This window comes from Floricoccus penangensis (genome assembly GCF_001832885.1).
Lineage (GTDB): Bacteria > Bacillota > Bacilli > Lactobacillales > Streptococcaceae > Floricoccus > Floricoccus penangensis.
Map to the genome: position 1 here is coordinate 1 of NZ_MKIQ01000027.1, position 115,343 is coordinate 115,343.

Consider the following 115,343-nt stretch of genomic DNA (forward strand, 5'->3'; position numbering starts at 1 on the left):
GATTCTTGAGGTTTAGCAGATTCTTGAGGTTTAGCAGACTCTTGAGGTTTAGCAGACTCTTGAGGTTTAGATCCTTCTGGTTTAGTAGAAGGATCCGTAGGATTATTATCAGGATTGTTTTCATAAGATTTAAGGTATGTTACGAATCTTAAGTCTGCATTTGGATCAAAAGTCCCATTATATTTAAATTGTCTATCAACATACAAAGCATCATATTTACTTGCAATTTTTTCATCGACTAGAGGGTCAATTGTACCCCAACCCACAGCTGTAAAAAGTGATTCTTTAAACTTACCATCCTCGTAAATATCTCTTTTATAATTTCCACGTACGATGTATTGATCGAAATTCTTTTCAGTTCCGTCGGCATATTTCACATTAACTTGATGAATAACTGGATAATCTTTATCTTTATAAATAATTTCAGAAATTTTTCCATCAGGATTATACGATATTTCTTTTTTATCTATCGTTTTTTCAATAGTGGAACCATCTTCATAAGTATTTTTAATTGTTCCGTTACGGAGTACCTCAGATTTTATCGGTTTCTTTGTAAATCCATTATCTTCTTCACCTGGTTTTTTTGTTTCATCAGGTATAACTTCGGGTTTTTTATTAGGATCTACACGGACGTAATAATTATAGATATCAAGTTTATCATTATCATTTGCTTTCTTTAAATCAAAGTCAATTTTTTGACCATCTTCTTTTACATTATATTTCTTCTCGAATTCATTAAATGATTCATTAACGCTATCAGAATTATCTCTAGTAGCCCATCCATTCGCAATTGACCATACTCTACTAAATAAATTTCCATCTTGATCATAGCTCTCCACGATGTATACGTCTTCACTACGAGTATCAATTTCAGTTTGCGAACCATCTGAATTGATAATAATACTATGAGTTTTTAAAGTTTTCTTTTGATCAATGTAACTAATTGTTTTGCTGAGATTAAATTGTGGAGTATTTTCAATTTGCCTACCGTTTGGTAATATTTCAAGTGTTGCTTCACCGTCATTTTTATATATTTTTGTCCCATCAGACTTTACTTCAACAATTTGCCATAGTCCATTATGAATAGTTGTTCCATCAGGCATTTTTTCATCTTTGTATTCCCAAGTTTTTCCTGAGTTATCAATTCTCTTTATTAAATTTCCGTCTTTATCATATTCCTTGTATGAATCACCCCAAGAAAAGTTTGATTCCGTTTTTGAACCATCAGGTCGAGTTTCGATAATTTGCCAAGGATCACTTTTTATTTTTGTCCCATCAGGTAATATCTTTTCAGCATATTCAAAGACTTTGCCATCAGGAGCTACTTGCCTAATTATTTTATCATCTTTATTGTATTCAGTAATATACCCATCTTTTGTAGTTTTTTTATTACCATTGTTATTTCCATCTTTATCAAAATAGAATTCAAAAATATCACCATACGTATTAGTGAACTTAATACGAACCCCATCTTTATCATATTCATCAACAGAATTATCGCTATAGGTTACTCTTTCACCACCATTTGGAAGTTTTTCTCTTTTTACTTCATATATGTAGACAATATCATCACTAGATTCGTCAGTACTTGTACTTTCGGTTGTTGATTCTACGACAGATTTTTTGTTTTGAGAATTTTCAGTTGAAGAAGTAGTGGAACTTTCTTCAATTTTTTCTTTTTCACTAGTGGAAATATCTTCACTTGTAGAAGTAGAAGTTTTATCATTATCTTTTACTGATTTGTCAACTTCGGAATTTGAACTTGAAGTTTCAGAAATACTTGCATTAGCATTTTCTGATGTTGAAACTTTTTCTTCAATAGAAGGATTATTTTCTAAAGATGAAGCGGATTTGGAAGTTACATTTTCTGATTTAGTAGTTTCAGATGACGTATTTTCTCCAGATGCTTCAATATTTGAGGAAGTAGTTTCTAACTTTGGTGCATTAGTTTGTTCAGTTCTATTTTCATTTAATGTTTCAGCAATTACAGTTGCTGTAGGTAAAGTATTGCTTAAGATTATAACAGCAAGCCCAGTCCCATAAACCCATTGTTTTTTAGATTTCCACGCGCGATTTGTTGATTTGTAATGTTTAGCGTTTTTCATTCTTTTCTCCCCTATAATAAATTCATTCGTTTCATAAGTATTGTGTCAATACTTACTTATAAATAGATTATCATAGTCCAGTGTCACATTATGGGGTTATGAAATAATTCATAGTTTTTTTCACATTTATTTGTATCTTTTGGCACAAAAATTTTTTTTTCTATAAGTTTAACCATCATCTATCCATTTAATTTATTTTCTTAACATATTTGATCAGATATTGATTATTATTATAGAAATTTACATTTTCCTATGAGAAAATAAAAATATTTTCTCCAAAAAATATTTTTATTTTGTTCTACTAATGTAAATTTTATGTGAATTATTGAGCCATATTATTGTAAAAATGCCTTCGAACGTGTATTATAATATTAATTAAATTTGTGAAAGGTTACATCAAAATGAAGGGTGATGCAAATAGTAGTAGAAGAATTGCAGATATGCTTACTAAGCTTTTTATGGGTGAGCCCCTTAACCGAAAATCTTTATTAGAATCCAATAGTAAAAGCGTAGTTGATAGGGATATAGCAGACATAAAGAGAGTTCTAGAAGACAATCATAGTAGCATAATTCTTAATTTCAATAGATCTAAGGGTGAATATTGTTTTAATCGTTCAGAAGCATTTGCCTTAGAAGAGGTTATTTTTTTAGCAAAGGTTGCTCTTGAAAGTAGGAGTTTACGTCGTGATGAGATGGATATTATTATTGATAAGCTCCTTAAACAATTACCAAAAGAGAAAGCAAAAATTGCCAATGAATCAATAAGAAATGACAATACTTTTTATGCACCTGTCACTAACAATAAACATATACTGGAACGAATTAAGGAATTTATGGGTTACATAGACGACAGACAGGTCATAAAATTTGTTCATAAGCCAGCATTTAGTAATGTTGTTAAGTCATATATTGTAACCACGAAGGGTGGGATGACTTTTGTTGATCCTGATAAGAATGGTTTTGTAGAGTATGAAGGACTTCCAGTTGCTATATATTTTTCAGTTTTTTATTTTTATATAATTTTATATATTGACCAAACTCAAGGGCACATGGTTGTGAGATTAGATCGATTTATTGATGTAAAAAAAGTTTCTCGAAAAATTATGGTGCCTCATGTAGAGAATTTTGAGGAAAGTGCTATGAGAAAGCATTCTTTTCTTCTCTATCATGGTAAACCTATGACAATAACGTTCTTATCCGAAATAAATCCTGCGACTATCTTAGATCGTTTTCCTGGTTCAAAAATAGTTGAAAAAAATTGTGATGAAAATAATTGGACAAAATATGAAGTAGTGGTATTTGAATCAGCAGCACGGATGTGGTTTTTATCACAAGGAGCATGGGTGAAAGTACTATCTCCTCGGTCATTTAAAGAATCTCTTAGAGAAGAATTCAAGACCGCTTTTGAACAGTATGAATAAATAAAGAAAACCATGTAGAGTTATCCCACATGGTTTTTTGAAACTAATATTAATTAATTATTTTTCTTCAGCTGTAATAACTTCAACACCACCCATATAAGGACGAAGTACTTCTGGAATTGTAACTGATCCATCTTCATTTTGATAGTTTTCAAGGATTGCTGCAACTGTGCGACCAACTGCAAGACCAGATCCATTTAATGTATGAAGTAATTTAACTTTTCCATCTTCATCACGGTAACGAATTTGGGCACGACGAGCTTGGAAATCTTCAGTATTTGAACAACTTGAAATTTCACGGTAAGTATTTTGTGCTGGAATCCATACTTCTAAATCATAAGTTTTAGCAGCAGAGAATCCCATGTCACCAGTTGAAAGAGCAACGACACGGTATGCAAGTCCTAATTTTTGTAGGATATTTTCAGCATTAGCAGTCATTTTTTCTAACTCTTCATAAGAATTTTCCGGTTTAGAGAATTTAACCATTTCTACCTTGTTGAATTGGTGTAAACGAATAAGTCCACGTGTATCGCGTCCAGCAGATCCAGCTTCGCTACGGAATGATGGACTTAAGGCTGTGAAGTAGATTGGAAGATCTGCACCATCAAGAATTTCACCACGGTAGTAGTTTGTAAGAGGAACTTCAGCAGTTGGAATTAAAACATAATCACTATCAGCTAGCTCAAATGTATCTTCCTTAAATTTTGGATATTGTCCAGTACCAAACATTGAGTCGTGGTTAACCATGTACGGTGGGATGATTTCTGTGTAGCCTTCTTTACCGTGCTCATCTAACATGAAGCTGTAAATAGCACGTTCTAATCTTGCGCCTAGACCTTTGTAGAATAAGAAACGACTACCAGTAACCTTAGCACCACGTTCCCAATCTAAGATACCAAGATCTTCACCAAGGTCCCAATGGGCTTTTGGTTCAAAATCAAATTCAGGAACCTCACCAACACGACGAACTTCAACATTGTCATCTTCATCAGCACCAATTGGAACATCATCATGTGGAAGATTTGGAAGCATAACAATAATTTCATTTATTTTTGTTTCAATATCAGCAAGTTCAGCATCCATTTCTTTAATTTGAGCTGAAACTTTTTGCATATTTGCGATTTGCTCACTAGCATCTTCCTTATTACGTTTTGCTTGAGCGATAGCTTCTGATTCAGTATTTCTTTGTTTCTTTAATTCTTCAGTTTTTACAATCAGATCGCGTCTTGTAATATCTAATTCATGAAGATCTTTTAAGGTTTCTTCTTTAACACCACGTGTTTCTAATTTAGCAGCCACAGTGTCAAAATCTTGACGAATTTTTTTAATGTCTAACATATTTTCTCCTTATTAATTCATATAAAAAACGCTAACTCACCTAATGTATATAACAACATAGGGCGTGTTAGCGCGGTTCCACCTAATTTACTTCATGCCTAACTAGATAAGTATGAAGAACTCAATTTCTGTAACGTAGAAGATACGGTTTTGTTTTGCAAAACTTTTTTAAGAAGTAGATATCTTGCCTTAAATTATTTGCTTTCACCATCCGCAAACTCTCTAAAAATCGCTAGCAACATTAGCTTCTAAATTTCTCTTATTAAGTAAATTTTATCAAAAGTAGCATAAAAGTCAAATTGTTTTTATTTATTTCTTTTAAATGCTCTTGTAAGTGTACCTAAAAAAGTTGGAGCCTTGACTACATTTTCATTTCCAAGTTTTTCACGTAATATTTTCAAAATTTTCCCTGAATCTTTTGAGCCAAAGCATAACTTAGAATTATTTTGAAGAATAATATTAAATCTACGTCCAATTTTTTTACCGTATACTGAACCTTCAACTCTTTTTATTTTATCTAGAGGAATTATTACATTGTCTTCTACAGAACGATCTGAGAAGAACTCAAATGCTACATCTCCAAGCATTATTTTTCCATATTTAGCAAAGCCAATATAGGCGATTCCAGGGCCTACAAATTCAGCACGTGTATTTAATGATTGAGCCATAATATACCTGTTTCTAATTTTTCTTACCTTCCATTATAGCAAAAAATAACAATCATTTCTCTATATATTCAGAGAAAGAAGTTTACAATACAAAAAAAGACAAGCTAGGAAGCTTGTCTTTAATTTATTACATGATTCCGAAGAAACGTCCAGCAATACCCACAGCAAATAATGCAAAGATAATTGCGATTGGAGAAACTTTCTTCTTAAGTAACCACATACATAGGAATGTAAGTAGTAAAGCAGCAAGTCCTGGTACTAACTGATCCAAGTTTTGTTGTAAAGTTACAACTTTTTCTTGGCTTAGAGCAAGTCCACCGGCTTGGTCTTGAAGGGCTTTTTGAATACCTTCAGCTCCAGCTGGTAGGTTCTTCCAGTCAATATATGCCCCGTCTTGAAGATTGTATTTTGAAACAACAGGTGTGAAACTAATTGATACCCAACGTTGGATAAGCACACCAAGTACGAACATACCTAGGATTGAAGCACCTTTAGTAATTTGTTGAAGAAGTCCTCCTGAAAGGTCTTCGGTAATTTTGCTACCTTGTTGGTAACCAAGTTCTTGAGTGTAGTATTGGAAAGCAATACGAATAATATTCCATCCGAAGAAGAATACCAATGGTGCAAGAAGTGATCCACTAGTAGCAAGACCAGCAGCAACAGCTCCAAGAATTGGACGAACTGTAAACCAGAATACTGGATCTCCGATACCAGCAAGTGGTCCCATCATACCAACTTTAACACCTTGAATTGCAACATCATCGATTGGTGCACCATTTGCACGTTCTTCTTCAAGAGCAAGAGTTACACCAAGAATTGGAGATGCTACATATGGGTGTGTATTGAAGAATTCTAAATGACGTTTAAGTGCAGCAGAAGCTTCTTCTTTACCAGGATAAAGTTTTTTAAGTGCTGGGATCATCGCAAATGCCCAACCGGCATTTTGCATACGTTCGTAGTTCCATGAACCTTGTAGGAAGAATGAACGAAGTAATACACTATTACGTGTCTTTTTATCAATTGAAATTTTTTCAGCCATTATTTTTCTCCCTTCTAATAGTCATTTAAGATGTCGCCAATTGGATCAGTAGTTGAAGAACCACCAGCTCCATTTCCGCCACCTGAGTTTTGAAGAGCAAGATAGATGAATGCCATAGCAACACCGATGATACCCATAGCTATTAGAGTTAATTCTTTAATTGGCGCAAGTGCAAAACCAAGGAAGAAGAAAGGCCAAACTTCGCGGCTTGCCATCAAGTTAATAACCATTGCATAACCAACGGCAACAACCATTCCTCCACCTACTGCCATACCACCTGTGAACCAGTCTGGTAAAAGAAGTAATCCTTTTTGTACGGCAGAAGCTGGGATAAGAAGCAATAATCCTGCAGGGATTGCGATACGAAGACCTTGCATCATTAATGCAACAATATGCCACATTTCTACTCCACGATAATTACCTTGTTCAGCAGCAGCATCTGCACGGTGAACAATACCTACAGAAAGTAGACGAACTAAAGTAGTTAATACAAGACCTGCAGTAGCAAGAAGAATTGCAGTACCAATAACTGTTTGCATTTCTCCATTTGTTACAGTATCTGATTTAGTCCAATCGTGTGATTGAACTAAGATGATTGCTGAGGCAACAGATGCAAGTGCGGCATCTGGTGCAACAGCAGCTCCGATGTTCGCCCAACCAGCTGCTAAAATTTGTAGTGATCCACCAAGAATTACACATGGTGCAATATGACCAGTTGCAATACCGATTAATGAACAAGCAATAACTGGTTGGTGAAGTTCAAATGAGTCAAGAATCCCTTCCATACCCGCTAAGAAAGCGAAGATAAGAATTAGGATTACGCTTAAAACTCCATATTCCATTTATATTCTCCTTTAAATTATTTAACGTCTGCTTTTTTAATTAAAGCAAATAAATCAGACTTAGAATCGTTAGGGACTTTACGGACATCAAATTTAATGCCTAAATCTCTAAGTTTTTCATAAGTTTCAACGTCTTCTTTATCCATAGATAAAACATTGTTAACCATTGTTTTACCTGTAGAGTGAGCCATTGAACCAACATTTAGTTCTTTGATTGGAACTCCACCTTCAATTGCACGAAGTGCGTCTTCGGGTGTTTCAAAAAGAAGAAGTGCTTTTGTGTTACCAAAACGTGGGTCTTTAGCTACTTGAATCATTTTATCAATTGGAACGATATGAGCTTTAACTCCTGCAGGAGCTGCTTGTTCGATAAGTTTTTTACGTAACTCATCTTTAGCTACTTTATCAGATACAACGATAATGCGATCAGGTTTAACAGCTGGTGTCCAACCTGTTGCTACTTGACCATGCAATAGACGTGAGTCAATACGAGCCAATGGGATTTTAATTTCTCCATCTCCAAGTACAGTTCCTTCTGGAATTGGACCACTTGCCTTTGGTGCTTCAACTACCTCAGCAGTTGTGTCAGCAGGTTGTAATTCCTCTGGACGAACACGTACACCACCAGTTGCTTCTTTAATAATATTTGCAGCAACATCATGAACACGAGCTTCTGGGTTGAAACGCTCAGTGTAAGCTTGAATAAGCATTGGTAGATTCAATCCAGCGATGATAGTCATACGATCTTGATTTTCTTCATAGATACGGTTTGCTTGGTTAAATGGAGATCCTCCCCATAAGTCAACCAAGAAAAGTACTTCATCGTCAGCATCAAATGAGTCTACCGCTTCAGTCAAGTGTGCGTATAAGTCATCAGGACCTTCGTTTGGCATAAAAGTAACTGATTGTACTTTTTCTTGCTCTCCGAAAATCATAGAACCTGATTGCTTGATACCATCGGCGAATTGACCATGACTGGCAATAATAATTCCGATACTCAATTGAGTTTCCTCCTAAAAAATATTTGTATAGACCAATTGTAAGTTATGCCGACAAAAATAAGTTTATTAAGTGCATGAATCCTTAATTTAAAGGTATAAATCGGCATAAAAAACAAAAAAATCTACCTACGAGCTAATTATACATCTAAAGTCTTAGTTATGCAAAGGTTTTCTTAAAAACGTTTACACGATTTTTCATTTGGTTTTCATTAAATAACTTTTTAAATAAGTCTGTAATAGTTATTAAAAAGCACAAATAAAACAGTTTTAACAGTAAAACTCAGTTCCAATCGCTTTACATGAAACTGTACCTATGTTATTATAAATTTTGAAATTAATTTGTTTCAATCTTTCCTGTTATGATTAAAGCAAATTAAACCGTAACTAGGATGCTTGCTGAGATTTACTCCGAGCATCCTAGTTTTTTTGTTTTTAAAAGATTATAATAGTAGTTATATTAATTTATAGTTATTTTTTCTGTTTATTAAATAACTTTAGTTTGGAGTATATTTATTAATGAACCATATAGCCTTATTTGAACCTAGAATTCATTTCAATACTGGAAATATTGCAAGAACATGCGCAGCAACCAATACTGTTCTTCATTTAATAGAACCTTTTGGTTTTGAAATTACGGATAAGCATTTGAAGCGTGCAGGACTTGATTATTGGGATAAAGTTGATATTAGATATCATAAAAACTTAGAAGAATTTATTTCTGCAGTTGACGGAAAGCTTCATTTGATTACAAAATTCGCTGATAAAACATACTCTGATGAAGACTTATCAAAAGAAGAAGATAATCATTATTTTCTTTTTGGAAGAGAAGATACTGGTCTTCCAGAAGAATTTATGCGTCATAACCAAAAAAAAGCACTTCGTATTCCTATGAATGATGAGCATGTTAGAAGTTTAAATCTTTCAAATACAGCTGCCATTCTTATCTATGAATGTTTACGCCAACAGAATTTTTCTGGACTTGAACTTAGTCATACCTATGAAAAGGACAAATTGAAATGAAGCTATATTTTGTCAGACATGGGAAAACCGTTTGGAATTTGGAACGTCGCTTTCAAGGAATGACAGGTGATTCTCCTTTATTAGAAGAGAGTTATGCACAAACAGCGATTTTAGGTGATTATTTAGCAGACACTGAATTTAAAAGAGTTCTTGTTAGTCCTTCAAAGAGAGCGCAAGATACCGCTAAAGGGATAATTGAGAAAAATAAAAATCCATTAATAATTTATACTGATAAAAGGTTATATGAATGGAATTTAGGCAATCTTGAAGGAAAAGAAATTGAAAAGGTTACAGAACAGTTTCCTGAGCAAATTTTTGCCTTTCGTAATAATCCAGCAGAATTTGATGGCAGTATTTTTGGTGCTGAAAATGTATCTGAAGTTATAGCAAGAGTTAAAGAAGTAGTTGATGATTTAGCCAATGACCCAACAATTTCTCCAAATGATAATATACTTATCGTTAGTCATGGTGCTACTTTAACTTCAAGCATTCAAAGTCTTATTGGAACGCCGAATGATCAGTTGAGAAAAGATGGTATTTTATCAAATTCAAGCTTAACAATAGTGGACGTTAAAGATCTAGATAATATTGAATTGATAGAGTGGAATAAAATCGTATATTAGAGTAGTAAATATGATGAAAAATTTTGTACAGATTGAGTAGGTGAGGAAGTCATGGACGAAAAAACTTTTTTCACAGGAAATATTGAAGCAGTATTTTTTGAGAACCCATCAAATTTTTATAAGGTGCTTTTGATTGATATTACTGATACCAATTCTGATTATTTGGGGACTGAGATTGTGGTCAATGGAATAATTGGTGATGTGATTGAAGGGGAGGCTTATACTTTCTTCGGTCAAATGACTAATCATCCCAAGTATGGGGAGCAGTTGAAGGTTGATACTTATGAGAAGGCTGTGCCATCAAGTGGTAATGGTCTTATTAAGTATCTTTCAAGTGATCATTTTCCGGGAATTGGTAAAAAGACGGCTGAAAAAATTGTTGCTGCCTATCCAGATGATACAATTGATGCCATTTTAGAGGACCACGGTAAACTTAATAGTATTCTTTCTCCGACAAAAAAGAGTGGTTTTTTGAAGCTCTTATCTCAAAATCACGGTATGGAAAAAATTCTTTCAAAGCTGAGTGAATATGGTATGCCTAGCAAGATAAACTTCCAAATTTATGACTTATACAAGCAAGATACACTTGATATAATTGCAGAAAACCCATATCAGTTGGTTGAAGACATAAAAGGAATTGGTTTTAAAACTGCAGATAAAATTGCAGCTGACCAAGGAATTGAGCCTACATCAAACGAACGATACCGCGCTGCCATCATGCATCTAGTTCCAACTATGTCACTTGCAACTGGAGACACCTACATTGAGGCTAAAGAGCTTTTAGAGTATACAGTTGATCTTTTGGAAAAATCTCGAAATGTAGAAATTCCATATGATGATGTTGCACTTGCCATTGGAGATTTGATAGATGAAGGTAAGATTCAGCAAGAGGGGACAAAAATATTTGATAATTCCCTGTTTTTTGCTGAGTCGGGCATTGCCAGAAATATCCAGAAATTGATGTTAAGAAAATCTGATTCTTTCAGTAAAGAAGAGGTTGCCTCTGTAATTAAGGAAGCAGAAGAAGATTTTGATATCGAGTATGACAATCTACAAAAAAAAGCCATTGAAGAGGCTCTAAATAATCAATTGTTTATCCTGACTGGTGGACCAGGTACTGGTAAAACAACTGTCTTAAATGGAATTATTCAATCCTATGCAAGGCTTAATGATATTAATCTTGATCCAACAAGCTATCATGATGATGTTTTTCCAATTCTTTTAGCTGCACCAACAGGGCGTGCAGCAAGAAGGATGAATGAATTGACCGGACTTCCTAGTGCAACCTTACATAGACATTTGGGAATTGGAACGGATGATGATATCTCTACTGATTTAACGGATGAACTATCAGGAAGTTTGCTGATTGTTGATGAGTTTTCAATGGTTGATACCTGGCTTGCACATAGACTTTTTGAATCAATCCCACCTAGTATGAAGGTAATAATCGTTGGTGATGCTGATCAACTACCTTCAGTAGGCCCTGGACAAATATTGGCTGATTTATTAAAAGTTGAGGCCATTCCGTCAATTACATTGGATAAAATTTTTAGACAAGGCAAAAATTCAACCATAACCGACCTTGCACACTCGATTAAAGATGGTGAACTTCCAGCAGACTTTACAAGTCGTCAACCAGATAGAAGTTATTTTGAGGTTGGGGCTGGACAGGTTCCAAATATAATTGAACAAATTGCTACTTCATGGAAGAAAAAAGGAAATAATCCATTTGAACTTCAGATCTTAATTCCCATGTACAAGGGAGTTGCAGGGATAAATAATGTTAATAAGTTAGTGCAAGATATCTTTAATCCATTACGAGACGGCTTAGAATTTAACTTTCAAGAAATTTCTTATCGTAGAGGAGACAAGGTTCTCCATTTGGTCAACGAAACAAGTTTGAACGTTTTTAACGGAGATCTAGGATTTATAACTGATTTAGTGACAGCAAAATATACTGAGAGCAAGCAGGATGAGATTGTCATGGACTTTGACGGTTCTGAGGTCATCTACCCACGAAGCGAGTGGTACAAGATTACTTTAGCCTATGCAATGAGTATCCATAAGTCGCAGGGGAGCGAGTTTTCAACTGTCGTTGTACCAATGGTTTCTAGTTATTCACGTATGCTTGAGAGAAACTTATTATATACAGGAATTACTCGGGCGAAAAAAAGTTTAATTTTATTAGGTGAGTATAACGCTTATAACCAAGCTGTTCATAAAATCGGAAGTAATCGAAAAACTTATTTATTAGAGCAATTTGGTATTGAACGCGATAGTGATATTGAGTCATCTTCAGTCGCTGAAGATGCAAAAGAACATGAAGTCGTAGAAAATCCACAAAAAGTTGATTCGCTTTCTTCTGATATAGAGAGTAATGTAGAAGAAATAGCACAAGAAGTAGATAATCAACCTAAAATATTAACTAAAGTTTTAGTTGATAATTATGGAGTTGATCCAATGATTGGATTAAAGGAATCAGATTTATTGATTTTTAAACGATAGATACAAAAAAGGAAGTTGGATAGATTAATCTGCCCAACTTCCTTTTTTACATAAAAAAAATAACCCGGTAGACCGAATTATTTAGCGATTTTAGCTGCTAGACGTGATTTATCACGGCTTGCTTTGTTTTTCTTGATCAAACCTTTTGTTTCAGCTTTGTCAATTGCAGAACTAGCTTTTTGGAATAGTTCTTGAACGTTGTCAGATCCTTCAGCTACAGCTGCGTCAAATTTCTTTATAGCAGTACGCATTGCTGATTTTTGAGTTGAATTTAATTCATTTGCTTTAACATTTAATTCAGCGCGTTTGATTGCAGATTTAATATTTGCCATGTCTTCCTCCTTTTAATATTACTTGTCAATTATACAGAAAATAATTCTGTTTTGCAAGACCTGTCAAGTTTTTTTCTTTACCATTCATTGGTATAGATTGAAACCGTCTATTTGAAAATATAGCATATGCTCTTTATTAATTCAATAAATTGGCTCTACAATAAATAAAATTGATTTTTTCATAAAAATATTAATAAATAGTAAATTGGTATAGTCGATTCTTTAAAAAATATGGTACAATAGTTTAAAATAAAAATCAAAGGAAAAATCGGTATGAGTATACAAATAGGCCGTTTTCGCCTTGGACTTCGAACCATAAAAACGGCAATTGCAATGGCATTGATTCTTATTTTCTGTCAAATTACTAATCGTCCTGAAGGAGCAATGGCAGCAGGAGTTTCTGCAGTCGTAGCAGTAAGAGGTGATTTTAAGTCAACCGTTAATGTAGCAGGCTCGCGATTTATCGGGGCTGGATTAGGTGGTCTTCTTTCTATTATTTTTTACTTGCTATACTCCGACTCTGGACACAATTTTTGGGTTAAATTATTTGTAATTCCAATCTCTTTAATGATTATTATCGTAATAATGGATGGATATAATTTGAATACCGGTTTAGTAGGGGCTTGTGCATCATTTCTGATAATCTCACTAGGTACTCCAGAAGGTGAAACAATCCTCTATGTTTTTAATAGGGTACTTGATACCTTTATTGGAGTTGGATTTGCAATTGTGGTAAACCTAGTAGGTACCCACGATACCCCGGTAAAAATGGTAACCGAAAAAGTTATAAAGATTGGTAAAGATTTTAATATTGAAATTGATGTTGCGAAAAAAGTTGATGAAGATAATCAAGATAAAGATATAAATAAAGTGAGTGAAAATAAAGGAAAAGATAGTGCTGAAACTAGCACTAAGGAGAAAGAGCAAAAATGAAACCTGTTTATATTAAAATTCATGATGAAATAAAACAAGAAATTGAGAATGAAACATGGCCAATTGGGACAAGACTTCCAAGTGAACGTGCTTTATCTGAACGTTTTCATGTAAGTAGAATGACATTGAGACAAGCTGTAACAGCTCTTGTTGATGAAGGAATACTTGAACGTCGTGCAGGATCAGGAACTTATGTTTCAAGTCAACGCGTACGTGAAAAAATGCGTGGAACAACAAGCTTTACAGAGATTATCCAAAGTCAAGGGAAGCAACCACGAAGTGAGGTTTTAGCTTATACAAAGACGGCAGCAAATGAAATTGAAGTTGAGAAGCTTAATCTTAAGTCAGGCGCACAAATTATACGTATGGAGCGAATCCGTTATGCTGATGACTTACCAATTTGTTATGAAGTAGCAAGTATTCCATATTTATTAATTGCTGATTTTGATAAACAAGATGTAGCCAATCATTTCTTTAAAACATTAGTTGCAAGTGGTCGTGAAATAGGTCGAAGTGAACAAGTAATTTCATCTAAAATTGCAAATGGAAAAATTGCTGATTATCTGAAAATGAAAAAAGGTCAAGCAATATTAAGCTTGACTCAAACATCATATTTTGCAGACGATACACCATTCGAATTTGTGCTTAGTCAATACGCAGGGGATAGATTCGAGTTCTTTCTTGAAAGATAAAAAGACAATCTGTTGGATTAAATTCTAGCAGATTTTTAAATATTATATATCTTTTAGCTTCTCAAGTTCCTCTTTAAAATATTCATATTTTGAAAAATTGCCCATGAAATGTAGATAATTTATGACCGCCTCAACTTCAATAAGGAGTTGAGGATTTTTTGTTTCTTTATATTTTACAAAGTTATCGAATACTTTGAAAAAAGATAGCTCTCTAAAGTTGTTATATCTGATATTTTTAAGTGCCCAATAAATAATGAATTTACATTTTTCAATTTCCTGCCTATCCCACAGAGTATACATACCATTTAGAATAGTTCTCAGCCTACTATATGTGTGACTTCCTTCAAAATTAAGTTCCTAGATATTTTTCATTAGTTCCTTACAGAAAATAACAATATTTTCTGAGTTAAAAATATTTATAGAATGGCAGAGAAGTGTGTTATCAAAATCAGTCCAAATCTCGCAGTTCCAAAAATAATTCAAAAGAAATTCTTCTTCATTTTGAGATAGTTTAAATTCTTGATTTGTCCAACTTAGTAGCATTTTATAGTTTAAGTAAGTGAGTTTTTCTTGTACATGGTCAAAATTTGTTTGTTTTTCAAGATCGTTTACAATGTTTTCCATTGAATTCATATCTTCCGAATATGCAGCCAAGGCAAATTCTCTGTATTGTTTTGAAAAACTTCTGTCTGAAATTTCCGCAAGATTTAGAAACTCAGTGATGGAAATATTTAATCTGTCTAAAAGATTTATTAAAATATCAAGCGATAGCAAACTTTGACCACGTTCAAAAGATGCAATAGAAGAATACGAGGCAATTTCTTTTGCAACTTGTTCCACTGACATATTTCTACTCTTCCGTATTTTTCTAAGATTTTCACCAAGTTTTTGCATATATATATCCTATCATTTGTATTCAATTATTCACTATACATAAATAAAAAGACTTTATGTATCTTACATTTGATAATTTTTTGAAAAAATATTTTATCATCTTTTCTGCATGTTTCCACAGAAAAGCAGATTCTCTTTTTTTGTGGTCTATAATTTCTTTAAGTATAAAGGAGAGATTTATGGATTATATAGAAGTTGAAAACTTGAAGCGTTCATTTAAAGTGAATAAAAATGAAGATTTTCATGCCCTCAAAGGAATTTCATTTGCTGTTAAGAAGGGAGAAATTTTTGGTTTATTAGGCCCTAACGGTGCTGGGAAAACGACTACCATGAAGATTCTATCAACCATGCTTGCACCAACAGAAGGTACGGCGAAAGTTATAGGGTTTGATACTTTTGGGCAAGAAGACGAGGTGAGGGAGCATATAAATTTTGTTTTTGGTGGTGAGAGAAGTCTATACTGGAGACTTTCAGCCTATGATAATCTAGCCTACTTTGCTGATTTGTATAAGATTCCTTTAAGTAGACAGAAGGAGGAAATACCACGTTTGCTTAAGCTAGTTGGCTTGGAAGATACAGGGAACAAGTTAGTGGAAAATTTTTCTAAGGGAATGAAGCAGAGGCTTCAAACTGCCCGTGCATTATTGAACGACCCGGAAATAATTTTTCTTGACGAACCGAGTATTGGTCTTGATCCTATTGGAGCGCGTGAATTGCGGGAACTTATTCGAAAGCTAGCAGATGATGGAACGACTATTGTGCTCACGACTCACTATCTAGCAGAAGCAGAGGAGCTTTGTGACCGTATAGCAATCATTAATAAAGGTGAAATTGTTGCTCTCGATACGGTGGCTGGACTTCAAAATCTTCTATCGGTTGAAAGACGACAGGAAATAATTAGAAGAAAAGAAATTGAAAATGAAGAGCGCAAACGTCAAAAATTAGATGTTAATCTAGAAGATACCTATGTAGAATTGTTGGGAGGAGAATGATTTGAGAGCAGTAATCACAAGTGCAATCGTGCAGATGAAACAATCAATTGCCCGACCCATGTTCCGCTTTTGTGTCTTTCTAGGACCAATATTTGCAGGTTTTCTACTCGGGATGATTTATAAAAATAAAAGTATTTCAGATTTCACTCTTTATGCCTTTCTTGGTTCAGGAATGACAACTTTTTGGTCAAGTATCTGTTTTTCTTCAGCAAGTGACATTGACCGTGAAAAATGGGTTGGAACCCTTCCAATATTATTTACAGCACCAATTGGCTTCAAAACTATCGTTTTGGGAAAAATACTAGGTAACACTATCTGGGGAGTAGTTTCGTTTTTTATAAGTATGTTTGTTGTAGAAGTTGTTTTTGCTCTTCCAATTAAATTTTTAAATATCCCATGTCTAATTTTGATTATTTTGTTAACTATTTTATCCATGGTAGCTTTAGCTCTTATTCTTGCTGGACTTTTTACAATATCAAGAAAGATAAGAATCTTGATGAATTTTATTGAATACCCAATGACAATTTTATCTGGTATGGTTTTTCCTATCTCAATTCTTCCTCAACTCTTACAATGGTTATCAATGATTTTAAGTCCTTCATGGGCAATGAAAGGATTTGAGCTGGCAATAAATGGTGGTACAAGTTCTGAAATGATACATATAGCTTTAGGATTATCGATAATTACAGTAATATATTTTATTTTATCCTATTATATTTTTGAACATATTGATGCCTTATGTAGAATAAATGCTAGTTTGGAGGTTTTCTGATGGAGTATATAAATAGATTTTTTCGTCGAATAAAATTTTCTTATAAGAGAGATTCAATAATCTCTGAATGGCGCACATATCTAATGGTAGACTTGTCACTACCAATTTTACAAATGCTTTGTTACTCACTAATTGCTTATTATGCCTATGGACCTGAGAAAGTATCAAGGTGGATGATAGGTAATTCACTTTTAGTTGTAGCATTCACAGCTATTTATAGGGTAGGATTTCTACTATCATCAGAAAAACACAATGGAACCCTATCCTTACTTGTGGCTTCAAAGACAAGGCTTTGGGAAATTTCATTTACCAGTGCATTTTCGACAATAATTCAATCATTATTGTCCGTGTTTATTGGCGTAACAGTAATTAGTCTGCTCTTACATATTTCCTGGACGACTAGTAAGGTTCTTGCCTTCTTACTGGTTTTACTGGTTGCAGTTTTTGTCTCTATGAGTTTTGGTTTTTTATTTTCTTGTTTTATTCTAGTAAGTACCGAAGTCCATTTGGTTACAAATACAGCAAGCCAAATTTTATTGATATTTACAGGAGCAAATTTTCCTATTTCTTCCTTGCCAAAAGTATTTCAGTTTATTCCACCAATATTGCCACTCACAAGATCAATTTCAGTAGCTCAATCAATTATGGATGGTAATATGCAAGTTGGATTTTTAAATCCATTGAAAGCTGGAATGTTTCTTGGATTTATTTATCTATTAATAGCAGTTGCAGTCCTTCATATTATGGAAAAAGTAGCTGTGAAAAATGGAAGCTTAGACATGCTTTAGACGAAAAAAGTACCTGCCTAGATAATAGGGCAGGTACTTTATTATTTTAATTATTCAGTTAATTTTTTTATATCTGAAATTGTAGAGTTAATATCACTTTCTACACGTTGAGCACGTTTACTTATATTTCCTTTTTTAAGAATTAATCCAAGTATAGCACCAATTAGGAAAAGAACAGCAATTAATACTGCAAGTGGGATATCTGCATGCCAAACAAAAAATGAAAGTTCGATTGGTTTTAAATTTAAACAAATTACCACAATAACCAATACAACGATAACAACGGCAATAATTCTTGCAATAATATCTATTATTTTTTTCATATGTATAACCTCCGGTTATGATTTTATAGATTTTTTTAAAAAAAATCAAAGATTAGTTATTCTTTAAACTTGTGACTTCTTGCATTGTAACCAATATATTGTCTGTTAAATCGGGAATTGGTTGCAAGTGTACAATATAGTCAGATTTTTTATGATCAAAATGGAATTCTTTTGCATCTAATTCAGGATTAACAAGTTTACTAACCAAGAAGGTTAAGAAATCAGCATCCTGTGAAAACATGTCTAAACTTTTACCACCTGAAAAATCTCCTTTAAATGATTCGTTGTAGCGTTTTATTAATCCTTTCCCATTATAAATAAAGATTGGAAAATCAAAGAATTCTATAAACTCATAAAGATTTTCCTTTTTTGGACGAGTAGATATTGCTTGGTGTTGTATTTTTTCACCAAGTTTATTAAGTTCCTTAGTTATTGGATCGGTTTCATCTGTAATCAGATAACTTTGTTCAAGTGGATTTCGAGATATGGCTTTAATTTTAGCTACTAGGTTTTCCATATATTCTTTTGATTTTGTATATCTTAGATAGAATTGAAGCAACCAAACCAAGTAAATTATTAGAGCAAAGATAACAAATAAAGTAATTATAAATGAATTATCAGTCTTCTTGTCGGTAACTCGAAGATATCCAACAATTTGATTGTCAACATAACGTGGAATTGCCACAGAAATTTTATCTTTTTTTATTACACGGGAAGTAGCGGCACCATCTTTTAAGATGGCGATATCTTTATCACTAGTTTGATCTTTAGTGAATGTTTCAACCTTGACATCATCAAAACGAATTGGTTTTCCATTAGTTAAATCTTTATCTACCTTATAGGCTTCATTTACTAAATTATCGGTGTCACTAGCAATATAGTAGTTATTACTTATAATAACTACAGTTAAAACAGCTAAAAAATAACATATAGTATAGATGATAACGTTCTTGAACTTAATTTTCATAATTTTGCCCTTAAATTTTAATGTAATACACTCTTATTATAATCAATTTTTTGGTATAATGGAAAGAGTAAATTGAAAAAATTTATTTTTTGATTATTAAATAAAAAAAGGGGCAAATTTTGGAGATAGAAAAAACCAATCGTATGAATTCGCTCTTTGAATTTTACGCGGCTCTTTTAACTGAAAAACAGATGAACTACATTGAACTCTATTATGCTGATAATTATTCATTAGCGGAAATCGCTGAAGAATATGGGATTAGTAGGCAAGCTGTCTATGATAACATAAAGAGAACCGAAAAAGTATTAGAAGGATATGAGCAGAAGTTGCACCTTTACTCGAACTATATCGTTAGAGGTCAGATGATCGAAAATCTTTTGGAGAAGTACTCTGAAGATGATTACCTAAAGACAAAGTTACAAGAGCTTCAACTCATTGACGAAGAATAAAAAGTAATTTAAGAAGAATAGGAAATTAAAATGGCATTTGAAAATTTAACAGAACGCATGCAGGGAGTGTTTAAAAACCTCCGCGGAAAAAGAAAATTAACAGAAGAAGATATTGCACAGGTTACTAAGGAAATTCGCTTGGCCCTATTAGAGGCCGACGTTGCACTTCCTGTTGTTAAATCTTTTGTAAGAAAAGTAAGAGAACGTGCTACTGGATTTGAAGTTAGCGAAGCTCTTGATCCAGCACAACAAGTTCTAAAAATTGTTGATGACGAGCTGACAGAAATTCTTGGTGGAGGTGAATCTCAACTTCAAAAATCACCAAAAATACCAACAGTTATTATGATGGTTGGTTTGCAAGGGGCAGGTAAAACAACTTTTGCAGGTAAATTAGCTAATCGTCTTAAGACGGAAGAAAATGCTCGTCCATTAATGATCGCAGCCGACGTTTACCGCCCAGCAGCCATTGAACAATTAAAAGTTATAGGTAGTCAAGTTGATGTTCCTGTATTTGATAAAGGAACAGATGTAAGTCCTGTTGAAATTGTTAAAGAAGGGCTTGAACTTGCTAAACAAAATAAAAACGATTATGTCCTAATTGATACTGCTGGTCGTCTTGAAATTGATGACAAGTTGATGAATGAGTTGGAGCAAATTAAAGAAGTTGCAAATCCAACAGAAATTCTTTTAGTAGTAGATGCAATGACTGGTCAAGTTGCAGCACAAGTAGCTAAGACTTTCAATGAACGTCTCGATATCACAGGTGTCATCGTTACAAAACTTGATGGTGATACTCGTGGTGGGGCAGCACTTTCAATTCGTGAAATTACAGGTAAGCCAATTAAATTTGCCGGTGTTGGTGAAAAAATAACTGACCTAGAAGTATTTTATCCAGAACGTATGAGTAGCCGTATTCTTGGTATGGGGGATATGCTTACTCTGATTGAAAAAGCTCAAAAAGACTTTGATGAAGAAAGAAGTATTGAGCTTGCTCAAAAGATGAAAGAAAATACTTTCGACTTTAATGATTTCATCGAACAGTTGGATCAAGTTACAAACATGGGACCCCTTGATGAAATTTTGAAAATGATTCCAGGAATGTCATCAATGCCAGGAATTTCTGATGTTAAAGTAGATCCAAAAGAAATCGCAAGAAAACGTGCAATGGTTCTTTCTATGACGCCAGAAGAACGTGAGAATCCAGATATTCTTTCGCCAAGTCGTCGTCGTAGAATTGCTGCTGGTAGTGGTAATACCTTCATTGAGGTAAACAAACTCATTAAGCAGTTCAATCAGTCTAAAAAAATGATGCAAGGCATTATGAATGGTGATATGAATTCCCTTCTAGGACAAATGGGAGGCGGGAAAATGCCTAACATGTCAAAAGGTATGAATATGCCTAATGGAATGCCAGATATGTCTCAACTTGGAGATCTAGGTGATTTAGGTGACCTAGCTGGAGGAGAAATGCCAGATCTTTCAGCAATGTTTGGTGGAGGTCTTAAAGGACGCATGGGTAAAATGGCAATGAATTCAGCCATGAAACGTGCCCAAAAGAAAATGCAAAAAGGCCGTAAGAAGAAGAAATAATTTGACAAAATATCAATTTTTGTTAAACTATCTATATCATTATGAATAAGTAAATCAGATTTAGCGAGCATGAATAGTGAAAGCATGCATGGATTTATGAGGCGCATAATATTAGAAAAAATTAAATCACGAATGAAGGCAAAATCTATTTATGATTTTGTAAATCAGGGTGGAACCGCGATATAGTCGTCCCTGTGCTTGCATGTTTATTACGAGCACAGGGACGATTTTTAATTTGGATAAATCATCTACTGTTCTCAAAACTTGTTGAAATCATTCTTATAAAAGGAGAAAACATGTCTAAAAAACTTTCTTTCCAAGAAATCATCTTAACACTTCAAGAATTTTGGAGTGCACAAGGTGCTAACCTAATGCAGGCTTACGACAATGAAGTCGGAGCTGGAACAATGAGTCCTTACACTTTCTTAAGAGCGAATGGACCAGAACCATGGAATGCTGCGTACGTACAACCAAGCCGTCGTCCAGCAGACGGTCGTTATGGTGAAAATCCAAACCGTTTATTCCAACATCATCAGTTCCAAGTTGTAATGAAACCAAGTCCAAAAAATATTCAAGAATTGTATCTACAATCGCTTGAAGCACTTGGAATTAACCCACTTGAACATGACATTCGTTTCGTTGAAGATAACTGGGAAAACCCATCAATGGGTTGTGCTGGTATCGGATGGGAAGTATGGCTTGATGGTATGGAAGTTACTCAGTTTACTTACTTCCAACAAGTTGGTGGTATCGAGGTTGATTCTGTAACATCTGAAATCACATATGGTCTTGAACGTCTTGCAAGCTATATTCAAGAAGTTGATAGCGTTTATGACCTTGAATGGGGGAACGGAGTTCTTTATGGAGATATCTTTAAAGAGCCAGAATATGAACACTCAAAATTCGCCTTCGAAGACAGTGATCAAGAAATGCTTTTGACACTTTTTGATACATATGAGGCAGAGGCTACTAAGTTGCTTGATTTAGGTCTAGTTCACCCAGCATATGACTACATACTCAAATCGTCACATACCTTCAATTTATTAGATGCAGCAGGAGCAGTATCAGTTACAGAGCGTGCTGGTTACTTGCACCGTGTACGTGCTATGGCTAGAAAAGTAGCTAGAACATTTATTGATGAGCGTGCTAAACTTGGCTTCCCGCTTCTTAAAGATGAAGATTTACGAGAAAAATATCTTGGAGAAAATGGAAAATATAGCAAAAAAAAAGGTGAAGGAGAAGAATAATGGCAGAATATTTATTAGAAATTGGTCTTGAGGAAATGCCTGCACACTTGGTTACTCCTTCAATTAACCAGTTAGCAGAACGTATGGAAAAATTCCTTGCAGAAAACCGTGTGGACTTTGAATCAATCACTAAATTCTCTACACCGCGTCGTTTGGCTGTCTTGGTGAATGGACTTGCGGAAGAATCTGAAGATATTACTGAAAAAGTAAAAGGTCCATCAATGAAAATTGCTAAAGATGATCAAGGAAATTGGTCTAAGGCAGTGCTTGGTTTCTCACGTGGTCAAGGTGTAAATCCTGATGACTTGGTAGAAGAAAATGGCTACCTATATGCTGATAAGCATACACCAGGTGTTGCGACAAGTGAAATTCTAGAAAAAGTTGGTTCTGATGTAATTGAAAAAATGAACTTTTCTACTTACATGAAATGGGGAAATAATACTTTATTATTTGTTCGTCCAATTCAATGGTTAGTATCACTTTATAATGATCAAGTTGTACCATTCAGCATCTTAGAAGATACTGCATCAAATGTTAGCCGTGGACATCGTTTCCTAGCTAACAATGACATTGTAATTAAAAATGCTTGTGATTACGAAAAAGATTTGGCTGATAACTTTGTTGTAGCTAATGCAGATGTTCGTAAAGAAGAAATCACAAACCAAATTGATGTTCTAGCTAAAGAAAATGACTGGCAAATGTACTTAGAACCAGGTCTTTTAGAAGAAGTTAATAATATTGTTGAATATCCAACAGCATTCATTGGAAGTTTTGATGAAAAATATCTTGATGTTCCAGATGAAGTTTTAGTAACAAGTATGCGTGAGCACCAACGTTACTTTGAAGTTCGTGATAACCAAGGTAACTTACTACCAAACTTTGTATCTGTAAGAAACGGTAATGCAGAGCACATTGATAATGTAATTTCAGGAAATGAAAAAGTTCTTGTGGCTCGTCTTGAAGATGGTGAATTCTTCTGGCGTGAAGATCAAAAACTTAAAATTGAAGATCTAGTTGAAAAACTTAAAAAGGTTACCTTCCATGAAAAGATTGGTTCAATTTATGACCATATGGGACGCACTAAAGTTATCGCTGAGAAACTTGCAAGTCATTTAATGCTTAGTGAAGATAAAATTGAAAAGATTGATCGTGCTGCTGATATTTATAAGTTTGATTTACTTACAAATATGGTTGGTGAATTTCCAGAACTTCAAGGTGTTATGGGTGAAAAATATGCCCTTCTTGCTGGTGAAGATGAGGAGGTTGCAGCAGCTATCAGAGAACAATATATGCCTTTATCAGCTGATGGAGAACTTCCAGAAAGTGAAATTGGAGCAATTTTATCGGTTGCTGATAAGCTAGATACATTATTAAGCTTCATCACAGTTGATTTAATTCCAAGTGGTTCTAATGATCCGTACGCCCTTCGTCGTGCAACACAAGGTATCGTAAGAATTATTGAAGATAAGAACTGGGATATTGAACTTGATAAAATTATTGATGAACTTTATCCACTTCGTATTAATGGATTCAAGTACAAAAATCGTAAAGCAGTAATGGAATTCATTCGTGCCCGTGTTGCTAAAATTCTTGAAGGCCGTGCTCGTCGTGACATCATTGATGCAGTTATTGCTACTGGAAGCCTAGATATTGCAAACCTTACTGAAAATGCACAGATTCTTACAGCTAAATCTGAAAAAGAAGGTTTTAAAGAATCAGTTGAAGCACTTGCTCGTGTTGCTAATATGGCAGGGAAACTTGAAGGAACTCCCGTTATTGAAGAAGCACTATTTGAAAATGACAGCGAAAAAGCTCTATTCAAAGCAATTCAAGCGGTTAATATTGGTGAAAATGCAGAAGAAAATATTGATAATCTTTTTAATCTTGCTAAACCAATTTCAGATTTCTTTGAAAATACAATGGTTATGACAGAAGATAAAAAACTTAAGAATAATCGCCTTAGTCTTCTTTCAGACCTTAATAATAAGGCACAAAAGGTTGCTGATTTTTCAAAAATCAACACAAAATAACCTAAATTTTTGCAAGTTGAAAGTCAATTAACTATAATAAATCTATAATAAAAACATAAAGGGGTGTTAATTATGGCAATTACTGATGAACATATTAATCGTATTAACGAGCTAGCTCGTAAGAAAAAAGCTGAAGGATTAACTCCTGAAGAATTGGAAGAACAAGCAGAGCTTCGTAAAGCCTATATTGAAGGTGTAAAAGGTAGCTTACGTTCTCAAATTGAAGGTGTAAAAGTTGTTGACGAAGAAGGAAACGATGTTACTCCTGACAAATTAAAGAAAGTTCAAGCTGAAAAAGGAATTCATGGAAGAACTTTAGAAGATTTGAATGACTAATTAAATATTGCGATAAAAGATCTCTAGTTTATACTAGAGTTTTTTTATTGCAACAACATAACTTTATAATATTTATTGATTATTTAAATATTTAGATATATAATAGAATTAACAATTATAGAATAAATGAGGATTAATGATGAAAAAGTTAAGACATTTTGGTTTATTGGGGGGAGTAATTTTATGTTGTGGTGTATTGATGAATTTTACTATCGTAGCAGAATCTGAAGAAAATATATCTACACCGGATATGTCTGTACAAGAATCACTTACCAAAAATTCAAATAGTGAGTTATTAGAATCAAGTGTAAATTATAGTAAAAGTGATACTTCAAAATCAACTTCTGAATATGGTAATGAGGGAAGTACAACGTCAGTCAGTGATAAAGAGACAGAAAAACCGGTCGGTTTTGAAGAGATTGACGTAGAAGATGCTGTAACTTCAACATACGATGTCTCTGAAAAAGTTAGACCAACAACAGTAGCAGCTGGCTATACAATGGATGATATACGAGGAGAATATACTTTTAAAAAATCTACGCCTATATATGATAATCCAATAAGTAAAAATATAATTGCATATTTCGATAAAGGTGATAAGGTACTCTATGATAAAAAAGGAGAAGTTCAAGGAGTAACATTTGTAAGTTATGTTACGAAAAAAGGAGAGCGATTATATGTTAGTATTGCTGACTATGATATCAGTAATCCTCAAATAAATAATGATTCTAGCATAGCCCCAAACTTCAATGATTTTAAAGATCCTGGACAAGTAAATTATGTTGCACATATTCAACATGAGGGGTGGCAAGGTTGGGCTAAACAGTCACAAACCTCGGGTACAACTGGTAAATCATTAAATTTAGATGCGATAAAAATTCGTCTTCACCCATCATCTTATAGTTACAAAGGATCAATTGAATACAGAACTCATATTCAGAATAGGGGTTGGCAGAAATGGGTAAAGGATGGAGAACTCTCAGGTACTGTAAGTGAAAATTTACGTATGGAAGCTATACAGATTAATTTAACAGGGGACCTATCCTCTAAATATGATGTACAGTATAGAACCTATGTCCAAAATATTGGATGGCAACCATGGGTAAATAACGGAAATATAGCTGGAACTACCGGAAAGAGTTTGAGAATTGAAGCCATACAAGTTAAAGTGGTATATAGAGAAGATGCTCGTAAAGAAAATCCTTGGGAAATTATAAATAAGAAAGGTGTATACACATTTACTAAAAGATCTGAAATAAAAAATAATCCATCAAACTCAGGTAAAACAATTGATTTTTACGATAAAGGTCAACAAGTTGAATATGATGGAGTGCTAAAAAATGAAGGAAAGTTTTGGCTAACATATGTTGCTAGCAATGGACAAAGAAGATTTGTTGAGTGTGACCAAAACCTTGTAGATACTCAAGATTCTAAAAGAAATCCCCAAGTAGAGCCCAAATATGACAAAAAGAAATCAGGAATGATTAACTATTTGACCCATGTGCAAAATGTTGGTTGGCAAGACTGGGTGAGAGATGGCCAAACTGCAGGAACAAATGGTAGATCATTACGGATGGAAGCTTTTAAGTTGGAATTAGGACAATTACCTTTAAACGGTTCTGTACAATATCGCGCACATGTCCAAAATATTGGATGGCAAAAGTGGTCTGGACCAGGTAATTATGCAGGGACAAGTGGTAGGTCGTTACGTATGGAGGCTTTAGAAATTAAATTGACAGGTGACTTATCTAAGCGTTACGACATTGAATACAGAGCTCATGTTCAAAATGTAGGTTGGATGCCTTGGGTCAGAAATGGACAGATGGCTGGCACTCAGGGACGTAGTTTACGTATGGAGGCGTTGCAAATACGTTTGGTAGAAAGATAATTATTTAATATTTACTAAAAATCTATGTATCTAAAAGATTGATATATAGATTTTTTTATTCTATTCTTAAGATATATTAAAAAAATAAAGCTAAGAAAGAATTATTATGAATAAACCTTTAGTATTTAATCCAAAGATTGCCAAAGAAAAACCAAATAATAATAGTGTTTGTCCCTTCTGTCATCCAGATACATTAACAAATATCTTGGTAACAGATGGTGATATTATCTGGTTAGATAATAAATATCCTACTATTGAGGAAACGTATCAAACTGTAATTATTGAATCAAGTGATCATAACGGTGATATTTCTAGTTACACTTACAAATACAATCGTAAGTTATTCAGGTTTTCAATTTCTCACTGGTTGGAGACGATTGCTTCTGAAAAATTTGAGTCGGTTATCCTTTTTAAGAACTTTGGTCCTTTATCTGGCGGTAGTCTTCGTCATCCACATATGCAGATTGTCGGTCTTAATCATACTGATGCCTATCAAGATGTCACACAGGAAAATTTTTTTGGTTTAAAAATTTTAGATGAAACTTTTGAAAATGCTGAAATTAATATATCTCTTGATCCGATAATGGGATACTATGAGTTTAATATCATTATTTCAGATAGTTCACAAATAGATTTTTTGGCTGATGGTGTAAAAGAGGTTACAAACTATTTATTGAATAGATACTTTGATGGAAGATGCACATCCTACAATTTATTCTTTTATTTAATTGGTGGAAAATATATTTGTAAAGTGGTTCCTAGATTTATAGCTTCACCATTTTTTGTCGGTTATAAACTTTCACAGATCAGTAATGATGAGCGCCTTGAAACTGTGAAAGAAGAATTCTTGGAAAATAGAAGTAATATGAGAAAATCAGAATTTTAAAATCCTTCTCTAATTGAAAAGGATTTTTTATTTATGAAATAATATTTATTTCTAAGTTAATGTCATTATTTTGACTGAGGATACTAGAGATTTTGCAATGACGATGGATAAATTTCTCAGCTTCATCTATCTGTTCAGAATTAAGTTGAGCATTTGTAGTGACAGTAACTACGGCATCTAAAAACCATGCATTAGTTTTATACGAAAAATCACCATCTATGTGAGCTTTCAATATTGAATAAGGAATTTTTTTGAGATTAAAGAAGGAAACAAGGGTCATTAAATGGCAAGATGCTAAAGATACCAAAAGCATATCAGTTGGTGTTGCTCCCTGACTAACGATGGCAGGATCTTTTTCAGTATAGTCTAAATCGTAAGTAAATCCTTTTGTTTCAGCTTGTACAAAATAATTGTTGATAACTTGTGCATCTGTAGTTTGTTTTGACATAATTCTCCTTTTGATAAATGATTTGATAACTAATATTATCATTATAAGAATCATCCATAAAGAAATAAGACTATGACTAAAATTTACTACGTTATATTATAAAATTTTCATACTTAAGTCTTAAAAAGGCTTACATTAATATGATATAATGTAGTTATTAAAAAATTAACAATTGAGGAGAATGAACATGGGATTAATTAAGGCAGCAGTAGATACTGTAAGTGGTGGTCTAGGAGATCAATGGCTAGAAGTCATCGAACCAGAAAATATGGGAGATACAACTGTTATGACCAAAGGTGTAGCAGTTCGTAAGGACTCTCGTCGTGGCTCAAACACACATGGAACTGAAGATGTTATCTCAGATGGTTCAGTCATTCACGTTTATCCAAATATGATGATGCTATTAGTTGATGGCGGAAAAATTATTGATTATACTGCAGAGCCTGGGTATTATACGGTTAAAAATGCTGCAGCACCTTCACTTTTTAATGGATCATTGAAAGATGCAATTAAAGAAACATTCTCACGTTTCAAATTTGGTGGTGTTACTCCCCAAAAGCAACAGGTTTTTTATATCAATTTACAAGAAATCAAAGGAATTAAGTTTGGAACGCCTGCTCCTTTAAATTATTTCGATAATTTTTATAATGCAGAGTTATTCTTACGTGCACATGGTGTTTATTCAATCAAAATTACCGATCCAATCTTATTCTATGTGAATGCAATTCCTAAAAACCAAACTCAAGTTGATATTAATGATATCAATGAACAATATCTATCTGAGTTTTTAACAGCACTTCAATCAACTGTTAATCAAATGTCAGCTGATGGCATTAGAATTTCATATGTTCCTTCTAAGAGCATGGAACTAAGTAAATATATGGCTGATGTACTTGATGATGAATGGCGAGAAAACCGTGGTATGGAAATAGTATCAGTTGCAGTAGCAAGTATTTCCTATACGGATGATTCAACTGAATTAATTAATATGCGTAATAAAGGTGCAATGCTTGGTGACCCTAGTATTCGAGAAGGATATGTTCAAGGATCAGTTGCGCGTGGTATTGAAGAAGCAGGTAAAAATCCTAATGGAGCAGGTGGAGCGTTTGTAGGTGTAGGTATGGGAATGAATGCTGGTGGAAGCATTATTGGTCAGGCTAGTCAAAGTAATCAAGCACAGATGGATAGACAGGCTGAAGAAGCAGCAAAAGCAGCCCAAAATGATTCGGATACTTGGACTTGTCCAGAATGTGATACAAAAAATACTGGAAAATTCTGTTCAAACTGTGGACAAGCAAAACCAACACCAGCAGGCGCTGCAAAAATTGAAATGAAATGTAGTGAATGTGGAGAAATTGTTGATTTATCAGCGAGTGTTCCTAAATTCTGCCCACATTGTGGTAAACCATTCCAAGGTCTTCCAGTCTAAGGACGACAAGGAAGTGATTTGTAAAACCATTAGAGAGGAAAAATAAAATGGATTCAACATTCACTTATAAATGTCCTAATTGTGATGGTCCTTTAAAATTTAATCCAAAAGATCAACTTTTTCACTGCGAATATTGTTTAAATACATATACAGAAGAAGAACTTGATAGGTACGATAAGGCACGCAAGATAAATGAAGCAACAAAATCTAGTAATGAAGAAGTAAATAATTCAGCCAATAATGAGTCAGATAATGAAGCACATGATAATATTGAAGCAGATGTAAATCAAAATACTCAAGTTGATGATAAAAAAATTGATTCAGATACTGGAAAGACAGTTGAAGAAGAGCAAGTTATGGAAGTATTCAATTGTTCAAATTGTGGTGCTCAAATTGTTACTGACTCTACAACAGCTGCAACCTATTGTTACTATTGCCATAACCCTGTCGTTCTTACAGGAAGAGTATCAGGTAAGTATATGCCTGATAAAATACTACCTTTTAAAATTGAAAAAGATGAAGCGATTGAAACATTTTTATCTTTAACTACAAAGAAAAGATTCATACCAAAGAATTTCTTTAACAAGAAACAGATTTCATTAATGACAGGCGTTTATTTTCCATATTGGGTTATCAAGGCTAGAATTGAAGGACAAGTTGAAACTATCGGTTATCAATATAGGATATGGACTGTAGGAGATATTGAATATACTGAAACTAAAGAGTTCATGGCTGAGAGACAAGGTTCTATTGTTTTCCGAGATATGGTGAAAAATGCCTTGGAAAAAAATACAAAACAAGGTTTTGTAGAAGCTGTACAACCATATGAGTTAGGCGAATCTATTCCGTTCAAGAGCCAATATTTAGCTGGCTTTCAAGCTGAAAAGAGAGATATTGAGTATGGTCAAATGAATGATAAGGTAAAGGATGAGCTTGGAAAATATTCGGGAACAATAATGCGTGAAACAGTTGCTGACTATGATTCATTGAAAAGATATCAAGCTGATATGGAGTTATCTGCTATTAGGACAGAGTATACATTATTACCTGTTTGGCTTTTAACATATCAAAGTAATGATAAATCAAAAAAAGTTTACTATTATGCAATGAATGGACAAACTGGAAAGGTGAGCGGTGATTTTCCAATTGACTATAAAAAGTTTATTTATATTGCATTAGCAGTATTTGCTCTTGCAACATTAGTAGGTCTATACTTAGGAGGTAACATTGGATGAAAAAAATAATTCTAACTTTCCTTCTATTTGTTGGAGCGCTATTTGTATTTACTAATCAAGTATTTGCTTATGAAACTTTTTCTACAAAAATAGATGACAAAGCAAATCTTTTTACACCTGAGCAAAAAACTCAACTTGAAGAAAAAATAAAAGAGGTCGAAGAAACTAGTAAATCAGCTATAGCCATTGTAACAATTACCGAAAATGATCGTGGTAGCAGTAGAACATACGCTGATTATTATATTCTGGATAACCTTGGAAAAGATAAGAATGCTACGATATTATTAATTGACATGGAGAGAAGGAAAATTATTATTGATGCATCAGGAGATATGATTGATATTTTATCTGATGGGCGAAAAAAAAATATAATTGATAAAATTTCTCCTTTATTAACTAATCAAAATTATTATTCAGGTGCTCAGATATTTTTAGATGATACTGAACAATATGTGAAAGATGGTGTTGAAAAGGGTCATTTTAGAATTGACGAAGAAACAGGGGAAATTACTAGAACTAAAGTTAAAACTCCGGTTTCTATAACAATTTTCGGATCAATAATTGCAAGTCTCACAGCAACATTTGGAGCGATTTTTACAACACGTTCTAGGTACAAAGTAAAAAAAGTTCCCTATAAATATGATTGGCAAAATAATTACAAATTAAAATTAAATACTTCAAATGATTCACTAATTAACACGTTTATAACTACAAGAATAATCCATCGGGATGATTCAAATAATTTCACAGGAGGCGGCTCTTCAGGTGTGGGTTCAACAACGCATTCTACTGGGGGTGGTACATTTAGTAGTGGAGAAGGTAGTTTTTAAATAAAAATAATGGACTTAGAACTGAAAATTCTAAGTCTTTTTTTATGTTTTTTTATGACTTAATATTTACCAATACAAAAAAAGTTACTGGTTCTCCAGATCAAATTAATGAGCTTAGACAAGCGCATAATAAACAAGAAGGAAAGAAAAAAAGTCCAGCACCTCAAAAAGAAAATATTCCATTAAAAATGAATAGTATTTTTAAAGATAAGTAAGATACCTTATTAATAAAGTGAAAAGATGCAGATAGTCCCCTGCATCTTTTTTGAGTTTTATAAAATTAAATATTAATTTGGATGACCGTTACTCCTATTTTTTCCAAGTCAGCAATTATCTTACGATCTGCGAAGCTATCAGTAATTAAATAATCAACTTCAGTTGCTTCAGCACTTTTAAAGTTTGCAACATTACCTAATTTTCTGTAATCGGCAATTGCGATTACTTTTTTTGTAGCATTTTTTACCATAAGATTATTGATTTTTGCTTCAGCAAGTATAGGAGTTGTTAGACCGTTTTCTATAGAAAGACCGTAGCATCCAATGACAGCAATATCAGATTTTATTTTATCAATGAAATCGACCGTATAGCTACCAATGAGAGCCTCTTTTGGTAAGCGAACTTCTCCACCAGTCAATACAATTGTTGATTGTGGATGATGCTCTTTAAAAGCAACTTTAATGTTATTAGTAACTATATTTACACGTTTATTTTTTAAATATTTAGCAACTTTCCCAGCTGCTGAGCTTGAGTTAATAAAAATTGTTGAATCTTCCTCTATAAAATTTGCAGCAATTTTAGCCAATTCATTTTTTATATCTTCAATCTTTTGATTTTTGTCATTATTGTAGTCCTCAGGAGAAGTCTGGACAGCTTTTACTTTACCGAATTCTCTATGAATCATTCCCATTTTATTTAAGTTTACTAAATCTCTGCGGATTGTTGCAGGAGAAGTATCAAAGGCTTTAACTAAAATTTCAACATTTGCTTCACCATGTTCTCTAACGAACCTTACGATTTCTCTTCTTCTTTCGCTAATGCTAGTATAAGAATTTTTCATAAATCACCACCTATTATATTATAGCCATATAATATATAAATAGTCATATAAATTCAATAATTATGTCATAAACAATCATATAGCGAGCAAACAATCATATAAATGATTGAAAACGGTTTCTTTTAAAGGTAGAATATGATTAAAGAAATAAATAAAAATAAATTTGGAGGAACAAATGAGCACAATTAATGATGTATCAAGAGAAAGTTGGATTCTAAACACATTTCCTGAATGGGGAACTTATCTAAATGAAGAGATAGAGGCAGAGGATGTAAAGCCTGGCACAGTAAGTATGTGGTGGTTAGGTTGTACTGGAATTTGGTTGAAATCTGAAGGAGGAGCAAATATTTTATGTGATCTCTGGTGTGGTACAGGTAAAAGAACACATGGATCTGGAAAAATGGTTAAAGGGCATCAAATGATGCGTATGTCAGGAGTTCAAAAACAACAACCAAATTTACGTACTCAACCTTTTGTAATAGATCCTTTTGCAGTAAAAAATGTTGATGCATTGGTGGTTACACATATTCATTCAGATCATTTGGATATTAATACTGCTGCTGCAGTAAACCAAAATTGTCCTGATGCGAAATTTATCGGACCTCAGGAAGTTGTAAACACATGGATTAAATGGGGAGTACCCGAAGAAAAAACAATTGTAGTTCATCCAGGGGATGAAGTGAAAATTAAAGATGTTAATATTGTAGCCCTTGAAGCATTTGATAGAACAGCCTTAGTTACTTGGTCAAACCCTGAGGAAAGTCTTAAAGGAAAGATGCCTCAAGATATGAATGAAATTGCTGTAAACTATTTATTTGAAACACCTGGTGGAAATATTTATCACGCTGGTGATTCTCATTATTCAAACATGTTTGCAAAACATGGAAATGAACACAAAATTGATGTTTGTCTTGGTGCATATGGAGAAAATCCCCGTGGGATTACAGATAAAGTAACCTCAGTTGATATGCTACGTATGGCTGAAGCACTAAATGCTGAAGTTGTAATCCCAGTTCATCATGATATTTGGGCAAATTTCATGGCAGATCCTAAAGAAATAACAGCAATTTGGAACTTTAAAAAAGATCGTCTTAAATATAAATTTAAACCATATATCTGGCAAGTAGGTGGTAAATTCACATTCCCGGATAACAAAGATGATTTAGAATTTAACTTTGATCGTGGATTTGATGATGCTTTTGTAATTGATAATGATACTCCATTCCCATCATTCTTATAATTATTGTTGTAAACAACAAAGAAAGGATAGTAAATGCTTAACTATTTGTTAGAAAATGACCTAATAAGATTTTCTGAAAAAAATCCAATTGATTGGAAAGATGCAATTAAGATTAGTTCTGAAAATCTCTTAGAAAAGGATTTAATCACGGAAGAATATATTTCTGAACTAATTAATTCTGTAGAAGAGTATGGTCCATATATTGTATTAGTTCCTGGTGTTGCAATGCCTCACTCACAAGCTGAAAGTGAAGCGGTAAAAGGAACTGCTATAACATTTACACATTTTAATAATCCTATTTCATTTGAGGATGGAAATGAAGAAAAAGATGCACAATTATTTTTCACATTGGCAGCAAAAAATCCTGCTGAACATATGGAAAATATTGCAAACCTATCAGAATTGTTGATGGAAGATGGGATGATAGAATCTTTGATCGCTGCTAGATCTATAGAAGATATTAAAGAACTTTTATAAGGGAGAACGGAGAAAAAAATGGAGATTTTGATGAAAGTTTGGAGCTATTTTGCTACAAATATCTTAACGCAACCAGCATACTTTATTGGAGTTTTAGTATTTGTTGGTTACCTATTACTTAAGAAACCAATACACGAATGTATTGCCGGTTTCTTAAAAGCAACAATCGGATATTTCATCTTGATGGTAGGTTCAAAAGGATTAGTTGATAACTTCCGACCAATATTAACAGGGTTGAAAGACAAATTCAATTTGGACGCTACTGTAATTGATCCATACTTTGGACAAAATGCTGTTACAGAAGGTATTGAGAAAACATTTGGTAGAACATTTGGAGATACAATGGTTCTCCTATTAATTGCTTTTGTATTTAATATTTTACTGGTACGTTTTACAAAACAAACAAAACTTCGTTCAGTATTTACTACTGGTAATGTACAAGTTCAGCATGCTGCAACAGCATTTTGGTTAATTCTATTTGCTTTTCCAACGCTGGGAAGATTACCAATACTATTAATAATGGGAGCTATTCTTGGACTTTATTGGGCAGTAGGTACTAACTTAACTGTAAAACCAACACAAGAATTGACAGAAGGAGCTGGTTTTGCCGTTGCCCACCAACAAATGTTTGGTATTGCTTTGGTTTCGTGGATTTCTGAAAAATACAGTAAACGCGAAAAGAAAAATCATAAAGAAGCTAAAAAAGTTGAGGACATTGAACTGCCTGGGTTCTTAGAGATGTTTAATGAAAATATGGTTGCAACAGGTGTCTTGATGTTTGCATTCTTTGGCTCAATTATGATGGTACTGGGTCGTCAGTATTTTATTGATTTAGGTCCAGCAAATGGAGGAATTACAGACACACAAAGTTTCTTATTTTATATTTTAACTAGATCACTTCAATTTGCAGTTTATTTAGCAATTTTGCAATTAGGTGTTCGTACATTCGTTGCTGAACTAACAGAAAGCTTTACAGGTATTTCAAACACAATCTTACCAGGTGCTGTACCTGGAATTGACGTTGCAGCTACATTTGCCTTCGGAGCACCGAACGCTGTAACTCTTGGTTTTATGTTTGGAGCTCTTGGACAATTTCTAACTATAGGATTACTAATCCTTCTTAAATCACCAACAATAATTATTGCAGGATTTATACCGTTATTCTTTGATAATGCTGCATTTGCAGTATATGCCAATAGAAAAGGCGGTATAAAGATGGCATGTTTACTACCATTCTTATCAGGTATTTTACAGGTTGCTGGATCAGCTTTAATAGCTAGTTGGGTTGGACTCGCAAAATATGGTGGATACATTGGAATGTTTGACTGGGTAACTGTTTGGCCATTATTCACAGTAATTATGAAATTCTTAGGATTTGTAGGAGTAGGAATCATTATTGTAGGATTAATTTTAATTCCACAACTTGAATACAGAAAAGATCCAGAAGGGTATTTCCAAATTACTGAGGATTATGATGCCTATGCAGAAACACATGATGTGGATTAATTTAAAAATTTAACAAATTAAAGGAGAAAAAATGAGAGTATTAGTATCTTGCGCAAACGGTTCAGGAACAAGTTTAATGATGAAAAAATCAACAGAAAAAGCACTGAAAGAATTAGGTATTCCTATTACTCAAATTCATCACTGTGCAATTTCAGAAGGAAAATCAACAGCTAGAAATTATGATGTTGTATTTACCCCTTTAAACTTTGTAAAAATGTTCGATGATGCGAAGAAAAAAGGTGTGACAGTAGTAGGCGTAAAAAATGTAATGAATGCTAAAGAAATTGCTCAACGTGTTCAAGAAGAAACTGACTTAGAAACTAGATTTAAATAGGAGATTATGATGGCAAAACCAAATTTACAAATTGCTTTGGATCACTCAGATCTTCCTAGTGCATTAAAAGACGTGAAAAATGTTGGAGATATTGTTGATATTCTAGAAGTTGGTACAATACTAGTTTTGCAAGAAGGAGATCAAGCTATTAAGTGTGTACGGGCGATGTATCCGGAAAAAACAATTGTAGCTGATACAAAATGTGCTGACGCTGGAACTACAGTTGCCGGCAATGTTGCAAAAGCGGGTGCAGACTGGATGACAGTTATATGTGCGGCAACTATTCCGACTATGAAAGCAGCTGCTAAAGAAGTTAAAGACCTACAGGTTGAGCTCTATGGAGAATGGACATATGACCAAGCACAAGAATGGTTAGACGCTGGTATTGACCAAGCGATTTACCATCAAAGTAGAGATGCATTATTTGCAGGCGAAACTTGGGGTGAAAAAGATTTAACTAAAGTCAAAAAATTAATTGATATGGGCTTCCGTGTATCAGTAACTGGCGGATTAGATGTGGATACTCTTAAACTTTTCGAAGGAATTCCTGTATATACATTTATAACTGGACGTGGGATAACAGCTGCTGAAAATCCTGCCAAAGCAGCACAAGCCTTTCAAGATGAACTTATCCGTCTATGGGGTGAGTAAATATGATTGGAATATATGAAAAAGCTCTTCCGAAAAATATTTCATGGAGAGAAAGACTAGAATTAGCAAAAAAATTAAATTTTGATTTTGTAGAAATTTCAATTGACGAGACAGATGATCGTCTGTCTCGGCTTGATTGGTCTAAAGAAGAGCGCAGAGTAGTAAGAGATGCAATTTTTGATACCGGTGTAAAAATTCATTCAATGGCTCTTAGTGGTCATAGGAGATTCCCATTGGGTAGTTTAGATTCTAGTAAAAGAGAAAAAGCACTTGAAATGATGGAAAAGGCTATTGATTTGGCATATGATCTTGGAGTTCGATCAATTCAATTAGCAGGCTATGATGTGTATTATGAAAAAAAATCAGTGACAACTAGAGACTTATTTATTGAAAATTTGCAGAAATGCGTTGAGATGGCTGAAGATAAAGGAGTTTTATTATCAATAGAAATTATGGATGATCCATTTATAAATTCATTGTCTAGCTTTTCAAAGATAAAAGATCAAATTTCATCTCCATATTTCCAAGCATACCCAGACCTGGGAAATCTTTCAGCATGGCCTAAAAATGATGTTGGTTATGAACTTGAAAAATATATTTCAAACATAACACAAGTTCACATTAAGGATACATTGGCCGTTACTGATGAATATCCAGGCAAATTCAAAGAAGTTCCTTTCGGTGATGGATGTGTTGATTTCCTTGGATGTTTCAAAACACTAAAGAGATTGAATTATAATGGGTCATTTGTTATTGAGATGTGGAGTGAAATAAGTGATGCACCTGAAAAAGAAATAAAAGATGCTCAAGGCTTCATATATCCATTTATGAGAGAAGCGGGGTATGTTGTAAAATGACAAATAATAATTTAAGTGATGAAAAATTATATGAAATGAAAAATCGCGTTTGCGATGCAAATCTAAAGTTGAAAGACAGTAATTTGGTTGTATTGACGTGGGGGAATACTTCTGAAATCAATCGAGATGCTGGAATCATTGTCATTAAACCCTCAGGTGTCCCTTATGACACAATGTCTCCTGAACAAATGGTTGTAACAGATTTGGATGGGAACGTTATTGGAGAGAATTCATTAAAACCTTCATCAGATTTAGATACTCATGTATATCTATATAAGCATTTTGAAAATGTTAATGCTATTGTCCACACACATTCAACATATGCAGTTATGTGGGCTCAATCAAGAAGAGATATTCCAGCATATGGAACAACTCACGCTGATACTTTTTATGGTTCTATACCTGTAACAAGGCAACTCACCAAAGAAGAAGTTGAAAAAGAGTATGAACTTGCAACTGGTAAAGTAATTGTTGAACGTTTTGAAAATGATAACATTGATCCAATTGCTGTTCCAGGTGTTTTGACTGTAGGGCATGGTCCTTTTACATGGGGAAATACACCTGATAAAGCAGTTGAAAATTCAATTGTTCTTGATGAAGTAGCTCATATGGCACTAATGACTGAATTTTTAAATCCTAATAAGGATGAGATTCCTCAATATTTGTTAGATAAGCATTATTTTAGAAAACATGGGGCAAACGCTTACTACGGTCAGTAAATAAATATGTTATAATAATAAAGAATATAACCAGTCATAAGATTGGTTATTTTGATAAAAATATGGAGAGTAAAAGATGAAATTTGATAATGTCGATCAACTTGCAGTAAATACTTTAAGAACACTGTCTATTGATGCAATCCAAAAAGCGAATTCTGGTCATCCAGGACTACCTATGGGTGCAGCACCTATGGCTTATGTTCTATGGAATAAATTTTTAAACGTAAATCCGGCAACAGGTAGAGAATGGTCAAACCGTGATCGTTTCGTCCTTTCAGCAGGACATGGTTCAGCTTTACTTTATAGTTTATTACATACAGCAGGATACAATCTATCAATTGATGATTTAAAAAATTTCCGTCAATGGAAATCTAAAACTCCTGGTCATCCAGAAGTTGATTGGACAGATGGTGTAGAAGCAACAACTGGTCCTCTAGGACAAGGGATTGCAAATGCAGTTGGTATGGCAATGGCAGAAGCACACCTAGCAGCAACATATAATAAACCAGGTTTTGATATCGTTGATCATTATACATATGCTATAAACGGTGATGGTGATTTAATGGAAGGTGTTTCTCAAGAAGCAGCAAGTCTTGCAGGACAATTAAAACTTGGTAAACTGGTGCTTTTATATGATTCAAATGATATTTCATTAGATGGACCACTTGACAAATCATTCTCTGATAATGTTCAACTTCGTTTTGAATCTTATGGTTGGCAACATATTCTTGTAAAAGATGGCAATGATTTAGAAGAAATTGCCTCAGCAATCGAAGCAGCTAAGGCTGAAAAAAATAAACCAACAATCATTGAAGTTAAAACAATTATTGGATTTGGTGCTGAAAAGCAAGGTACTTCAGGTGTACATGGTGCTCCTTTAGGTGAAGAAGGAATTGCTTACGCTAAAAAGACTTACGGATGGGATTATCCTGAATTTACAGTTCCAGAAGAGGTTGAAGCAAGATTTAATGAAGGTGTTAAGGACCGTGGAACTAAATTAGAAGCGAACTGGCAAGAACTTTTTGATAAATATGCATTGGAGTATCCAGAACTTGCTGAGCAGTATGCTAAAGCATTTGAAAATAAAACTCCAGAACTTGATATCACTAAGTATGAAGAGGGAACTTCATCAGCAAGCCGTGTAACAAGCCAAGAAGTAATTCAACAATTAGCAGCTCAGATGCCTAACCTTTGGGGTGGATCTGCTGATTTATCAGCATCAAATAACACAATGATGAAATCAGAAGATGATTTTACAGCTGAAAACTATGCTGGTAGAAATATTTGGTTTGGAGTTCGTGAATTTGCTATGACTGCTGCAATGAATGGTATTGCTCTACATGGTGGAACTCGTGTATACGGTGGAACATTCTTCGTATTTTCAAATTATATGTTACCAGCAATTCGTATGGCAGCGTTACAAGAATTACCAGTTACCTATGTGTTAACTCATGATTCTATTGCCGTTGGTGAAGATGGTCCAACCCATGAACCGATTGAACAACTTGCAAGTCTTCGTTCAATGCCTAATATTGATGTGATTCGTCCCGCAGATGGTAATGAAGTAATTGCTGCATGGAGACGTTCAGTTAATAGTATGACAAAACCAACTGCCTTAGTATTAACTCGACAAAATTTACCTGTAATTCCTAATACTGCAGAACTAGCAGAAGAAGGCGTAAACCATGGCGCTTACATTGTAAGTAAAGAAAACGGCAGTGAAATCGATGGAATTATTATTGCAACTGGTAGCGAAGTATTACTTGCTGTCGAAGCTCAAAAAGAGCTTGAAAAACAAGGTAAATCTGTTCGCGTTGTTTCTATGCCAAGTCAAAATATTTTTGATGAACAATCTTCTGAGTACAAAGAAGAAATTTTACCATCATCTGTACGTAAACGTTTAGCAATTGAAGCAGGTTCAAGTTTTGGTTGGGCAAAATATGTTGGTCTTGATGGAGATACTTTGACAATTGACCATTGGGGTGCAAGTGCACCAGGTACTAAAGTATTCGAAGAATATGGTTTCACAGTAGGTAATGTTGTTTATAAATTCAATAATTTATAAAATTGCTTCTAATATAAATATGTGTGAATTCGAGAGTAGTATGATTTTTTAAATCATGCTACCCTTTTTATTTTCTCTTATTTATATTTTAAAAACTTAAAAATAGTTTTGATTTGAATTCGATTAAAATAGAACATATAATTAAAGTAGTGTTTAAAAAACATTTATTTGAAAACTGTAATAGTAAAGTAATATAAAAAATATAATTGACACATAAGTTATTAAAGAGTAATATATATGTATAGTCAATTTACAAAATAATATTTTATAAAGGAGAAAAAATGAAAAAAGGCTATAAGTACTTAATGCTAAGTAGTGCAGCATTAATTTTTTTTGCAACACCAAAACAAGATGTTTTTAAAAATTTGGATTCAATTTCAGTACATGCACAAACAAATGATGAATGGACTTTAAAGGATGAAAAAGGTAAATTTGAGCTCAAAGAAGATAGTAGTGCGAAAAAAGAACCTCGTATTTCTCAAAATGAAGAATCAAATTCGGATAATAATAATGAATTTAAAAAAGGTACAGTAATTGATTATGACAAAATTGTTGAATTTGATGGATATAAATGGATAAGTTTTAAGAATGAAGATAATGAAAGATTATTTATTTCAATCGAAAAAATAGAAGCTTCAAAAACGAATACATCTACTAGTGATTCTTCTACAGATTCTTCAAAAGATGAGGAAGTTATTTCTAAGTCTGAGAGTAGTGAAGAATCATTAAAAGAAGAAGTTAAATCAAGCACTAAAAATGTAGAAAATAATAAGGATTCGGTAGAACAAAAAAGTTCTGACACTACTACACAATCTAGTGATACTAAACTTTCTGATGTAGAAGATGCATTGACATCTATATCTGATTATTCAAGTATAAAGGAATCGAAATACAGGTTAGCATCTATAACACCTTGGAAAGTCGTAACAGAATATGGTAGATATACATTCACAGAGGATTGTGAAATAAGAGATGCACCTACTAAAGATTCAAACTTTGTTACTATCTATCCAGAAGGTGGTTCTGTTAACTATGATAGTAAGATAGATAACGATGGATTTAAATGGTTGGGATATAAGACTAATAGTGGAAGAAGGTTGTATGTAAAAATTGGTAAATCTTCAACTCCAACAAATCCAAATTCAAATATGGGACCTGCTTTTGATCCAAATACAGCTGGGCAAATTAATTATTTGACTCATGTTCAGAATGATGGTTGGCAAAACTGGGTAAAAGATGGTGAAATGGCCGGTACTCAAGGAAGATCTCTTCGAATGGAGGCGTTTAAGTTAGAACTTGGTAACCTACCTTATGATGGATCAGTTGAGTATCGCGCTCATGTTCAGAATGATGGTTGGCAAAACTGGGTAGGACCTAATAGTTATGCAGGTACTCAAGGAAGATCACTTCGAATGGAAGCACTTGAAATAAGATTAACTGGTGAATTAGCTAAGTATTATGATGTTCAATATCGTGCCCATGTTCAGAATAATGGCTGGATGTCTTGGGTCAAAAATGGAGAGCTTGCAGGAACTCAGGGTCAAAGTTTGAGAATGGAAGCTTTGGAAATTAAATTGGTTAAGAAACCTGGAGTAAATAATCCATCTGATTCATCATGGAAATTAATTTCTGAAAAGGGTTCATATAAATTTAATAAGAAATCTGAAATAAAAAATGAACCTAAAAAATCATCAACAACTGTTGGTTATTATAATGCTGGCGAAAGTGTTGCTTATGACAGCAAAGTAAATTATGACAATGCTACTTGGATCAGCTATATTGCAGCAAGTGGTAAAAGAAGATATGTTCAAATAGCCACAAACTCTGATATTACACCTAAGCCTGATGATAGTACTGAATTCGATATTAACAATGCTGGAAACATTAATTATCTGGCACATGTTCAAAATTATGGATGGCAAAATTGGGTAAAAGATGGAGATGTTGCTGGTACACAAGGTAAAGAACTTCGAATGGAAGCTTTCAAAATATTGTTAGCTGACAGACCTTATAATGGAAGTATAAAATATCGTGCTCATGTCCAAGATGTTGGTTGGCAGGAATGGTGTGGAGAAGGTGAGATTGCTGGTACACGAGGTAGATCTCTTCGAATAGAAGCTTTAAAAATATCTCTCACTGGAGAACTAGCTAAGCACTATGATGTCGAGTATCGTTCTCACGTTCAAGGAATTGGCTGGCAACCATGGGTAAAAAATGGAGAATTAGCAGGAACAGAGGGAAGAAGTCTTAGAATGGAAGCAATACAAATCCGTTTAGTGAAAAAATAATAATTAAATATATTGAAAATCAAAATATGATTTAATCGTATTTTGATTTTTTATTCACTATTTTTGAGCATGAACAATTATCATAGTTATAAATTAACTAGTTGAGACTATCTAGTTGATAAAATCAATTAAAGAATAATAAAAAAGAATCATTTCAACAATGCTTAATGAAATGATTCTTTTTTATTATTTATTTTTATTTTGTTTACCAGCATTCCTGTTGCTATTTTTGCCAAGATTTTTTTTCATGTTTTCTTGAACAAGGACATTTGCTTGTTTCGGAGTTACATCTTTAATATCTTTTGTATTTACGACTGGAGGATTTTCTTCAAATTCACGGTCGATACGTTTTTTAAGACTTGGTTTAATCATAAATGTAGTGATCAATTGTTGAATGATACCAAATAAACCACCGACTACCCAATATAAAGTCACACCAGCTGGAGAAGATAATGACATGAATACAATCATAAGAGGACTCATAATCATCATGCTCTTCATTTGTGCTTTTTGTTCTTCTGGCATACCAATAGTAGAAAGATATGATTGGATTAGGTAAAGGACTCCGGCAAGACCCACTAGCACTAAACTTCTTTGACCAAGATTCATTCCGAAGAAAGTAGCTTGATCAATCCCTGGTGTGTATCTTGCAGCATAGAATAAAGCTGAGAAGAATGGCATTTGAATTAATAATGGAAGACATCCGATACCACCAAACATGCTAACGCCATTATCTTTTTGAACTTGCATTAATTCTTGTTGTGCAGCCATTTTTGCTTCAGGTGTTGTAGCGTTCTTCATCTTATCTTGTAGTGGTTGAAGGACAGGTTTTAAATAAGCCATTTTTTCTTGCTGATAGCTTGCTTTGTAAGCCTGATTAAGACCAAGTGGTAAAATAAGTAAGCGAACAAGTATAGTCACACCAATAATTGCAAATCCATATCCCCAGCCAAGATTATTGGCAAAGTATTCAATAATAGAAGACATTGGTTTAACTAATAAGTTATATACCCATCCATTACCAGTTGGTTGACCATTTTTAGTTTGGACGCAGCCTGTTAATAGTAAAAGGGCTGATAAAGTGAATCCTGAATAAAGAATTCTTCTAAATGTTTTTTTCAATATAATAAGTTCTCCTAATTTTTATAGACCGTGTAATTATACAGTAAATACGGTCTTTTTTCAATAAGTCCAAAGACTGAGGTTAATTTGCCATTTGAAAATCATTAAAATTATCAAAGTTTGCAGTTGTTTTATCTAGATAGTCAACTCGAGCAAATTGAGTAGGACCTTTACGCAGTTTTTGTTCAAAAATAATTAGTTTACTAGCTGAGTCAGATTGGGCAAGAATCTCAACAGTGCCATAATCATTATTCCAGACAAGTCCATTAATACCAATTTCTCTTGCTAAAGACATTGTTCCCCAACGAAAGCCAACACCTTGTACACGTCCAGAAACGATAAATTTCACTTTCAACATTTAATTTTTCTCCTTTATGATAAGAGTATAAATAACAATTTACATTTCAAGCTACTCCTAGTATAACATTTAATTTCTAATATATTTTTTTTATATTTTTTTAGTTTTGATGATAAAAATAAAAAATAAATTTATTGACTTAGTAATAAACGTTTATTATAATAAATTTAGTTAGCTAGCAAACTAAAATAGTAAGAAGGTGATTTTATCGAAAAATTTAACTTTATAGATAGACCAGATGACGATAGAGTTCAGTCGATGGCAAAGGGATTTGACTATGATATTAATCCCAGTTCTGTAACTGCATATTTGAAATTGCAGTGGACTTTCAGAGAAGTAGAAAAAAATTATAATAAAATTTTAGAACATTTTGACTTAAGTGAATCGCGATTTGTAATCATGATGTATTTAAGTCGTGCAGAGGAGAAACAATTACTTTCAAGTGAATTAGCTGAAAGATTAGGTGTTTCTAAGGCCACAATCAGTAAAATTTTGAAAAAGATGGAAGAAAAAAATTTAATTGAAAAAATTCCTTCAAAAACTGATAAGCGTTCTACTTATATAAAACTAACAGAAGAAGGACTAGAAAAATTAAAGTATTTTTTACCCTATAACTATAAAGCAGTTGATCAATTATTTTCGAATTTTAGTGAAAAAGATCTTGAAGATTTCGCTAAATTACTTGAGAAATTAGAAAACAACAAAGAAAAATTAAAAATAATGGAGAATGAATTAAATGAACGATAAAAAAATTGAATTTTTAGAGACATACCTTAGCTTATATATTGGACACCAAGAAGTATTAGAAGATGCTGCTGCAGATTCTCCTTATGTAATTATTGATGTAAGAAATGCACCTAATCAAGTTAAGAAAGAACAAATTAAAGGTGCAAAAGCTATTGCAGCAAAAGACTTGGCTAGTTCACTAGATAAGCTTGATAAAGATAAAATATATGTTGTATATGATTGGACAGCTGGGACGACTCTTGGTAAACAAGCGTTATTAATTTTATTAACAAATGGATTTAAGGCATATGAATTGTCTTGTGCACTTGAAGGATGGAAGGGTATGAATTTACCGATGGAGGAAATAAAATAATTTGATTAAATGACCATTATGGTTATTTTTCATATATCCATATACATTGTAAAAAGTTAAATTTTTTCTTATAATTTTACTTATATGAATATTATTAGATCAAAAGAGAATAAGGCAGTAAAATCTGCTAAGAAATTATTGCAAAAAAAATATCGTAAAGATACATACTTAATAGAGGGATTTCATCTTTTTGAGGAGGCTAGTCGTTCAGGAGCAGAAATATTAGAAACATTTGTTACAGAAGAATTTGCAGATAAGTTTCCAGAGGCTACCATTGTGACTCAGGAAGTTTTAAATTTCATTACTGACAGCAAAACACCTCAAGGATTAGTTGCTGTTGTAGAAATGAATAACGACTTAGATTATGAAAAAATTAATTTAAATAAAATTTTGGTTCTTGACGGTGTCCAAGATCCAGGTAACGTGGGAACTCTCATTAGAACTGCTGATGCAGGTGGATTTGATGCAGTTTTCTTATCAAGGGACTGTGCAGATGTCTATAGTCCGAAAGTTATGAGAAGTATGCAAGGAAGTAATTACCATCTTCCAGTTTATTCAGTTGATTTATCTGAGCTCTATAAAAAATTGAAAGAATTGAGAATTACTATTCTAGCTTCTACCTTATCTGATGAATCAATTTCTTACAAAGAAGTAGAGCAAAAGTCTGGGATTGCTCTTGTGCTTGGAAATGAGGGGCAGGGGATTTCGCAATTAACTAAGAATGAGGCTGATGTGTTAGTCCATATTGACATGCCTGGCCAAGCTGAAAGTCTGAATGTAGCGATTGCTGGTGGAATATTAATTTTTAATTTTATCTGAATTTAGTTTTCTTTTAGCTAAGAATTGTATTATATAAGCTATATTCTGAAAATTTGAATAAAAAAGTGATATAATATACATAGTGACAAAAAAAGAGGTAGATAAATGACATTTTATGATAAACCATGGGAACAAGATGAAGAGTATCTGGAACTGATATCTGATTTGATTGATCGTCCTGAGGTACAAAAATTAGATGAAATTGTGCACCACCACCATACAACTAGACTTATTCATTCATTGAATGTAAGCTACAATAGTTATCGTATTGCAAAAAAATTTGGTATGAAATCAAGAGAAGTTGCAAGAGCAGGTCTTTTACATGACCTTTTTTACTATGATTGGCGTGATACAAAATTTGAAGAAGGAAGTCACGCATATGTACATCCAAGGATTGCCTATGAAAATGCTCTTAAGTTAACTGAGCTTTCAGAGCTTGAAAAGGATATTATTATTAAGCATATGTGGGGAGCTACCATTGCACCACCAAAGTACAAGGAAAGTTTTGTTGTTACAATGGTTGATAAGTACTGTGCTATCAAAGAAAGTTCGACACCAGTTGCCTATAAATGGCGCGCGTTTAGAAATCGTTCGGCACATTAATAATATAGAAGTTTAATTATTTAGGAGAAATATTACGTGAACCTGAGAAATAAAGATATTAAAATTGGAAAGACTATTTCTGAAATTCAAGAAGGGGAGACCTTCAGTTTAACTGAGAAAATAAGTGAAAGAGAGATTTTACTTTACTTAGGTCTAACGACTGATGACAACCCTTTGTTTTTACAGTATGATTATGTCAAGGAAATTGGCTTGAAGAAGCCATTAGTTCCTACAACTTTGATTTTTGGTATTATGACTAGTACTGTAAGTAAGTATCTGCCAGGCCCAGGAAGTAACGTAGTCAATGTTACCTTTAATATTTCTGAGAAAATATTTAGGGGTGATACTTTGAAATTTGATTTCGAAGTTATTAAAATCGATACTAACAAGGATTTGGTAACAATTAATGTAGAAGTTACTCGTGGTGACATGCGTGTTGGAGATGCAATTCTTCTTGTAACACCACCTGGGGAGACTGAAATAGTAATTGAAGAATAGCCAGTATCAGAGTTCATTAGAAAATTTAATATTTTATTTATAGGAGGATTTATTATGAATAATCAAATTATTGATGAAAGACGATTTTCTCTTAATGATTTCTATGCCCGTGTTTATTCACTTTTGGGTCTAGGAATTTCAATTAGTGCAATCGTATCATTTTTAACTTTAACAGTTTTTCAGGCTAACGTTGTGAATATTATAAATAATCATGGCTGGATATTACCAGTAACTTGGGTGATTGAATTAATTACAGTATTTGCTCTTAGTAGTAGTGCAAGTAAAGATGGGGCAATGGCTTTACCAGGATTCATTTTCTACTCAGCACTCAACGGATTTACCATAAGTTTTACTTTGGCTTATTATGATTTAGGGTCTGTGACTCAAGCCTTCGTAGTTGCAGCAGTTATGTTCTTTGCCTTAGCTTTCTATGGTAGTAGAACTAAACAAAGTTTAACAGGTATTGGTAAGGCAGCACGTGCTGGATTAATTGGTCTTATCGTAGCAAGCATCATCTTTATTTTTACTGGAGGTGGAGTATTCAATCTAGTTATTAGTATTGCAGGAGTTCTTATCTTCTCTGGATTAATAGCTTACGATAATCAAGCTATTAAGAATGTTTATAACGGTATGCAAGGTGAAGTTACAAGTGGCCAAGCAATTAACTTAGCACTCAGTCTTTACTTAGATTTCATTAACTTGTTCTTAAGTCTATTAAGAATTTTTGGTAGTAAAGATTAATAAATTATATAAAAAGAACTTCTATAGAGGTTCTTTTTTCGTTTATACGTTTATGTATCATATAAATTTTTAAAAAAGTATTTATATGATAGAATGATTATAAATTTAGGAGGTTTATTTTAATATGAAAAATAGTGATAGGGTAAGTGCAAATTCTTTCTATTCACACATATATATAATTATGGGTTTTGGTTTATTAATTAGTTCGTTAGTATCGTTTATAATGATTAACTATTTTGGTAATATGATGATGAATATTTTGCAAAATAATTACTGGATATTACCTGTTACATGGTTAATAGAGTTGATAACAGTATATGCATTAGATAAATTTACAAGTAACAACAGTAGTACTGCTTTACCTGGTTTTGTTTTTTATTCAGCACTCAACGGTTTTACCTTAAGTTTTAGTTTGATTTATTATGATCCAAACTCTATAACAATTGCTTTCATCATTGCAGCTATTATGTTCTTTGGATTAGCGATTTATGGTACCGTTACTAAAAAAAACCTAACAGGAGTGGGCAAGGCAGCAAGAGCAGGTTTATTAGGTGTGATAGTTGCTAGTATTATATATATATTTACTGGTGGATCTACATTTGATTTTATTATAAGCATTGCAAGTGTAATAATATTTTCAATATTAATTGCCTATGACAATCAAAGAATTAAAAATGTATATGATAGATCATATGGAGATGTTACAAAGGGAGAAGAAATAAATCTTGCCTTAAGTGTTTACCTTGATTTTATTAATATATTTACTAATATTTTACGTATTACAAGTAGAAATAGTAATAATAGTAGCAATTAATAAGTATTGTTAATTGACAATACTTATTAATATAAACAAAAAAAGAGTCCAGAGGATTCTTTTTTTGTTTATATTAAGCAAGCTTAGAAGTAAGCTCTTCAACAAAGTTTTCAAGTGCAACGATATCATCTTCTTCGGCAGCAAGGTCAACTTTAACACTTTGAGCACCTTTAATGGCGTTACATTCAGCAAATGCAGCATCAAAATCATCAACTGATTTACAGAATTCATCATAGAAGGTATCTCCTGATCCGACTACACCGTAAATTTTATCTGATAAATCAAGGTCTTGAAGATCTTCATAAAAATCAACGATTTCATCTGGTAATTCCCCATCACCATATGTATAAGTTGCTACAATGTTAATATCAAAGTCTAAAAAGTCCTCTGCATCAACACTTGTGCATTCGTCCATTTCAACTTCAATCCCTTTATTTTCTAAGGCTTCACAAACGATATCAGCGATTTCTTCTGTGTTACCTGTCATACTTGCATATACGATTTTAGCAGTTGCCAAAATAAAATCCTCCTATTTATTTATATTCGAATTATAACAAGGAATAATGAAAAATAAAAGAAAAAAGAATTTAGTTTTATACTTGACAAACTAAATAAAAAGCATATAATTTATTTTGTTAGATAAATATTAATGAAACTAACTAAAAATAAAAATAATCGAGGTATAAATAATGAGTAAAGAAACGAATGAATTATTAGATTTATTTTCACAAGTAGTTGGAAATCCTAAAATGATGTTTGCACTTCGTGGTAACATGATGCAACAAAGAATGAGAGAAAATGGAAATCGTCAAGGTGCAAGATCATTACTTTTTCTATTATGGAAAGAAGATGGCTTAACAAACTCAGAGATTGCTGAAAAATTGGATGTTAAACCGTCAAGTGTTACAAATATGGTTAAAAAGCTTGATAAAAAAGAAATGATTAAACGTGTTCAAGACGAACAAGATAAAAGAGTTACTAGAATCTTTTTAACTGAGAAAGGCCGTGAATTAGAAGAAGGACAAAAAAACCATCAAGATGAAATTTCAGAAGAATTATTTGATTTTCTAAGTGATGAAGAAAAATCAAATTTAATTGCAATATTAAAACGTATTATTTCTGAAAATACTTCAGAAGATTTTGAATCAAACTTCTTCAACTTCCATGGTGGAATTCATGAACATTTTGGACAAGGACCGTTTGGTCGTGGTGGAATGCCTAATTTTGGAGGAGGTCGTAACTTCCAAGATATGGAACATGCACACCATCATCATGAACCACATGATCACCATAGCCATTCAGATTTTGGTAGAGAACAACATGGTTTTAATATGGATGAAAAAGACTTTATGAACTTCTTTGAAAATATGAACGGTAACGATTTAAGTGAAAATGATATGCGTAAATATATGAGAAGGATGGCAAATGATGAACGTCGTTCTAGGCGAAATGATGAGTCTTTTGAAGATTCAATGAAAAAATTTGCTGAAATGTTTGGTAGCTTTGGTAAACAATCTACTAAAGATGACGATGATATAGAAGAATAATAACTAATTAAATAGAGGTAGAATAAGATGGCTGAAAGAGGTTACGGTGGAGGACAACCAGTGTCTGACACACGAACAAATGATTTTAAAAGAGAAAAATTCAAGATGAAAGATTTTATTGGGCTTATTAATATTGCTCATCCAAAATATTTCATGTTAATTGCTGGTGTTCTAGTTGGTGTTCTAGGAACTATAATCCAATTATTTGTTCCAAAAGTTGCACAAAGTCTGATTAATAATTTTTCATCGGGTGTTGATTATGGAATGCTTGCAAAAGTTGTTGGATTATTTGTACTTTCAGCAATTTTATCTGTAGTATCAGGTACAATGCTTGGAATTTTCGGTGAAAATGTAGTCCAAAATCTTCGTAAAAAGATTTGGAACAAAATGGTACGTCTAAAAGTTAAATATTTTGATGAAGTAAAAGCAGGAGAAATGGCTAGCCGTTTAGTAAGTGACTCTTCACAGGTTAAAGAACTTTTAGCAGGTACTTTCCCTAAAACACTTTCAAGTATCTTACTTATTTTAGGTAGTGTAATAATGATGTTCAAGATGGATTGGCAAATGACCGTAGCAATGGTTGTAGTTGTTCCAATTGCAACAATTCTTATCGCTCCTATCATGGTATTTGGACAAAGAATTGCCCACTCTAGACAAGATGCACTTGCAAGTTTTAATGGTAATATAACAGAGTCTTTAGGTGCAATTCGTTTGGTTAAAAGTTCAAATGCTGAAAAACAAGCAAGTGAACAAGCAGATGAGGAAATTGATAAATTATATAAAATTGGTTTAAAGGAAGCAATATTTGATTCTTCTATGCAACCAATTATGATGATGTTAATGATGGGTATGATTTTTGGTCTTTTGACTTTTGGTATTCACCGTGTTGCTACTGGTGCCATGACAATGGGAACTTTAATGAGTTTCTTAATGTATATGTTTAATCTTATTGGTGCTGTACCTATGGTTGCTATGCTCTTTAGTGAGATAGGTAAAGCAGCAGGATCAACTGCTCGTGTTCGTGATCTTCTTAATGAAGATGAAGAAGACTTTAATCATGGTAAAAAAATGGATCTATCAGGTAAGGTTCTTAAGGCTGAAAATATTGATTTTGCCTATGAAGACGATTCTCCAATCCTAACTGATATTTCATTTGAAGCTAAACCTAATCAGGTTATCGCCTTTGCTGGCCCAAGTGGTGGTGGTAAATCTACCATATTTAGTTTGCTTGAACGTTTTTATGAGCCAACAAGCGGTGCAATAAAATTTGATGAAACAAATATTGATGATATTAAGCTAGATGATTACCGCGAACAAATTGGCTTTGTAAGTCAAGATTCAGCAATACTAGCTGGAACAATTAGAGATAACTTGACATACGGTCTTGATCGAAAAGTATCAGATGATGAACTTTGGGAAGTTCTTAATCTTGCCTTTGCAAAAACTTTTGTAAAAGAAATGGATAATCAATTAGATACACAAGTGGGAGAACGTGGTGTTAAAATTTCAGGTGGACAACGTCAACGCTTGGCAATTGCACGCGCATTTTTGAGAAATCCTAAGATTCTCATGCTTGATGAAGCAACAGCGAGTCTTGATTCTGAGAGTGAAGGAATGGTACAAAAGGCTCTAACTAACCTTATGAAGGGTCGTACAACTCTTGTCATTGCTCACAGGCTTTCAACAATTGTTGATGCCGATAATATCTATTTTGTAGATCATGGTCATATAACAGGTAGCGGTAGCCACAGCCAATTACTAGCAAATCATGAACTTTATCAAAAATATGTAAGTGAACAATTGATTTAATAAAATTACTTTTACCAGGAGCTTGAAAAAGCTCCTTTCTTTTACATTAAATTAACAGAAAATAATAAATAAATTAATTATTTTCACTTTTGAATTTTTTCCAAATATATGATAAAATAGTTAGGCTATTTAGAATGGAAGGTAATTTATTAATGAATTCTAACAAAGAATTTTTAGGTCAGCCGAGAGGCTTGCAGACCTTATTCTTTACGGAAATGTGGGAGAGATTCTCTTACTATGGTATGAAAGCAATCTTGCTTTACTACATGTGGTGGATGATTGATGGCGGAGAATTAAATATTCCTAAAACTGCTGCAGCATCAATCATGGCTATATACTCAAGTTTGGTATACCTTACTGGTATGGGTGGAGGCTTTATTGCCGACCGTCTTATTGGACAAAGAAAAGCTGTCTTCTGGGGTGGAGTACTCATCATGTTTGGACACATTGCTCTTGCAACACCGTTTGGAGCACCAGCTTTATTTGTCTCAATGGCATTGATTATTGCGGGTACTGGACTTCTTAAACCAAACGTTTCAAGCTTGGTTGGTGAACTTTATTCACCAGAAGATCCAAGACGTGATTCAGGTTTCTCAATCTTTGTCTTCGGTATCAACCTGGGAAGTTTCCTTGCACCAATCGTAGTTGGTTGGGCACAAGGCGAATGGAATTATCATGTAGCGTTCTCAATTGCTGCGGTTGGTATGTTCTTTGGTTTACTTCAATATTACTTCGATGGTAATAAATATTTACCTGCTGAAGGCCTTAAGCCAGTAAATCCGATGGATGCTTCTGAGAAAAAAAGCTTCTATAGTAAAGTAATTGCAGGGACCCTTGCTACTGTAGTTTTCTTTGGTTTATTAGCGGCATTTAAAGTTTTAACGCTTAATTTGTTTATTAATCTGTTAACTATTTTTGCAGTTATTATTCCAGTTTATTACTTTGTCATGATGTATCGTTCTGACAAAACTACAAAAGAAGAAAAATCCCACGTTCTTGCGTATATCCCATTATTTATCTCAGCGGTTATATTCTGGGCATTAGAAGAACAAGGTTCAATCGTTCTTGCAACATTTGCTGCAGAACGTGTTAACTATCCAAGCTGGTTCCATGCATCATATTTCCAAAGTTTAAATCCTTTGTTTATTATGTTGTATGTACCACTATTTGCTGTTTTATGGACTAAATTAGGAAGTAAACAACCTAGTGCACCTGTGAAATTTGCCATAGGTTTAGTGTTTACAGCCCTATCATTTTTGATTATGGCAGTTCCTGGTATGTTATATGGTACTAGTGTGAAAGTTGGTCCATTTTGGCTAGTTGCTTCTTGGGCATTGATTATTGTAGGTGAAATGTTGATTTCTCCAATTGGATTATCAGTAACTACAAAACTTGCACCAAAAGCATTTACAGCTCAAATGATGGGAATGTGGTTCTTAACTTCAGCTGTTGGATCTGCCTTGAACGCACAAGTTGTTCAACTTTACTCAGCTAAAACAGAAGTTCCATACTTCATTATCTTAGGATTGATTACATTGGTATTTGGTGTAATTGTATTCTTAACTTCTAAAACAATTGAAAGATTAATGGGAAATATTAGATAGCAAGACCATTAATATAAGAAAAGGTTTCCGTCAGGAAGCCTTTTTTGATAATGGTTTGTAATGGTGGTAGAATAAATTAACAGTTCTAGGAGAGTGAATAAAAAATGATAACTTTAAAAAGTGAAAGAGAAATTTCTCAAATGGATGAAGCAGGAGATTTCCTAGCTTCAATTCATATAGGTTTACGTGACATAATAAAACCTGGTATTGATATGTGGGCTATTGAAGAATATGTCCGTAAGCGTTGTAAGGAAGAAAATTACTTACCCTTGCAGATTGGCGTAGAAGGTGAAATTATGGATTATCCATATGCTACATGTTGTTCATTAAATAATGAAGTAGCACATGCATTTCCGCGTCATAAAGTTTTAAAAGATGGTGACTTAATCAAAGTGGATATGGTTCTTGGTAAGGCAAGCTCTAATATCGATGTGAGTAAACTTGATTTTAATAATGTTGAACTTATGAAAAAGTACACAGAGAGTTTTCGAGGAGCAATCGCTGATTCATGTTGGGCATATGCAGTAGGAGAAGTGAGTAACCAAGTTAAAAGATTGATGGATGTTACTAAGGAATCTATGTATATAGGTATTGAACAAGCACGTGTAGGTAATCGTATTGGTGATATCGGTGCTGCTATTCAAGAGTATGTTGAGTCCAAAGGTTATCAAGTCGTTCGTGATTTAGTAGGACACGGTGTTGGACCAACAATGCATGAAAAACCAGATGTGCCAGCTTATGGTATAAAAGGACGTGGTGTTCGATTGCGTGAAGGGATGGTTCTGACGATTGAACCAATGGTCAACACAGGAACCTATAAATTAAAAGAAGACATGAAGACAGGTTGGGGATTTTCAACTCTTGATGGAGGCTTATCTTGTCAATATGAACATCAATTTGTAATTACAAAAGACGGACCTGTAATAATGACAAGTCAAGGTCAAGAAGGTACATATTAATTTAAGTGGTGCTTGAAAGTTATGTTTTTTGAGGTATAAAAATGAATAAACTGAGATTTGAAAATGTAGACGATAGTAATCGTGAACAGGTATTGAAAATTAAGCCGTTTGATGAACAAATAAATTTCATAGAATCTGTTGAAGAATGTTTAAATGAAGCAGATGAAATGACTCTTTTCTACAAGGAGAGAAGAAGAAATGGTGAAAAAACTTCATTCTGGCAACCTATGGCAGTATATGACGTGGAGGACTTGATTGGCTTTATTATGTATGGGCATATGCTTTCGACCTCGGATAGACTGTGGTTGGACCGAATCTTGGTTGATAAAAATTTTCAATCGATGGGCTATGGTAAAAGGATAGTAGCTGATTCGTTAGCTTTGCTTGCTGGGAAATTTCCTGGGAAAAAAGTTTATTTGAGTGTCTATGATGATAATGTCCGTGCCATTAAAATTTATCAAGATTTGGGATTTGCTTTTAATGGTGAGCTTGATGATGGTGGAGAGAAAGTGATGGAAACTGTGCTTCCTGCTATATAAATTTTTTTTCAATGCTTTTGAAATATTGCTTTAACCGTGGTAGAATAAATAGAATTTAATTGTATAAAGAAGAGGTAATTTAATAAATGATTAGTTTGAAAAGTCCTAGAGAAATTGAACAAATGGACAAGGCTGGAGATTTTCTAGCTTCAATTCATATTGGTTTACGTGATATCATCAAACCTGGTATTGATATGTGGGATATTGAAGAATATGTTCGCAAACGTTGTAAAGAAGAAAATTTCTTACCTCTACAAATTGGTGTAGATGGTGAAATTCAAGATTATCCATATGCTACTTGCTGTTCACTCAACGATGAAGTTGCTCATGCCTTCCCCCGTCACCAAATCTTAAAAGATGGTGATTTGATAAAAGTGGATATGGTTCTTGGTATGGCAAGTGATGATTTAGATGTTTCTAAGCTTGATTTTAATAACGTGCAAGATATGAAAAAATATACTGAATCATTTCGTGGTGGAATTGCAGACTCTTGTTGGGCTTACGCAGTAGGAACACCGTCTGAAGAAGTGAAAAATCTTATGGACGTGACGAAAGAGTCTTTATATCGTGGAATTGAACAAGCGCGTGTTGGAAACCGCATGGGTGATATTGGTTCAGCTATCCAAGAGTATGCAGAAGCACATGGATATGGAGTGGTTCGTGATCTAGTTGGACATGGTGTTGGTCCAACAATGCATGAAGAACCAATGGTACCTCATTATGGAGTTAAAGGAAAAGGTCTACGTCTTCGCGAAGGTATGGTTTTAACTATTGAACCAATGATTAATACAGGTACTTATGAAATTGACACTGATTTCAAAACAGGATGGGCGCATAAAACTTTAGATGGTGGTTTGTCTTGTCAATATGAGCATCAATTTGTAATTACAAAAGATGGTCCAGTAATCTTGACAAGTCAAGGTGAGGAGGGAACTTATTAGGATTTCCTAATGTTCCTAATCACATATGGTAGATAAGATACAAAAGTTCTTTGAAAAAATAATGAATATACCGATAGTAAAGGCTTTTATGACTTATTATAAGAGTGCAGAAATGGACTTATCTAGTATCGCTGTAGCTTATTATTTTTTACTTTCAATGTTCCCTATTCTAATGACCTTTGCGAATGCTCTGCCCTATTTAAAAATCGACTCGACTTCTGTTTTGAAGATGCTTAATGATTTATTACCTGGACAATTATACGATGTTGTAGAAGTAGTTATCAAAAGTTTCCTTGATACTCCGTCGCCAGGTTTATTATGGGTAGGTATCATTTCAGGGTTTTGGACATTTTCAAAGGGCCTATCAGCATTGCAAAAAGCAATGAATAAAGCTTATAAAGTTGATAAGCATCGTGATTTTATTGTTAGTCAGCTTATTGGGTTTGCAAGTAGTTTTGCCATAATCATTTTGATAACCTTGGCGATTATTGTTTTAACATTTGGTCAAACTATTTTAACTGCCCTATATAATAATATCCATTTTGATAGAAGAATCTATGAAATGCTATATAATATGACATTACCAGTTGTTGCAATTGTAGTATTCACAGCCTTAATTCTCTTATATTTTTTACTCCCAAATGTGAAAATAAAAAAAATAAGATATGTATTGCCTGGTGCAATTTTTTCAACATTTGTTCTAGTTTTCTTAACTAAAATTTTTGGTGATTATGTCAATCGATATGTTAATAAGATGATGGACTTTAAAATGGTTGGTAGTTTACTTACCTTTGCACTTATGCTGTGGTTTATTTTCATTGCTAAGGTTTTGATAACTGGAGCGATTATGAATGCATCAGTTCAAAGCCTATACGTCGATAGTTTTGAAACAAGGCGTGGTGAAATCGTTAGTATCATAAAATCGTTAACACAAAATGAAAATCCGACATATTCCAATCCAGATCAAGGATGACAGAAAAAATAAAAGAATGAGTCAAGTTACTCATTCTTTTATTTTTTGTTCCGAAAAACAAAGAATTTGCTTACTAAATAGTTTATAACAATTGTTAGAAATTGAATGACTATAGTAAGGATAGCTACGGCAGTATCTTTACTGACCCCGAAGGAATTGGTAATAATTTGAGGATTTTTGTCAACAAAGTACCAATTTGCGAGGGCTGAAAGTCCCATAAGTACCAATCTACTACTAACGAATTGAACAAATTCACTCCATATACTTTTAGAAGATTCTTCCGTATTAAAAACCCAAAGTTTGTTAGTTACAAACGCAAAGATGATTGCAACTGTATTAGCGATAATATCACTCCATAAACCGCTGTTGGTCATCTTGTAGGTAATCATTTTAATAACAAAAAATATTAGAGTTGTTGCAACTCCGAAGAATAAATAAGATAGTACTTCATTCTGAAAGAATTTTTTTATTGTTTTCATACTTGTATTATACCAAATTTAATAAATTTATGGTAAGATACTTATTGGTCTATGACCCCTTGCCACTTATTCACCTTTGGGCAAGCATATTACACTCGCAAAAAAGCGATAAAGGAGAAAAATATGGATAATAAGTCAATGGACGTAGTGTCTTTTGCAAAAATGGCTATAGTGACTGCACTATATGTTGTTGTAACGGTGGCTTTAGGTTCTCTCGGAAGTGGAGCTATTCAATTTAGATTAAGCGAGATGTTTAATTTTTTAGCCTTCTATAATAAGAGGTATGTCTATTCCGTGACAATAGGTTGTGTTATTGCAAATTGGATGGTGTTTGGTCCAGTGGATGCAGTAGTCGGTTCGGCATCAACTTATGTTTTTGTTACATTAGGAGTTAAATTATTTTCTAAATTCATGAATGAACATTTATTTGGAGGAGTGATTAATAAAGCATTTTTATACTTCTCAATTTTCTTTGCTATAAGTATGTTCACAATTGCACTAGAATTACATATTTTATATGGTCTTCCATTTTTTGCAACTTGGTTTACAACTGCAATTGGTGAATTTCTCTCATTGATTATTGGTAGTGTAGTGATTGAAGCACTTGGAAGACGTATTGATTTAACGAAATAAAAGAAAATATAAAAGTTTATGAAAAAAAGATCAAACTAGGTCTTTTTTTTGTTCTATAAATTTGTTAAAATGAAGTAAATGAAAGAAAGTAGGACTTCGTGTGATTGACTTATACATTTCTCCAAGTTGTACTAGTTGTCGTAAAGCTAAGGCTTGGCTAGCAGCACACGATGTTGAAAGTCGTGAGCACAACATAATGACTCAGCCTATAACACCTGAGGATTTAAAATCAATTTTATCAAAAACTGAAAATGGGACTGAAGACATTATTTCAACACGTTCAAAAGTTTTTCAAAAGTTAAACATTGACATCGATGAATTGACTTTAAACGAACTAATTGAATTAATAAGTGAGCATCCTAGTCTTTTGAGACGCCCAATAATTATTGATGATAAAAAAATGCAAATCGGATTTAATGAAGATGAAATAAGAGCCTTCCTCCCACGAGAATATCGTCGTGCAGAAATGCGTGATGCTCAATTTCGTGCTGAGTTGGTTGACTAATAAAATAACAAGAGGATTAATTATAATGAAAGCTAATTACAATTATCCCATTGATTATTCGTGGAGCACGCAGGAAATTACTGATGTGCTCTCTTTTTTTAATCATGTGGAAAAATTTTATGAGGGAAAAGTGGCAAGAGTAGACTTTTTAGATTCCTATAAAAAGTTTAAAACAATAGTTCCCTCAAAAATGCAAGAAAAACAATTGGACCGTGAATTTGAAAATCTAAGTGGATATTCAACATATCGTGCCATACAGGAGGCAAAAGCAAGTGACAAACAATTTATCAGAAGTGAAAAATAAACTTGCCCTCGCAAAAGAGTGGACAGTTGAAGCCGGTCAATATATAAGAGATAACATGAATTATGAACTTGAAATTGATGAGAAGACAAATCATACTGATTTAGTGACCAATATGGATAAGTCAGTTCAGGATAAACTAGTATCTCATATCAAAGGAAAATTTCCAGAAGATAATATTCTTGCTGAAGAAAATAACTTAAGACATTCTGTCGAAAAAGGTAACGTTTGGGTAATTGATCCAATTGATGGTACATCAAATTTTGTCTCTCAAAAAGATAATTTTGCTATCATGGTTGCTTATTTCGAGAACGGAGTAGGAAAGTTTGGTATTATACTTGATGTTATGAAAGAAAATCTTTATTGGGGTGACGGAAAAAAGGTTTTCAGAAATAACGATGAACTACAAAAACCAAAATTAAATTTAAAGCATTCTGTTATTGGTGTGAATTCATATATGTACAGAACAAATGACCATGGATTACTTGATTACTCAGAAAACACACTTGGGGTTAGAATATTGGGTAGTGCAGGAATAGAATATACTAAATTAATAGAGGGGAAGATAAGTGGATACTTTTCTAATTTATCTCCTTGGGATTATGCCGCGGGAACCATTATTTTATCAGCTTTTGATTATGTAACCGAAGCAATATTAGGAGGGAATCCTAAATATGATGGACGTGAAAAAGTATTTACTGTAGAAAAATCTAATATTGCTTTAGTAAGAGAATTTATTAATTAGAGCAAAAACAAGTGACCCTTAAGTTAATTATGTTATAATCATATATGGAAAATTAGTAGAGTGGAGTCTTTGTCTGATGTCTAATGTAGATAAAATAAAAGTCCGTGGTGGTAATACCCATCTTAACGGAACTGTAGAAATTGAAGGGGCAAAAAACGCTGTCCTACCTTTACTTGCTGCCTTAATTTTGGCAAGCGAGGGAGAAACTGAATTATCAAATGTACCAATTCTTTCTGATGTGTATACAATGAATGAAGTTATTCGTCATCTGAATGTTGACGTTGATTTTGATGAAGTAAATAAAATTGTAAAAAGTAAAGCTGCTCAAAAGGTAGAAATAGAAGCGCCTTATGAGTATGTAAGTAAAATGAGAGCCTCTATCGTAGTGATGGGTCCAATATTAGCACGAAACGGTCAATCACGAGTTTCAATGCCTGGTGGATGTTCAATTGGTAGTCGTCCAATAGATCTTCATCTACGTGGATTCGAAGCAATGGGTGCTAAAATAACTCAAAATGCTGGGTATATTGAGGCAAAAACTGATCGACTACATGGAGCAAATATTTATTTGGATTTCCCAAGTGTTGGAGCTACTCAAAACTTGATGATGGCAGCAACTTTAGCTGATGGAACTACAACAATTGAGAATGCTGCGCGTGAACCTGAAATTGTTGATCTTGCAAATCTTTTAAATAAGATGGGTGCACAGGTCCAAGGTGCAGGAACTGACACATTAATTATCAAAGGTGTGAAAAAGATGCACGGTGCTAATCATTCAGTCGTTCAAGACAGAATTGAAGCGGGAACTTTCATGATTGCGGCTGCTATGACTCAAGGAAATGTTTTAGTTAAGGATGCAATCCGTGAACACAATCGTCCCTTGTTAGCTAAAATGGCGGAAATGGGAGTTGAAGTCATTGAAGAACCAGATGGAATTCGAATTATTGGTCCTAAACACCTAAAACCTTCTAAGGTTAAAACAATTCCACATCCCGGTTTTCCTACTGATATGCAGGCACAAATGACTGCTCTTCAAGCGGTAGCTGAAGGTGAAAGTACTATGGTTGAGACCGTTTTTGAAAATCGTTTCCAACATTTAGAGGAAATGAGAAGGATGGGGCTAGACGTTGATATTACAAGAAATACAGCCCTAATTGAAGGTGGTAAAAAACTTCAAGGTGCTGAAGTTAAGTCAACAGACTTACGCGCATCAGCAGCTTTGATTTTACTTGGGATGGTTGCAGATGGTGAAACAACAGTTGGTGAGCTAAAACATTTAGACCGTGGATACTATAATTTTCATGGAAAGTTAGCGCAGTTAGGTGCTGATATCACAAGAGAATCTGGATACTAAAATCTAGCTAATACTGAGAGGTAAATACAGTGCGTGTAATTAAATATTTTGGAACAAGAATAAATCTTATTATACTTGTAGTTATTTTATCAATCTTAGCACTGATTGCTGGATTGATGATTGGATACGGTGTTTTAGGTGATGGACATGCAAAAGATGTTTTGAAACCATCTTTGTGGTCAGATGTGATCGGAAAACTCAAATAATAAGTGCTGTTTTAACCATTAAACATTGAAGAAATCAATGATTAATGGTATAATACTGTTTATATGCTGTAAGCTAAGAATTTTGTGTCTAAACACGAAATTTATAAATAATAAGGAGAACTATATAATGACTGCAAGTTTTGAAAAAACTGGCACTAATAATGGTGTTGTAACATTTTCAATCGATCAAGAAACAATTAACAAAGGATTAGATAAAGCATTTAACCGTGTTAAAAAGAACCTTAACGTACCTGGATTCCGCAAAGGTAAAGTAAGTCGTTCAGTATTTGACAAAATGTATGGTGAAGAAGTTCTTTATGAAGAAGCTTTGAATGCCATTTTACCTGAAGCTTATGAAGCAGCTATTTCTGAAACTGCTATCGAACCTGTTGCTCAACCAAAAATTGATATTAAATCAATGAACAAAGGTGAAGACTGGGTTATCACTGCTGATGTTGTTGTAAAACCAGAAGTAAAACTTGGTGATTACAAAAATCTTGAAGTAAGTGTTGATGTTGATAAAGAAGTTTCTGATGAAGAAGTAGATGCAAGAATCGAACGTGAACGCAATAATCTTGCTGAGCTAGTTCTTAAAGATGCTGCTGCTGAAGACGGAGATACTGTTGTAATCGATTTTGTTGGTTCAGTTGATGGTGTTGAATTTGATGGTGGTAAAGCAGATAACTTCTCACTTGAACTTGGAAGTGGTCAATTTATTCCTGGTTTTGAAGAACAATTAGTTGGTCACAAAGCTGGCGAAACTGTTGATGTTAATGTAACATTCCCTGAAGAATATCAAGCTGAAGATTTAGCTGGAAAACCTGCATTGTTTGTTACAACTATCCACGAAGTGAAAGCTAAAGAAGTTCCAGAACTTGATGATGAATTAGCTAAAGATATTGATGAAGACGTTGCTAGTCTTGATGAATTAAAAGCAAAATATAAATCAGAATTAGCTAAAACTAAAGAAGCTCAATATGATGAAGCAGTAGAAAATGCAGCAATTGAAAAAGCAGTAGAAAATGCTGAAATCGTTGAATTGCCAGAAGAAATGATTCATGAAGAAGTACACCGTGCTATGAATGAATTTTTAGGTAACATGCAACAACAAGGTGTATCACCTGAAATGTATTACCAAATCACTGGTACTACTGAAGATGATTTACATGCTCAATATGAAAGTGATGCTGATGCACGCGTTCGTACTGGATTAGTAATTGAAGCTATTGCTGCTGCAGAAGGTTTCGAAACTACTGATGAAGAAATTGATAAAGAAATTTCTGACTTGGCTGAGCAATACAACATGCCTAAAGAACAAGTTGAAAGCCTACTTTCAAAAGATATGCTTAAACATGATATCGCTATGAAGAAAGCAGTTGATTCAATTACTGGAACTGCAGTAGTTAAATAATTGCCAATAGGCTAGGAATTCCTAGCCTCTTTTGAATGATATACGAATTATAAAACTATTGATTTATATATTTTCATAAGTACGATAATTAAAAATTGTAGGGGAAATAAATTTGAAAATTGAAGTATTTGAAGGACAAAACAAAGATGAACTTTCTATGATTGAAGTTGCTCATGCTATGCTTGAACAAAACGGAAAAGAAATGGAATTCTCTGTTCTTGTTAATGCTATCCAAGATTATCTTGGAAGAAGTGATGCAGATATCAGAGCTAATCTTTCAACATTCTATACTGATTTGAATACTGATGGAAGCTTTATTCCACTTGGTGGAAATGTATGGGCTTTAAGAGCTTGGTATGCAATTGACGAAATTAATGAAGAGATTATTGCTCTTGATGAAGTTGATGATGAAGATCGTCCTAAGAAAAAACGTAAGAAAGTCAATGCATTTGCTGATCTTGATGACGCTATTGATTATTCTGATGATGATCCTGAAGATGACGAATATACTGAAGATGACAACTATGATGATGAAAATCCAGATGATGAAAAAAGTGAAGTTGAAGCTTATGATTCTGAATTAGCTGAAGTTGTTATTGATGACGAAAACGAAGAAGTCGAAATCGAAGAAGAAGACGATGACGATGATGACGATTTCGAAAATGACGAAGACGATAAGTAGATAAAAAATTACTAGATTCAAATTTAGAATCTAGTTTTTTAATACATAAAAAGTGTACGGTTGAATTCAACCGTACACTTTTTGAAATTATTTGATTAGAAAAATGCATTATATAAAGCAGTAATTGCCTCTTTTTCTTGCTTACCTTTTACTACAAACATGACCGAGACTTCGCTTGAACCTTGACTGAGCATTTCCAAGTTAATACCCGCATCAGATAATGCCCGAGTAGCTGTGGAAGTTACACCAATGTGTTCTTTCATTCCTTCACCAACGATTACGATTACAGAAAGATCTTTTTCTAGATGAAGTTCGTCAGGATTTAAAGTCTCATGCAATTCGGTTAAGACTTTTTCTTCAAGACTAGGTGTTAAGAAACGTGAACGAATAATTACTGACAAATCATCAATACCAGTTGGCATATGCTCGAAACGAATATTATTATCTTCAAGACTTTGTAATACTTTACGTCCAAAACCAACTTCCCTATTCATTAAATATTTAGAGATGTTAATACTTGAAAAATTACTTTCAGCTGCGATTCCTATTACTGGTCTAGAATTATCTTTTCTTTCTGTAGTAATTTTTGTACCTGGATGGTCTGGGTTATTGGTATTTTTAATTACGATAGGAACACCAGCTAGCCTTGCAGGAACGAGAGCCTCGTCATGTAAAACTGAAAAACCTGCATAAGAAAGTTCTCGCATTTCCTTATATGTTACTTCGGAAATAGACTCAGGATTTTCAATAATTCCAGGATGAGCGACGAATATACCATCTACATCAGTAAAGTTTTCATAAATATCAGCTTTAGTACCTGCTGCAACGATACTTCCGGTAATGTCACTTCCTCCACGAGAAAAAGTGCAAACTTTTCCTTTTTCAGTAATTCCAAAAAAACCTGGAATTACAAGGACACCATCAAGGTTGTTTAACTCATTAATCTTTTTATCACTCTCATCGAGCAGTCGAGCATCACCAGGTTCTTCAGTAACAAAAATTCCTGCCTCTTTAGGGTTGATATATTGAGCCTTCAAACCTTGATTATCAAAATATTCAGCTATGAGTATAGCATTGTTATTTTCTCCTGCAGCAAGAAAAGAATCATATGCAAAAATATCATTATCTACATCTAAATCAGCAAGTGATAAGATATTTTTTTTAATTTCTTCAATTATTTTATCTGACAAATTTAAATCAGTAGTTATTTCAGAGTAGCGGTCAATTAGCCAGTTTTGGCTTACTTCAATATCCCCACCATTTTTTACAGCTTCGTAATAAGCTATAAGAGCATCAGTTACTTTGGTATCCTCTGCAAATCTTTTTCCAGGTGCACTCACCACGACAAACTTACGATTAGGATCGCTTTTAATAATATTAAAAACCTTATCAATTTGTGGAGCACTAGCAACCGAAGAACCTCCAAATTTAACTACCTTCATAATTCCTCCAAATAAAAATGTATTAGGAAAATTATAACAAAATTCAGAATATTTTCAAGTGAATTTTATGCTATAATATTTAATTATGGATAAATATAAAGCAATTATTTTTGATATGGACGGAGTCCTAGTAGATACCGAACAATTTTATTATAATCGCAGGCAAGATTTTATGAATTCTCAAGGCATTAGTATTGATCATCTTAAACCTAGTTTTTTCATTGGAGGAAATATGAAGGGAATTTGGCCTAAGATACTTGGAGAAGACTATGGTAAATGGGATATTGAAAAACTTCAAAAAGATTATGTAAAACATAAGAAAAATTATCCTCTACCATACAAGGAATTATTATTTGATAATGTTGATAAAGTATTAAGTACTTTGAAAAAAGCTGGTTATAAATTAGCTTTAGCATCAAGTTCAACAAATCATGATATAGATTTAATGCTTGAGGAAAATAATCTTAGAAAACATTTCAGTATAATTTTAAGTGGAGAAGATTTTAAAGAAACTAAACCAAATCCTGAAATTTATATTACTGCAATTAATCAATTAGGTGTAGATTCACAGGATGTTTTAATCATCGAAGATAGTGAAAAAGGAATTGAAGCAGGAGTCAATGCAGGAGCCGATGTTTGGGCAATTGAGGATACAAGATTTGGTATGAATCAGTCAAAAGCTGATCTGCAAGTTAGTGGCTTATCAGAAGTCGTATCAAGACTAGTATAGATAAAATATGTTATAATATGTGTAATACCCCTAATTAAAAAATGCAAGCGAGGTCATTATGGAATTAGAAAACATAAATGAAAATACAATAAAAATAAAAATGACTTTTGATGATCTACGAGATCGTGGCATCAATTTATCGGAATTTTTAACAAACCAAGATGCAGTTGAAGAATTATTTTATGATATTTCAAGCGAATTAGATATTTCAGATAAGTTTATTGAAAGTGATGTTGTCAGCTTTCAGGTTCGACCAAATTCGAAAGGGATTGATTTAATGGTTCGTGGCGAAAAAGTAAATATGGAAGATTTGGATTTACCTTCTGATCCAGAGGAATTTACCAAGGCGTTAGAAAATATGATTAAATCAAGAGCCGAGAATGGTGATTTACCTGAAAATGTTGATTTGAATAAAGCTGCCGATATGCTATTTGGTGGAATTAATGAAAGTGATATAGATAATATTCCAATAGAGGAAGAAGAAGAAAAAGACCTTCCAGAATATACATATTTTACATTAAAGTTTAGAAATATTGATGATGCTGTAAATATGGCTAAAAATATCAATCAAAGCGTGGAAGAAAGTGAACTTTATAAATATTTAGATAAATATTATATGACTATTCTCCAAAATCAAAAATTGATGGGACCAAAACTTGTTAAAAGCATACATTCTCAAATGTTAGAGTTTGGACAAGATGAGCGAGTAACGAGGGAAACACTTACAGAGTATGGTCAGCCGTTGATTGAATACGATGCACTTGATATATTACGCCAAATGTAAAAATTCTTAAAATTGGTAGGGCAACCTGCCAATTTTTTGTTATAATGGATACTATACTATAAACGAGATAAATTTAGATTCGAGATATTAATATGCCATTTGTAATAAAGTATCTGATTGTACTGTTTTTAACTGCTACTTTCAGTTTCATAATAACACCTCTCGTTATCAGATTGGTGGAAAAAATAGGAGCAGTTGATAAGCCAAATGCTCGTAGAATTAATAAGGTTGTCATGCCCAGTGCTGGTGGACTGGCTATATTTTTTTCCTTCACACTTTCAGTATTATTATTTTTAACCTACATAGTTGGAACTATTAAAACATCTAAAGGATACTTAACTTATTTTGATTATGTATTCCCATTAGTTCTATCAAGCTTGATTATTATAATTACAGGATTAATAGATGATATAAGAGAATTATCTCCAAAATGGAAGATGCTTGGTATAGTAGTAGCAGCAACTTCAATATGGGCTTTTTCGAAATTCAGATTTGATAATTTTAAGATTCCATTTGGTGGTCCAATGCTCAATTTTCCTCCGTGGTTGTCTCTTATTTTAACTGTAATATGGATTATATCAATAACTAATGCGGTAAATATAATAGATGGATTAGATGGACTTGCCAGTGGTGTTTCATTGATTAGCCTATTCACCATGGGATTAGTCTCTTATTTATTTTTAGGGAATGTGAATGTTTATTTACCTATAACAATTTTCGTTTTATGTGCAGCTATAATTGGATTTTTACCATATAATTTTTTCCCGGCAAAAATATATTTAGGCGATACAGGAGCATTATATTTAGGCTTTATGATATCAGTTCTTAGTTTACAGGGATTAAAAAATGCAACAGCAGTTGCTGTATTAACTCCGATGTTAATTTTAGGAGTGCCTGTGACTGACACGTTTGCAGCTATAATAAGAAGAAAATTAAACAATCAGAAAGTATCTGTAGCTGACAAAATGCATTTGCATCATAGATTATTAAGTATGGGATTGAGCCATAAAGCAGCGGTTCTAGTGATATATGGTATTGCATTAATATTTTCATTAATATCAATTATTTTAAACTTTTCAGGAAGAGTTGGTGGAATATTATTGATAATTGCAAGTATATTTGGACTTGAACTTTTTCTCGAAACAGTTGGTGTTTGGGGAGAAAATCGTCAACCATTACTAAAAATATTTACAAGAATCGGAAATTCCAAAAAATAGATAGAAAAGACAGCTAAAGAACGCAAAATGTAAGATAGTTTAGACAGATTTTTTGAAAGTCTGTCTTTTTTTATTTATAATGGTGATAGTGGTTTCATAAATCATTTTAATAAGAAATTTGTTTGATAAACAAAGGAGAGGAAAGTTTATGTCAGTTTTAGAAATTAAAGATTTACACGTTAGTATTGAGGACAAAGAAATCCTTAAAGGTGTAAATTTAACAATCAATACAGATGAAATCCATGCAATCATGGGACCAAATGGAACAGGTAAATCAACACTTTCAGCAGCAATTATGGGTAATCCTAACTATGAGGTGACTCAAGGGGAAATTTTATTTGATGGTGAAAATATTCTTGAAATGGAAGTTGACGAACGTGCTCGCCTTGGATTATTCCTTGCTATGCAATATCCATCAGAAATTCCTGGTATTACAAATGCTGAGTTTATGCGCGCAGCAATGAATGCTCGCCGTGATGAAGATGATAAAATTTCAGTTATGGACTTCATTACTAAATTAGATGATAAGATGTCTTTGCTTAATATGCATGAAGATATGGCAGAACGTTACCTAAATGAAGGGTTCTCTGGTGGAGAAAAGAAACGTAATGAAATTCTTCAATTATTAATGTTAGAACCTACATTTGCAATTCTTGATGAAATTGACTCAGGTCTTGATATTGATGCTCTTAAAGTTGTATCAAAAGGAATCAATGCTATGCGTGGTGAAAACTTTGGTGCTTTAATCATTACTCACTACCAACGTCTACTTAACTATATCACTCCAGATGTTGTTCATATCATGATGGACGGTCGTGTTGTAATGACTGGTGATGCTGATTTAGCTCGTCGTCTTGAAGCTGAAGGTTATGCTGGAATTTCTAAAGAATTAGGTATTGAATATAAAGAAGAAGAAGCTTAAGGAGGCTAAGATAATGGAGAAAAAATTACAAAATTATCTTGAATCAGTTAAGAAATTCTCTGCTGAGAAAAATGAACCAGCTTGGATGCTTGAAAAACGTCTAGACGCACTTGAAAAGGCTGATGAGTTAGAATTACCAAAAATTGAACGTGTTCGTTATGAACGTTGGCCATTACTTCCAACTGATGAATTTAAAGTAGGAGATGCAGCTACATATTTTTATGAGGAAAATAATGATGGACCTCGTTTAGTTCAATATGATGAAGTAACAGTTAGTGAGGTTTTGCCAAAGAACTTAGTAGATCAAGGTGTGATTTTTACCGATATTTTTACAGCAATGGAAAAATATCCCGAGCTAGTTGAAAAGTACTTTATGACAGCTGTTAAGCCTGATGAAGACAAGTTAGCAGCAGCTCATACTGCCTTCTTAAATGGTGGAGCATTCCTATATGTACCGAAGAATGTGGCTATTGAAGAACCAATCGAATCACTTTTCTATCAAACTGGGCGAAATAACATATATTATCACCATGTTTTAATAGTAGCTGAAGCAAATAGTCAGTTTTCTTATCTAGAGCGTTTCCAATCAATGGATAACGATGATAAGATTCCTGCAAATATTACAGTTGAAGTTATTGCAAAAGATGGAGCACAAGTTAAGTTTTCAGCAATTGATCAACTTGGAAAAAATGTTTCAACTTATATAAGCCGTCGTGGACATCTATTAAAAGATGCTTCTATTGACTGGGCAATTGCAGTAATGAACCAAGGTAATGTTATCGCTGACTTTGATAGCGATTTAGTTGGTGACGGTAGCCATGCGGAAATTAAAGCAGTAGGTCTTTCATCAGGTAAGCAAATTCAAGGTGTAGACACTCGAGTTACTAACTTCGGTAAAAATTCAGTTGGTCATATCCTGCAACACGGTGTAATTCTTGAAGCTGGTACTCTTACGTTTAACGGTATTGGTCACATTATCCGCGGAGCAAAAGGTGCAGATGCACAACAAGAAAGTCGCGTTCTAATGCTTTCAGATAAAGCTCGTAGTGATGCAAACCCAATACTTTTAATTGACGAAAATGACGTAACAGCAGGACATGCTGCATCTATCGGTCAAGTCGATCCTGAAGATTTATACTATCTAATGAGTCGTGGACTTGATACTGAAACAGCTGAACGCCTAGTTGTCCGTGGATTCCTAGGAAACGTTATCGTTGAAGTTCCAGTGAAATCAGTTCGTGATGAAATGTTTGACGTAATCGATAGAAAGTTGGACACTAAATGATTGATGCCAAAAAAATTCGCAAGGATTTTCCCATTTTGGATCAAATCGTTAATGATGAACCTCTAGTCTATCTTGATAATGCTGCTACGACGCAAAAGCCTACAGCAGTTCTTGATACAATTAGATACTACTATGAGCATGACAATGCTAATGTTCACCGTGGGGTGCATACATTAGCAGAACGTGCAACTCACGATTATGAAGCATCACGTGAAAAGCTCAGAAAATTTATAAACGCAAGTTCGACAAAAGAAGTCTTGTTTACTCGTGGTACAACTACAGGTTTAAACTGGGTTGCAAAGTATGCTGAACAAATATTAAAAGAGGGCGAAGAGATTGTTATTTCAATCATGGAACACCATTCTAATATTATTCCTTGGCAACAAGCAGCTGCAAAGACAGGAGCAGTCTTGAAATTCGTCTATCTTGATGAAAACCAAGAACTTGATATGCAGGGACTTAAGGAAGCAATTACAGATAAAACAAAATTTGTATCAATTACCCATGCATCAAATGTATTAGGTGTTCTTAATCCTGTTAAAGAAATTGCAGAAATTGCCCATGAACATGGAGCGATAATGGTTGTTGATGGTGCACAATCAACACCACATATGAAAATAGATGTTCAAGACTTAAATTGTGATTTCTTCACTCTTTCAGGTCATAAAATGGTTGGTCCTACTGGAATTGGTGTTCTTTACGGTAAGGAGAAATATCTTAACGATATGAATCCAATTGAATTCGGTGGAGAAATGATTGATTTCGTATACGAGCAATCAGCAACCTGGAAAGAACTTCCTTGGAAATTTGAAGCAGGTACTCCAAACATTGCAGGAGCAATTGGTTTAGGTGCTGCTGTTGACTATCTGGAAGAACTTGGTATGGATGAAATTCATGCTTATGAGACAGAACTTGTTAATTATGTGATGCCTAAACTTAAGGAGATTGAAGGACTAGTTATTTATGGCCCAGATGATATTTCTAAAAGAAGTGGAGTAATTTCATTTAATCTAGACAATCTTCATCCACATGATGTTGCAACTGCAATGGATATGGAAGGAGTGGCAGTACGTGCAGGACACCATTGTGCTCAACCATTAATTGAGTATTTAGATGTTCCTGCTACTGCTCGAGCAAGCTTCTATTTCTACAATACGAAGGAAGATTGTGATAAATTAGTTGATGCATTAATTAAGACAAAGGAGTTTTTCAATGGCACTCTCTAGACTTGATAACTTGTATCGTGCGGTGATTTTAGATCATTCAAATCATCCGCATCATCGTGGAAGTCTTGATACAGCTACTCAAATCGACTTGAATAACCCTACTTGTGGGGATGTTATCAAACTTTCAGTTGCTTTTGATGGTGATACAATTTCAGATATCGCTTTTGATGGCTCTGGATGTAGTATTTCAACATCAAGTGCAAGTATGATGACAGATGCAGTTATTGGAAAAACAAAAAAAGAAGCATACCAATTAGCAGAAATTTTCTCTGAGATGGTTCAAGGTGTCGAAGACCCTGACCAAGAAAAATTAGGAGAAGCAAAGTTCCTAGCAGGAGTAGCAAAATTCCCACAAAGAATTAAATGTGCAACTCTTTCATGGAATGCCCTAAAAAAAGCCTTAGAATCAGGCGACGAAGGAATAGCTGTTAACCTGGAAGAACATAAATAAAAGGTGTTATGAGCACCAAAGTTGCTTGATAATTTGTCAAAGTAACTACAACCTAGTAATAAGAAATAATTTAAGTAATATATACATTAAATTATTCTAGAAAAGGAGAATCTTGTGAGTGATAAAGTAACACCAAAACCAATTGAACTCGAAGAATATAAATTCGGATTTCATGATGATGTAACACCTGTATACTCAACAGGTAAAGGACTTACTGAAGAAATAGTTCGTACAATATCTGCTGAAAAGAATGAACCTGAATGGATGCTTGATTTTCGTCTTAAGTCATACCAAGCATTTAGAAAAATGGATATGCCAAATTGGGGACCTAGTCTTGACGATGTAGATTTCGATGATATTATTTACTATCAAAAAGCTTCTGACAAACCTGCCCGTGATTGGGATGATGTGCCAGATAAAATCAAAGAAACTTTTGAAAAAATCGGTATTCCAGAAGCTGAACGTGCTTATCTTGCCGGTGCAAGTGCACAATACGAGAGTGAAGTAGTTTATCACAATATGAAAGATGAATTCACTAAGCTTGGAATTGTATTTACTGATACTGACTCTGCCTTAAAAGAGTACCCAGAAATTTTCAAAAAATATTTTGCTAAATTAGTACCTCCAACTGATAATAAACTTGCGGCTTTAAACTCTGCAGTTTGGTCAGGTGGAACATTTATCTATGTACCTAAAGGTGTAAAAGTAGATATTCCTCTTCAAACATATTTCCGTATTAACAATGAAAATACTGGTCAGTTTGAACGTACTTTAATTGTTGTTGATGAAGGCGCAAGCGTTCACTACGTTGAAGGATGTACAGCTCCAACCTACTCATCAAACAGTTTACACGCTGCAGTAGTAGAAATTTTTGCCCTAGAAGGTGCTTATGTACGCTACTCTACTATCCAAAACTGGTCTGACAATGTATTCAATCTAGTAACTAAGCGTGCTAGAGCTCTTGATAACGCAACAGTTGAGTGGATTGATGGTAACCTTGGTGCCAAGAAAACTATGAAGTACCCAGCAGTATTTCTTGATGGACCTGGTGCGCGTGGGACAATGCTATCTATTGCTTTCGCTAATAAAGGACAAATCCAAGATACAGGAGCTAAAATGATCCATAATGCTCCACATACTTCTAGCTCAATTGTTTCAAAATCAATTGCTAGAGCAGGTGGAGAAGTTAACTATCGTGGACAAGTTACATTCAATAAGGATAGTAAAAAATCAAACTCTCATATTGAATGTGATACGATTATTATGGATGATATTTCTAAATCGGATACAATTCCATTTAATGAAATTCATAATAGTCAAGTAGCTTTGGAACATGAAGCGAAAGTATCAAAAATCTCAGAAGAACAACTTTACTATCTAATGAGCCGTGGCTTATCAGAAAGTGAAGCAACAGAAATGATCGTTATGGGATTCGTAGAACCATTTACAAAAGAACTACCTATGGAATATGCAGTTGAGCTAAACCGCTTGATTTCGTATGAAATGGAAGGTTCTGTTGGATAATCTTTATAATGCTTATATAACAAGTCTCAAAGGGCTTGTTTTTTTTATATAATTACAAAAGGGGCAGAAAAGGGATAGAAATAAAAACAACTTACAAATTTAAGTTGTTTAGCTTATATATAAACTTTCGAGACATCTTCTTAGTTATATGAGAATAAATTGACAAAGTAGTTTTATAATCACTGTGGCTAACTCTATCCATAATAGTATTGACTGGTATTCTTAGTTCTGCAAGTAAATCAAAAATTTTTTTTATTTTAAAAACCTATATACTTAGCAAATTTCTCACAAGTATTGTAAATCATTTTAAGCGCCGTATAGATTCATTAAATTATTAACGAATTATTTTTTGCTATAATATATATTATATTTAGAAAGAATTGTAGGTAAAATATTATGGATAAAGCTCTTATATTAATAGATATTCAAAAAGCTTTTCGCGATGGTACTTGGGGAGAGAGAAATAATGAGTTCGCTGAGTTGAATGCATCTAAATTATTAAAATCATTTAGACAAAACAATGATATGGTCATCCATATTAATCATATAAGTAATAATCCAGAGTCGCGTTTTTACTTCAATAGTGCTGGCTTTGAGTTTCAAGAACATGTATTACCTATAGAAAATGAAAAGGTAATTTCTAAAGAAGTGAATAGTGCATTTATAGGTACTGACTTAAAAGATATTTTAGATGCAAATGGTATCAAAACTCTAGTTATTGCAGGACTATCTACGCCACACTGCGTTTCGACTACTACGCGCATGGCTGGAAACTATGGGTATGAAACTATCTTAGTAGAAGACGCTACCGCTTCGTTCTCCTTAACAGATCATAAAGGGAGAATTTTTAGTGCTCAAGAAATTCAAGATATTACTATCGCAACATTACATGATGAATTTGCGGCAATTAAATCAACTGAAGAATTAATTGGAGATTTATTTAAAAGTTAAAATTGATGTAAAATTATTTAATCTGCTCTGACTTTTATATTTTGATGAATATGAGCAGAGATAAGTATAATTGTCTTTATATTGATTACAGTAAATAAAAAATGCTGAGCAAATTAAGTTCAGCTTTTTTATATACGACCTTTCAAAAATATTTATTTAAATTTTTAATTGAAAATACGGTTTAAATCGTATATAATTATATTGAGCTAAATAAAGAATTGGAAATAATAATATGAGTATAATGAGTTTGTTTAAAAGGAAAGTTGTTACACTTGAAGTTGAAGAACATCAAAGTAAAATTCAACCGAAAGAAACTGAAATATCTCAGATAATAGAAAAATTTCATAATAAATACATGGTAAATATTAGTGATGAACTTAAAAATGAAAAGATTCATCTTGAGCCATGGAGTATCGATAAAAGTTATAGTCATTTAGATAACCATCTGGGTTATGAAGATGGGCTTGCTGATGTACCGTTAGACAGAGTCAAAGGTATAAATTCAATTCGTGGTTATGAAACTTGGTACCAAATATATGAAAAATACTATGAAACAAGGTTTGAAAGTGACAGGAAAAGTAAGCATAGTGATATTAGACTCAATAAATTTGATTCACTTATTAACTTCATAGTTGATAATGGGATTGGGGAATATAAAAAGCAAATTCTCGATAATCCACGTTTCAAAGATTATCCATACTTCATTTATATTCAAGGAGACAATACTTATTTCATAGGAAATGATGGGACTCATAGAGCGATAATTGCTAAATGGCTTGATCTTGATAATATAAAAACAATAGAAATATCAAAATACAAGTGATAAATATAATTTTAATTTATTTGAAAGATTGGAGCTGTTTATATGGTATGGGATAATTTGAAAAATCATATTTGTGGAATGAAATCATATGGTAGTAACTTCAGTGGCTTTGAATTTAAGTTTAAAAACATTCACTGCGTTGTCGTCTTGACAATAGATGAAGATGAGTTAATTATAAATCCATATGCAATTGCAAAACTATTTGTATATAAAAATTCGGATTTAAACAATTGTTTAGTTATAGAACCAACTGAAACTAATGTGCACATTGATGGCAAGGTATTTGATTTTTATAATTTCTTTGAAATTGATAACACTTATACAAAAGTAAACAATTTCGAGTGGTTAAAAAAAACATTTATAGATACGACTGATTCCTATATCCCTCCACATTATGAATCTGAAATACCATCTACTGTAGAGCTAGCAATTAGCAAAACGTTTTTAATTAATAATACTGTCGATACAGATTAGATATTGTATTTTTTAATTGCAAAAGATATAAAATGTAGAAGTATTTTTCTCTTCTTAGCAATAAAAACAATACTTATTAATTCAATGAAATATTTAATATACTATAAAATTTAAAAAACAATAGAAAGTAGAAAATATATGACTAAAGAAGAACTAAATGAAAAACTTGTAGTTGCCGAAGATGCGTTGGCAGAACTAAATGGTAAAGAACTCAATATTTTACTTGAAGATATAGGCTATAGCCCTAAAGCGATTGATATATTGCTACAGTATCAAGAGTTTGTGAAAGAATTTCGTGAAAAACTAGCTAATTTATAGTACAAAAAGTGATGCAAAGCTGACTAGATGGAAGTTTTTGCTGAAAGGAAAATATATTTATACCAAGGTTTCCGAGCTACGTTGACTATTCTCGGCCATATACTAACAGAACGGAAGTTTATGTGGCAATTTTCTACGAGTAAATATATAGATAGCACTGATAGTCTTTATTTTTTCTATTCAAAAATACCTAAAGAGAAATTGCTATCTTTAGGCATTTGTTTTTTATTGTATTGGAAAATCTTTCTTTCCGTACTGACTTCCTGTTAAACTTCCAGCGATAAGAGTAACTGGTGTTTTATCATCAGTTAATTCATAAGATACTGCATTTGAAACTTTGCCACCAGCTTTGATTTCTGACATTTCGGTTTCACTTAGCGTTTTGTCAGGATTTTTCCCATTTGTTTTAAGCTCATTGACAATATTGGGATTATTATCTTGTACGGCATTGAAGTTTAACGACCAAGCGATATAGGCACTTATTGGGGCAGAATTATCATAATTAGGATTTACATATGTATCGTACCAAAAAGCTAATACAGGTTTTTCACCGGATTCATTTCCTTTTTCGCCAGCTTTAATTACCTTATAATCAGTGATTTTTATTGAATAACTATTACCTTTTAAATATGTACCATCAAAGAAAGCATCACTTGCAGATTGAACAAAAATATCACTTTCATCCTCTTCATCAGTAGTTTTTGAAGTGGGTTCAGTAGAAGAAGACAAAGTGGCTTCCTTCTTTTCCTTTGTATCAGATATAACAGTTTCATTTTTATTATCACCAACTTCTTTAGTGCTATTATTCTTTGCCATACATGAAGAAAGTATAATTACTGATGAAATAAGGATTCCTATATTTATAATTTTTCTCATAATTTTTCAATACCCTTTTATTTTAATTATATCATGAATAAATGATAAAATAGCTATAAAATATATAATAAAAATAGATTGAGGATTCAATATTCATAAGATAATAGATTAATTAGAGATAATTTTTTATAGAAAGATATTTCTTTTGATATTGTTTTTTTAAATTTAGGTATATCTGATTATAGACTTGTTGGAGAATCAGAAATATCATTTACTAAATGGGATAATGATTTAGAAAATGTTTATAGCGAAATTTGAATAGCCGTGAAAAAGAAATAGAACAAAAAACGAGTTTACTTGCTCGTTTTTTTCTTTTATATTCAATTTTCTCTCTTAAAATCCAAAAATCTAATACCCTGATATTCAAGCATTCCAACATCACCTTCAGCAATCATACCGTAATCACTTCCTAGAATATTAAATTCAATTCGCTCCTTATTCTCAACTTCAAAAGTCACAAAATAGTTTGTTGTGGTAAGAGGTTTATTGAAGTTATTTATATTTGTTCGTTTAGCAAGCACGCGTGCTCTAGTATTGACCCGCGGTGAATTATTATTCTTATTCCATCTCATAAAACTTCGGATAAACATAAAGATAACAATTGCAAAAAAGATAACAATTGCAAAAAAGATAACAATTGCAAAAAAGATAACAATTGCAAAAAAGATTAGAATTACAATAATAGTTGTTTCATTACCACTAGAAACTCCTTAATCAACTAAAGTCTTATAGTCCTTTCGTGAAAAAAGAATTTGTATTTTAGATAATTATATCATTAAAACCTAGAAAAATATTTTTAATATATTAATTGACAAAAAAATAATTAAGTACTAAACTGTAATTGAGTAAAATACTAAAACATAGTTTAGTAATATTAATGAAGGATGGGTAAAATTATGAAAAACGTATTAGATATTTATTTGAAGGAAAATGGTACTAATCGCACTCAGTTAGCAGAGAAAACTAATATTTCTGAAAAAGCTTTAGCCAAGACATCAAAAAGAGATCCAGAAGATTACTCAGCAGATATTGTGGTAGCAATATCTCAAGAAATTGGTGCGACTCCTGGGGAGATACTTGATCGAATGCTTGTAATTCGAGATAGTGATATGCTTTATCATGCTACAAACTTTGAGGAATTTAAACAAAAGGTAGATGAACAAGAAGATGAATTTATTTTGGAAGGTGATTTCTACGATTTTGTAAAAAATATTAAAGCAAGTACATTATCAGAGCGTGAAACTATAGGATTTAATTATGGTTCAAACGGATGGGGAGATTTTGCTGCATTTGCACTTCGTAGAGTGAAAAATAGTATGAGTAATGAAAAAGAGTCAAAAAATCTTCAACAAAAGATATCTAAACTTTATAACATAAAAATTCTTAATAAAAAAGAAAGTTTATTTAGATTAAGACAGCTTGACTATTAATGATATTTATCGGAATTTAAAAGAATATAAGATAAAAAGGGTATAATGAATTATGAAAAATGTACTTGATATTTACTTAAAAGAAAATGGAACAAATCGCAATCAATTAGCTAAAAAAAGTAACATTTCTGGAAAAGAATTGAAGAAATTAACTAGAAAGGATCCAGAAAACTATTCAGCAGATATTATGGTTGCAATATCTCAAGAAGTTGGTATAAGTCCTGGACAGATACTTGATAGAATGCTTGTAATTCGAAATAGTGATATACTTTATCATGCTACAACTATTGATGAACTTATAGAAAAAGTTGAAGAACAAGAAGATGAATTTATTTTAGATGGTAGCTTCACACAATTTGTTAATAAAACAAAAAATATTATGGATTTTGAAGATAAAGCTGTTAGAGGAAATCCTATCTACCCTGGTTTTGCTACTGGAAATTCATTTTTATATCAGTTCTTAAAAAAACTTACAAGTAAAGACGATAAAGAGATGCAAAAATTAGAACAAAAAATACTTGATAATTATAAAATGAAGATTTTGAATGATCACCAAACTTTATTCAGAAATAAGATTCTAGACTACTAAATTTTGAAACAGGTGTAATAAATCATGAAAAACGTACTTGATATTTACTTAAAGGAAAACGGAAAAGACAGAAGTCAGCTAATGGAAAGACTGAATGTTAGTAAAAAATCACTGTCTGAAATAGGAAAAACTGATCCAGAAAATTATTCAGCTGATACTATTGTTGCTATTGCTAATGAAATGGCAGTAGCACCTGGAATAGCTCTTGATCGTATGTTAGAGATTCGCGATACTGATATTTTTTATCATGTAAAATCAATTGATGAACTCAAACAGAAGGTTAAAGAACAAGAGGATGAGTTTATTCTAGAAGGTGATTTTTCAGATTTGTTCAACTCACCAAGTAAGATAGAAAACTTTGAAAAAAAGTATGACTCATATTACAATAATGTTTATCCAAGAAGAAAGACGTTCCTAACAAATAGTCAAGAACTTGGGATAATATTAAAATCATTTTCTCCTACCGAAGGTATTATACATACAATGATTCTACAGGAGAAAATTCTATATCTTTATATGATTAAGATTCTAAATAAAAATCAACTATTTTTCAGACTTAGACAACTTGATTATTAATTTCCAAATGAAAATTAATAAAAAACAAGAAAATGAAATGCTTTTGAGAAAGGAGGAGTAGCTTTGAAAAATGTTTTGGATATTTATTTGAAAGAGAATAATACCAATCGATATGAAGTAGCTAAGAGGGCAAATATTTCTGAGCAGACTCTTTCAAAAGCATCAAAACGTGATCCAGAGACTTATACAGCCAAGACCTTGATTGCTATAGGAAAAGGAATTGGAGCAACTGCTGGTCAAGTTTTAGATAACTTGCTAGCTATTCGAGACAGTGGTAAACTTTATCATGCGACTAATATTAGTGAATTACGCCAGAAAGTTAGGGAGCAGGAAGACGAGTTTATTTTGGAGGGTGACTATAAAGAGCTTATTCAAAAAATTAAAACCTCAATTGATTTTGAGGACAAGTATGTTCGTAATGATTTTATTTTTCCTGTTTTTGAGTATGAAGGTTCAGCTCTTTTCAGAGTATTAAAAAACAACTCCTCAACTAAAGATGAGAAGGTAATAAAGAAGTTAGAAAAAGATATTGTTAACTCCTATAAAATTAAAATACTTAATGATTCTGAAACCCTGTTTAGACTTAAAGATTAAGGACATATTCAAATAAATTTCTTCATGCTCTAGTAATTTTGATACATTATTATTGTAATAACACTATATGATATGTACTAAAGGTGTTATAATTACCATATTGGTATCATAAGAGGAGATTCAAATGAAAAATAAAAAAAATTTAGCAATAGCTTCGGGTATTGCTATTGTTGTACTGGCTGTTGGTGGTTATTTATTTTATCAACATCAGCGTGAAGTTAAGGCACAAAATGCAAGAGAAGATGTTATCAATAAATTTGCAAGCATTTTAAATAAACAAGATTTTGAAGATCTATCAGGAATTCTGGATAAAGATAGTCTTAAAAAAATTGACTTTTCTGCTGATGAAGTTGCTGAAAAATATAAAAATGTTTATGTTGGAATTTCAGCTAGCAATGTCAAAATTAATGATCTTAAGTTTGATAAAAAAAATAAGGACAGCTTTACTTATAATTTGAAAATGAGTACATCTTTAGGGCAAATAAAAGATTTAAAGTATTCAGGTCAAGTGACGGTTACAGATGGTAAGCATGCTAAAATAAATTGGACACCATCTCTTATTTTCCCAAAAATGTCTGGTAAAGATAAGGTTTCCATTTCAATTAACCAGGCTGAGCGGGGGACAATTTATGATCGAAATAATCAGCCCTTAGCAGTTAATAGTACTCTTTACCAACTTGGAGTCGTTCCTGAGTCTTTGGGAGAAGGCGAAGAGAAATCTAAAAAGATTGCAGAAATTTCTAGTAAGTATGATATTCCTGTAAAAAATATTGAGAGTGCAATTGGACAATCCTGGGTTCAGCCTCAATATTTTGTTCCTTTGAAAACTTATTCCGTAGAACCAACAGATGTACCAAAAGGTGCTACGATAACAAAGGTTGATGGAAGATATTATCCACTTAAGGAAGCAGCAGCACAGCTAATCGGTTATGTTGGGCAGATTACTAAAGAAGATATTGATAAGAACCCTGCATTGAGTTCTGAAGGAGTTATAGGACGTACTGGACTTGAAATGACTTATGACAAGGAGCTTCGAGGTAAAGATGGTGGTAAGATTTCTATTTTAGACGAAAATGGCGAAGAGAAAGAAATTCTTATTGAAAATAAAAGGGAAAATGGTCAAGATTTTAAGTTAACTATTGACTCTGGTGTTCAAGAAACTGCTTTTAAAACTTTAGATAATAGTCCGGGTTCTTCAGTTGTCACAGAGCCTAAAACAGGTGATCTTCTAGCCCTAGTAAGTTCTCCAAGTTTTGATCCTAATAAGTTTGCGACTGGCATATCAAGTGAAGATTACAAAAAGTACTCTGAAAATGAAGATTTACCGTTCATTAGTCGATTTGCAACAGGTTATGCACCAGGTTCAACATTTAAAACAATTACTGGAGTAATTGGACTTGATAATGGCACTATTAATCCTGATGAAGCTATCGAAATTGACGGATTGAAATGGCAGAAAGATAATTCTTGGGGTTCATATCAAGTAACAAGAGTGCAAGATCATAGTCCGGTTGATCTTAAACAAGCTTACATGTATTCGGATAATATTTATTTTGCAAAAGCGGGACTTAAAATGGGAGAAGATAAATTTAGGGCAGGATTGAATAAATTTATTTTTGGTGAGGAGCTAGATTTACCAATTGCTATGAATCCAGCTCAAATTTCCAATGGAGATAAATTTGACTCTGAAATACTTTTTGCAGATACTGCATATGGGCAAGGTCAGTTACTGATTAGTCCAATTGAACAGGCAACAATGTATTCTATTTTCCCCAATAATGGTACTTTGGTTTATCCTAAACTTTTGCTTGATGCAAAAACGAAAACAAAAGCAAATGTAGCAAGTGAAAAGTCTGTTGCTATTATCAATCAAGATTTACAGTCAGTTGTGAAAGAACCAAGTGCATATGGATACCCACTTGATATTTTGGGCTATCCTCTTGCAGCAAAAACTGGTACTGCTGAAATAAAAATGAAGCAAGATGAAAAAGGAAAAGAAAATAGTTTTCTTCTAGTATATGATGCACAGGATCAAAAATACTTGGTAGTTACCTTATTTGAAGGAAGTAAGAATGGTGTAACTGCCATAAGTACTGCGAATAATCTTGTAAGTTATCTTCATGATAATATTAAATAGTAGAGTTTTAAGAAAAACAAAACTATAGATTGTCAATTTTATATTGATTCAATCTATAGTTTTTTGAATTTATTTCTTTTTAAATTTAAGTTTTTTCTGTTTTTTTAATTTATAAGCAAGTTGACTCAAAGAAAAGAATATCTTATTAACTGGAATGTCAAATTCGCCGATGGTTTCTTCAATTGTCGGATTAAAATTGCTTTTAAATTTTGTCAAGCCATCATCCAAGTTCCCCTGAATTCCGCCGATATTTGACCATCTTATCCCATTATCGTAAGCATCAGAAAATACTTTTGGATTTAGTAAATATTGTGGATAAAAGGTTTTAAAAAGATCATCCATTCCAGCGTATAACATTTCCATAGTATCGCCAAATTGAATTGACAAAATTCCTGCAATCACCATGTCCTCATCACTAATTATATTTAATGACTCCAATTCTTTAATATATTTAGTTGTTGAGTTTTTTTGTTGTTCAAGTTTAGTTAACATTTTTTTCTGATGATCTTGAGTTTCTAGAAGTTGTTTATTAATTTCTTCAAGATTTTTTTTATATTCTTTTAGTTTTTGCGGTACATTTACTTTTGCAAGATGTAGGTAAGCATCGTTACCATACATTTCCATTAAATTTTTAAAGTATTCTTTATTTCTTAATGAAATATTCTTTCTAGTTTCTGTCAAAGCAACAACATTCGAAAATTCTTCAATTTGAGTAATATCTGCTCTTTCAGTATATACTCCACGCTTACGTGCATCATTCATTAGACGCTTAGTATGTTTAGGAAATGTACTTTCAATATCTGCTTGAGTATAGACGTTTGCTTGAAATCTTGGTTGAATAGTTGCGGACATTTCTTTTGTAAGACCATGCCAAATTCCACCAAATTTTTTTATATCAGAAATTATGTTTTCAGATTCTTGGTTTATAACTTGTTCATCTCCAAGTTTAAAGGAGCTTCTTAAAATTAATGGATCAATCTTTATAAATAAAGCGTTTTTTCTTTTTCCATATTCTTTCAATGAATCTATAACAAATTTGAGCAATTTACGATTGCTATAATCGAGAATTGGTCCTCTAGGAATGTAAATCACAGAAAAATTTAGTGGTAATTTTTTTATTAGTACACTAGCGGTTCCTACCATTTTATCATTTGAATAAAAGCCTATTAATTCATTTTCCCAGTTATTTTTTACTTTCCCCCAAGTGCTTGACTGTAGAAGACATACTAGTGATGACGATTCAACAAAACTGTCGTGCTCATCTTTTTTTATTCCTACTTTATAAGTGAACATTTAATCTTTCCTTTATTTATTTAGTGATAAACTCACGTATTAATTCTGTAATTATTGTAACATAAAAGAAACATTTGTAAAGTAATTTATATAAAAAACATATATTTTAAATAAATCATTTAAAATATATTATATAAAAAATTACTCAATCAAACTGATTAAGTAATTTTGGAAGATATTATAGTTACCACTTAATGTTCAAAAGTTCCATCATTTCATTGTAGGCAGTTTCGATTCTCTTGCGTGTTTCCTCTGATACCGAGTCTGCATGTCGTCCACCATCAAGATAATCCTCTGCAAGCAAAACTTGGTAATCAAATGCTTCATAGCCTTGAGGTGTCGTCCGTTCAATTGGAGTTCTTGAAACCCAAGTTGGATGAGCTTTAACATTTTTAATAGTTGTTTTATCATCTTTCTTTTCGATATCAACATCCATGATTACACCACGTTCAGTCCATATATTTTCTAATGTTTCATACCTTTGATTTGAAAGGAGGTTTCCCATTGAGTAGATTATGAATTTTTTATCCCCATCTTTCTCAACCGTTTCTGTTGGTTCCGCAACATGAGGATGTCCGCCAAATATTATGTCTGCACCCCAATCAATCATCTGGTGATATGTCTTAACCTGATCTTCAGTGGGTGTTAGTCTATATTCTTCTCCCATTTGGGGCATAATCACAGTAATATCTGCAATTTTTTCAGCCTCCTCTATTTCTTTTTTCATCTTATCGGGATTCATATCCTTAAGGTATTTGTCATAGTCTTCCTTGCTTATACCTTCCTCAAGTCCATTAAATCCATAAGCATAAGATAAAAGGGCGATTTTAATACCATTTACTTCTTTGACTAAAATTCCATCATTATTAATATCGACACCTATATAGTCCATACCAGCTTTTTTTATTGCCTTAGCTGTGTAAACAAGACCATCAATCCCAGTATCTAATATATGATTATGACCTAGATCTAAAACATCAAAACCAGCTGACTTAATACTTCCAAGAACTTCTTCAGGTGCATTAAATATTGGGTATCCAGCTAATTCACTATTTGGGTTGATTGTTCCCTCGAAATCTCCTAAAGCAAGGTCGGCAGAAGATACAAGTGGTTTAACAAGTTCATAATCGTTGTCAAAATCATAATGTTGACCATCCCAAGCACTTCCATATACGATATCATGATAAAGCATATCACCACTTGCTGTAATCTTTGCTGTTTTTACATCAGTAACTTTACTATCTGTAATTTCCTTGTTTTCAGTTCCTGTTTCGCTAGTAGAAGTTAGACTGTTCTCAACTTTTACTTCACTTTTAGAAGCTATTTTGTTCATATTAAATAATTTACCTTGTGAATAGACAAAGCACATAGATAATAAGATGCCTAAACATACTAATATTATAATTAGTTTCCAATTAATCTTTCCACTCATAAAATCTCCTCCTTAAAGTGTACACTTAATTATACTAAAAACATATTTTTTATACAATAAGATGTTTATCGTATAAAAAATTAAACTCAAGTAAATCCTATATGGTCAGTTTTTAACTGCATACTATTCATAACTTTCTAAAATTAAAAACTCTTCTATGATATAATTAATACAGAAAATTATCAGGAGAAAAAAATGGAAGCTATTATTCGTGAAAAGTTAAAAGAAATAGAGAAAAAAGAGCAGGTTGAAATAATATTAGCAGTCGAGTCTGGTAGTCGTGCATGGGGATTTGAATCACCAGATAGTGATTATGACGTGCGCTTTATATACATAAGAAAACCAGAATATTATTTACGCTTGGATGAAACTAGAGATGTGATTGAGTGGCAACTTGATGAGACATTGGATATTAATGGATGGGATTTACAAAAGGCACTTCGTCTATTATATAAATCAAATTCCACACTATTAGAATGGTGTACTTCACCAATAGTCTATTATCAGACTGAAAAAATTGAAATACTCAAGAAAATACTTGTTAATTATTTTTCTGGTAAAAAGAATTTATATCACTATTGGCATATGGCTTCAACCAATTATAATCAATTTCTCCAAGGAAAAGATGTGAAAATAAAGAAATATTTTTATACTTTGCGTCCTCTACTAGCAGGTAAATGGGTTATTGATAGGAATACCTTTCCTCCCATGAGGTTTAATGAATTAGTAGCGGCAGAACTCGATGATAGTATGTTACCCTATGTTCAAGAGTTGTTGGAAAAAAAAGCTAATTTAGATGAGCTTGATTATGTTCCAAGAATAGATAAATTAAATGATTATATTGCTAAAAATCTTTTAACTTTAGAAGTTAAAGCCCAAATGTTATTTGATGAAAAAAATTCATGGGAAGAATTAAATAAAGTTTTTTTAGAACTAGTATTAAATTAAAATTTCATACTTTGGTCTGATGATTTAAATAAGAATATTTTATATTATGGATACATAGGAAGAAAACAGTCTTTCTATAAATCAAATCGATTCAAAGAATTAACAAACAATAATATACTCCATAGTATAAAAGTATAAATTTTTTCATAGACGAGTTTGACTCGTAAAAACTCCCTAAAAATCCCTACAGAAAAACGAGGTTAACGCCTCGTTTTTTTCTTGAATAAATTATATGAAAGGGGTATCTCTTTGACTAAATTAGCTAATTAAAATATACTGAATATGAGAAAAAAATCGGAGAAATGCCATGAAATGGGTTGAAAGATTAAAAGAAAATATTAGAATATGGTTTGCTAGCCGAAAGACTAAAATTCGTAGAATTAGAGGGCAAAGTTTTTTTGACTATGAATCTTTTGTTAGTGATATTAATGTTCAAACTCAGAAACTACTGAAAAAATATGGATGGGATAATTCAGCAATATCAGCCTATATCAAATATCTTAATAAGAAGTTAGTAGGGCTTAGCCCATCAGAAGCTGAAGTTATGATTCGCGATATATATGCATTAACAAAACAAGTTGGATCCAGACCTTATATTATTTTATATGGAGCTTCAAAAATGCCCCCTATTCAAAAAATAACTTTGGTTCTACACCATCTAGGCACTAAAGTTGATGAATTTGGTTTTCAACATTTGAATGGAAGTCATACAATTTTTTCTGAGATTCCACCGCATTCAGAATTTTTCACAATGTTCAGGTATGATGTGCTTTTATCTTTTCCAACAAAAGAAGGTTTAAATGTAAATGAATTAGGAAGGGAGATTCATTTATTTAGATCATATATTGATAAGCAAAATATCGAATTTATCCGAAATAATTTTTCTGGTGAAAATGACTATCAAAAGTTACTTGCCTATGGTAGAAAATTCAAATTACCTTTTGACTATACAACAGGTGCAAATTATCATAATAGATATATGGAGTTATTTGAATATCCACATAATATGAAGGTACAAGTGCCGAAAATAAATACTTCAAAGAAAAGAAAATTAAACAATGCTCGAATGTCTGAGTTTATAGTTGATATGGATACTGGAAAATTTGTTAGCCAGTGGGACACCTTCAAATATGGTATAGACGGGAAGATTGATTCAAATCCAGATCACTATTTGCCAGAGGAACTAGAAGGAGTAGCTAATACTGAGTCTTATAATTATGGTATTCCCTGGGGTGGTTACCGCGACATACCTACACTTTTTAGGTCAAGTCACCGTACTTTAGATATAAATCATCCGAGAGATCCTGAAATAAGACGCAAGGCAACACGTTATTGGAAAAGTGAAAATGATTTTGAACGTGATGAGGAAGCAAGTGGACGCTATCTAGATATAGTCAAAAATGAAGAGGTTGACTATATCGCTTGGATGAATATACCTGCTGATCAAAAAAAAGATACTTATAACGAATTCATCAAATACTGTGGAAATTCTCAAAAATCAAATCCAGGATTTGCAGAATTTGATAAAAATAAGAAAAATACTAAGCAGTTATAAACTACAATAAAATGAAGGCCATTATAAATAGTAAGGCCTTTTTTCAGTCTTACAATCTTGCTTTTAAATGGTCTTTTTAGTAGAATTAAGAGTACGACAAAAAAATAATCTGCCTTTAGTGTAATGGATATCACGTAAGATTCCGGTTCTTGAGATAGCGGTTCGACTCCGCTAGGGCAGATAGAAAATTTGAGGAAAATATGGAATTACAATTTTTAGGTACTGGTGCAGGTATGCCTTCAAGGCAGAGGAATGTCACAAGTATTGTGCTTAAACTTTTGGATGAAAGAAATGAAATTTGGATGTTTGATTGTGGCGAAGCAACTCAACACCAAATTCTTAATACGACGATTAAACCTCGAAAAATAAATAAAATTTTTATTACCCACATGCATGGTGATCATATTTATGGATTACCAGGATTTTTATCAAGTCGAGGCTTTCTAAGTGGTGAAGAACAAGTGGAATTAGATTTGTATGGTCCAGTGGGGATTAAAGATTATGTTATGACAAGTCTAAAGCTTTCAGCAACTCGTTTACCATATCGTATTAATTTCCACGAATTGACAGTTGAAGATAGCGGTATGATATTTGAAGACGATACTTTCCAAGTTTATATGGATGTGCTTGACCATGGAATTACATCATACGGATACCGAGTTGTGGAAAAAGATAAAGTTGGTGAGTTAGATGCACAAGCTTTAAGAGATGCAGGTGTACCTTTTGGACCATTATTTGGAAAAATAAAGAATGGACAAGATGTAACACTTGATGATGGACGAGTAATAGTTGCAAGTGACTTTATTGGCTCAGATAAGCCAGGTAAAGTAGTAACAATTCTTGGAGATACACGTCGAACTGATAATACTATTCGTTTGGCAATCGGAAGCGATGTGCTAGTTCATGAGGCGACTTATGAAGCAAAGGAAGCCAAGATAGCTCGAAATCATGCCCATTCAACTACTAAACAAGCAGCTGAAATTGCTATTGCTGCCCAAGTTAAAATGTTGCTTTTAACACATATCAGCGCTCGTTATGTTGGACCTGAGGCTTGGAGATTAGAGGAAGAAGCTAAAAAGATATTTCCAAATAGTCATGTAGTGCGTGATTTTGAAGAGGTTGAAATAAAATGAAGCTAAAAAACGTATTAATAACTGGAGCAAGTGGTGGTTTAGCAAGTCAGTTAGTTGATAAGATAGAAGCTGAAAACATTATTTTATTATCAAGAAATATTGAACCACTAGTAGAGAAATATGAAGGTAATAGTGCTATTCATCTATATGAATGTGACATTACTGATAATGAACAGGTAAAGATAATCTGTCAAAATATCTCCAAACGATTTGGAGCTCTTAACCTATTAATAAATAATGCAGGTTTCGGAGAGTTTAAGAATTTTATCAATTTTTCATACGAAGAGATTGTTGCAATGTTTGATGTAAATGTTTTAGGACTAATGAACATTACAAAACAATTTCTACCTGGTATGATTGAACAAAAATCTGGTCAAATTATTAATATCGCTTCGATGGCTGGGAAGATGGCGACTGCTCAATCTTCAATATATTCAGCAACAAAATATGCAGTTGTAGGTTTTTCAGATGCACTTCGCCTAGAGCTGAAAGATTCAAATATTTTTGTAACAACAGTCAATCCAGGACCAATAAAAACTGATTTTTTTGCAAAAGCTGACCCGTCAGGTGAGTATTTAAAAAAGGTTGATTTCATTGTTTTAAGTCCTGATAAAGTTGCACAAAAGATCGTAAATGTAATCGGTAAGAAGAAGAGAGAAGTAAATTTACCCCTAGCTATGACATTTGCTGCTAAAAGTTATCAACTTTTTCCACGCATTGGTGACATGTTAGCTGGTGGATTATTCAATCTCAAGTAGTTTTGACAAATGAGGTGTCTTCGATGATACAAGCAAGTAATGAATGGATTATTAATGAGAAATCTTATGGTCCAGAGTTCGAAAAAATAATAAAAGATAATAAACTTGATGATTTAACTGGAAGTATTTTATGGAATCGTGGGTTTCATAATCAAGAGGAAGTGGAAGAATTTTTAAATCCCAATCTTGAAGATCTTCATGATCCGTTTTTACTTCATGATATGGAACGTGCTGTTAATCGTATTCTTTATGCCATTCAACAAGGAGAAAATATCCTCATTTATGGTGACTACGATGCTGATGGTATGACTTCGTCAAGTGTTTTAAAGACAGCTTTAGACGAGTTGGGAGCTGAAGCTAGTGTTTATTTACCCAATCGTTTTACAGATGGTTATGGGCCGAATAAAGATGTCTACCAATACTATATTGATAACGAAAATATTAATTTAATCATCACTGTTGATAATGGTGTGGCAGGTAAAGATGCAATTGAGTATGCCCAGTCTCGTGGGGTTGATGTGATTGTAACTGACCATCATAGCATGCCAGATATTTTACCCGATGCATATGCCATCGTCCACCCAGAACACCCTGACGCTAATTATCCATTTAAGCATCTAGCTGGGGTCGGTGTTGCCTTCAAGTTAGCCTGTGCTTTACTTGAATATGTTCCAACAGAAATGTTAGATCTTGTAGCTATTGGAACCATAGCAGACATGGTTAGTTTGACCGGCGAAAATAGGATTTTAGTAAAATATGGTCTACAAATTTTAGCTAATACTGAGCGAGTTGGTCTGCTTGAACTGATGAAATTAGCAACTGTTGATTTTCAAGATATTAATGAAGAAACAGTTGGTTTTCAAATTGCACCAAGACTTAATGCACTTGGACGTCTTGATGATCCAAACCCTGCTGTGGAGCTATTAATTGGCTGGGATGATGAGTTGGCACAAGAAATTGCCAGCATGATCGATGAAAAGAATAATGAACGAAAGGCTATCGTTGAAAAGATAACAGAAGAAGCCCAAGCTATGCTTGATGATAGTCCAGTTCAAATTCTTTATAAGGAAGATTGGCACCCAGGTGTTCTTGGAATTGTTGCAGGACGACTTCTTGAAAAAACAAATAAGCCAGTCATTATGTTAAATAATGATAATGGAGTTTTGAAGGGTAGTGCTAGATCTATTGAAGCATATAATATTTTTGATGCTTTAAATCCTCATCGTGATTTATTTGTTGCTTTTGGAGGACATGCTCAAGCAGCAGGGATGACCTTTAAGCTTGAAAACTTACCTGCCATAAAAGAAGTCATGGTCAATTTCATTACAGAAAATGATATTGATATGACTAAAAAAGGTCAATTAATTCTTGATGGAAGGCTTGATTTGAGTGAAATTGACTTAGATCTAGTGAAAAATCTTGATCGTCTTGCTCCTTTTGGAATGGATAACCCAAGACCACGCTTTTTGGTTGAAAATTATCAAGTGACAAACGTTCGCACACTTGGACAAAATAATGCTCATTTAAAATTGAGAATTGAACAAGGTGATAAAAAAGTTGATGCTTTGTACTTTGGTCACGGAGCTGAAGCAATAGAGTTTCAACAGGTAGAAAGTCAACTAGCAGTCAATCTTTCAATCAACAGATGGAACGGTGCAACAAATGTCCAATTAATGGTCTGTGATGCTAGAGCAGAAGGCGTACAATTAATAGATATTAGATCTAAAAAAGCGGAAATTCCATCAAATGCATATATATTTGAGGAAAATATTGATAATAATGATATAATAGGTTCGGTATTGTACCTTAAAGAAATTCCAAACTCTTTGGATAACTTGAAGAATTTAATCCAGACTCATAATTTTTCAGCTATTTATTTTGAAAATCAGATGAAAGTAGAATATTATTTGACTGGTCCTGGTTCAAGAGAACAATATGCAAGACTCTATAAAACAATATATCAGTACCCAGAGTTTGATGTACGTTATAAGCTACCTTCGCTTGCTCAATATTTGAGAATACCAAATGAACTGCTTGTAAAAATGGTTCAAGTATTTGCTGAATTAGAATTTGTAAATATTGAAGATGGTGTAATGACTGTCAATAAGGAAGCGCCAAAGCGTGAAATCTCTGAGAGTAAGATTTATCAGGATTTAAAAGAGAAGATAGAAATACAGGAGTTCTTTGCACTTGCTCCTGTAAAAGAAATTTATAATAGATTAAAGGAAGAAAAAAATGAATCTTAAAGACTATGTTGCTAGTATCCCTAATTATCCACAAGAAGGTGTTACTTTCCGTGATATCTCACCTCTAATGGCTGATGGAAATGCTTATAGCTATGCAATACGTGAGATTGTTCAGTATGCAACTGATAAAGAAATCGACATGATCGTAGGACCTGAAGCGCGTGGATTTATTGTTGGATGTCCAGTTGCCTTTGAATTAGGTATTGGTTTCGCACCAGTTCGTAAACCAGGAAAACTTCCTCGCGAAGTAATTTCAGCTGATTACGAAAAAGAGTATGGTCTAGATACACTTACAATGCACAAAGATGCCATCAAACCAGGTCAACGTGTACTTATCGTTGATGACTTACTTGCAACAGGTGGTACTGTTAAGGCTACAATTGAAATGATTGAAGCACTTGGTGGAGTAGTAGCAGGTTGTGCCTTCCTAATCGAACTTGACGAACTTAAAGGTCGTGAAGCGATTGGAGATTATGACTATAAAGTTCTAATGCATTATTAATAATAAATAAGTTTAAAAATCGTCTATTTGGGCGATTTTTTGCTTTGAATTTTGGTATAATGAATGTTATAGATAATTGGGCTTATATGCCAATTTTATAGAGTTGCTAAATGGAGATAAAATGTCATATTTTGAAGAATATAAGGCAGGACATGTTGTCCTTCCACATGAATTATTAAGCAATTTTCATATATTATTTACAAGTGAGCTTGATTTTGTCGTTTGGCTTTTCTTCTATGAAAATTCTGATGTCGCACCAAGTACAATTGCCTCAGCACTTAATCGTGATCTAGTTGAAATAAATACAGCCATTAAGAATTTACAATCTTCAGGAAGCCTAAAGGTTACAATTCTTGAAGTCGCAGGTTCCGTTGACACAATCTTTGATGCAAATTATGCTTTTTCTAAGCTAGATGAAATTCAAAAAGCAAAAGAAAAAAATATACCACTTGTGCTTGATGAAAAAACTGTGTCGGAAGATCAGTTCAGAGACCTAATGCAGAGTTTTGAGCAGGAAATGGGCACGATTACCCCCTTTCAGGCTGAAGAAATACGAAATTGGGTTGAGGAAGATGACTTTGAAATTCCTCTGATTAAATTAGCCCTACGTGAAGCTGTACTTAATCGCAAGGTAAGTCTCAACTATATTAGAGCTATCCTACGTAACTGGCGTGGTGAAGGAATTAAGTCGGAAAGCGATATTAACCGAAAAAGAGAGGAAAGGAATTTGGCAGATACTAGAAATTCAAATCTTAGTGGACCAAGTTTCCATATTCCAACAGGTCAGTGGAAGAAAAATTAAGAGAAAGGTGGTAGAGATTCATGGCAAAAATGTTAACTAAAAAGCAATTCTTAGAAGTAATGGACATCATTGCTGAAATGTTTCCAGATGCACATGGAGAGCTTGTTGCTGATACTCCCTTTCAACTTTTAATTGCAACAATACTATCAGCTCAAGCAACAGACAAGGGAGTAAACAAGGCTACACCAGGATTATTTGCTAAATATCCAGATGCAAAATCACTTGCAAATGCTGATGTTGCAGATGTTGAAAATTTAATAAGAACCATTGGTTTGTATCGAACTAAGTCAAAAAATATCGTAAAAGCAGCTCAACAGTTAATTGAAAGATATGATGGGAAAATTCCCTTAGATAAAAAAGAGTTACAAACCCTACCTGGTGTTGGTAGAAAAACAGCAAATGTTGTCTTGGGAGATGCCTTTGGTATACCAGGAATTGCGGTTGATACCCATGTGGAACGTATCTCTAAGCGCTGGCCAATTGTTAAGCAATCAGCGAGTGTGACAGAAGTAGAAGAGAAACTTATGAAGTGGTTGCCTGAAGATCAATGGGTTGACTCACATCATAGATTAATATTTTTTGGGCGTTATCATTGCACGGCGAGAAGCCCTAAATGTGATATTTGTCCAGTATATTCATATTGCGCATACGGAAAGAAAAATTTAAATGAACAACGATAAATTATCTAATAGACTTAAAATAGTAGGTGACTTTGTATCCCAAAATTCTCGCATACTTGACGTAGGAAGTGACCATGCATATTTACCAATTAATCTTCTAAAAAATGGAAAAATTTCTTATGCAATTGCTGGTGAAGTAGTTGATGGACCATACCAAAGTGCAGTTGCCAATGTAAAAAGTCAAGGACTGTCAGATAAAATAGATGTGAGACTTGCAAATGGTCTTGAAGCTTTCACAGAAGAAGATGATATTGACACTATAACAATTGCTGGAATGGGTGGGAGCCTAATATCTCAAATTTTAGATGCTGGAAAAGAAAAACTACATAGTATCGATAATCTTGTACTCCAACCTAATAATAGTGAAAGAAATTTACGTATTTGGTTACAGGAAAATGGTTTTTTAATTGTGGATGAAGTAATCCTTGAAGAAAATGAAAAAATTTATGAAGTTATTTTTTCAAAGCATGGGGAAAGTAACCTTAATGAAACCCAAATAGAATTTGGTCCATTTTTAAATCAAGAAAAATCTCCAGTATTTAAGAAAAAATGGACAAGAGAGCTTGAAAAACAAAATAAAATCTTGAAAAACTTAAGAGAAAACAGTCAAGACTCTCATAGAGTAAAAGAAATCGAAGCTAAAATTCAATTTATAGAGGAGAATTTATAAATGGACGGTAATGAATTTTTCAAAGCATATGAAAGTTTTTGTCCCAAAGAACTTTCGATGAAAGATGATGCAGTTGGTTTACAAGTAGGGACTTTAGATAAAGAATTCAAAAAAGTATTAGTTACTTTGGATATAAGAGAAGACACGGTTGCTGAAGCAATTGAAAACAATGTAGATTGTATTTTAGCAAAACATGCTTTAATTTTCAGACCAGTGTCAACTTTAGTTGAAGAAGATACTCAACAAAAATTAATTCTTGATTTGATTCAAGCAGGAATTTCTGTCTATATCAGTCACACAAATATTGATATTGTAGATGGTGGGATAAATGATTACTTCTGTCAGCTTTTAGATATTAATGATACTGAGTTCTTATCACAAACTTCTGACAGTAATGGAATTGGCCGTATAGGAAATATTGAAAAGCAAACCCTGGGTGAATTCATTGTTAAAACGAAAAAAGCATTTGATTTAGATGATATTCGTTTAGTTTCTTATGAAAAAGACTTGAATAGAGAAATCTCACGTGTTGCAATTTGTGGAGGAACAGGTGGTAGCTTCTTCAAAGATGCTCTTGATAAAAAAGCTGATTTATTTATAACTGGAGATGTATACTATCACTCTGCCCATGATATGATAAGCTCAGGATTAATTGTTTTAGATCCAGGTCATTATATAGAAAAAGATTTTATTCCTTTAGTAGCTGAAAAATTAAGGCAGCTAACTAGTGGTGTTGAGATTATAGAAAGTAAAGCTAATACCAATCCATTCATTACACTTTGAATTAGATAAATAATTCGAAAGTCTATCTATTAAAATTAATAAATTTTTGATAGAATATGAAAATGAAATAGTTGATAAATTCACGAAAATATTGGTGGTAAAAAATGGAAATATTTGATGAATTTTATAAGAATGCAAATTTAGAAGATGCACTAAAAATGTCAGCTTATATGAAAAACAATTTTCCTTTTTTAGGAATAAAAAGTCCTAAAAGACGGGAAATTTCAAAAGATTTTCTTAAGTCAATCAAAGGTCCTGATATAGATTGGGAATTTATCGAAAAAGCATGGAATATGTCAGAGCGTGAATTTCAATACCTAGCACTAGATTACTTAAAGGCTAATAAAAAGTATCTGCAAGCACAGGACATTCCAAAATTAAAAGAGTTAGCACTTAAAAAATCATGGTGGGATTCAATTGATATTTTTGATAGGATAATCGGAGATATTGTTCTCAGAAACCCTGAACAGGATAAATTAATGCTAGAGTGGAGCAAAGATAGTGACTTTTGGCTTCGACGATTAGCAATAGACCATCAATTAACTAGAAAAGAAAAAACTAAGCCAGATTTACTAGGTCAAATAATAAAAAATAACCTTAATCAGACTGAATTTTTCATTAATAAGGCAATAGGTTGGAGCCTGAGGGATTACAGTAAGACAAATCCAAAATGGGTTACCAATTTTATCAAAGAAAATCGAGCAGGGCTAAGCCCACTAAGTATAAGAGAAGGAAGTAAATACATATGAAATACGAAGAATTATTAAACCGTTTTGTTAAATACGTTAAAGTTAATACACGTTCAGACGAAAATAGTACAACTACGCCTAGTACTCAAAGCCAGGTTGCTTTTGCTCATGAACTTGCTAAGGAAATGGAAGCAGTTGGATTACAAGATGTTCATTATCTTGAAAGCAATGGATATGTAATTGGTAGTCTTCCAGCTAATATAGATAAAGATGTTCGTAAAATCGGTTTTCTTGCTCACATGGATACAGCAGACTTCAATGCTGAAAATGTAAATCCTCAAATCGTAGAGAACTATGATGGTGGTGTGCTTAAACTTGGTGATACTGAATTTACACTAGATCCAAAAGATTTCCCTAATTTAAATAACTACCACGGTCAAACTTTGATAACTACTGATGGTACTACTCTTTTAGGTTCTGATGATAAGAGTGGTATTGCGGAAATAATGACGGCAATTGATTACCTAGTAAAACATCCTGAAATTAATCATGGTGAAATTCGTGTTGGATTTGGTCCAGATGAAGAAATTGGAATTGGAGCTGATAAATTTGATGTTGCAGATTTTGATGTTGATTTTGCTTATACCATGGATGGTGGTCCTTTAGGTGAGCTTCAATATGAAACTTTCAATGCTGCTTCTGCTAAACTTCATTTCCAAGGGAAAAATGTTCACCCGGGAACTGCTAAAGATCAAATGGTTAATGCTTTACAACTTGCTATTGATTTCCATAATGCACTACCTGAAAATGCACGTCCAGAGTTGACTGAAGGTAGAGATGGTTTCTACCACTTACTTGATTTATCAGGTGTTCCAGAAGAAGCAGATTCAGTTTATATCATTCGCGATCATGACCGTAAAACCTTTGAAGATATGAAAGCTAAAATGATCCAAATTGCAGATGAAATGAACAAAGCTTTTGAATCTCCACGTGTTACTGCTGAGATTAACGATCAATACTACAACATGGCTGAAATTATTGAAAAAGATATGTCAATTATTGAACTTGCTGAAGAAGCAATGAAAAATCTTGATATTACACCAGTTATTGAAGCAGTACGTGGTGGAACTGATGGCAGCAAAATTTCATTCTTAGGAACTCCTACGCCAAATATTTTTGCAGGTGGCGAAAATATGCATGGACGTTTTGAGTTTGTAAGTCTACAAACAATGGAAAAAGCAGTTGATACTATTATTGAAATTGTAAAATTAAATGCTAAATAATTTATTATCAATAACTATTGATAATAAATTGTGGTATGATAATATTGAAAATAACAGACTGGGGGATTTCGTTTATTAATGATAAAGGTATTTGGAAAATTAAGATACCATTGGCAACCAGAGCTGAGTTTTTTCGTGATATATTGGAGTCTTGCATTTATTCCAATATTTATAAGTATGGCTCTTTTGCTTGAAAACACAAAAATTTCAAAATCATCGCTCACATTTTTCTTTGTATTCATTGTTCTTTTTGGAATTGGAATCCATAGATATTTTGTTATAAGTGATGATAAGGATGAGTTGCTCGTATATTCAAGTATACCTGGATTGCCTAGGAAGCATCCAATTAGTGGTATAACTAGAATTGATATTTCAAAGCATGCCTTAAAAATATTTTCAACGAACTGGCCAAATGGTAAAATCTTTTATATGAAAAAATGGACAAAAAAATATTTTTTAGATGCTTTGGTATCTAATAAGTATTTTAAGGGTGAAGCTGAACTAATTGGTAATGTTAATGATTATTTTGACATCTATAAGGATGAAAAAGATAGAAAAAAAGGCTTTAAAGCCTAATAATTGCATGTGTAGGGCAATCTTTGATTGATTGATTGACTTGTTGTTCGTAGTTATTTGAAACTTCAAGTGTATCTAAAGTTGTATCGTAAAATTTTACGATTCCATCATCATAATAATCAAATACATTTGGTGCATAGCTGTGACAAAGACCACATGCGATGCATTTTTCAGGAATAATTTTAATTTTCATAAGAAAATAGTAATAGTAATAAGATAAAAAGTCAAATTAAAGGTAGAAGAGGTAAAAAAGTGGCAGAAAATCAAGCACCAAAAAATAATAAAAATGGTGAAAAAAGACCAGCAAGTACAACATTTCTTACAGCATTAGTAATTGGTCTATTTGCGGTACTGGGAGTAATTATTACGACATTACTTTGGAGTAATCAACTAACTGACAATGCTAAGATTTCTGATTCTTTTTACACTACAGGTGAATCTTCGGCTAAAAAAGTAGATTCTAGTAAAAAATCTAAAGATAAAAATTCGAAAGACGATAAGTCAAAAAATAACACAGCTGAGGAAAAGAAATCTGATAGTGATTCAGATAAAGCTAAAAAAGAAGCTGAAGATAAGGCAAAAAAAGATGCTGAAGACAAAGCTAAAAAAGAAGCTGAAGATAAGGCAAAAAAAGAAGCTGAAGACAAAGCTAAAAAAGAAGCAGAAGATAAAGAAGCGAACGTAGGAGATTCAACTACTGTAGAAGCAGGAGAAGGAGTTAACCAAATTGCTGCCAGAACTGGAGTTCCTGCTAGTCAAATTGCTGCTGCAAATGGTATGACTGTTGATTCATGGTTTGCATACCCAGGTCAAGTTGTAAAACTTAAATAAGGAGATAACTCAATGACTGACATAAGAATTGCAATTGATGGTCCTGCTTCAAGTGGTAAAAGTACAGTAGCGAAGATAATTGCGCAAGATATGGGCTTGATTTATTTAGATACTGGTGCCATGTATCGTGCAGTAACGTATTTAGCACTAAATAATAGTTTGGATAAAGAAGAAGATATCATCGAACTTGCACAAGAAAATCCAATTTCTTTTGGAATTGATTCAGACGGTAAGCAACTTGTCTACCTTGGTGAAGTTGATGTATCAGGAGCCATTCGTCAGAAAGATGTTACATCCAATGTTTCACGCATATCAGCAATGCCTAAGATACGTGAATATTTAGTAGATGCCCAAAGATTTATAGCAAGCCATGGCGGAATTGTAATGGATGGTCGTGATATAGGTACGGTTGTTCTTCCGGATGCTGAATTAAAGATTTTCCTAGTTGCAAGTGTTGATGAACGAGCTGAACGACGTCATAAACAAAATCAAGAGATGAATATTGAATCAGATCTTGAAATATTAAAAGTAGAGATTGCCGAGCGCGACTATAAAGATAGTACTAGAAAAACATCTCCGCTTGTTCAGGCTGAAGATGCAATATATCTTGATACGACTGGTATGTCGATTAATGAAGTTGTGAACTTCATTGAAGATAAAGCAAAAGACTTAATTAAATAATATTTGACAAATCCTTTGAAATTTAACAGATTTTAAAGGATTTTCTCATAGAAACTTATAGAAGTAATAGTTTAAATTTGAATAGTGATGGGCTATTATTTGTTATTGAAAACTTTATAATCATTGACAATACGGAATTTAAAGGTTATCAAGAAATATTGCTATCGATAGTATAGAATTTGTATGGATTCAAATTTCTAATTTTTGATTTATATTTTAACAAAATTTGTTTAAAACCTGAAATACTTAATACATTAACAATAATGATTTTTGAAAACAAAAAAAGTTGGATTTCCAACTTTTTTGTTTTGTTTATAGAAGTAAATTTTCTAATGTTTTTGCCACACCATCTTCATCATTAGTCCATTTTGTTTGATTCTTAGCATATTCTAATAGAATGGGATTTGCATTTTTCATAGCATAACTTTCGGGTGCAAATTTAAACATTTCAACATCATTTTGTTCATCACCGAAAGCAAGTAAATCGTTTTTATCAATATTCATAACGTTGAGCAAATGTTGTAATCCGCTTGCTTTACTAACATTTTTAGGAACGATTTCTAAAATCTGGTTTGGACCACCCCATGCAGCAACGCTAACTTGATTTTCATAGTATTCATTTATATTTTTTGCTATGGTATGTTTATTTGATGAAGTTGTTTGGAGAAGAAGTGCATTTGGATTGGCAGTTAATTTATTTTCTTCAAGTTTATTATATAATTTGAATTCATTAACACCAAATAGTTGAGGAGAGACAGCATTGAAATTATTGATGAAGAATTTTCTACGATATTCAGCTGCTAGAAAATCTAGTTTAAAGCTGTTTTGGTTTTTCAATAAATCTCTAACAATATCTTTATCAACTTGTTTTTCGTCTTTAAAATTCCAATTTTTATCACTTGGTTTTGAGACCATAGCACCATTGAAGTTAATCATAGGTGAAGCAAAACCGAGTTCTTTGTAAATATCAATTGACATTCTATAGGGTCTACCTGTTGTAATGACAATAGAATGTCCATCATCTTGTAATTTCTTAAAGGTTTTCTTCGTATATTCGCTGATTGTATTATCTGATCTTAATGTAGTACCATCAAGATCAATTGCAATTAGTTTTTTATTCATTTTTTATACCTATTCTCTATTTGTTAATATGTTGCTATTGTATCATATTTAAGTTTTACTGGGAATATTTTAGGAAAAAGCGAACGTTAAGCAAAAAAATACATATTAATTTTAAGAAATTGCTTGAACTTTTTTTAATTTAACGTAAAATAATGAATGTAGATTATAAATTGTTATTTTTAAGGAGAGTCATGTTAGAAAAATTTTTCAAACTAAAAGAAAATGGTACCACAGTCGGTACTGAAGTAATGGCGGGATTAACTACATTCTTTGCTATGTCTTATATTTTATTTGTTAACCCAAGTATTTTGGGACAAACAGGAATGCCGACTCAGGCAGTATTTTTAGCAACAATTATTGCAAGTGTTATTGGAACACTTATTATGGGGCTTTATGCTAACGTACCTTACGCTCAAGCACCTGGTATGGGATTAAATGCTTTCTTTACATTTACGGTTGTATTTGCTCTTGGATATACATGGCAACAAGCACTCGCAATGGTATTTATTTGTGGGATTATCAATATTATTATTACAGTTACTCGTATCCGAAAAGCAATTATGAAAGCTATACCACTTAGTTTACAACATGCAATTGGTGGTGGTATCGGTATCTTCATTGCCTATGTTGGTATAAAAAATGCAGGACTTTTACAATTTTTAAGTGATGGTGGATCATATGTTGTTTTAGATGACAAGGCTCCTGTTGGACAATCAAGTATTATTGCAAATAGTAGTGCTGTACCTGAACTTGTTAAATTTAATAATCCTGGTGTATTATTAGCGCTTGTAGGTATTGTAATTACTATGTTTTTCGTCCTTAGAAATATTCGTGGTGGCATATTACTTTCAATACTTGCGACAACTATCATTGCGCTTCTTACTGGTGTAGTAAAAGTTGATTTTGCAACACTTTTAAAAGAGAATAATATAGGGGTAGCTTTTAAAGAATTGGGTACAACTTTTGGCGCAGCATTTGGTAAAGAAGGAATGGGTACATTGTTTTCTGATCCAGCTAAAATACCTCAAGTATGTATGACAATTCTAGCGTTCAGCCTTTCAGATACATTTGATACTTTAGGTACATTCATTGGTACTGGTCGTAAAACTGGAATTTTTTCAGAAGAAGACGAAAAAGCACTTGAAGAAGGTGATGGAGTATCATCTAAGATGGATAGAGCTCTTATTGCTGATGCTGTTGCAACTTCAATCGGTGCAGTATTTGGTACTTCAAACACAACAACTTATGTTGAGTCAGCAGCAGGTATCGGCGCAGGTGGACGTACAGGTTTAACTTCAGTTGTAGTAGCAATCATGTTCTTAATTTCTAGTTTATTTTCACCTGTTCTTGCCTTAGTCCCAACTCAAGCAACAGCGCCAGTACTTATCATTGTTGGTATGATGATGCTTTCAAGTTTTGCTGATATCGAATGGACTAATCTTGATGAAGCAATTCCAGCTTTCTTTACAAGTGTATTTATGGGATTTGCCTATAGTATCTCTTATGGTATTGCAGCAGGATTCATCATGTTCACTCTTGTTAAAATCATTCGTGGTAAGTTCTCAGAAATTCATATTGTAATTTGGATTGTCGATATTCTATTTATTGCAAACTTTGCAATTCTTGCAATACTGTAATTTTATATAGAAAAATAATAAACAAAAAACTTCGTTAATTCGGAGTTTTTTTGATTTCTGTTTTAATTTGTGGTAATAAAAAAACAAAAATAGATATAAATCTAATTTTGTTTCAACTGATGATATCGATCGTACCAAATTTTGATATATTCCTCAGAGAAGGGACCACGCTCATTTTTTATCCAATCGACTAGAATCTTAACATTTTCCTTAAGAATGTAATCAATTTGGGGTGAATAGTTCATTTGTTCCTTGTGACGCTCATATTCTTCAGCATCAAGCAAGCGTTTTTCACCATCAGGAAATACTTTTACATCCAAATCATAGTCAATATATTTCAAGGCCTCGTCGTCAATAGTATACGGACTAGCAAGGTTACAATAGTAAGAGACACCATTATCTCGAATCATGGCTATGATATTGAACCAGTATTTTTTGTGAAAGTAAACAATAGCAGGTTCACGAGTAACCCATCTACGCTCATCTGATTCTGTAACAAGAGTATGATCGTTAACTCCAATTATAGAATTCTCATTTGTTTTTAGCACCATCGTATCACGCCAGGTACGATGCAAGCTTCCGTCATGTTTATAGCTTTGAATCGTAATAAAGTCGCCCTCACGTAGAGCTTTCATAGTTAATACCAACTTTCTAAAATTCAAAGATCTCGCTTTACATTATAGCATAAAGTAACAGAATTGTCTGTATTTTGTCGTGAAAAATACTTGTTTGAAGCAAGTATTTATAATAAAATTAAGTAATCACAAACAGTCAGGCAAAATCATGGATATTAAGAGTCAAATTATAAAATTAGCAGAAGAATTGAATATACAAAAAATCGGCTTTACTAAAGCAGATGATTTTGAGTATATGAGAAAAAGTTTAGTATATCAAAAAGAAAAGGGCCATACCTCTGGCTTTGAGCATAAAAATCTAGATGAAAGACTTGATCCCAAGCTTACTTTACCATCTGCTAAAACAATAATTTCAGTTGCCTTAGCATATCCTAACAAACTTCAAGGAAGACCAGATAAAACAGAATTTCGTAGAGGTTCTTTTGCACGTGCAAGCTGGGGTATTGATTATCATCATATCATGCAGAAAAAGCTAGATGCACTTATCCAAGGAATAAATGAAATAATTGATGGTCTTGAATATGAAGGTTTTGTTGACACAGGGCCACTTATTGATGTTGCTGTTGCAGCGCGTGCAGGTCTTGGATTCATAGGGAAAAATGGTCTTTTAGTTACTAAAGAATTTGGTTCATATGTATATCTGGGCGAAATAATTACAAGCCTTGAAATTGAAGCAGATAAACCTGTTGATTACGGGTGTGGGGATTGTAATAGATGTATTGATTTTTGTCCAACTGATGCACTTATTGGTGATGGCAAAATGAATGCTAAAAAATGCTTATCATTTCAAACTCAAAATAAAGGAATTCTTCAGGAAGAATACCGTCAAAAAATGAAAACCATTATATATGGTTGTGATATTTGTCAGATGGTCTGTCCTTACAATAAAGGAATAGATAGTCATTTTCATCCCGAGATGGAAGGAGATCCAGAGTTAGTTCAACCGGAACTTATTCCTTTTTTGGATCTTACTAATCGACAGTTCAAGGATAAATACGGACATCTTGCTGGTAGTTGGAGAGGACGGAATGTTCTTCAGCGTAATGCTATTTATGCATTAGCTAATGCAAATGACAAATCAGCCATACCTAAATTATTAGAAATAGTTGACAGCACTCAAAATCAGGTACTATTAGGTTCAGCTTTTTGGGCACTAGGACGTTTGGTGAAAGAACCTAACCGAGAGATGATTAATTTAGTTGAACACAGAATTACTGAAGACGAGCAGGCTATGCAAGAACGTGAAAAGCTTCTTCTTTTATGGTATAGTAGATAAGGAAATCTAAGGAGTAATAATAAATAATGGAATTATTTGAGATAAAAAAGCAATTAGATGAGAATCGTGAAAAAATTGCAAGCTTCCAGAAAAATCTAGATTTAGAAAGACTGGAAGAAGAGATTGCTATGTTAGAAAATGACATGGCTGCCCCAGGTTTTTGGGATGACAATATAGCAGCTCAAAAGGTTATCAACGAAAGTAATGAGTTGAAGGCCAAATATGATACCTTTATGGATTTACAAAATTCATTTGATGAACTTGAAGTAATGTACGAAATGGTTATTGAAGAACCAGATCCTTCAATGCAAGAAGAGCTTGAAGAAGGTCTTGAAACACTAAATTCTAAGATGCAGTCTTATGAGCTAGAGATGTTACTTAACCAACCATACGACCATATGAATGCAATTTTAGAAATTCACCCAGGTGCTGGTGGTACAGAGTCGCAAGACTGGGGAAGTATGCTTATGCGTATGTATGAACGATGGGGAAATGCGCATAATTTTAAGGTTGAGATTGTTGATTATCAAGATGGAGATGAAGCAGGAATTAAAAGTGTGACCATAAAATTCATCGGTCACAATGCTTATGGATTCTTGAGAAGTGAGATGGGTGTACATAGGCTTGTCCGTATTTCACCCTTTGATTCAGCGAAACGTAGGCATACATCATTTTGTTCTGTCGAAGTATTACCAGAACTTGATGATTCAATTGATGTTGAAATAAATTCTGATGATTTGAAAATTGATACTTACCGAGCTAGTGGTGCTGGTGGGCAACATATTAATAAAACGGAATCTGCTGTTCGTATTACCCACATTCCAACAGGTACTGTTGTAGCTAGTCAAACACAAAGAAGTCAGTTGAAAAACCGAGAAGAAGCTATGGGTATGCTTAAGTCAAAACTTTATACTTTAGAAATGCAGAAAAAACAAGCAGAGGTTGATGAACTTAAGGGAGATCAAAAGGAAATTGGCTGGGGAAGTCAAATTAGATCATATGTTTTTCATCCATATAATATGGTTAAAGATCACCGAACTAACTATGAAACTGGAGCCATTCAAGCAGTAATGGATGGGGATATTGATGGTTTTATAGATGCATACCTTAAATGGAGCATGTAAAATACCCACTTTATCTAAGCGTAAGGTTATTTTCATCTATCTGTAATGAAAAGTAATAGAAATTCACAACCTTTACTTATATAAATGGTATAATAATATAGAATTGAAAGGAGTATCTGTTTAACCAGAAAACATCTATGACAAATATTATTGAATTAAAGAATGTTACAAAAAAATATAGCAATGGTACGACTGCTTTAAGAGACATTTCTGTAAGTATTGAACCAGGGGAATTTGCCTATATAGTAGGTCCTTCTGGAGCTGGTAAGTCAACCTTTATTAAAATTTTATATCGAGAAATATCAGTTGATAAAGGATCAGCAAATGTTGCAGGATTTGACTTAACAAAAATTAAATCGAAGCAAGTGCCATACTTACGACGCTCAATTGGAGTAGTATTCCAAGATTATAAACTTTTACCTAAGAAGAATGTTTACGAAAATGTAGCATATGCAATGCAAGTTGTAGGACGTCCTCCACGTGAAATTAAAAAACGTGTAATGGAAGTACTTGATCTTGTTGGATTAAAGCATAAGGTACGTGCATTTCCTAATGAGTTATCAGGTGGAGAGCAGCAACGTGTAGCAATTGCAAGATCAATTGCCAATGCACCTAAGGTTTTAATCGCTGATGAACCTACAGGAAATTTAGATCCCGAAAATTCTTGGGGGATTATGGAACTTCTAGAACGTATTAACTTACAAGGGACAACAGTTCTTATGGCGACCCATAACAGCCAAATCGTTAATACTCTGCGACACCGTGTAATCGCCATTGAAAATGGACGAATTGTACGAGACCAAGTGGAAGGAGAGTATGGATACGATGATTAGAAATTTCTTTAGACATATTCTAGACTCATTTAAGAACCTACGACGTAATGGTTGGATGACAATTGCAGCAGTCAGCTCAGTTACAATTACTCTGGCTTTACTAGGAATCTTTTTATCAGTGATATTGAATACTGCAAAACTTGCAACTGATATTGAGAACAATGTTCGCATCATGACTTATACCAAGCTTGATCGACATGATAATGATAAACAATATACTGATCCAAAAGATAAAACTAAGGTAATTGATAATAAAGATTACCATGTAATTTATGATCAAATTAAGAAGCTAGATCATGTTACTAATGTAACTTTTTCAAGTAAAGACGATCAACTTAAAAAACTTACTGATAATTTAGGTGATACTTGGGAGTTGTTTAAAGGGGATGCAAATCCGCTTTATGACGTTTACGTTGTTGAGGCTGATAAACCTGAAAATGTTAAACCACTAGCTAAAAAGCTTTCTGAAATTGATGGAGTTCAAAAAGCAGAATATGGTGGCAAAAATACTGATAGAATCTTTAAAGTAGCTAATACAATTAAAACTTGGGGATTAGCTGGTTCAGCACTATTAATATTTGTAGCTATATTCTTGATTTCTAACACTATAAGAATTACAATTATGTCTCGAAGCCGTGAGATTCAAATTATGAGTTTGGTTGGTGCGAAAAAAGGATACATTCGTTGGCCATTCTTCCTTGAAGGAGCATGGGTTGGACTTATAGGATCAATTATTCCAGTTCTATTGGTTAATTATCTATATAACGTAGCTTATAGGAGCTTTACACCTTCTCTAATTACACAAGGTTTAAGTATAATTAAACCTACTGAGTTTTTACCAGTAATTTCAATTTTAATAGTTGCTATTGGTATGGTGATTGGATCACTGGGTTCAGTAATTTCTATGAGAAGATATCTAAAAATTTAATAAATAAAACAAGTCTCAATTATTATGAGGCTTGTTTTTTTGTAAGTCAGTTTTGTTTATTACGGATATATTTGAGTTGTTAATTTCAACTATATAGTCATAATAATTAAGACTCTCATCTGAATAGTTGTGAGATACACTAATAACAGTTCCTTTAAAATTCTTTAATAATTCTACTTCAACAAATTTTTGATTTCCTTTATCAAGGGCTGAAGTAACTTCATCAAGAAGAAGTAGCTGTGGTTGATCAAGAAGAGTTCGACTTATACTAATTCTTTGAACCTCGCCACCTGACGGGCTGATATTATTTGGAAATTCAGCTTGAAGTTTTTCATTGCTTGAAAAACTTCAAGCTTAAATTTCTCAAGAGTATTTTTCACATTTTCCAGTGGTTTATCACTGAAGATTGTAAGGTTGTTTAAAATGCTATCGAGAATTAACAAGGATTTCTGTGGAATCAGACGAACTCCATTTTTAATGTCTTTATTTATCAAAACTTTACCAGAAAAATCAGAAATATCCCCACTTATCAGATGAAGTAATGTTGATTTTCCTTGACAACTAGGACCTACCAACAAATATTTTTTATCTTTTTCAAAAATAAAGTTAACATTTTTTAGAATTTTAGTGTCATTATATCCGAAACTTAGGTTTTCGATAATAATGGCATTTTGTGTATCATCTAAGTATTCATAATTACTCGTTTTATCATCAAAACTACATAGCTTTTCGAAATCATTTCTAATCGTTTTTGTTGCCATAAGAGTTTTAGTCTGACTAGAAATCAAATTAATTGGATAGATAAGATTATCAGAAATTTGCAAGATACCAGTTACAGCTCCAACGCTAGTAGTACCTGTTGCAATACGATAGGCACCAATAATTAAACTTGCAATAAAAGAAATATAAAAAGCTACACCAGTAATAAGATTTGAAGTAACGTCCGCCTTTTCATGTTTTTCTTTACTTTCATTCATGTTTTCTGTTGCCAAATTTAAACGGTTTAAAAATTTATCTTCTTTCTTAAAACCTTTCATCAATTGAAAACCATCGAGAAAGTCACTTAATTTATTGTTAAAGTTGGTGATTTGAGACATATTTTCACTCTTAAGCTTAGCAAGATGCTTTTGAAAAATGAAAGGTATAAGCATTGGAATTAAACTTGATATTACAACCACTACCATTAACAATTTATCTAATGTAAAGAGGACAGATACATTTGCAATCAATGCGATAAATCCCTGGTAGCTTTTGAGAATAGATTGGAAATACTCCTCCTCTAATACTTCAATATCATTATTATAATAGGATAAATAGTCAACTGTTCCTTTCTTTTGAAAAGTGTACCAGTCTTTTTTGCTAATGGAGATAGTTAAGTGGTTTACCATATCTGCTTTAAACTTATTACTATATTTAACAGAAAAATATTGACTAAATGATTCAAATATTAGCAAAATAGCAATAGTAGCTAAAAGAATAAAACTCCACATGACAAGTGTATTTATATCCTTAGCAAGTGCATAATTCAAGATATTAGCTGTTTCTAATGGAACCAATGCTGCCGCTATAGCAACCCACAGTTATAGAAAGAATGGACAACCAAAAATATCCACTTCTAAAAACTTTTTTAAGAGAAAACATTGTAAACTCATTTCTTTTTTCATATTTTAATCAGTATAACAAAATAATATATTCAAATCAATAAATATTCAGATAATTGCGATATTTTTGATGGATTGCAAATATTACTGAAATTTTATGTAATTTTCAACAACTCATCTTGAATTTTAATAATTCAAAAAATTTATGATATACTTATATTTAGTTAAAAATAAAGGAGAATGTTAATGAAATACGCAATTAACTGGGATCTAGATTCAATTTTTCCTGGGGGAAGTAATTCGCAAGAATTGCAAAATAGAATGGTGGAACTTGATAACCAAATTAAAGAGTATCATGATAAGGTTATAGACTGGAAGCCAGAATCTGATTCAGTTGATAAATTTGTTGAAATTTTAGATTTGCAAGAGGTTATTTCTAAAGGATTTAGTCAGTGTGGTAGCTTTATCGGTGCTCTTTTATCTAGTGATATCAATGATGATAAAGCAAAACTTGTATATGGAGACTTTAGTAAAAAATATCCAGCAGTTCAACTTGCTCAAACAATTTTTTCTAAGAAATTAAGCGAGATTGATGATGAAAAATGGACTGAGTTAATGTTAACTCCAGAACTTAAAGACCTATCATTTAGACTTTCTGAAATTCGTCGTGATGGTAATGAATTACTTTCAGAAGCAGAAGAAAATATTATTAGCACTCTTAACTTGGATGGTCTAAATGCATGGAGTAGTCACTACGATACAATCGTTGCAAGTATCGAAATTCCGTATATTGATGAAGAAGGTAAAGAAGTTTCACTTTCTGCAGGTCAAGCTTTTAATAAAATGATGGGTGATGCGGATGCGAGTGTGAGAGCTGATTTATTTGAAAAATGGGAAAAAGCATGGTCAGACAAGGTTGATGTATTTGCTGACACATTGAACCATCTAGATGGATTCCGTTTATCAACTCAAAAACTCCACGGTGTTGATGATTACCTAAAACAACCATTAGAATATAATCGTCTAAAAGAAGAAACAGTTGATGCTATGTGGTCTACTATTCAAGCTAACAAGCAACCAATCGTTGATTATTTAACTCGTAAAGCTCAACTTTTTGGAAAAGATAAGATGGAGTGGCAAGACCAAGACGCACCTATCGTTTTAGGTGATATGGAAGAAAGAACTTATACATTTGATCAGGCTGCAGAATTTATTGTAGAAAATTTTGAAAAATTCTCTCCTAAAATGTCGAAGTTTGCTCAGGAAGCATTTGATAAATCTTGGATTGAAGCTGAAGACCGACCTGGTAAACGACCTGGTGGATATTGTACAGGTTTACCAGAAACACAAGAGTCTCGCATCTTCATGACTTATAGCAATTCTGTTAATGAGGTAGCAACTCTTGCTCATGAGTTGGGACATGCCTTCCATAGTAGCGTTATGTGGGATATGCCAAGTCTTAACCAAGATTATGCAATGAATGTAGCAGAAACTGCTAGTACATTTGCAGAACTAATTGTTGCTGATGCTACTCTTAAGAGCGCAAAGACTAAGGAAGAGAAAATTAACCTTCTTGATGTTAAAATGCAAAATGCAATCGCTATGTTCATGAATATTCATGCTCGTTACATCTTTGAAAATGCTTTTTATCAAGCACGCCAAAAAGGACTTGTTTCAGCAGATGAAATTACTTCAATGATGGTGGAGGCACAAAAAGAAGCATATCTTGATGGACTAGCATCATATCACCCACACTTCTGGGCTGCTAAATTACATTTCTTTATTGATGATGTTCCGTTTTATAATTTCCCATATACATTTGGATATCTATTTAGCATGGGAATTTACGCTTACGCAAATAAAAAAGGTTCAAACTTTGAAGATGAGTATATAGCACTTCTTCGCGACACAGCTTCAATGACATCCGAAGAGTTAGCAGAAAAGCATTTGCAAGTTGATTTGACTAAACCTGATTTCTGGCAAGCAGGAATTGACATGGTTTTAGCTGACATTAATGAGTTCATGGAATTAACAGAAGAATACGTTAAATAATATTTAATAAAAATACTTGAAAGAGATATTGAGAAAGAGCATCATTCGATATTCAAATGTTAACCACACACATAGAAAATTTTAATCAATCGTTGAAATACCCTTGAAAATTATTTTCTATGTTTTTTAATAAAATCTTTATGGAGGAGATAAGATGATTAATTATTTAAAATCAATTGTAAAAAGAATAAAAGACTTTTTACATAACAAGACAAGAAGTATTATTTCAAACTTCAAGGATTTACCTAAAAATTTGAAAATATTATGGGACAAAGCAAAGGAATTAGGACTTGGGGGAGTACTAAAATTAACTTTTGCTGATATATTCTTAGGAAGAAGTTTACTAGGATGGATTTACTTGATTGCATTATGTTCAATTCAGATAATTGCCTACATCTTAAATCCTGACTCAATGATTGGGATGATTGCAGGTTTAACTGGTATAATTTGTGTAATATTTGTAAATGAAAAACGTGCTAGTAACTACATTTTTGGACTAATTAATTCTTTAATATACTTGCATTTGAGCCTACAATCTGGTTTCTATGGGGAAGTAGCAACAACAACATTCTTTACAATTATGCAACCTATCGGTCTTTACATGTGGCTAGTTGCTGCACTTCAACCTCGACAAGACGAAGAAGACATACTAACTAATAGACTCACTCTTTCAGGATGGATTGAAAACATCGTACTTACTGCAATTGTCTGGCTTGGTATGGGATACGCCTACAAGTCTATTGGTGCCAACCGCCCCTTCCGTGACAGTGTTACGGACGGAACAAACGTTACAGGACAAGTTTTGATGAGTGGTGGTTATGCAGAACAATGGATTTTCTGGGGATTAACAAATATCTTCTCAATCTATCTATGGTGGGGACAATCATTTGAAATCGTCATCATGTACTGGGTATACTTACTCAATAGTGTAGTTGGATGGGTAAATTGGACAATGGACGCAAAAGGACTTCATGGCAAACCAGTCAATGAAGTCGTAAAAGGTCTATTTAGTTGATTCCAAAAGTTCTAAAGAGTAGAATATCTATAGTTAGAAAAAAGAGGTATTCAGATGGCTATATATGACTTAAAAGTAAAAGATATTAAAAATGAAGATGTTTCATTAGCTGATTATAAGGGAAAAGTTCTTTTGATTGTAAATACTGCTACTGGATGTGGTTTTACTCCACAATATGAGGGTCTAGAAGAACTTTATAAAAAGTATTCTGACAAAGGATTAGAAATTTTAGACTTTCCTTGTAACCAATTTGGTCATCAAGCACCAGGAAGTAATGAAGAAATTCAAGAATTCTGTCAGTTAAAATATGATACTAGCTTTAAGACTTTCGCAAAAATTGACGTAAATGGAGAAAATGAAGATCCACTTTATGCATATTTAAAAAATGAAAAAGGTGGACTAGCAGGTAAAAAAATCAAATGGAATTTCACAAAATTCTTAGTTGATTCAGAAGGTAACGTTGTAAAACGCTACGCACCAACAACAGAACCAAAAGACATTGAAAAAGATATCGTAAAATTATTTGAGAAGTAGGAAGAAATTCCTGCTTTTTATATTTATACATATAAATAGTTATCATAAGGTATAGAAAATCCTATAAATTATGTTATAATTATTATTCGTAATAGAAGTGGCTCCTTAGTTAAATGGATATAACAAGTTCCTCCTAAGAATTAGTTGATGGTTCGATTCCGTCAGGGGCCATTAGGTGCCAAACCTATATAAAAGACCTTCGGGTCTTTTTCCATTTATGGTCACTTAAAAATAGACTGATACATCGTTGCGATTTATACTAATGAGCTCGCTTATTTAAGTGTAATCGACATCGTAGTAAAACGAAGGTATTTCTATTTTTAATCAACTATATAAAGAAAACCTCTCAGTTATTAGTTGAGAGGTTCTTTTCTGTATTTTTTCGCACAAAATTTATGAAATAGAATAATCCTATTTGTAAAAAAGTCATTATGAGAATGAATTGAATTTTATTTTGTGACCAGGTAAAGAATATTAATTTAATGGTGTTAACAGGTTCTGTAAAAATATAGACACTATGCAATCGGTCGAAGCGACCTACATAAATTGCAAGAGATGAAAGAAATTGAACAATTATTTGAAATGTAATAACTTTCCATTCTTTGAATTTATATAGCAATTGCCTACTGATCGTATTTATTGAATCCATTCCAACTATTGTGAAACCAATAATTCCAAGCGCCAAAATTGAATATTTCCACCAATAATCCATATTGGGACTGATGTAGATAGAGCGACCATCATAGATGGGTATATGTACTAAATGAATAAAATCAGTTAAGAGATAAGGAGCGTTTGGATAAAATAGGAGCCAAAAAGCTGCAGGTAACCAGAATTTCCAACCATTTTTAATATTTAAATGGAAACTTATTTCAATTGGAATGTAAGCTAGAAAGACATTTAGAATCATAAAGTAAAATGGTCCACCATAGTAATACATATAGAGGCAGTAAACTAAGGTTACAATCCTAAATATCCATTTTTCTTTATTATTCATAATTACTTTTTATCCACAAATTTTTGGGCTTTTAGAATCTTTTCTTGAGGGTCATTAGCTAGTTTTTTCAAATTTTTCTTTTCAATAGGAGAAGAGATGATTGATAGAACAGTACCATCTTTGCCCATACGACCAGTACGACCAGCTCGGTGAAGATAGCTTTCTTCAGTTACAGGAACATCAAAATTAATAACATAATCTAAATTTTCAATATCGATTCCACGCGCAAGTAAGTCAGTAGCGAGTAAGAGGGTGATTTCTCCATTTTTGAACTTATCTAATAAAACTTTTCTAAAACGTCCGCCAACATCACTTGCAAGAGATTGTGCATCAATACCTTGATATTGTAATTTTTGTTCTGCATTACCCAAATCATCAAGTTTATTGAAGAAGACGAGACCACGCATATTAGGTAGGTGAGCTAGCTGACGTAAAAAGTCAACTTTCTTACGTTTTTCAACTTCAACAAAGATGTGTTCAACATTTGAATCAGTTTCAGTAACATTAATTTCTACAAGATTAGATAATTTATTTTCAGCAATTTGTTGGATTTTTTCCAACTGACTGTCAGCAGTAGCAGAGTAAAAGGCAAATTGATAATCTTTAGGTGTGCGGTTAATGATAGGTTTAACAAAATTAAACTGGCCATCTTCAACTAGTTGGTCAACTTCATCAAGAACAATAGTGTTAATGGCAGTCATCTTGATTTTCTTATCTTTTACAAGTTCCAATGCACGACCAGGAGTTGCAATTACAATTTCTGGAGCTTTTTTCAAACGTTCAATTTGTCGTTTAAGACTAGCACCAGCAATAACAAGACTAGCTTTTAAACCAAGAGGTTCAGCCCATGTTTTTGTAACATCATGAATTTGTCCAGCAAGTTCGCTGTTTGGTGCAAGAATCAGAAGCTGTTGACCAGCTCCTTTTTTTACGTTAAGTAGTAGCGGTAGAAGATAGGCAAGAGTTTTACCAGTTCCTGTAGGACTTGTTGCAATAACATTCATTCCATCTTTCAAAGGTTCAAAACTTTCTTCCTGAACCGCAGTGAATTCATTAAAACCAAGTTCTTCAAGTTGTGTTTGCCATACTTCTGGCAACGTATTTTTATCAATCATTTTTATCAGCCTCAAATTTAATTCCAGCATTCTTCCTCATCTCAAAGCTAGTGTTAGCCACGATTTGAGCAAGATGCAAAAGTTCTTCATATTCTTTCATATTCTTCTCACTTGTTGGGTCCAACAAGATTTCAGCAAAATCCCAAGCTTCCTCAGCCATCGGATTTTCAAGTGCAGAGACGTCTAACTCAATAACTTGTCCATCGAAAGTTTCAAACACGGCAGATGAAACAGCATTAATTCCATCTAATGTCAAAGTTCCATCAGTTGTGTAGATTTCAGATGGAAGGTTACTTGTAAGGTTTTTCCCAGTCTTTAGAGCTAAATTAAAATTATCATATTCTAGGCAACCAACACCATTTATATCAACTCCACTATTAAGAATAATTCCTTGATATAAAGCTCGATTTGACTTGCCAAATAAATAAGCTGCTGCATAAAGAGCATAAACACCTAAATCAGCAAGAGCTCCGCCAGAAAATTTAGCAGAAAAAGTATTTGGAATATCTCCTGCAAGCAAAGCTTTCATTTTAGAAGAATACTTTGCATAAGTAAAGTCAGCTCCAGTAATTGTTTTATCATCTAAGAAATTCTTGATTGTAGTAAATGATTTTTCATGAATATTTCTGGCAGCTTCAAAAATTAAAACATTTTTTTCTTCTGCAGTTTTAATGATTTCAGCTAATTCAGTCGGATTTGAAAATGCTGGTTTTTCTACGATAACATTTTTCTTGTTTTTAAGAGCAAGCTGAGCATGAGCGAAGTGAAGCGAATTTGGACTTGCTATATAGACAAGGTCAAAATCATCTTGGAAAAAATTATCCAGATTATCGAATAATTTTACGTTATCAAAATCTCTTGTAAAGTCTTCAGCGCTTGACAGTCTACGTGAATAGACAGCAGTGAGTTCATATTTTTCTGTAGATAGGGCTGCATCTATGAAAGCACGAGAAATCCAGCCTGTACCTATTATTGCGAGTTTTAGCATACATAATACCTCCATGTTAATAAAACTATATTAATTATAACATACCTAAAAATTAATATTGAAAAAATGAATTTTCATGTTATTATATAGATGATGAAAACGGTTGCATTGAATGAGGAGAATAAATGAAAAAACATTTTTATATTACTATGGCAGCATTAACTTTATTAGGTTTATCAGCTTGTAGCACGGAAAGTAGTGCTAAGCCGACAAAATCTACCAACGATTTATATGGAAATTATTATGAAATCTTCACAGGAAGTTTTTATGATAGTGATGGGGATGGTAAAGGTGATTTAAAAGGAATTACTGAAAAGCTTGACTACTTAAATACTGGAAAAAAAGATACTACAGATGACTTAAAGGTTGATGGTGTATGGTTGACTCCTATAATGAAGTCTCCAAGCTACCATAAATATGATGTAATTGACTACTATCAAGTTGATCCATCCTTTGGAAGTATGGAAGACTTTGAAAACCTAGTCAAAGAATCAAAAAATCACAATATTAAGGTGATAATTGATTTAGTGTTGAATCATACATCAAGTGAAAATGAGTGGTTTAAGGCTGCTAAAAGAGCTGTTTTAGGAACTGGCTCAAAGGAAGATCAAAAATACAAGGATTTCTATAATTTTTCGCGTGAACAAAAAGAAGGGTATGTATCTTTGGGAGAAGGCTGGTACTATGAGGCACGTTTCTGGGAAGGGATGCCTGAT

Annotated in this window: 120 protein-coding genes, 1 tRNA gene, 1 pseudogene and 1 riboswitch (1 of these 123 running past the window's edge); of the genes and pseudogenes, 93 read left to right on the forward strand and 29 right to left on the reverse strand. The window is 33.1% G+C overall.

Annotation, left to right across the window (positions count from 1 at the left end; translation table 11 throughout):
* Positions 1-2,105 (reverse strand): annotated as a pseudogene (locus tag BG262_RS04580) (hypothetical protein); the annotation flags it as partial.
* Positions 2,106-2,506: 401 nt separating this feature from the next.
* Between BG262_RS04580 and BG262_RS04585 the strand changes: the two are divergent.
* The gene (locus tag BG262_RS04585; RefSeq protein WP_070787707.1) at positions 2,507-3,526 is read left to right on the forward strand and encodes a helix-turn-helix transcriptional regulator; all 1,020 of its coding nucleotides are present in this window, start codon (positions 2,507-2,509) and stop codon (positions 3,524-3,526) included.
* 57 nt (positions 3,527-3,583) lie between these two features.
* Here BG262_RS04585 and serS read toward each other — a convergent pair whose 3' ends face one another.
* From serS to BG262_RS04610, 5 genes are all read right to left on the reverse strand, one after another.
* Positions 3,584-4,864, reverse strand: a complete 1,281-nt coding sequence (serS, locus tag BG262_RS04590; RefSeq protein WP_070787708.1) for a serine--tRNA ligase — start codon at positions 4,862-4,864, stop codon at positions 3,584-3,586.
* A 305-nt stretch (positions 4,865-5,169) separates the two neighbouring features.
* Positions 5,170-5,532: a DUF956 family protein gene (locus tag BG262_RS04595; RefSeq protein WP_070787709.1), complete on the reverse strand. Its 363-nt coding sequence runs from the start codon at positions 5,530-5,532 to the stop codon at positions 5,170-5,172.
* A 127-nt stretch (positions 5,533-5,659) separates the two neighbouring features.
* On the reverse strand, positions 5,660-6,571 hold the full coding sequence (locus BG262_RS04600) for a PTS system mannose/fructose/sorbose family transporter subunit IID (protein WP_070787710.1): 912 nt from the start codon (positions 6,569-6,571) through the stop codon (positions 5,660-5,662).
* 14 nt (positions 6,572-6,585) lie between these two features.
* Positions 6,586-7,413, reverse strand: coding sequence for a mannose/fructose/sorbose family PTS transporter subunit IIC (locus BG262_RS04605; RefSeq protein WP_070787711.1), 828 nt, complete (start codon positions 7,411-7,413; stop codon positions 6,586-6,588).
* Between the two features lie 17 nt (positions 7,414-7,430).
* Positions 7,431-8,414: a mannose/fructose/sorbose PTS transporter subunit IIA gene (locus tag BG262_RS04610; protein WP_070787712.1), complete on the reverse strand. Its 984-nt coding sequence runs from the start codon at positions 8,412-8,414 to the stop codon at positions 7,431-7,433.
* Between the two features lie 516 nt (positions 8,415-8,930).
* Between BG262_RS04610 and BG262_RS04615 the strand changes: the two genes are divergently transcribed.
* The 3 genes from BG262_RS04615 to recD2 are packed head-to-tail and all read left to right on the forward strand — an operon-like array spanning position 8,931 to position 12,562.
* Positions 8,931-9,434: a tRNA (cytidine(34)-2'-O)-methyltransferase gene (locus tag BG262_RS04615; protein ID WP_070787713.1), complete on the forward strand. Its 504-nt coding sequence runs from the start codon at positions 8,931-8,933 to the stop codon at positions 9,432-9,434.
* Positions 9,431-10,057, forward strand: coding sequence for a histidine phosphatase family protein (locus BG262_RS04620; protein ID WP_070787714.1), 627 nt, complete (start codon positions 9,431-9,433; stop codon positions 10,055-10,057). The genes BG262_RS04615 and BG262_RS04620 overlap by 4 nt, the downstream gene beginning before the upstream one ends.
* 51 nt (positions 10,058-10,108) lie before the next feature.
* The gene (gene recD2 / locus BG262_RS04625) at positions 10,109-12,562 is read left to right on the forward strand and encodes an SF1B family DNA helicase RecD2 (RefSeq protein ID WP_070787715.1); all 2,454 of its coding nucleotides are present in this window, start codon (positions 10,109-10,111) and stop codon (positions 12,560-12,562) included.
* A 77-nt stretch (positions 12,563-12,639) separates the two neighbouring features.
* Here the strand turns inward: recD2 and rpsT are convergent, their stop codons facing one another.
* On the reverse strand, positions 12,640-12,894 hold the full coding sequence (gene rpsT, locus BG262_RS04630; RefSeq protein WP_070787716.1) for a 30S ribosomal protein S20: 255 nt from the start codon (positions 12,892-12,894) through the stop codon (positions 12,640-12,642).
* A gap of 273 nt (positions 12,895-13,167) precedes the next feature.
* Here rpsT and BG262_RS04635 point away from each other — a divergent pair, with 273 nt between their 5' ends.
* Complete coding sequence (locus BG262_RS04635) at positions 13,168-13,827, forward strand: FUSC family protein (protein WP_083312903.1); 660 nt, start codon at positions 13,168-13,170, stop codon at positions 13,825-13,827.
* Complete coding sequence (locus tag BG262_RS04640) at positions 13,824-14,519, forward strand: GntR family transcriptional regulator (RefSeq protein WP_070787717.1); 696 nt, start codon at positions 13,824-13,826, stop codon at positions 14,517-14,519. Before BG262_RS04635 ends, BG262_RS04640 begins: the two co-directional genes overlap by 4 nt.
* A gap of 357 nt (positions 14,520-14,876) precedes the next feature.
* On the opposite strand, the gene BG262_RS04650 is transcribed toward BG262_RS04640, so the two are convergent.
* Positions 14,877-15,413, reverse strand: a complete 537-nt coding sequence (locus BG262_RS04650) for a helix-turn-helix domain-containing protein (protein WP_070787719.1) — start codon at positions 15,411-15,413, stop codon at positions 14,877-14,879.
* Between the two features lie 179 nt (positions 15,414-15,592).
* On the opposite strand from BG262_RS04650, the gene BG262_RS04655 reads away from it, so the two are divergent.
* From BG262_RS04655 to BG262_RS04665, 3 genes are read left to right on the forward strand one after another with little or no spacing between them, the layout of a single operon-like run.
* A complete protein-coding gene (locus tag BG262_RS04655) occupies positions 15,593-16,405 on the forward strand; it encodes an ABC transporter ATP-binding protein (protein ID WP_070787720.1) in 813 nt (270 codons plus the stop codon).
* 1 nt (position 16,406) lies between these two features.
* On the forward strand, positions 16,407-17,177 hold the full coding sequence (locus tag BG262_RS04660; RefSeq protein WP_070787721.1) for an ABC transporter permease: 771 nt from the start codon (positions 16,407-16,409) through the stop codon (positions 17,175-17,177).
* The gene (locus BG262_RS04665; RefSeq protein ID WP_070787722.1) at positions 17,177-17,965 is read left to right on the forward strand and encodes an ABC transporter permease; all 789 of its coding nucleotides are present in this window, start codon (positions 17,177-17,179) and stop codon (positions 17,963-17,965) included. Before BG262_RS04660 ends, BG262_RS04665 begins: the two co-directional genes overlap by 1 nt.
* 50 nt (positions 17,966-18,015) lie before the next feature.
* Here the strand turns inward: BG262_RS04665 and BG262_RS04670 are convergent, their stop codons facing one another.
* Together BG262_RS04670 and BG262_RS04675 are read right to left on the reverse strand one after the other, a co-directional pair.
* The gene (locus BG262_RS04670; protein ID WP_070787723.1) at positions 18,016-18,288 is read right to left on the reverse strand and encodes a LapA family protein; all 273 of its coding nucleotides are present in this window, start codon (positions 18,286-18,288) and stop codon (positions 18,016-18,018) included.
* A gap of 52 nt (positions 18,289-18,340) precedes the next feature.
* Positions 18,341-19,255 (reverse strand): hypothetical protein, encoded by a 915-nt coding sequence (locus tag BG262_RS04675; RefSeq protein ID WP_070787724.1) that lies wholly within the window; start codon positions 19,253-19,255, stop codon positions 18,341-18,343.
* A 119-nt stretch (positions 19,256-19,374) separates the two neighbouring features.
* Here BG262_RS04675 and BG262_RS04680 point away from each other — a divergent pair, with 119 nt between their 5' ends.
* The 7 genes from BG262_RS04680 to BG262_RS04710 all read left to right on the forward strand — a co-directional run bounded on the left by BG262_RS04680 (position 19,375) and on the right by BG262_RS04710 (position 27,681).
* Complete coding sequence (locus BG262_RS04680; RefSeq protein WP_070787725.1) at positions 19,375-19,704, forward strand: putative DNA-binding protein; 330 nt, start codon at positions 19,375-19,377, stop codon at positions 19,702-19,704.
* Positions 19,705-19,734: 30 nt separating this feature from the next.
* Positions 19,735-21,294: a signal recognition particle protein gene (gene ffh / locus BG262_RS04685; RefSeq protein ID WP_070787726.1), complete on the forward strand. Its 1,560-nt coding sequence runs from the start codon at positions 19,735-19,737 to the stop codon at positions 21,292-21,294.
* Between the two features lie 296 nt (positions 21,295-21,590).
* A complete protein-coding gene (gene glyQ / locus BG262_RS04690; RefSeq protein ID WP_070787727.1) occupies positions 21,591-22,541 on the forward strand; it encodes a glycine--tRNA ligase subunit alpha in 951 nt (316 codons plus the stop codon).
* Complete coding sequence (glyS, locus tag BG262_RS04695; protein ID WP_371827961.1) at positions 22,538-24,571, forward strand: glycine--tRNA ligase subunit beta; 2,034 nt, start codon at positions 22,538-22,540, stop codon at positions 24,569-24,571. Before glyQ ends, glyS begins: the two co-directional genes overlap by 4 nt.
* A 72-nt stretch (positions 24,572-24,643) precedes the next feature.
* Positions 24,644-24,907 (forward strand): DUF896 family protein, encoded by a 264-nt coding sequence (locus BG262_RS04700; RefSeq protein ID WP_070787729.1) that lies wholly within the window; start codon positions 24,644-24,646, stop codon positions 24,905-24,907.
* 139 nt (positions 24,908-25,046) lie between these two features.
* A complete protein-coding gene (locus BG262_RS04705; protein ID WP_158006644.1) occupies positions 25,047-26,795 on the forward strand; it encodes an SH3 domain-containing protein in 1,749 nt (582 codons plus the stop codon).
* 106 nt (positions 26,796-26,901) lie between these two features.
* Positions 26,902-27,681 (forward strand): DUF4931 domain-containing protein, encoded by a 780-nt coding sequence (locus BG262_RS04710; protein ID WP_070787731.1) that lies wholly within the window; start codon positions 26,902-26,904, stop codon positions 27,679-27,681.
* Positions 27,682-27,712: 31 nt separating this feature from the next.
* Here the strand turns inward: BG262_RS04710 and BG262_RS04715 are convergent, their stop codons facing one another.
* Positions 27,713-28,129: an OsmC family protein gene (locus BG262_RS04715; protein WP_070787732.1), complete on the reverse strand. Its 417-nt coding sequence runs from the start codon at positions 28,127-28,129 to the stop codon at positions 27,713-27,715.
* Between the two features lie 187 nt (positions 28,130-28,316).
* Between BG262_RS04715 and BG262_RS04720 the strand changes: the two genes are divergently transcribed.
* From BG262_RS04720 to BG262_RS10740, 4 genes are read left to right on the forward strand one after another with little or no spacing between them, the layout of a single operon-like run.
* Positions 28,317-29,558: an SPFH domain-containing protein gene (locus BG262_RS04720; RefSeq protein ID WP_070787733.1), complete on the forward strand. Its 1,242-nt coding sequence runs from the start codon at positions 28,317-28,319 to the stop codon at positions 29,556-29,558.
* A 47-nt stretch (positions 29,559-29,605) separates the two neighbouring features.
* Positions 29,606-30,793 carry an ATP-binding protein gene (locus tag BG262_RS04725; RefSeq protein WP_070787734.1) on the forward strand — a complete coding sequence of 396 codons (1,188 nt, stop codon included), beginning with the start codon at positions 29,606-29,608 and terminating at the stop codon, positions 30,791-30,793.
* Positions 30,790-31,623 (forward strand): TPM domain-containing protein, encoded by an 834-nt coding sequence (locus BG262_RS04730; protein WP_070787735.1) that lies wholly within the window; start codon positions 30,790-30,792, stop codon positions 31,621-31,623. The genes BG262_RS04725 and BG262_RS04730 overlap by 4 nt, the downstream gene beginning before the upstream one ends.
* A 44-nt stretch (positions 31,624-31,667) precedes the next feature.
* The gene (locus tag BG262_RS10740; RefSeq protein ID WP_158006645.1) at positions 31,668-31,838 is read left to right on the forward strand and encodes a hypothetical protein; all 171 of its coding nucleotides are present in this window, start codon (positions 31,668-31,670) and stop codon (positions 31,836-31,838) included.
* A gap of 65 nt (positions 31,839-31,903) precedes the next feature.
* Here BG262_RS10740 and BG262_RS04735 read toward each other — a convergent pair whose 3' ends face one another.
* Positions 31,904-32,680, reverse strand: coding sequence for a DeoR/GlpR family DNA-binding transcription regulator (locus tag BG262_RS04735; protein WP_070787736.1), 777 nt, complete (start codon positions 32,678-32,680; stop codon positions 31,904-31,906).
* 175 nt (positions 32,681-32,855) lie between these two features.
* Between BG262_RS04735 and ulaG the strand changes: the two genes are divergently transcribed.
* The 9 genes from ulaG to BG262_RS04780 all read left to right on the forward strand — a co-directional run bounded on the left by ulaG (position 32,856) and on the right by BG262_RS04780 (position 42,817).
* A complete protein-coding gene (gene ulaG / locus BG262_RS04740) occupies positions 32,856-33,920 on the forward strand; it encodes an L-ascorbate 6-phosphate lactonase (protein ID WP_070787737.1) in 1,065 nt (354 codons plus the stop codon).
* Between the two features lie 33 nt (positions 33,921-33,953).
* Positions 33,954-34,397 (forward strand): PTS sugar transporter subunit IIA, encoded by a 444-nt coding sequence (locus tag BG262_RS04745; protein ID WP_070787738.1) that lies wholly within the window; start codon positions 33,954-33,956, stop codon positions 34,395-34,397.
* Between the two features lie 18 nt (positions 34,398-34,415).
* A complete protein-coding gene (gene ulaA / locus BG262_RS04750; protein WP_070787739.1) occupies positions 34,416-35,903 on the forward strand; it encodes a PTS ascorbate transporter subunit IIC in 1,488 nt (495 codons plus the stop codon).
* 31 nt (positions 35,904-35,934) lie between these two features.
* A complete protein-coding gene (locus BG262_RS04755; RefSeq protein WP_070787740.1) occupies positions 35,935-36,237 on the forward strand; it encodes a PTS sugar transporter subunit IIB in 303 nt (100 codons plus the stop codon).
* Between the two features lie 9 nt (positions 36,238-36,246).
* A complete protein-coding gene (locus BG262_RS04760; RefSeq protein WP_070787741.1) occupies positions 36,247-36,888 on the forward strand; it encodes a 3-keto-L-gulonate-6-phosphate decarboxylase UlaD in 642 nt (213 codons plus the stop codon).
* 2 nt (positions 36,889-36,890) lie between these two features.
* Complete coding sequence (locus BG262_RS04765) at positions 36,891-37,745, forward strand: L-ribulose-5-phosphate 3-epimerase (RefSeq protein WP_070787742.1); 855 nt, start codon at positions 36,891-36,893, stop codon at positions 37,743-37,745.
* Positions 37,742-38,464, forward strand: a complete 723-nt coding sequence (araD, locus tag BG262_RS04770; protein ID WP_070787743.1) for an L-ribulose-5-phosphate 4-epimerase AraD — start codon at positions 37,742-37,744, stop codon at positions 38,462-38,464. The genes BG262_RS04765 and araD overlap by 4 nt, the downstream gene beginning before the upstream one ends.
* 76 nt (positions 38,465-38,540) lie before the next feature.
* The gene (gene tkt, locus BG262_RS04775; protein WP_070787744.1) at positions 38,541-40,529 is read left to right on the forward strand and encodes a transketolase; all 1,989 of its coding nucleotides are present in this window, start codon (positions 38,541-38,543) and stop codon (positions 40,527-40,529) included.
* Positions 40,530-40,810: 281 nt separating this feature from the next.
* Positions 40,811-42,817 (forward strand): SH3 domain-containing protein, encoded by a 2,007-nt coding sequence (locus BG262_RS04780; RefSeq protein WP_070787745.1) that lies wholly within the window; start codon positions 40,811-40,813, stop codon positions 42,815-42,817.
* Positions 42,818-43,003: 186 nt separating this feature from the next.
* On the opposite strand, the gene yidC is transcribed toward BG262_RS04780, so the two are convergent.
* Positions 43,004-43,939 (reverse strand): membrane protein insertase YidC, encoded by a 936-nt coding sequence (gene yidC / locus BG262_RS04785; protein WP_070787746.1) that lies wholly within the window; start codon positions 43,937-43,939, stop codon positions 43,004-43,006.
* Positions 43,940-44,021: 82 nt separating this feature from the next.
* The gene (locus BG262_RS04790) at positions 44,022-44,297 is read right to left on the reverse strand and encodes an acylphosphatase (RefSeq protein WP_070787747.1); all 276 of its coding nucleotides are present in this window, start codon (positions 44,295-44,297) and stop codon (positions 44,022-44,024) included.
* Between the two features lie 258 nt (positions 44,298-44,555).
* Here BG262_RS04790 and BG262_RS04795 point away from each other — a divergent pair, with 258 nt between their 5' ends.
* The 7 genes from BG262_RS04795 (at position 44,556) to BG262_RS04825 (ending at position 48,871) form a co-directional block, all read left to right on the forward strand.
* The gene (locus tag BG262_RS04795; protein ID WP_070787748.1) at positions 44,556-45,044 is read left to right on the forward strand and encodes a MarR family winged helix-turn-helix transcriptional regulator; all 489 of its coding nucleotides are present in this window, start codon (positions 44,556-44,558) and stop codon (positions 45,042-45,044) included.
* Entirely contained in the window at positions 45,034-45,396 is a 363-nt protein-coding gene (locus BG262_RS04800) for a rhodanese-like domain-containing protein (protein ID WP_070787749.1), read from the forward strand. The genes BG262_RS04795 and BG262_RS04800 overlap by 11 nt, the downstream gene beginning before the upstream one ends.
* A gap of 84 nt (positions 45,397-45,480) precedes the next feature.
* On the forward strand, positions 45,481-46,215 hold the full coding sequence (locus BG262_RS04805) for a TrmH family RNA methyltransferase (protein ID WP_070787750.1): 735 nt from the start codon (positions 45,481-45,483) through the stop codon (positions 46,213-46,215).
* Between the two features lie 105 nt (positions 46,216-46,320).
* A complete protein-coding gene (locus tag BG262_RS04810; RefSeq protein ID WP_070787751.1) occupies positions 46,321-46,818 on the forward strand; it encodes an HD domain-containing protein in 498 nt (165 codons plus the stop codon).
* A 36-nt stretch (positions 46,819-46,854) separates the two neighbouring features.
* On the forward strand, positions 46,855-47,316 hold the full coding sequence (locus BG262_RS04815) for a hotdog family protein (protein ID WP_070787752.1): 462 nt from the start codon (positions 46,855-46,857) through the stop codon (positions 47,314-47,316).
* 54 nt (positions 47,317-47,370) lie between these two features.
* A complete protein-coding gene (locus BG262_RS04820; protein WP_070787753.1) occupies positions 47,371-48,057 on the forward strand; it encodes a Bax inhibitor-1/YccA family protein in 687 nt (228 codons plus the stop codon).
* A 124-nt stretch (positions 48,058-48,181) separates the two neighbouring features.
* Positions 48,182-48,871 carry a Bax inhibitor-1/YccA family protein gene (locus BG262_RS04825; protein WP_070787754.1) on the forward strand — a complete coding sequence of 230 codons (690 nt, stop codon included), beginning with the start codon at positions 48,182-48,184 and terminating at the stop codon, positions 48,869-48,871.
* Between the two features lie 73 nt (positions 48,872-48,944).
* On the opposite strand, the gene BG262_RS04830 is transcribed toward BG262_RS04825, so the two are convergent.
* Positions 48,945-49,388 (reverse strand): flavodoxin, encoded by a 444-nt coding sequence (locus BG262_RS04830; RefSeq protein ID WP_083312905.1) that lies wholly within the window; start codon positions 49,386-49,388, stop codon positions 48,945-48,947.
* Between the two features lie 172 nt (positions 49,389-49,560).
* Here BG262_RS04830 and BG262_RS04835 point away from each other — a divergent pair, with 172 nt between their 5' ends.
* The 7 genes from BG262_RS04835 (at position 49,561) to BG262_RS04865 (ending at position 57,243) form a co-directional block, all read left to right on the forward strand.
* Entirely contained in the window at positions 49,561-50,418 is an 858-nt protein-coding gene (locus tag BG262_RS04835) for a MarR family winged helix-turn-helix transcriptional regulator (protein WP_070787755.1), read from the forward strand.
* Positions 50,419-50,445: 27 nt separating this feature from the next.
* Positions 50,446-52,227 (forward strand): ABC transporter ATP-binding protein, encoded by a 1,782-nt coding sequence (locus tag BG262_RS04840; protein WP_070787756.1) that lies wholly within the window; start codon positions 50,446-50,448, stop codon positions 52,225-52,227.
* Positions 52,228-52,379: 152 nt separating this feature from the next.
* Complete coding sequence (locus tag BG262_RS04845) at positions 52,380-53,831, forward strand: peptide MFS transporter (protein WP_070787757.1); 1,452 nt, start codon at positions 52,380-52,382, stop codon at positions 53,829-53,831.
* Positions 53,832-53,935: 104 nt separating this feature from the next.
* Positions 53,936-54,790, forward strand: a complete 855-nt coding sequence (locus BG262_RS04850) for a methionyl aminopeptidase (RefSeq protein ID WP_070787758.1) — start codon at positions 53,936-53,938, stop codon at positions 54,788-54,790.
* A 41-nt stretch (positions 54,791-54,831) separates the two neighbouring features.
* The gene (locus tag BG262_RS04855; RefSeq protein WP_070787759.1) at positions 54,832-55,329 is read left to right on the forward strand and encodes a GNAT family N-acetyltransferase; all 498 of its coding nucleotides are present in this window, start codon (positions 54,832-54,834) and stop codon (positions 55,327-55,329) included.
* An 86-nt stretch (positions 55,330-55,415) separates the two neighbouring features.
* Entirely contained in the window at positions 55,416-56,270 is an 855-nt protein-coding gene (locus tag BG262_RS04860) for a methionyl aminopeptidase (RefSeq protein WP_070787760.1), read from the forward strand.
* Positions 56,271-56,358: 88 nt separating this feature from the next.
* The gene (locus BG262_RS04865; protein ID WP_233278819.1) at positions 56,359-57,243 is read left to right on the forward strand and encodes a YihY/virulence factor BrkB family protein; all 885 of its coding nucleotides are present in this window, start codon (positions 56,359-56,361) and stop codon (positions 57,241-57,243) included.
* Between the two features lie 38 nt (positions 57,244-57,281).
* On the opposite strand, the gene BG262_RS04870 is transcribed toward BG262_RS04865, so the two are convergent.
* Positions 57,282-57,722, reverse strand: coding sequence for a GtrA family protein (locus tag BG262_RS04870; protein WP_070787761.1), 441 nt, complete (start codon positions 57,720-57,722; stop codon positions 57,282-57,284).
* Between the two features lie 28 nt (positions 57,723-57,750).
* Positions 57,751-57,848: riboswitch (PreQ1 riboswitch) on the forward strand.
* Here BG262_RS04870 and BG262_RS04875 point away from each other — a divergent pair.
* The 8 genes from BG262_RS04875 to rpoE all read left to right on the forward strand — a co-directional run bounded on the left by BG262_RS04875 (position 57,846) and on the right by rpoE (position 63,559).
* Entirely contained in the window at positions 57,846-58,355 is a 510-nt protein-coding gene (locus BG262_RS04875) for a QueT transporter family protein (RefSeq protein WP_070787762.1), read from the forward strand. It overlaps the preceding riboswitch by 3 nt.
* A 100-nt stretch (positions 58,356-58,455) precedes the next feature.
* Complete coding sequence (gene spx / locus BG262_RS04880) at positions 58,456-58,860, forward strand: transcriptional regulator Spx (RefSeq protein WP_070787763.1); 405 nt, start codon at positions 58,456-58,458, stop codon at positions 58,858-58,860.
* 25 nt (positions 58,861-58,885) lie between these two features.
* Positions 58,886-59,164 carry a UPF0223 family protein gene (locus BG262_RS04885; protein WP_070787764.1) on the forward strand — a complete coding sequence of 93 codons (279 nt, stop codon included), beginning with the start codon at positions 58,886-58,888 and terminating at the stop codon, positions 59,162-59,164.
* Entirely contained in the window at positions 59,133-59,906 is a 774-nt protein-coding gene (locus BG262_RS04890; protein WP_083312906.1) for an inositol monophosphatase family protein, read from the forward strand. The genes BG262_RS04885 and BG262_RS04890 overlap by 32 nt, the downstream gene beginning before the upstream one ends.
* 76 nt (positions 59,907-59,982) lie before the next feature.
* Positions 59,983-61,260, forward strand: coding sequence for a UDP-N-acetylglucosamine 1-carboxyvinyltransferase (murA, locus tag BG262_RS04895; protein WP_070787765.1), 1,278 nt, complete (start codon positions 59,983-59,985; stop codon positions 61,258-61,260).
* Between the two features lie 29 nt (positions 61,261-61,289).
* A complete protein-coding gene (locus BG262_RS10370) occupies positions 61,290-61,466 on the forward strand; it encodes a DNA-directed RNA polymerase subunit beta (protein ID WP_083312907.1) in 177 nt (58 codons plus the stop codon).
* A gap of 127 nt (positions 61,467-61,593) precedes the next feature.
* The gene (gene tig / locus BG262_RS04900; protein ID WP_070787766.1) at positions 61,594-62,877 is read left to right on the forward strand and encodes a trigger factor; all 1,284 of its coding nucleotides are present in this window, start codon (positions 61,594-61,596) and stop codon (positions 62,875-62,877) included.
* Positions 62,878-62,989: 112 nt separating this feature from the next.
* Positions 62,990-63,559 carry a DNA-directed RNA polymerase subunit delta gene (rpoE, locus tag BG262_RS04905; protein WP_070787767.1) on the forward strand — a complete coding sequence of 190 codons (570 nt, stop codon included), beginning with the start codon at positions 62,990-62,992 and terminating at the stop codon, positions 63,557-63,559.
* Positions 63,560-63,654: 95 nt separating this feature from the next.
* Here the strand turns inward: rpoE and BG262_RS04910 are convergent, their stop codons facing one another.
* On the reverse strand, positions 63,655-65,001 hold the full coding sequence (locus tag BG262_RS04910) for an aspartate kinase (protein ID WP_070787768.1): 1,347 nt from the start codon (positions 64,999-65,001) through the stop codon (positions 63,655-63,657).
* An 85-nt stretch (positions 65,002-65,086) separates the two neighbouring features.
* Here BG262_RS04910 and BG262_RS04915 point away from each other — a divergent pair, with 85 nt between their 5' ends.
* The 12 genes from BG262_RS04915 to BG262_RS04970 all read left to right on the forward strand — a co-directional run bounded on the left by BG262_RS04915 (position 65,087) and on the right by BG262_RS04970 (position 75,706).
* A complete protein-coding gene (locus BG262_RS04915; protein ID WP_070787769.1) occupies positions 65,087-65,731 on the forward strand; it encodes an HAD family hydrolase in 645 nt (214 codons plus the stop codon).
* Between the two features lie 58 nt (positions 65,732-65,789).
* Positions 65,790-66,515, forward strand: coding sequence for an adaptor protein MecA (locus BG262_RS04920; RefSeq protein WP_070787770.1), 726 nt, complete (start codon positions 65,790-65,792; stop codon positions 66,513-66,515).
* Positions 66,516-66,607: 92 nt separating this feature from the next.
* Entirely contained in the window at positions 66,608-67,732 is a 1,125-nt protein-coding gene (locus BG262_RS04925; protein WP_070787771.1) for a glycosyltransferase family 4 protein, read from the forward strand.
* Between the two features lie 148 nt (positions 67,733-67,880).
* Positions 67,881-68,654: a Fe-S cluster assembly ATPase SufC gene (gene sufC / locus BG262_RS04930; protein ID WP_070787772.1), complete on the forward strand. Its 774-nt coding sequence runs from the start codon at positions 67,881-67,883 to the stop codon at positions 68,652-68,654.
* A 13-nt stretch (positions 68,655-68,667) separates the two neighbouring features.
* Positions 68,668-69,939: a Fe-S cluster assembly protein SufD gene (sufD, locus tag BG262_RS04935; RefSeq protein WP_070787773.1), complete on the forward strand. Its 1,272-nt coding sequence runs from the start codon at positions 68,668-68,670 to the stop codon at positions 69,937-69,939.
* A complete protein-coding gene (locus BG262_RS04940; protein ID WP_070787774.1) occupies positions 69,936-71,165 on the forward strand; it encodes a cysteine desulfurase in 1,230 nt (409 codons plus the stop codon). Before sufD ends, BG262_RS04940 begins: the two co-directional genes overlap by 4 nt.
* Positions 71,152-71,616 (forward strand): Fe-S cluster assembly sulfur transfer protein SufU, encoded by a 465-nt coding sequence (sufU, locus tag BG262_RS04945; RefSeq protein ID WP_070787775.1) that lies wholly within the window; start codon positions 71,152-71,154, stop codon positions 71,614-71,616. Before BG262_RS04940 ends, sufU begins: the two co-directional genes overlap by 14 nt.
* Positions 71,617-71,730: 114 nt before the next feature.
* Positions 71,731-73,140, forward strand: coding sequence for a Fe-S cluster assembly protein SufB (gene sufB / locus BG262_RS04950; protein ID WP_070787776.1), 1,410 nt, complete (start codon positions 71,731-71,733; stop codon positions 73,138-73,140).
* Positions 73,141-73,536: 396 nt separating this feature from the next.
* Positions 73,537-74,091, forward strand: coding sequence for a cysteine hydrolase family protein (locus BG262_RS04955; RefSeq protein WP_070787777.1), 555 nt, complete (start codon positions 73,537-73,539; stop codon positions 74,089-74,091).
* 232 nt (positions 74,092-74,323) lie between these two features.
* The gene (locus tag BG262_RS04960) at positions 74,324-74,914 is read left to right on the forward strand and encodes a hypothetical protein (protein ID WP_070787778.1); all 591 of its coding nucleotides are present in this window, start codon (positions 74,324-74,326) and stop codon (positions 74,912-74,914) included.
* A gap of 42 nt (positions 74,915-74,956) precedes the next feature.
* Positions 74,957-75,388: a DUF6037 family protein gene (locus tag BG262_RS04965; RefSeq protein ID WP_070787779.1), complete on the forward strand. Its 432-nt coding sequence runs from the start codon at positions 74,957-74,959 to the stop codon at positions 75,386-75,388.
* Positions 75,389-75,526: 138 nt separating this feature from the next.
* Entirely contained in the window at positions 75,527-75,706 is a 180-nt protein-coding gene (locus BG262_RS04970) for a hypothetical protein (RefSeq protein ID WP_070787780.1), read from the forward strand.
* Positions 75,707-75,931: 225 nt separating this feature from the next.
* On the opposite strand, the gene BG262_RS04975 is transcribed toward BG262_RS04970, so the two are convergent.
* Together BG262_RS04975 and BG262_RS04980 are read right to left on the reverse strand one after the other, a co-directional pair.
* On the reverse strand, positions 75,932-76,582 hold the full coding sequence (locus tag BG262_RS04975; protein ID WP_070787781.1) for a DUF5067 domain-containing protein: 651 nt from the start codon (positions 76,580-76,582) through the stop codon (positions 75,932-75,934).
* 320 nt (positions 76,583-76,902) lie between these two features.
* Positions 76,903-77,265: a DUF2500 domain-containing protein gene (locus tag BG262_RS04980; protein ID WP_338061284.1), complete on the reverse strand. Its 363-nt coding sequence runs from the start codon at positions 77,263-77,265 to the stop codon at positions 76,903-76,905.
* Between the two features lie 213 nt (positions 77,266-77,478).
* On the opposite strand from BG262_RS04980, the gene BG262_RS04985 reads away from it, so the two are divergent.
* From BG262_RS04985 to pbp4, 5 genes are all read left to right on the forward strand, one after another.
* Positions 77,479-78,012 carry a helix-turn-helix domain-containing protein gene (locus BG262_RS04985; protein ID WP_070787783.1) on the forward strand — a complete coding sequence of 178 codons (534 nt, stop codon included), beginning with the start codon at positions 77,479-77,481 and terminating at the stop codon, positions 78,010-78,012.
* Between the two features lie 52 nt (positions 78,013-78,064).
* Positions 78,065-78,601 (forward strand): helix-turn-helix domain-containing protein, encoded by a 537-nt coding sequence (locus BG262_RS04990; protein WP_070787784.1) that lies wholly within the window; start codon positions 78,065-78,067, stop codon positions 78,599-78,601.
* 24 nt (positions 78,602-78,625) lie between these two features.
* On the forward strand, positions 78,626-79,177 hold the full coding sequence (locus BG262_RS04995) for a helix-turn-helix domain-containing protein (RefSeq protein ID WP_070787785.1): 552 nt from the start codon (positions 78,626-78,628) through the stop codon (positions 79,175-79,177).
* Between the two features lie 63 nt (positions 79,178-79,240).
* Positions 79,241-79,771, forward strand: coding sequence for a helix-turn-helix domain-containing protein (locus BG262_RS05000; RefSeq protein WP_070787786.1), 531 nt, complete (start codon positions 79,241-79,243; stop codon positions 79,769-79,771).
* Positions 79,772-79,895: 124 nt separating this feature from the next.
* Complete coding sequence (gene pbp4 / locus BG262_RS05005; RefSeq protein WP_070787787.1) at positions 79,896-81,908, forward strand: penicillin-binding protein PBP4(5); 2,013 nt, start codon at positions 79,896-79,898, stop codon at positions 81,906-81,908.
* A 69-nt stretch (positions 81,909-81,977) separates the two neighbouring features.
* Here pbp4 and BG262_RS05010 read toward each other — a convergent pair whose 3' ends face one another.
* Positions 81,978-83,201 carry a peptidoglycan bridge formation glycyltransferase FemA/FemB family protein gene (locus BG262_RS05010; RefSeq protein WP_070787788.1) on the reverse strand — a complete coding sequence of 408 codons (1,224 nt, stop codon included), beginning with the start codon at positions 83,199-83,201 and terminating at the stop codon, positions 81,978-81,980.
* Positions 83,202-83,385: 184 nt separating this feature from the next.
* On the reverse strand, positions 83,386-84,633 hold the full coding sequence (locus BG262_RS05015) for a CapA family protein (RefSeq protein WP_070787789.1): 1,248 nt from the start codon (positions 84,631-84,633) through the stop codon (positions 83,386-83,388).
* A 195-nt stretch (positions 84,634-84,828) separates the two neighbouring features.
* On the opposite strand from BG262_RS05015, the gene BG262_RS05020 reads away from it, so the two are divergent.
* The 13 genes from BG262_RS05020 (at position 84,829) to BG262_RS05085 (ending at position 97,258) form a co-directional block, all read left to right on the forward strand.
* A complete protein-coding gene (locus BG262_RS05020) occupies positions 84,829-85,581 on the forward strand; it encodes a nucleotidyltransferase domain-containing protein (RefSeq protein ID WP_070787790.1) in 753 nt (250 codons plus the stop codon).
* Positions 85,582-85,888: 307 nt separating this feature from the next.
* The gene (locus BG262_RS05025; RefSeq protein WP_083312910.1) at positions 85,889-87,136 is read left to right on the forward strand and encodes a DUF3114 domain-containing protein; all 1,248 of its coding nucleotides are present in this window, start codon (positions 85,889-85,891) and stop codon (positions 87,134-87,136) included.
* Positions 87,137-87,336: 200 nt separating this feature from the next.
* Entirely contained in the window at positions 87,337-88,269 is a 933-nt protein-coding gene (rnz, locus tag BG262_RS05035) for a ribonuclease Z (RefSeq protein WP_070787791.1), read from the forward strand.
* Positions 88,266-89,027, forward strand: coding sequence for an SDR family NAD(P)-dependent oxidoreductase (locus BG262_RS05040; protein WP_070787792.1), 762 nt, complete (start codon positions 88,266-88,268; stop codon positions 89,025-89,027). Before rnz ends, BG262_RS05040 begins: the two co-directional genes overlap by 4 nt.
* Positions 89,028-89,050: 23 nt before the next feature.
* The gene (gene recJ / locus BG262_RS05045; protein ID WP_070787793.1) at positions 89,051-91,273 is read left to right on the forward strand and encodes a single-stranded-DNA-specific exonuclease RecJ; all 2,223 of its coding nucleotides are present in this window, start codon (positions 89,051-89,053) and stop codon (positions 91,271-91,273) included.
* The gene (locus BG262_RS05050) at positions 91,263-91,775 is read left to right on the forward strand and encodes an adenine phosphoribosyltransferase (protein WP_070787794.1); all 513 of its coding nucleotides are present in this window, start codon (positions 91,263-91,265) and stop codon (positions 91,773-91,775) included. Before recJ ends, BG262_RS05050 begins: the two co-directional genes overlap by 11 nt.
* Positions 91,776-91,896: 121 nt before the next feature.
* Positions 91,897-92,577 carry a DnaD domain-containing protein gene (locus BG262_RS05055; RefSeq protein ID WP_070787795.1) on the forward strand — a complete coding sequence of 227 codons (681 nt, stop codon included), beginning with the start codon at positions 91,897-91,899 and terminating at the stop codon, positions 92,575-92,577.
* A 29-nt stretch (positions 92,578-92,606) separates the two neighbouring features.
* Positions 92,607-93,257 carry an endonuclease III gene (nth, locus tag BG262_RS05060; RefSeq protein WP_070788074.1) on the forward strand — a complete coding sequence of 217 codons (651 nt, stop codon included), beginning with the start codon at positions 92,607-92,609 and terminating at the stop codon, positions 93,255-93,257.
* Complete coding sequence (locus BG262_RS05065; protein ID WP_070787796.1) at positions 93,244-93,927, forward strand: tRNA (adenine(22)-N(1))-methyltransferase; 684 nt, start codon at positions 93,244-93,246, stop codon at positions 93,925-93,927. Before nth ends, BG262_RS05065 begins: the two co-directional genes overlap by 14 nt.
* Positions 93,928-94,710, forward strand: a complete 783-nt coding sequence (locus BG262_RS05070; RefSeq protein ID WP_070787797.1) for a Nif3-like dinuclear metal center hexameric protein — start codon at positions 93,928-93,930, stop codon at positions 94,708-94,710. It abuts the gene before it with no gap.
* 104 nt (positions 94,711-94,814) lie between these two features.
* Positions 94,815-95,459 carry a DNA alkylation repair protein gene (locus tag BG262_RS05075; protein ID WP_070787798.1) on the forward strand — a complete coding sequence of 215 codons (645 nt, stop codon included), beginning with the start codon at positions 94,815-94,817 and terminating at the stop codon, positions 95,457-95,459.
* The gene (gene pepT, locus BG262_RS05080; protein ID WP_070787799.1) at positions 95,456-96,682 is read left to right on the forward strand and encodes a peptidase T; all 1,227 of its coding nucleotides are present in this window, start codon (positions 95,456-95,458) and stop codon (positions 96,680-96,682) included. The genes BG262_RS05075 and pepT overlap by 4 nt, the downstream gene beginning before the upstream one ends.
* Positions 96,683-96,760: 78 nt before the next feature.
* Entirely contained in the window at positions 96,761-97,258 is a 498-nt protein-coding gene (locus tag BG262_RS05085; protein WP_070787800.1) for an EbsA family protein, read from the forward strand.
* Here the strand turns inward: BG262_RS05085 and BG262_RS10375 are convergent.
* Complete coding sequence (locus tag BG262_RS10375) at positions 97,248-97,451, reverse strand: ferredoxin (RefSeq protein WP_083312911.1); 204 nt, start codon at positions 97,449-97,451, stop codon at positions 97,248-97,250. The two genes, BG262_RS05085 and BG262_RS10375, sit on opposite strands and share 11 nt — an antisense overlap.
* Before the next feature lie 59 nt (positions 97,452-97,510).
* On the opposite strand from BG262_RS10375, the gene BG262_RS05090 reads away from it, so the two are divergent.
* On the forward strand, positions 97,511-98,089 hold the full coding sequence (locus BG262_RS05090; RefSeq protein ID WP_070787801.1) for a LysM peptidoglycan-binding domain-containing protein: 579 nt from the start codon (positions 97,511-97,513) through the stop codon (positions 98,087-98,089).
* A gap of 12 nt (positions 98,090-98,101) precedes the next feature.
* On the forward strand, positions 98,102-98,770 hold the full coding sequence (gene cmk / locus BG262_RS05095; RefSeq protein ID WP_070787802.1) for a (d)CMP kinase: 669 nt from the start codon (positions 98,102-98,104) through the stop codon (positions 98,768-98,770).
* 312 nt (positions 98,771-99,082) lie between these two features.
* Here the strand turns inward: cmk and BG262_RS05100 are convergent, their stop codons facing one another.
* On the reverse strand, positions 99,083-99,892 hold the full coding sequence (locus BG262_RS05100) for a Cof-type HAD-IIB family hydrolase (protein WP_070787803.1): 810 nt from the start codon (positions 99,890-99,892) through the stop codon (positions 99,083-99,085).
* A 191-nt stretch (positions 99,893-100,083) separates the two neighbouring features.
* On the opposite strand from BG262_RS05100, the gene BG262_RS05105 reads away from it, so the two are divergent.
* Positions 100,084-101,529: an NCS2 family permease gene (locus BG262_RS05105; RefSeq protein ID WP_070787804.1), complete on the forward strand. Its 1,446-nt coding sequence runs from the start codon at positions 100,084-100,086 to the stop codon at positions 101,527-101,529.
* A gap of 101 nt (positions 101,530-101,630) precedes the next feature.
* Here BG262_RS05105 and ntdP read toward each other — a convergent pair whose 3' ends face one another.
* Positions 101,631-102,164 (reverse strand): nucleoside tri-diphosphate phosphatase, encoded by a 534-nt coding sequence (gene ntdP, locus BG262_RS05110; RefSeq protein ID WP_070787805.1) that lies wholly within the window; start codon positions 102,162-102,164, stop codon positions 101,631-101,633.
* Between the two features lie 148 nt (positions 102,165-102,312).
* On the opposite strand from ntdP, the gene queG reads away from it, so the two are divergent.
* The 4 genes from queG to ftsX all read left to right on the forward strand — a co-directional run bounded on the left by queG (position 102,313) and on the right by ftsX (position 106,325).
* Positions 102,313-103,440, forward strand: a complete 1,128-nt coding sequence (queG, locus tag BG262_RS05115; RefSeq protein ID WP_070787806.1) for a tRNA epoxyqueuosine(34) reductase QueG — start codon at positions 102,313-102,315, stop codon at positions 103,438-103,440.
* A 26-nt stretch (positions 103,441-103,466) separates the two neighbouring features.
* Positions 103,467-104,564, forward strand: a complete 1,098-nt coding sequence (prfB, locus tag BG262_RS05120) for a peptide chain release factor 2 (RefSeq protein WP_070787807.1) — start codon at positions 103,467-103,469, stop codon at positions 104,562-104,564.
* Positions 104,565-104,701: 137 nt separating this feature from the next.
* Complete coding sequence (gene ftsE, locus BG262_RS05125) at positions 104,702-105,397, forward strand: cell division ATP-binding protein FtsE (protein WP_070787808.1); 696 nt, start codon at positions 104,702-104,704, stop codon at positions 105,395-105,397.
* Entirely contained in the window at positions 105,390-106,325 is a 936-nt protein-coding gene (gene ftsX / locus BG262_RS05130; RefSeq protein ID WP_070787809.1) for a permease-like cell division protein FtsX, read from the forward strand. Before ftsE ends, ftsX begins: the two co-directional genes overlap by 8 nt.
* A gap of 15 nt (positions 106,326-106,340) precedes the next feature.
* On the opposite strand, the gene BG262_RS11035 is transcribed toward ftsX, so the two are convergent.
* The gene (locus BG262_RS11035) at positions 106,341-106,628 is read right to left on the reverse strand and encodes an ATP-binding cassette domain-containing protein (protein WP_083312925.1); all 288 of its coding nucleotides are present in this window, start codon (positions 106,626-106,628) and stop codon (positions 106,341-106,343) included.
* Positions 106,589-107,881, reverse strand: coding sequence for an ABC transporter transmembrane domain-containing protein (locus tag BG262_RS05135; RefSeq protein WP_070787810.1), 1,293 nt, complete (start codon positions 107,879-107,881; stop codon positions 106,589-106,591). The genes BG262_RS11035 and BG262_RS05135 overlap by 40 nt, the downstream gene beginning before the upstream one ends.
* Before the next feature lie 291 nt (positions 107,882-108,172).
* Here BG262_RS05135 and BG262_RS05140 point away from each other — a divergent pair, with 291 nt between their 5' ends.
* The 4 genes from BG262_RS05140 (at position 108,173) to BG262_RS05155 (ending at position 111,698) form a co-directional block, all read left to right on the forward strand.
* Entirely contained in the window at positions 108,173-109,978 is a 1,806-nt protein-coding gene (locus BG262_RS05140; RefSeq protein ID WP_070787811.1) for a M3 family oligoendopeptidase, read from the forward strand.
* A gap of 154 nt (positions 109,979-110,132) precedes the next feature.
* Entirely contained in the window at positions 110,133-110,993 is an 861-nt protein-coding gene (gene pnuC / locus BG262_RS05145; protein ID WP_070787812.1) for a nicotinamide riboside transporter PnuC, read from the forward strand.
* A gap of 54 nt (positions 110,994-111,047) precedes the next feature.
* A complete protein-coding gene (locus tag BG262_RS05150) occupies positions 111,048-111,527 on the forward strand; it encodes a glutathione peroxidase (protein WP_070787813.1) in 480 nt (159 codons plus the stop codon).
* Between the two features lie 99 nt (positions 111,528-111,626).
* Positions 111,627-111,698 (forward strand) — tRNA-Arg (locus BG262_RS05155).
* A 175-nt stretch (positions 111,699-111,873) separates the two neighbouring features.
* On the opposite strand, the gene BG262_RS05160 is transcribed toward BG262_RS05155, so the two are convergent.
* The 3 genes from BG262_RS05160 to BG262_RS05170 are packed head-to-tail and all read right to left on the reverse strand — an operon-like array spanning position 111,874 to position 114,627.
* Positions 111,874-112,524: a DUF1361 domain-containing protein gene (locus BG262_RS05160; protein WP_083312912.1), complete on the reverse strand. Its 651-nt coding sequence runs from the start codon at positions 112,522-112,524 to the stop codon at positions 111,874-111,876.
* 2 nt (positions 112,525-112,526) lie between these two features.
* Complete coding sequence (locus tag BG262_RS05165) at positions 112,527-113,639, reverse strand: DEAD/DEAH box helicase (protein ID WP_233278821.1); 1,113 nt, start codon at positions 113,637-113,639, stop codon at positions 112,527-112,529.
* Positions 113,632-114,627, reverse strand: coding sequence for a Gfo/Idh/MocA family protein (locus BG262_RS05170; protein WP_070787815.1), 996 nt, complete (start codon positions 114,625-114,627; stop codon positions 113,632-113,634). Before BG262_RS05170 ends, BG262_RS05165 begins: the two co-directional genes overlap by 8 nt.
* A 125-nt stretch (positions 114,628-114,752) precedes the next feature.
* Between BG262_RS05170 and BG262_RS05175 the strand changes: the two genes are divergently transcribed.
* Positions 114,753-115,343: the 5' portion of an alpha-amylase family glycosyl hydrolase gene (locus BG262_RS05175; RefSeq protein WP_070787816.1), read on the forward strand. Its footprint extends 978 nt past the window's final position; 591 of the gene's 1,569 nt are visible here — the first part of the coding sequence; its start codon is at positions 114,753-114,755; its stop codon lies beyond the right edge, outside the window.

Coding starts and splice junctions, on each gene's coding strand:
- BG262_RS04585 (WP_070787707.1), top strand. CDS start 2,507: ATGAAGGGTGATGCAAATAGTAGTAGAAGAATTGCAGATATGCTTACT.
- serS (WP_070787708.1), bottom strand. CDS start 4,864: ATGTTAGACATTAAAAAAATTCGTCAAGATTTTGACACTGTGGCTGCT.
- BG262_RS04595 (WP_070787709.1), bottom strand. CDS start 5,532: ATGGCTCAATCATTAAATACACGTGCTGAATTTGTAGGCCCTGGAATC.
- BG262_RS04600 (WP_070787710.1), bottom strand. CDS start 6,571: ATGGCTGAAAAAATTTCAATTGATAAAAAGACACGTAATAGTGTATTA.
- BG262_RS04605 (WP_070787711.1), bottom strand. CDS start 7,413: ATGGAATATGGAGTTTTAAGCGTAATCCTAATTCTTATCTTCGCTTTC.
- BG262_RS04615 (WP_070787713.1), top strand. CDS start 8,931: ATGAACCATATAGCCTTATTTGAACCTAGAATTCATTTCAATACTGGA.
- BG262_RS04620 (WP_070787714.1), top strand. CDS start 9,431: ATGAAGCTATATTTTGTCAGACATGGGAAAACCGTTTGGAATTTGGAA.
- recD2 (WP_070787715.1), top strand. CDS start 10,109: ATGGACGAAAAAACTTTTTTCACAGGAAATATTGAAGCAGTATTTTTT.
- rpsT (WP_070787716.1), bottom strand. CDS start 12,894: ATGGCAAATATTAAATCTGCAATCAAACGCGCTGAATTAAATGTTAAA.
- BG262_RS04635 (WP_083312903.1), top strand. CDS start 13,168: ATGAGTATACAAATAGGCCGTTTTCGCCTTGGACTTCGAACCATAAAA.
- BG262_RS04640 (WP_070787717.1), top strand. CDS start 13,824: ATGAAACCTGTTTATATTAAAATTCATGATGAAATAAAACAAGAAATT.
- BG262_RS04650 (WP_070787719.1), bottom strand. CDS start 15,413: ATGCAAAAACTTGGTGAAAATCTTAGAAAAATACGGAAGAGTAGAAAT.
- BG262_RS04655 (WP_070787720.1), top strand. CDS start 15,593: ATGGATTATATAGAAGTTGAAAACTTGAAGCGTTCATTTAAAGTGAAT.
- BG262_RS04665 (WP_070787722.1), top strand. CDS start 17,177: ATGGAGTATATAAATAGATTTTTTCGTCGAATAAAATTTTCTTATAAG.
- BG262_RS04670 (WP_070787723.1), bottom strand. CDS start 18,288: ATGAAAAAAATAATAGATATTATTGCAAGAATTATTGCCGTTGTTATC.
- BG262_RS04675 (WP_070787724.1), bottom strand. CDS start 19,255: ATGAAAATTAAGTTCAAGAACGTTATCATCTATACTATATGTTATTTT.
- ffh (WP_070787726.1), top strand. CDS start 19,735: ATGGCATTTGAAAATTTAACAGAACGCATGCAGGGAGTGTTTAAAAAC.
- glyQ (WP_070787727.1), top strand. CDS start 21,591: ATGTCTAAAAAACTTTCTTTCCAAGAAATCATCTTAACACTTCAAGAA.
- BG262_RS04700 (WP_070787729.1), top strand. CDS start 24,644: ATGGCAATTACTGATGAACATATTAATCGTATTAACGAGCTAGCTCGT.
- BG262_RS04705 (WP_158006644.1), top strand. CDS start 25,047: ATGAAAAAGTTAAGACATTTTGGTTTATTGGGGGGAGTAATTTTATGT.
- BG262_RS04710 (WP_070787731.1), top strand. CDS start 26,902: ATGAATAAACCTTTAGTATTTAATCCAAAGATTGCCAAAGAAAAACCA.
- BG262_RS04715 (WP_070787732.1), bottom strand. CDS start 28,129: ATGTCAAAACAAACTACAGATGCACAAGTTATCAACAATTATTTTGTA.
- BG262_RS04720 (WP_070787733.1), top strand. CDS start 28,317: ATGGGATTAATTAAGGCAGCAGTAGATACTGTAAGTGGTGGTCTAGGA.
- BG262_RS04725 (WP_070787734.1), top strand. CDS start 29,606: ATGGATTCAACATTCACTTATAAATGTCCTAATTGTGATGGTCCTTTA.
- BG262_RS04730 (WP_070787735.1), top strand. CDS start 30,790: ATGAAAAAAATAATTCTAACTTTCCTTCTATTTGTTGGAGCGCTATTT.
- BG262_RS10740 (WP_158006645.1), top strand. CDS start 31,668: ATGTTTTTTTATGACTTAATATTTACCAATACAAAAAAAGTTACTGGT.
- BG262_RS04735 (WP_070787736.1), bottom strand. CDS start 32,680: ATGAAAAATTCTTATACTAGCATTAGCGAAAGAAGAAGAGAAATCGTA.
- ulaG (WP_070787737.1), top strand. CDS start 32,856: ATGAGCACAATTAATGATGTATCAAGAGAAAGTTGGATTCTAAACACA.
- BG262_RS04745 (WP_070787738.1), top strand. CDS start 33,954: ATGCTTAACTATTTGTTAGAAAATGACCTAATAAGATTTTCTGAAAAA.
- ulaA (WP_070787739.1), top strand. CDS start 34,416: ATGGAGATTTTGATGAAAGTTTGGAGCTATTTTGCTACAAATATCTTA.
- BG262_RS04755 (WP_070787740.1), top strand. CDS start 35,935: ATGAGAGTATTAGTATCTTGCGCAAACGGTTCAGGAACAAGTTTAATG.
- BG262_RS04760 (WP_070787741.1), top strand. CDS start 36,247: ATGGCAAAACCAAATTTACAAATTGCTTTGGATCACTCAGATCTTCCT.
- BG262_RS04765 (WP_070787742.1), top strand. CDS start 36,891: ATGATTGGAATATATGAAAAAGCTCTTCCGAAAAATATTTCATGGAGA.
- araD (WP_070787743.1), top strand. CDS start 37,742: ATGACAAATAATAATTTAAGTGATGAAAAATTATATGAAATGAAAAAT.
- tkt (WP_070787744.1), top strand. CDS start 38,541: ATGAAATTTGATAATGTCGATCAACTTGCAGTAAATACTTTAAGAACA.
- BG262_RS04780 (WP_070787745.1), top strand. CDS start 40,811: ATGAAAAAAGGCTATAAGTACTTAATGCTAAGTAGTGCAGCATTAATT.
- BG262_RS04790 (WP_070787747.1), bottom strand. CDS start 44,297: ATGTTGAAAGTGAAATTTATCGTTTCTGGACGTGTACAAGGTGTTGGC.
- BG262_RS04795 (WP_070787748.1), top strand. CDS start 44,556: ATGGCAAAGGGATTTGACTATGATATTAATCCCAGTTCTGTAACTGCA.
- BG262_RS04800 (WP_070787749.1), top strand. CDS start 45,034: ATGAACGATAAAAAAATTGAATTTTTAGAGACATACCTTAGCTTATAT.
- BG262_RS04805 (WP_070787750.1), top strand. CDS start 45,481: ATGAATATTATTAGATCAAAAGAGAATAAGGCAGTAAAATCTGCTAAG.
- BG262_RS04810 (WP_070787751.1), top strand. CDS start 46,321: ATGACATTTTATGATAAACCATGGGAACAAGATGAAGAGTATCTGGAA.
- BG262_RS04820 (WP_070787753.1), top strand. CDS start 47,371: ATGAATAATCAAATTATTGATGAAAGACGATTTTCTCTTAATGATTTC.
- BG262_RS04825 (WP_070787754.1), top strand. CDS start 48,182: ATGAAAAATAGTGATAGGGTAAGTGCAAATTCTTTCTATTCACACATA.
- BG262_RS04835 (WP_070787755.1), top strand. CDS start 49,561: ATGAGTAAAGAAACGAATGAATTATTAGATTTATTTTCACAAGTAGTT.
- BG262_RS04840 (WP_070787756.1), top strand. CDS start 50,446: ATGGCTGAAAGAGGTTACGGTGGAGGACAACCAGTGTCTGACACACGA.
- BG262_RS04845 (WP_070787757.1), top strand. CDS start 52,380: ATGAATTCTAACAAAGAATTTTTAGGTCAGCCGAGAGGCTTGCAGACC.
- BG262_RS04850 (WP_070787758.1), top strand. CDS start 53,936: ATGATAACTTTAAAAAGTGAAAGAGAAATTTCTCAAATGGATGAAGCA.
- BG262_RS04855 (WP_070787759.1), top strand. CDS start 54,832: ATGAATAAACTGAGATTTGAAAATGTAGACGATAGTAATCGTGAACAG.
- BG262_RS04860 (WP_070787760.1), top strand. CDS start 55,416: ATGATTAGTTTGAAAAGTCCTAGAGAAATTGAACAAATGGACAAGGCT.
- BG262_RS04865 (WP_233278819.1), top strand. CDS start 56,359: ATGACTTATTATAAGAGTGCAGAAATGGACTTATCTAGTATCGCTGTA.
- BG262_RS04870 (WP_070787761.1), bottom strand. CDS start 57,722: ATGAAAACAATAAAAAAATTCTTTCAGAATGAAGTACTATCTTATTTA.
- BG262_RS04875 (WP_070787762.1), top strand. CDS start 57,846: ATGGATAATAAGTCAATGGACGTAGTGTCTTTTGCAAAAATGGCTATA.
- BG262_RS04885 (WP_070787764.1), top strand. CDS start 58,886: ATGAAAGCTAATTACAATTATCCCATTGATTATTCGTGGAGCACGCAG.
- murA (WP_070787765.1), top strand. CDS start 59,983: ATGTCTAATGTAGATAAAATAAAAGTCCGTGGTGGTAATACCCATCTT.
- tig (WP_070787766.1), top strand. CDS start 61,594: ATGACTGCAAGTTTTGAAAAAACTGGCACTAATAATGGTGTTGTAACA.
- BG262_RS04910 (WP_070787768.1), bottom strand. CDS start 65,001: ATGAAGGTAGTTAAATTTGGAGGTTCTTCGGTTGCTAGTGCTCCACAA.
- BG262_RS04915 (WP_070787769.1), top strand. CDS start 65,087: ATGGATAAATATAAAGCAATTATTTTTGATATGGACGGAGTCCTAGTA.
- BG262_RS04920 (WP_070787770.1), top strand. CDS start 65,790: ATGGAATTAGAAAACATAAATGAAAATACAATAAAAATAAAAATGACT.
- BG262_RS04925 (WP_070787771.1), top strand. CDS start 66,608: ATGCCATTTGTAATAAAGTATCTGATTGTACTGTTTTTAACTGCTACT.
- sufC (WP_070787772.1), top strand. CDS start 67,881: ATGTCAGTTTTAGAAATTAAAGATTTACACGTTAGTATTGAGGACAAA.
- sufD (WP_070787773.1), top strand. CDS start 68,668: ATGGAGAAAAAATTACAAAATTATCTTGAATCAGTTAAGAAATTCTCT.
- BG262_RS04940 (WP_070787774.1), top strand. CDS start 69,936: ATGATTGATGCCAAAAAAATTCGCAAGGATTTTCCCATTTTGGATCAA.
- sufU (WP_070787775.1), top strand. CDS start 71,152: ATGGCACTCTCTAGACTTGATAACTTGTATCGTGCGGTGATTTTAGAT.
- BG262_RS04955 (WP_070787777.1), top strand. CDS start 73,537: ATGGATAAAGCTCTTATATTAATAGATATTCAAAAAGCTTTTCGCGAT.
- BG262_RS04960 (WP_070787778.1), top strand. CDS start 74,324: ATGAGTATAATGAGTTTGTTTAAAAGGAAAGTTGTTACACTTGAAGTT.
- BG262_RS04965 (WP_070787779.1), top strand. CDS start 74,957: ATGGTATGGGATAATTTGAAAAATCATATTTGTGGAATGAAATCATAT.
- BG262_RS04970 (WP_070787780.1), top strand. CDS start 75,527: ATGACTAAAGAAGAACTAAATGAAAAACTTGTAGTTGCCGAAGATGCG.
- BG262_RS04975 (WP_070787781.1), bottom strand. CDS start 76,582: ATGAGAAAAATTATAAATATAGGAATCCTTATTTCATCAGTAATTATA.
- BG262_RS04985 (WP_070787783.1), top strand. CDS start 77,479: ATGAAAAACGTATTAGATATTTATTTGAAGGAAAATGGTACTAATCGC.
- BG262_RS04990 (WP_070787784.1), top strand. CDS start 78,065: ATGAAAAATGTACTTGATATTTACTTAAAAGAAAATGGAACAAATCGC.
- BG262_RS04995 (WP_070787785.1), top strand. CDS start 78,626: ATGAAAAACGTACTTGATATTTACTTAAAGGAAAACGGAAAAGACAGA.
- pbp4 (WP_070787787.1), top strand. CDS start 79,896: ATGAAAAATAAAAAAAATTTAGCAATAGCTTCGGGTATTGCTATTGTT.
- BG262_RS05010 (WP_070787788.1), bottom strand. CDS start 83,201: ATGTTCACTTATAAAGTAGGAATAAAAAAAGATGAGCACGACAGTTTT.
- BG262_RS05015 (WP_070787789.1), bottom strand. CDS start 84,633: ATGAGTGGAAAGATTAATTGGAAACTAATTATAATATTAGTATGTTTA.
- BG262_RS05020 (WP_070787790.1), top strand. CDS start 84,829: ATGGAAGCTATTATTCGTGAAAAGTTAAAAGAAATAGAGAAAAAAGAG.
- BG262_RS05025 (WP_083312910.1), top strand. CDS start 85,889: ATGAAATGGGTTGAAAGATTAAAAGAAAATATTAGAATATGGTTTGCT.
- rnz (WP_070787791.1), top strand. CDS start 87,337: ATGGAATTACAATTTTTAGGTACTGGTGCAGGTATGCCTTCAAGGCAG.
- BG262_RS05040 (WP_070787792.1), top strand. CDS start 88,266: ATGAAGCTAAAAAACGTATTAATAACTGGAGCAAGTGGTGGTTTAGCA.
- recJ (WP_070787793.1), top strand. CDS start 89,051: ATGATACAAGCAAGTAATGAATGGATTATTAATGAGAAATCTTATGGT.
- BG262_RS05050 (WP_070787794.1), top strand. CDS start 91,263: ATGAATCTTAAAGACTATGTTGCTAGTATCCCTAATTATCCACAAGAA.
- BG262_RS05055 (WP_070787795.1), top strand. CDS start 91,897: ATGTCATATTTTGAAGAATATAAGGCAGGACATGTTGTCCTTCCACAT.
- nth (WP_070788074.1), top strand. CDS start 92,607: ATGTTAACTAAAAAGCAATTCTTAGAAGTAATGGACATCATTGCTGAA.
- BG262_RS05065 (WP_070787796.1), top strand. CDS start 93,244: ATGAACAACGATAAATTATCTAATAGACTTAAAATAGTAGGTGACTTT.
- BG262_RS05070 (WP_070787797.1), top strand. CDS start 93,928: ATGGACGGTAATGAATTTTTCAAAGCATATGAAAGTTTTTGTCCCAAA.
- BG262_RS05075 (WP_070787798.1), top strand. CDS start 94,815: ATGGAAATATTTGATGAATTTTATAAGAATGCAAATTTAGAAGATGCA.
- pepT (WP_070787799.1), top strand. CDS start 95,456: ATGAAATACGAAGAATTATTAAACCGTTTTGTTAAATACGTTAAAGTT.
- BG262_RS05085 (WP_070787800.1), top strand. CDS start 96,761: ATGATAAAGGTATTTGGAAAATTAAGATACCATTGGCAACCAGAGCTG.
- BG262_RS10375 (WP_083312911.1), bottom strand. CDS start 97,451: ATGAAAATTAAAATTATTCCTGAAAAATGCATCGCATGTGGTCTTTGT.
- cmk (WP_070787802.1), top strand. CDS start 98,102: ATGACTGACATAAGAATTGCAATTGATGGTCCTGCTTCAAGTGGTAAA.
- BG262_RS05100 (WP_070787803.1), bottom strand. CDS start 99,892: ATGAATAAAAAACTAATTGCAATTGATCTTGATGGTACTACATTAAGA.
- BG262_RS05105 (WP_070787804.1), top strand. CDS start 100,084: ATGTTAGAAAAATTTTTCAAACTAAAAGAAAATGGTACCACAGTCGGT.
- ntdP (WP_070787805.1), bottom strand. CDS start 102,164: ATGAAAGCTCTACGTGAGGGCGACTTTATTACGATTCAAAGCTATAAA.
- queG (WP_070787806.1), top strand. CDS start 102,313: ATGGATATTAAGAGTCAAATTATAAAATTAGCAGAAGAATTGAATATA.
- prfB (WP_070787807.1), top strand. CDS start 103,467: ATGGAATTATTTGAGATAAAAAAGCAATTAGATGAGAATCGTGAAAAA.
- ftsE (WP_070787808.1), top strand. CDS start 104,702: ATGACAAATATTATTGAATTAAAGAATGTTACAAAAAAATATAGCAAT.
- ftsX (WP_070787809.1), top strand. CDS start 105,390: ATGATTAGAAATTTCTTTAGACATATTCTAGACTCATTTAAGAACCTA.
- BG262_RS05140 (WP_070787811.1), top strand. CDS start 108,173: ATGAAATACGCAATTAACTGGGATCTAGATTCAATTTTTCCTGGGGGA.
- pnuC (WP_070787812.1), top strand. CDS start 110,133: ATGATTAATTATTTAAAATCAATTGTAAAAAGAATAAAAGACTTTTTA.
- BG262_RS05150 (WP_070787813.1), top strand. CDS start 111,048: ATGGCTATATATGACTTAAAAGTAAAAGATATTAAAAATGAAGATGTT.
- BG262_RS05160 (WP_083312912.1), bottom strand. CDS start 112,524: ATGAATAATAAAGAAAAATGGATATTTAGGATTGTAACCTTAGTTTAC.
- BG262_RS05165 (WP_233278821.1), bottom strand. CDS start 113,639: ATGATTGATAAAAATACGTTGCCAGAAGTATGGCAAACACAACTTGAA.
- BG262_RS05170 (WP_070787815.1), bottom strand. CDS start 114,627: ATGCTAAAACTCGCAATAATAGGTACAGGCTGGATTTCTCGTGCTTTC.